Annotated in this window: 116 protein-coding genes, 3 tRNA genes and 1 riboswitch (2 of these 120 only partly in view); of the genes, 55 read left to right on the top strand and 64 right to left on the bottom strand. The window is 64.1% G+C overall.

From position 1 onward, the window contains the following. The 3 genes from QM588_RS00315 to QM588_RS25765 form a co-directional block, all read right to left on the bottom strand. Positions 1-43, bottom strand: partial view of a hypothetical protein gene (locus QM588_RS00315; protein WP_283310826.1) — the 5' portion only. The gene continues 314 nt to the left of window position 1, outside the view; 43 of the gene's 357 nt are visible here — the first part of the coding sequence; its start codon is at positions 41-43; its stop codon lies off the left edge, out of view. Between the two features lie 117 nt (positions 44-160). Further along, positions 161-1204 carry an HNH endonuclease signature motif containing protein gene (locus QM588_RS25760; RefSeq protein ID WP_283310827.1) on the bottom strand — a complete coding sequence of 348 codons (1044 nt, stop codon included), beginning with the start codon at positions 1202-1204 and terminating at the stop codon, positions 161-163. After that, positions 1201-1983: a DUF222 domain-containing protein gene (locus QM588_RS25765; RefSeq protein ID WP_283310828.1), complete on the bottom strand. Its 783-nt coding sequence runs from the start codon at positions 1981-1983 to the stop codon at positions 1201-1203. The genes QM588_RS25760 and QM588_RS25765 overlap by 4 nt, the downstream gene beginning before the upstream one ends. Positions 1984-2166: 183 nt before the next feature. Between QM588_RS25765 and QM588_RS00330 the strand changes: the two genes are divergently transcribed. Beyond that, complete coding sequence (locus QM588_RS00330) at positions 2167-2751, top strand: hypothetical protein (protein WP_283310829.1); 585 nt, start codon at positions 2167-2169, stop codon at positions 2749-2751. Next, entirely contained in the window at positions 2748-3338 is a 591-nt protein-coding gene (locus tag QM588_RS00335) for a hypothetical protein (protein WP_283310830.1), read from the top strand. Before QM588_RS00330 ends, QM588_RS00335 begins: the two co-directional genes overlap by 4 nt. A gap of 34 nt (positions 3339-3372) precedes the next feature. Here QM588_RS00335 and fmdA read toward each other — a convergent pair whose 3' ends face one another. Continuing rightward, a complete protein-coding gene (gene fmdA / locus QM588_RS00340; RefSeq protein ID WP_283310831.1) occupies positions 3373-4626 on the bottom strand; it encodes a formamidase in 1254 nt (417 codons plus the stop codon). Positions 4627-4712: 86 nt separating this feature from the next. On the opposite strand from fmdA, the gene QM588_RS00345 reads away from it, so the two are divergent. Together QM588_RS00345 and QM588_RS00350 are read left to right on the top strand one after the other, a co-directional pair. Further along, positions 4713-5054, top strand: a complete 342-nt coding sequence (locus tag QM588_RS00345) for an FmdB family zinc ribbon protein (RefSeq protein WP_283310832.1) — start codon at positions 4713-4715, stop codon at positions 5052-5054. A 42-nt stretch (positions 5055-5096) separates the two neighbouring features. Then, positions 5097-6317, top strand: a complete 1221-nt coding sequence (locus QM588_RS00350) for an FAD-binding domain-containing protein (RefSeq protein ID WP_283310833.1) — start codon at positions 5097-5099, stop codon at positions 6315-6317. Between the two features lie 6 nt (positions 6318-6323). Here the strand turns inward: QM588_RS00350 and QM588_RS00355 are convergent, their stop codons facing one another. The 4 genes from QM588_RS00355 to QM588_RS00375 form a co-directional block, all read right to left on the bottom strand. After that, positions 6324-7100 carry a DUF4097 family beta strand repeat-containing protein gene (locus QM588_RS00355; protein ID WP_283310834.1) on the bottom strand — a complete coding sequence of 259 codons (777 nt, stop codon included), beginning with the start codon at positions 7098-7100 and terminating at the stop codon, positions 6324-6326. Then, complete coding sequence (locus QM588_RS00360; protein ID WP_283310835.1) at positions 7097-7753, bottom strand: response regulator transcription factor; 657 nt, start codon at positions 7751-7753, stop codon at positions 7097-7099. Before QM588_RS00360 ends, QM588_RS00355 begins: the two co-directional genes overlap by 4 nt. Then, a complete protein-coding gene (locus tag QM588_RS00365) occupies positions 7744-9018 on the bottom strand; it encodes a sensor histidine kinase (RefSeq protein WP_283310836.1) in 1275 nt (424 codons plus the stop codon). The genes QM588_RS00360 and QM588_RS00365 overlap by 10 nt, the downstream gene beginning before the upstream one ends. 364 nt (positions 9019-9382) lie before the next feature. Next, entirely contained in the window at positions 9383-10216 is an 834-nt protein-coding gene (locus QM588_RS00375; RefSeq protein ID WP_283310838.1) for a MerR family transcriptional regulator, read from the bottom strand. Between the two features lie 379 nt (positions 10217-10595). Between QM588_RS00375 and QM588_RS00380 the strand changes: the two genes are divergently transcribed. Next, positions 10596-11246 (top strand): cutinase family protein, encoded by a 651-nt coding sequence (locus QM588_RS00380; protein WP_283310839.1) that lies wholly within the window; start codon positions 10596-10598, stop codon positions 11244-11246. Between the two features lie 6 nt (positions 11247-11252). Here QM588_RS00380 and galK read toward each other — a convergent pair whose 3' ends face one another. The 5 genes from galK to QM588_RS00405 form a co-directional block, all read right to left on the bottom strand. Beyond that, positions 11253-12419: a galactokinase gene (gene galK / locus QM588_RS00385; RefSeq protein ID WP_283310840.1), complete on the bottom strand. Its 1167-nt coding sequence runs from the start codon at positions 12417-12419 to the stop codon at positions 11253-11255. Next, positions 12416-13531 carry a galactose-1-phosphate uridylyltransferase gene (gene galT, locus QM588_RS00390; RefSeq protein WP_283311758.1) on the bottom strand — a complete coding sequence of 372 codons (1116 nt, stop codon included), beginning with the start codon at positions 13529-13531 and terminating at the stop codon, positions 12416-12418. The genes galK and galT overlap by 4 nt, the downstream gene beginning before the upstream one ends. A 23-nt stretch (positions 13532-13554) precedes the next feature. Continuing rightward, positions 13555-14400 carry a DeoR/GlpR family DNA-binding transcription regulator gene (locus QM588_RS00395; protein WP_283310841.1) on the bottom strand — a complete coding sequence of 282 codons (846 nt, stop codon included), beginning with the start codon at positions 14398-14400 and terminating at the stop codon, positions 13555-13557. A 60-nt stretch (positions 14401-14460) separates the two neighbouring features. Next, positions 14461-14736 (bottom strand): YrhK family protein, encoded by a 276-nt coding sequence (locus tag QM588_RS00400; RefSeq protein ID WP_283310842.1) that lies wholly within the window; start codon positions 14734-14736, stop codon positions 14461-14463. Positions 14737-14806: 70 nt separating this feature from the next. Next, the gene (locus QM588_RS00405) at positions 14807-16066 is read right to left on the bottom strand and encodes a reverse transcriptase family protein (RefSeq protein ID WP_283310843.1); all 1260 of its coding nucleotides are present in this window, start codon (positions 16064-16066) and stop codon (positions 14807-14809) included. 389 nt (positions 16067-16455) lie between these two features. On the opposite strand from QM588_RS00405, the gene QM588_RS00410 reads away from it, so the two are divergent. From QM588_RS00410 to QM588_RS00435, 6 genes are all read left to right on the top strand, one after another. Continuing rightward, a complete protein-coding gene (locus QM588_RS00410; protein ID WP_283310844.1) occupies positions 16456-17010 on the top strand; it encodes a DUF3558 family protein in 555 nt (184 codons plus the stop codon). A 25-nt stretch (positions 17011-17035) separates the two neighbouring features. Next, positions 17036-17422: a hypothetical protein gene (locus QM588_RS00415; protein ID WP_283310845.1), complete on the top strand. Its 387-nt coding sequence runs from the start codon at positions 17036-17038 to the stop codon at positions 17420-17422. A 327-nt stretch (positions 17423-17749) separates the two neighbouring features. After that, positions 17750-18697: an ABC transporter ATP-binding protein gene (locus tag QM588_RS00420; protein ID WP_283310846.1), complete on the top strand. Its 948-nt coding sequence runs from the start codon at positions 17750-17752 to the stop codon at positions 18695-18697. 9 nt (positions 18698-18706) lie between these two features. Next, positions 18707-19489 (top strand): ABC transporter permease, encoded by a 783-nt coding sequence (locus QM588_RS00425; RefSeq protein ID WP_283310847.1) that lies wholly within the window; start codon positions 18707-18709, stop codon positions 19487-19489. Between the two features lie 74 nt (positions 19490-19563). Further along, the gene (locus QM588_RS00430) at positions 19564-20709 is read left to right on the top strand and encodes a sensor histidine kinase (RefSeq protein ID WP_283310848.1); all 1146 of its coding nucleotides are present in this window, start codon (positions 19564-19566) and stop codon (positions 20707-20709) included. Further along, entirely contained in the window at positions 20706-21314 is a 609-nt protein-coding gene (locus QM588_RS00435; RefSeq protein WP_283310849.1) for a response regulator transcription factor, read from the top strand. The genes QM588_RS00430 and QM588_RS00435 overlap by 4 nt, the downstream gene beginning before the upstream one ends. A 1-nt stretch (position 21315) precedes the next feature. Here the strand turns inward: QM588_RS00435 and QM588_RS00440 are convergent, their stop codons facing one another. Continuing rightward, the gene (locus tag QM588_RS00440; protein ID WP_032407786.1) at positions 21316-22143 is read right to left on the bottom strand and encodes an SDR family oxidoreductase; all 828 of its coding nucleotides are present in this window, start codon (positions 22141-22143) and stop codon (positions 21316-21318) included. 182 nt (positions 22144-22325) lie between these two features. Continuing rightward, positions 22326-22883: a helix-turn-helix domain-containing protein gene (locus QM588_RS00445; RefSeq protein WP_032367567.1), complete on the bottom strand. Its 558-nt coding sequence runs from the start codon at positions 22881-22883 to the stop codon at positions 22326-22328. Positions 22884-22949: 66 nt separating this feature from the next. Between QM588_RS00445 and QM588_RS00450 the strand changes: the two genes are divergently transcribed. From QM588_RS00450 to QM588_RS00460, 3 genes are all read left to right on the top strand, one after another. Next, positions 22950-23648, top strand: a complete 699-nt coding sequence (locus tag QM588_RS00450; protein ID WP_222097618.1) for an AzlC family ABC transporter permease — start codon at positions 22950-22952, stop codon at positions 23646-23648. Beyond that, a complete protein-coding gene (locus QM588_RS00455) occupies positions 23645-23956 on the top strand; it encodes an AzlD domain-containing protein (protein WP_283310850.1) in 312 nt (103 codons plus the stop codon). Before QM588_RS00450 ends, QM588_RS00455 begins: the two co-directional genes overlap by 4 nt. Before the next feature lie 432 nt (positions 23957-24388). Next, positions 24389-25408, top strand: coding sequence for a DUF5914 domain-containing protein (locus QM588_RS00460; protein WP_283310851.1), 1020 nt, complete (start codon positions 24389-24391; stop codon positions 25406-25408). A 1-nt stretch (position 25409) separates the two neighbouring features. Here the strand turns inward: QM588_RS00460 and QM588_RS00465 are convergent, their stop codons facing one another. The 3 genes from QM588_RS00465 to QM588_RS00475 all read right to left on the bottom strand — a co-directional run bounded on the left by QM588_RS00465 (position 25410) and on the right by QM588_RS00475 (position 26786). After that, positions 25410-25877 (bottom strand): SRPBCC family protein, encoded by a 468-nt coding sequence (locus tag QM588_RS00465; protein ID WP_283310852.1) that lies wholly within the window; start codon positions 25875-25877, stop codon positions 25410-25412. Next, a complete protein-coding gene (locus tag QM588_RS00470) occupies positions 25874-26218 on the bottom strand; it encodes an ArsR/SmtB family transcription factor (RefSeq protein ID WP_283310853.1) in 345 nt (114 codons plus the stop codon). The genes QM588_RS00465 and QM588_RS00470 overlap by 4 nt, the downstream gene beginning before the upstream one ends. A 76-nt stretch (positions 26219-26294) precedes the next feature. Then, positions 26295-26786 (bottom strand): GNAT family N-acetyltransferase, encoded by a 492-nt coding sequence (locus QM588_RS00475; protein WP_283310854.1) that lies wholly within the window; start codon positions 26784-26786, stop codon positions 26295-26297. 229 nt (positions 26787-27015) lie between these two features. On the opposite strand from QM588_RS00475, the gene QM588_RS00480 reads away from it, so the two are divergent. Continuing rightward, positions 27016-27465, top strand: a complete 450-nt coding sequence (locus QM588_RS00480; RefSeq protein ID WP_222084533.1) for an Hsp20/alpha crystallin family protein — start codon at positions 27016-27018, stop codon at positions 27463-27465. A gap of 58 nt (positions 27466-27523) precedes the next feature. Further along, positions 27524-27706: a hypothetical protein gene (locus tag QM588_RS00485; RefSeq protein ID WP_283310855.1), complete on the top strand. Its 183-nt coding sequence runs from the start codon at positions 27524-27526 to the stop codon at positions 27704-27706. Positions 27707-27775: 69 nt separating this feature from the next. On the opposite strand, the gene QM588_RS00490 is transcribed toward QM588_RS00485, so the two are convergent. The 7 genes from QM588_RS00490 to QM588_RS00520 are packed head-to-tail and all read right to left on the bottom strand — an operon-like array spanning position 27776 to position 33779. Then, complete coding sequence (locus QM588_RS00490; protein WP_283310856.1) at positions 27776-28231, bottom strand: GNAT family N-acetyltransferase; 456 nt, start codon at positions 28229-28231, stop codon at positions 27776-27778. A gap of 49 nt (positions 28232-28280) precedes the next feature. Then, positions 28281-29798 carry an NAD(P)/FAD-dependent oxidoreductase gene (locus tag QM588_RS00495; RefSeq protein WP_167326989.1) on the bottom strand — a complete coding sequence of 506 codons (1518 nt, stop codon included), beginning with the start codon at positions 29796-29798 and terminating at the stop codon, positions 28281-28283. Beyond that, positions 29795-30532, bottom strand: a complete 738-nt coding sequence (locus QM588_RS00500) for a class I SAM-dependent methyltransferase (RefSeq protein WP_032367575.1) — start codon at positions 30530-30532, stop codon at positions 29795-29797. The genes QM588_RS00495 and QM588_RS00500 overlap by 4 nt, the downstream gene beginning before the upstream one ends. Then, positions 30529-30762 (bottom strand): RNA-binding S4 domain-containing protein, encoded by a 234-nt coding sequence (locus QM588_RS00505; RefSeq protein WP_027494925.1) that lies wholly within the window; start codon positions 30760-30762, stop codon positions 30529-30531. The genes QM588_RS00500 and QM588_RS00505 overlap by 4 nt, the downstream gene beginning before the upstream one ends. Before the next feature lie 43 nt (positions 30763-30805). Continuing rightward, entirely contained in the window at positions 30806-32995 is a 2190-nt protein-coding gene (locus QM588_RS00510) for a heavy metal translocating P-type ATPase (protein ID WP_283310857.1), read from the bottom strand. After that, on the bottom strand, positions 32992-33240 hold the full coding sequence (locus tag QM588_RS00515; RefSeq protein WP_283310858.1) for a hypothetical protein: 249 nt from the start codon (positions 33238-33240) through the stop codon (positions 32992-32994). The genes QM588_RS00510 and QM588_RS00515 overlap by 4 nt, the downstream gene beginning before the upstream one ends. Before the next feature lie 26 nt (positions 33241-33266). Beyond that, positions 33267-33779 (bottom strand): GNAT family N-acetyltransferase, encoded by a 513-nt coding sequence (locus tag QM588_RS00520; RefSeq protein ID WP_283310859.1) that lies wholly within the window; start codon positions 33777-33779, stop codon positions 33267-33269. Positions 33780-33883: 104 nt separating this feature from the next. Between QM588_RS00520 and QM588_RS00525 the strand changes: the two genes are divergently transcribed. Continuing rightward, a complete protein-coding gene (locus QM588_RS00525; RefSeq protein WP_442972842.1) occupies positions 33884-35593 on the top strand; it encodes a cutinase family protein in 1710 nt (569 codons plus the stop codon). 22 nt (positions 35594-35615) lie between these two features. On the opposite strand, the gene QM588_RS00530 is transcribed toward QM588_RS00525, so the two are convergent. After that, positions 35616-36848: a hypothetical protein gene (locus QM588_RS00530; protein WP_283310861.1), complete on the bottom strand. Its 1233-nt coding sequence runs from the start codon at positions 36846-36848 to the stop codon at positions 35616-35618. Positions 36849-36864: 16 nt separating this feature from the next. Then, complete coding sequence (amaB, locus tag QM588_RS00535; protein ID WP_283310862.1) at positions 36865-38400, bottom strand: L-piperidine-6-carboxylate dehydrogenase; 1536 nt, start codon at positions 38398-38400, stop codon at positions 36865-36867. A gap of 124 nt (positions 38401-38524) precedes the next feature. Between amaB and lat the strand changes: the two genes are divergently transcribed. Further along, positions 38525-39853 (top strand): L-lysine 6-transaminase, encoded by a 1329-nt coding sequence (gene lat / locus QM588_RS00540; RefSeq protein WP_283310863.1) that lies wholly within the window; start codon positions 38525-38527, stop codon positions 39851-39853. Here lat and QM588_RS00545 read toward each other — a convergent pair. Then, complete coding sequence (locus QM588_RS00545) at positions 39850-40176, bottom strand: hypothetical protein (protein ID WP_283310864.1); 327 nt, start codon at positions 40174-40176, stop codon at positions 39850-39852. The two genes, lat and QM588_RS00545, sit on opposite strands and share 4 nt — an antisense overlap. A 158-nt stretch (positions 40177-40334) precedes the next feature. After that, positions 40335-41189, bottom strand: coding sequence for a LysR family transcriptional regulator ArgP (locus tag QM588_RS00550; protein WP_283310865.1), 855 nt, complete (start codon positions 41187-41189; stop codon positions 40335-40337). Between the two features lie 75 nt (positions 41190-41264). Between QM588_RS00550 and QM588_RS00555 the strand changes: the two genes are divergently transcribed. The 3 genes from QM588_RS00555 (at position 41265) to QM588_RS00565 (ending at position 42913) form a co-directional block, all read left to right on the top strand. Continuing rightward, the gene (locus QM588_RS00555; RefSeq protein WP_283310866.1) at positions 41265-41882 is read left to right on the top strand and encodes a LysE/ArgO family amino acid transporter; all 618 of its coding nucleotides are present in this window, start codon (positions 41265-41267) and stop codon (positions 41880-41882) included. Positions 41883-42002: 120 nt separating this feature from the next. After that, on the top strand, positions 42003-42524 hold the full coding sequence (locus tag QM588_RS00560) for a mycothiol transferase (protein ID WP_283310867.1): 522 nt from the start codon (positions 42003-42005) through the stop codon (positions 42522-42524). After that, complete coding sequence (locus QM588_RS00565) at positions 42521-42913, top strand: VOC family protein (RefSeq protein ID WP_283310868.1); 393 nt, start codon at positions 42521-42523, stop codon at positions 42911-42913. The genes QM588_RS00560 and QM588_RS00565 overlap by 4 nt, the downstream gene beginning before the upstream one ends. Positions 42914-42917: 4 nt before the next feature. Here the strand turns inward: QM588_RS00565 and QM588_RS00570 are convergent, their stop codons facing one another. Together QM588_RS00570 and QM588_RS00575 are read right to left on the bottom strand one after the other, a co-directional pair. After that, the gene (locus tag QM588_RS00570) at positions 42918-43343 is read right to left on the bottom strand and encodes a VOC family protein (protein ID WP_283310869.1); all 426 of its coding nucleotides are present in this window, start codon (positions 43341-43343) and stop codon (positions 42918-42920) included. Beyond that, complete coding sequence (locus QM588_RS00575; RefSeq protein ID WP_283310870.1) at positions 43324-43701, bottom strand: VOC family protein; 378 nt, start codon at positions 43699-43701, stop codon at positions 43324-43326. Before QM588_RS00575 ends, QM588_RS00570 begins: the two co-directional genes overlap by 20 nt. Before the next feature lie 67 nt (positions 43702-43768). Between QM588_RS00575 and QM588_RS00580 the strand changes: the two genes are divergently transcribed. The 3 genes from QM588_RS00580 (at position 43769) to QM588_RS00590 (ending at position 46008) form a co-directional block, all read left to right on the top strand. Continuing rightward, on the top strand, positions 43769-44593 hold the full coding sequence (locus QM588_RS00580) for a helix-turn-helix transcriptional regulator (protein WP_283310871.1): 825 nt from the start codon (positions 43769-43771) through the stop codon (positions 44591-44593). Positions 44594-44708: 115 nt separating this feature from the next. Then, positions 44709-45779, top strand: a complete 1071-nt coding sequence (mraY, locus tag QM588_RS00585) for a phospho-N-acetylmuramoyl-pentapeptide-transferase (protein ID WP_027494939.1) — start codon at positions 44709-44711, stop codon at positions 45777-45779. Between the two features lie 16 nt (positions 45780-45795). Further along, complete coding sequence (locus QM588_RS00590; protein WP_283310872.1) at positions 45796-46008, top strand: oxidoreductase; 213 nt, start codon at positions 45796-45798, stop codon at positions 46006-46008. A gap of 6 nt (positions 46009-46014) precedes the next feature. Here the strand turns inward: QM588_RS00590 and QM588_RS00595 are convergent, their stop codons facing one another. Beyond that, positions 46015-46689 carry a hypothetical protein gene (locus QM588_RS00595; RefSeq protein WP_283310873.1) on the bottom strand — a complete coding sequence of 225 codons (675 nt, stop codon included), beginning with the start codon at positions 46687-46689 and terminating at the stop codon, positions 46015-46017. A 66-nt stretch (positions 46690-46755) separates the two neighbouring features. Here QM588_RS00595 and QM588_RS00600 point away from each other — a divergent pair, with 66 nt between their 5' ends. Further along, positions 46756-46887 (top strand): hypothetical protein, encoded by a 132-nt coding sequence (locus tag QM588_RS00600; RefSeq protein ID WP_283310874.1) that lies wholly within the window; start codon positions 46756-46758, stop codon positions 46885-46887. After that, positions 46888-47205, top strand: a complete 318-nt coding sequence (locus tag QM588_RS00605) for a hypothetical protein (protein WP_283310875.1) — start codon at positions 46888-46890, stop codon at positions 47203-47205. 268 nt (positions 47206-47473) lie between these two features. Here QM588_RS00605 and QM588_RS00610 read toward each other — a convergent pair whose 3' ends face one another. After that, positions 47474-48199 (bottom strand): haloacid dehalogenase type II, encoded by a 726-nt coding sequence (locus QM588_RS00610; protein ID WP_283310876.1) that lies wholly within the window; start codon positions 48197-48199, stop codon positions 47474-47476. 112 nt (positions 48200-48311) lie between these two features. On the opposite strand from QM588_RS00610, the gene QM588_RS00615 reads away from it, so the two are divergent. Further along, entirely contained in the window at positions 48312-48773 is a 462-nt protein-coding gene (locus QM588_RS00615; RefSeq protein WP_283310877.1) for a GNAT family N-acetyltransferase, read from the top strand. Between the two features lie 9 nt (positions 48774-48782). On the opposite strand, the gene QM588_RS00620 is transcribed toward QM588_RS00615, so the two are convergent. Further along, positions 48783-49160 carry an aldo/keto reductase gene (locus QM588_RS00620; RefSeq protein ID WP_283310878.1) on the bottom strand — a complete coding sequence of 126 codons (378 nt, stop codon included), beginning with the start codon at positions 49158-49160 and terminating at the stop codon, positions 48783-48785. Positions 49161-49186: 26 nt separating this feature from the next. On the opposite strand from QM588_RS00620, the gene QM588_RS00625 reads away from it, so the two are divergent. Both QM588_RS00625 and QM588_RS00630 read left to right on the top strand, forming a co-directional pair. Beyond that, positions 49187-50056, top strand: a complete 870-nt coding sequence (locus QM588_RS00625) for an AraC family transcriptional regulator (RefSeq protein ID WP_283310879.1) — start codon at positions 49187-49189, stop codon at positions 50054-50056. Between the two features lie 117 nt (positions 50057-50173). Beyond that, a complete protein-coding gene (locus QM588_RS00630) occupies positions 50174-50668 on the top strand; it encodes a hypothetical protein (protein WP_283310880.1) in 495 nt (164 codons plus the stop codon). 115 nt (positions 50669-50783) lie between these two features. Here QM588_RS00630 and QM588_RS00635 read toward each other — a convergent pair whose 3' ends face one another. Continuing rightward, positions 50784-51227, bottom strand: coding sequence for a MarR family winged helix-turn-helix transcriptional regulator (locus QM588_RS00635; RefSeq protein WP_283310881.1), 444 nt, complete (start codon positions 51225-51227; stop codon positions 50784-50786). Positions 51228-51287: 60 nt separating this feature from the next. On the opposite strand from QM588_RS00635, the gene QM588_RS00640 reads away from it, so the two are divergent. Both QM588_RS00640 and QM588_RS00645 read left to right on the top strand, forming a co-directional pair. Next, on the top strand, positions 51288-51806 hold the full coding sequence (locus tag QM588_RS00640; protein ID WP_283310882.1) for a phenolic acid decarboxylase: 519 nt from the start codon (positions 51288-51290) through the stop codon (positions 51804-51806). A gap of 1 nt (position 51807) precedes the next feature. Further along, complete coding sequence (locus tag QM588_RS00645; RefSeq protein ID WP_283310883.1) at positions 51808-52263, top strand: DUF3237 domain-containing protein; 456 nt, start codon at positions 51808-51810, stop codon at positions 52261-52263. 94 nt (positions 52264-52357) lie between these two features. On the opposite strand, the gene QM588_RS00650 is transcribed toward QM588_RS00645, so the two are convergent. Both QM588_RS00650 and QM588_RS00655 read right to left on the bottom strand, forming a co-directional pair. Then, on the bottom strand, positions 52358-52789 hold the full coding sequence (locus QM588_RS00650) for a PPOX class F420-dependent oxidoreductase (protein ID WP_283310884.1): 432 nt from the start codon (positions 52787-52789) through the stop codon (positions 52358-52360). Then, the gene (locus QM588_RS00655) at positions 52786-53277 is read right to left on the bottom strand and encodes a tetratricopeptide repeat protein (protein ID WP_283310885.1); all 492 of its coding nucleotides are present in this window, start codon (positions 53275-53277) and stop codon (positions 52786-52788) included. The genes QM588_RS00650 and QM588_RS00655 overlap by 4 nt, the downstream gene beginning before the upstream one ends. A 346-nt stretch (positions 53278-53623) precedes the next feature. Between QM588_RS00655 and QM588_RS00660 the strand changes: the two genes are divergently transcribed. After that, a complete protein-coding gene (locus QM588_RS00660; protein ID WP_283310886.1) occupies positions 53624-54094 on the top strand; it encodes a nuclear transport factor 2 family protein in 471 nt (156 codons plus the stop codon). A gap of 54 nt (positions 54095-54148) precedes the next feature. On the opposite strand, the gene QM588_RS00665 is transcribed toward QM588_RS00660, so the two are convergent. The 4 genes from QM588_RS00665 to QM588_RS00680 form a co-directional block, all read right to left on the bottom strand. Beyond that, positions 54149-54961, bottom strand: a complete 813-nt coding sequence (locus QM588_RS00665) for an ABC transporter ATP-binding protein (protein WP_283310887.1) — start codon at positions 54959-54961, stop codon at positions 54149-54151. Continuing rightward, positions 54958-55983, bottom strand: coding sequence for a FecCD family ABC transporter permease (locus tag QM588_RS00670; RefSeq protein ID WP_283310888.1), 1026 nt, complete (start codon positions 55981-55983; stop codon positions 54958-54960). The genes QM588_RS00665 and QM588_RS00670 overlap by 4 nt, the downstream gene beginning before the upstream one ends. Next, positions 55980-57008, bottom strand: a complete 1029-nt coding sequence (locus tag QM588_RS00675) for an ABC transporter substrate-binding protein (RefSeq protein WP_283310889.1) — start codon at positions 57006-57008, stop codon at positions 55980-55982. Before QM588_RS00675 ends, QM588_RS00670 begins: the two co-directional genes overlap by 4 nt. Before the next feature lie 6 nt (positions 57009-57014). Beyond that, positions 57015-57138: riboswitch (cobalamin riboswitch) on the bottom strand. Positions 57139-57183: 45 nt separating this feature from the next. Further along, the gene (locus QM588_RS00680) at positions 57184-58383 is read right to left on the bottom strand and encodes an MFS transporter (RefSeq protein WP_283310890.1); all 1200 of its coding nucleotides are present in this window, start codon (positions 58381-58383) and stop codon (positions 57184-57186) included. A gap of 46 nt (positions 58384-58429) precedes the next feature. On the opposite strand from QM588_RS00680, the gene QM588_RS00685 reads away from it, so the two are divergent. The 4 genes from QM588_RS00685 to QM588_RS00700 all read left to right on the top strand — a co-directional run bounded on the left by QM588_RS00685 (position 58430) and on the right by QM588_RS00700 (position 62082). Continuing rightward, on the top strand, positions 58430-59476 hold the full coding sequence (locus QM588_RS00685) for a LacI family DNA-binding transcriptional regulator (protein ID WP_283310891.1): 1047 nt from the start codon (positions 58430-58432) through the stop codon (positions 59474-59476). A gap of 83 nt (positions 59477-59559) precedes the next feature. Continuing rightward, positions 59560-60915 carry a putative bifunctional diguanylate cyclase/phosphodiesterase gene (locus QM588_RS00690; protein ID WP_283310892.1) on the top strand — a complete coding sequence of 452 codons (1356 nt, stop codon included), beginning with the start codon at positions 59560-59562 and terminating at the stop codon, positions 60913-60915. A gap of 10 nt (positions 60916-60925) precedes the next feature. Further along, the gene (locus tag QM588_RS00695) at positions 60926-61345 is read left to right on the top strand and encodes a TIGR03668 family PPOX class F420-dependent oxidoreductase (protein ID WP_283310893.1); all 420 of its coding nucleotides are present in this window, start codon (positions 60926-60928) and stop codon (positions 61343-61345) included. Positions 61346-61527: 182 nt separating this feature from the next. Continuing rightward, positions 61528-62082: a GNAT family N-acetyltransferase gene (locus QM588_RS00700; protein ID WP_283310894.1), complete on the top strand. Its 555-nt coding sequence runs from the start codon at positions 61528-61530 to the stop codon at positions 62080-62082. Here QM588_RS00700 and QM588_RS00705 read toward each other — a convergent pair. Then, complete coding sequence (locus QM588_RS00705; protein WP_283310895.1) at positions 62064-63035, bottom strand: hypothetical protein; 972 nt, start codon at positions 63033-63035, stop codon at positions 62064-62066. The genes QM588_RS00700 and QM588_RS00705 overlap by 19 nt on opposite strands. Positions 63036-63339: 304 nt before the next feature. Here QM588_RS00705 and lysX point away from each other — a divergent pair, with 304 nt between their 5' ends. From lysX to QM588_RS00730, 5 genes are all read left to right on the top strand, one after another. Next, entirely contained in the window at positions 63340-66651 is a 3312-nt protein-coding gene (lysX, locus tag QM588_RS00710) for a bifunctional lysylphosphatidylglycerol synthetase/lysine--tRNA ligase LysX (protein WP_283310896.1), read from the top strand. 109 nt (positions 66652-66760) lie between these two features. After that, positions 66761-67657 carry an alpha/beta fold hydrolase gene (locus QM588_RS00715; protein WP_283310897.1) on the top strand — a complete coding sequence of 299 codons (897 nt, stop codon included), beginning with the start codon at positions 66761-66763 and terminating at the stop codon, positions 67655-67657. A 100-nt stretch (positions 67658-67757) separates the two neighbouring features. Next, positions 67758-68762, top strand: coding sequence for a beta-ketoacyl-ACP synthase III (locus tag QM588_RS00720; RefSeq protein WP_283310898.1), 1005 nt, complete (start codon positions 67758-67760; stop codon positions 68760-68762). A gap of 157 nt (positions 68763-68919) precedes the next feature. Then, positions 68920-69321, top strand: coding sequence for a PPOX class F420-dependent oxidoreductase (locus tag QM588_RS00725; protein ID WP_032367602.1), 402 nt, complete (start codon positions 68920-68922; stop codon positions 69319-69321). A 50-nt stretch (positions 69322-69371) separates the two neighbouring features. Then, positions 69372-69857 carry a DUF4190 domain-containing protein gene (locus QM588_RS00730; protein WP_283310899.1) on the top strand — a complete coding sequence of 162 codons (486 nt, stop codon included), beginning with the start codon at positions 69372-69374 and terminating at the stop codon, positions 69855-69857. Here QM588_RS00730 and QM588_RS00735 read toward each other — a convergent pair. Further along, positions 69843-71075 carry an MFS transporter gene (locus QM588_RS00735; RefSeq protein WP_283310900.1) on the bottom strand — a complete coding sequence of 411 codons (1233 nt, stop codon included), beginning with the start codon at positions 71073-71075 and terminating at the stop codon, positions 69843-69845. The genes QM588_RS00730 and QM588_RS00735 overlap by 15 nt on opposite strands. Before the next feature lie 82 nt (positions 71076-71157). Here QM588_RS00735 and QM588_RS00740 point away from each other — a divergent pair, with 82 nt between their 5' ends. The 3 genes from QM588_RS00740 (at position 71158) to QM588_RS00750 (ending at position 74281) form a co-directional block, all read left to right on the top strand. Then, positions 71158-72069, top strand: a complete 912-nt coding sequence (locus QM588_RS00740) for a LysR family transcriptional regulator (protein ID WP_094665903.1) — start codon at positions 71158-71160, stop codon at positions 72067-72069. 4 nt (positions 72070-72073) lie between these two features. Continuing rightward, positions 72074-72688: a histidine phosphatase family protein gene (locus QM588_RS00745; protein ID WP_283310901.1), complete on the top strand. Its 615-nt coding sequence runs from the start codon at positions 72074-72076 to the stop codon at positions 72686-72688. Positions 72689-72784: 96 nt separating this feature from the next. Beyond that, positions 72785-74281 (top strand): phage infection protein, encoded by a 1497-nt coding sequence (locus QM588_RS00750; RefSeq protein ID WP_283310902.1) that lies wholly within the window; start codon positions 72785-72787, stop codon positions 74279-74281. Here the strand turns inward: QM588_RS00750 and QM588_RS00755 are convergent. Beyond that, a complete protein-coding gene (locus QM588_RS00755) occupies positions 74216-74509 on the bottom strand; it encodes a putative quinol monooxygenase (RefSeq protein ID WP_283311759.1) in 294 nt (97 codons plus the stop codon). The two genes, QM588_RS00750 and QM588_RS00755, sit on opposite strands and share 66 nt — an antisense overlap. A 101-nt stretch (positions 74510-74610) precedes the next feature. Between QM588_RS00755 and QM588_RS00760 the strand changes: the two genes are divergently transcribed. Continuing rightward, on the top strand, positions 74611-76137 hold the full coding sequence (locus QM588_RS00760) for an MFS transporter (protein ID WP_283310903.1): 1527 nt from the start codon (positions 74611-74613) through the stop codon (positions 76135-76137). Here the strand turns inward: QM588_RS00760 and QM588_RS00765 are convergent, their stop codons facing one another. From QM588_RS00765 to QM588_RS00780, 4 genes are all read right to left on the bottom strand, one after another. Further along, positions 76138-77040 carry a cutinase family protein gene (locus tag QM588_RS00765; RefSeq protein ID WP_283310904.1) on the bottom strand — a complete coding sequence of 301 codons (903 nt, stop codon included), beginning with the start codon at positions 77038-77040 and terminating at the stop codon, positions 76138-76140. Positions 77041-77267: 227 nt separating this feature from the next. Next, on the bottom strand, positions 77268-78719 hold the full coding sequence (locus QM588_RS00770; protein ID WP_283310905.1) for a glutamate synthase subunit beta: 1452 nt from the start codon (positions 78717-78719) through the stop codon (positions 77268-77270). Next, complete coding sequence (gene gltB, locus QM588_RS00775; RefSeq protein WP_283310906.1) at positions 78712-83301, bottom strand: glutamate synthase large subunit; 4590 nt, start codon at positions 83299-83301, stop codon at positions 78712-78714. Before gltB ends, QM588_RS00770 begins: the two co-directional genes overlap by 8 nt. 424 nt (positions 83302-83725) lie before the next feature. Continuing rightward, a tRNA-Leu gene (locus tag QM588_RS00780) sits at positions 83726-83811 on the bottom strand. A 207-nt stretch (positions 83812-84018) separates the two neighbouring features. Here QM588_RS00780 and QM588_RS00785 point away from each other — a divergent pair. From QM588_RS00785 to pknB, 7 genes are all read left to right on the top strand, one after another. Next, a complete protein-coding gene (locus QM588_RS00785; protein ID WP_283310907.1) occupies positions 84019-85488 on the top strand; it encodes a DUF3662 and FHA domain-containing protein in 1470 nt (489 codons plus the stop codon). Positions 85489-85668: 180 nt separating this feature from the next. After that, positions 85669-86133, top strand: coding sequence for an FHA domain-containing protein FhaB/FipA (locus QM588_RS00790; protein ID WP_027494977.1), 465 nt, complete (start codon positions 85669-85671; stop codon positions 86131-86133). Further along, complete coding sequence (locus QM588_RS00795; RefSeq protein WP_283310908.1) at positions 86130-87572, top strand: PP2C family protein-serine/threonine phosphatase; 1443 nt, start codon at positions 86130-86132, stop codon at positions 87570-87572. The genes QM588_RS00790 and QM588_RS00795 overlap by 4 nt, the downstream gene beginning before the upstream one ends. Beyond that, a complete protein-coding gene (locus QM588_RS00800) occupies positions 87569-89026 on the top strand; it encodes an FtsW/RodA/SpoVE family cell cycle protein (protein WP_027494979.1) in 1458 nt (485 codons plus the stop codon). Before QM588_RS00795 ends, QM588_RS00800 begins: the two co-directional genes overlap by 4 nt. After that, positions 89023-90507, top strand: coding sequence for a peptidoglycan D,D-transpeptidase FtsI family protein (locus tag QM588_RS00805; protein WP_032373395.1), 1485 nt, complete (start codon positions 89023-89025; stop codon positions 90505-90507). The genes QM588_RS00800 and QM588_RS00805 overlap by 4 nt, the downstream gene beginning before the upstream one ends. Positions 90508-90513: 6 nt before the next feature. Beyond that, entirely contained in the window at positions 90514-91896 is a 1383-nt protein-coding gene (locus QM588_RS00810; RefSeq protein WP_283310909.1) for a serine/threonine-protein kinase, read from the top strand. Beyond that, positions 91893-93827, top strand: coding sequence for a Stk1 family PASTA domain-containing Ser/Thr kinase (gene pknB, locus QM588_RS00815; protein WP_283310910.1), 1935 nt, complete (start codon positions 91893-91895; stop codon positions 93825-93827). Before QM588_RS00810 ends, pknB begins: the two co-directional genes overlap by 4 nt. A 10-nt stretch (positions 93828-93837) precedes the next feature. Here the strand turns inward: pknB and QM588_RS00820 are convergent, their stop codons facing one another. Then, a complete protein-coding gene (locus tag QM588_RS00820) occupies positions 93838-94479 on the bottom strand; it encodes an aminodeoxychorismate/anthranilate synthase component II (RefSeq protein ID WP_027494983.1) in 642 nt (213 codons plus the stop codon). Between the two features lie 13 nt (positions 94480-94492). After that, on the bottom strand, positions 94493-95239 hold the full coding sequence (locus tag QM588_RS00825) for a DUF881 domain-containing protein (RefSeq protein WP_283310911.1): 747 nt from the start codon (positions 95237-95239) through the stop codon (positions 94493-94495). Positions 95240-95442: 203 nt separating this feature from the next. On the opposite strand from QM588_RS00825, the gene crgA reads away from it, so the two are divergent. Together crgA and QM588_RS00835 are read left to right on the top strand one after the other, a co-directional pair. After that, entirely contained in the window at positions 95443-95706 is a 264-nt protein-coding gene (gene crgA / locus QM588_RS00830; RefSeq protein WP_048319273.1) for a cell division protein CrgA, read from the top strand. A 36-nt stretch (positions 95707-95742) separates the two neighbouring features. Then, positions 95743-96228: a PH domain-containing protein gene (locus QM588_RS00835; protein WP_283310912.1), complete on the top strand. Its 486-nt coding sequence runs from the start codon at positions 95743-95745 to the stop codon at positions 96226-96228. Positions 96229-96465: 237 nt separating this feature from the next. Here QM588_RS00835 and QM588_RS00840 read toward each other — a convergent pair whose 3' ends face one another. Further along, positions 96466-97383, bottom strand: a complete 918-nt coding sequence (locus tag QM588_RS00840; RefSeq protein WP_283310913.1) for a rhomboid family intramembrane serine protease — start codon at positions 97381-97383, stop codon at positions 96466-96468. Positions 97384-97407: 24 nt separating this feature from the next. Next, entirely contained in the window at positions 97408-97944 is a 537-nt protein-coding gene (locus QM588_RS00845; RefSeq protein ID WP_283310914.1) for a peptidylprolyl isomerase, read from the bottom strand. An 82-nt stretch (positions 97945-98026) separates the two neighbouring features. Here QM588_RS00845 and QM588_RS00850 point away from each other — a divergent pair, with 82 nt between their 5' ends. Beyond that, a complete protein-coding gene (locus QM588_RS00850; RefSeq protein WP_032371407.1) occupies positions 98027-98416 on the top strand; it encodes a hypothetical protein in 390 nt (129 codons plus the stop codon). Here QM588_RS00850 and QM588_RS00855 read toward each other — a convergent pair. The 12 genes from QM588_RS00855 to recF all read right to left on the bottom strand — a co-directional run. Beyond that, positions 98405-100036: an alpha/beta hydrolase gene (locus QM588_RS00855; protein ID WP_283310915.1), complete on the bottom strand. Its 1632-nt coding sequence runs from the start codon at positions 100034-100036 to the stop codon at positions 98405-98407. The genes QM588_RS00850 and QM588_RS00855 overlap by 12 nt on opposite strands. Positions 100037-100158: 122 nt before the next feature. After that, positions 100159-101154, bottom strand: a complete 996-nt coding sequence (locus QM588_RS00860; RefSeq protein WP_283310916.1) for a GGDEF domain-containing protein — start codon at positions 101152-101154, stop codon at positions 100159-100161. Between the two features lie 205 nt (positions 101155-101359). After that, the gene (locus QM588_RS00865) at positions 101360-102310 is read right to left on the bottom strand and encodes an acyl-ACP desaturase (protein WP_283310917.1); all 951 of its coding nucleotides are present in this window, start codon (positions 102308-102310) and stop codon (positions 101360-101362) included. 391 nt (positions 102311-102701) lie between these two features. Next, positions 102702-102774, bottom strand: a tRNA-Ala gene (locus tag QM588_RS00870). 191 nt (positions 102775-102965) lie between these two features. Next, positions 102966-103039, bottom strand: a tRNA-Ile gene (locus QM588_RS00875). A 109-nt stretch (positions 103040-103148) separates the two neighbouring features. Further along, positions 103149-104528, bottom strand: a complete 1380-nt coding sequence (locus QM588_RS00880) for a DUF3566 domain-containing protein (protein WP_283310918.1) — start codon at positions 104526-104528, stop codon at positions 103149-103151. Next, positions 104529-107072, bottom strand: a complete 2544-nt coding sequence (gyrA, locus tag QM588_RS00885) for a DNA gyrase subunit A (protein ID WP_283310919.1) — start codon at positions 107070-107072, stop codon at positions 104529-104531. Between the two features lie 65 nt (positions 107073-107137). Continuing rightward, positions 107138-109180 (bottom strand): DNA topoisomerase (ATP-hydrolyzing) subunit B, encoded by a 2043-nt coding sequence (gyrB, locus tag QM588_RS00890; protein WP_027494993.1) that lies wholly within the window; start codon positions 109178-109180, stop codon positions 107138-107140. Between the two features lie 255 nt (positions 109181-109435). Beyond that, positions 109436-110569, bottom strand: coding sequence for a PDR/VanB family oxidoreductase (locus QM588_RS00895; protein WP_283310920.1), 1134 nt, complete (start codon positions 110567-110569; stop codon positions 109436-109438). Then, positions 110566-111483 (bottom strand): metal-dependent hydrolase, encoded by a 918-nt coding sequence (locus tag QM588_RS00900; protein ID WP_283310921.1) that lies wholly within the window; start codon positions 111481-111483, stop codon positions 110566-110568. Before QM588_RS00900 ends, QM588_RS00895 begins: the two co-directional genes overlap by 4 nt. Before the next feature lie 167 nt (positions 111484-111650). Continuing rightward, positions 111651-112211 carry a DUF721 family protein gene (locus QM588_RS00905; RefSeq protein WP_283310922.1) on the bottom strand — a complete coding sequence of 187 codons (561 nt, stop codon included), beginning with the start codon at positions 112209-112211 and terminating at the stop codon, positions 111651-111653. Further along, a protein-coding gene (gene recF, locus QM588_RS00910) for a DNA replication/repair protein RecF (protein ID WP_283310923.1) crosses the window boundary here: on the bottom strand, positions 112208-113114 show its 3' portion. 326 nt of this gene lie beyond the right edge of the window; the window shows 907 of its 1233 coding nt (coding positions 327-1233); the start codon falls outside the window, past its right edge; its stop codon occupies positions 112208-112210. The genes QM588_RS00905 and recF overlap by 4 nt, the downstream gene beginning before the upstream one ends.

The following is a 113114-nucleotide window of genomic DNA, read 5'->3' on the forward strand; positions in this document are numbered from 1 at the left end:
CCGGCGGCGACAACTCCGCAGTCCTGCTCCCGAGAACCATCATCGACCCACCGCACGCAGGTCCCGACTCGGGAGCCTTCTATTTTTCGCGCACGACCGGTATGGCGGCTGCCATGTACCGACGACAGGCAGAGCTGTGCCCTGACGCTTGTGTAGGTCGTCACGCGGGTTGTCGAGGTTCCTCGTCGCCGTTGTCGCCTGTGTAGTCGTGTTGGTCGGGTGGGTACAGCACTTCCTCGGGGTGGTGTGCGTGGTTGATCAGCCCGCGGCGTATGGGGTCCATCCCTGTTGGTGGATGCCACAGGGTTCGGCCCGGATAGCGATGTCCTGCTGTGGTTTTGGTGGTTGCCCACTTTCCGGGGCCGGTGCCGACGAGTGCGTGGTGCATGTCGCATCCGAAGGTGAGGGAGTCGATGTCGGTGGGTCCGCCCTCGACCCAGTCGTCGAGGTGGTGGGCTTGGCACCAGGTCGCGGGGCGGGTGCAGGAGGGGAAGCTGCAGCCGCGGTCGCGGGCGATGAGGACGATGCGTTGGTCGGCGGAGGCGATGCGTTTGGATCGACCGAGGTACAGGGCTCTGCCGTTGTCGTCGAAGATGGTCAGGTAGTGGTGGGCGTGGGAGGACATGCGGATGGCGTCGCGGATCGAGACGCGGGATCCGGTGGCGGTCATGGCGTAACCGCAGCCTGATTCGAGGTCTTTGAGGGTCATGGTGACGATGGCGGTGACGGGCAGTCCGCGGTGGGTGCCGAGCGTCCCGGAAGCAAGGGTGTGCCGGAGCGCCATCTTCAGGGCATCATGACGGCGTTCGTTCTGGGTGCGCAGATCCCACGCGGCGGCAGCATCACGTATATCTGCTGCTTCGTCTGAGTCTGCAGCGCCGTCGGAAGCAGCTGCGTCCTTGGGTGCCGCTGCGTCCTTGGGTGCGGCTGCGTCCTTGGGTGCCGCTGCGCCGTCGGGCCCTGTGCCGCAACCACAGTCGACACCGTCGCAGTCGTCATCGTCGCAGTCGACACCGTCACCGCAGTCGTAGTTCGTCTCATCCCACAAGCCCGCATCACTGGACCCGGCATGGCCCGGAAAGGGCTCGGGCGGCGGCGTAGTAGCGCTGCCGCTCCCGCCGTTGCCATCACCGCCGGCCTCGTCTTTGTCGTAGTCACGTTCATCCTCGTGGACGATCGATGTCGGGTCGGCAGGATTGTTCACTCCCGGCTTCGCTGCTTGGAGAACAGGGCTTCGAGGTAGGCCCGCAACTCGGAGTCGACGCAGAACTTTCCTTCCGACATTCCGTCGGCACCCTGCTCGCCGAGGTAGAAGAACGCATCGCGCCGTTTCCGCGGCCTCGGCTTCGCGTTCTTGTCTTCGTCTTCGTCGAAGTCGCCGTCGGGGTCGAGGATCGAGTCCAGGTGCGCCACCAGTGGTGCGAAGTCGTCGGGCCGCCTCGTCGAGGCGAGACCCACCAATTGCTGTTCGGCGAGGTCCCGCGTCTGCGGATCGACACTCGACGGCAGGTGCCGGAAGAACTCACGGATCATCTGCACATGCTGGGCATCGAGCAATCCCGCCCGCACCGCTCCAGCGGTGCGCGGCAACAAGGGAGGCAGAACTTCGCCGGACAGTGCGGTGCGGTCACCCAATTCGGCCGCCAGACGTACTCGCGCCCCGGCAGCGCGTGGGGTGATTCGCAGCATCCACGCTACCGAGCACGGCACCGATCCCGGATACACATCGAGCCCGTGTTGCGAGATCAGCTCGTTGAGCCAGGTGTGCGAGTACGCAGTCACAGACCGCGACAGAGCTTCCATGCGTTGGATCACCGCCCGTCGGTCGGCATTCGTCCACGACACCGACGCTCGTTCGGCCAACTGGGCGACCGCCGACTCCGCCGCATGGACCAGTGCCGACAGTTCGGGGTCGGACACCTCAGGGGCAGGCGGCACCGTTTCGATGCCGTCCACCCCTGATCCGCCGTCCCCCGAAAGCATGGACAGAATCTACCGCGACCCACCGACAACTATTCGAACACACGTTCCTATCCGACTTTGTCGCCTCAGACCGCGGTGACGACTGGCACCACTTCATAGGCCAGCTCCGGTAGTCCGGTCCACCTCATGGATCGGTAACGTCGCACTAGCGCAAGCCCGGTATCGACTCAGGAAGGGCACACCATGACCGTGCGACCATCCAGCGATCCCACTGCCGCCGACTGGCTCGTCCACGCTGATCGAGATTGGTGGGACCTCGCCACCAGAGGCCCACTGGGGTACGAGAGCTACGCGCGTCTCCGGTTCATCCCGGATCCGACGAACGCGGATCTGCGTGAGGGCGATGCCGACGTTCCATACGACGAGCGTTCGGAGACAGACCAATTGGCGTTCGTCGTTGCGACGCTGGCCAAACACACGACGACACCAGCGGACTGCCACTTTTGCGTGTGGGAGGGGTGGGGTGGTCTCGAGGCTCACGGGGCCGCGCGAATCAACCTTCCCGAGCGGGAAGCGTTCCTGTTCCGAGGACCTGCGCTGGACCTGCTGAACTGGGAGCAGGCGCTCAATCCCCCGGGTCCCGATGGTCTGCCGATTCCCTCGTTCGTCTGGCCCGCCGACCGCGCCTGGTGCATCGCCAACGACGTCGACCCACACTTCGCCACCATCGGTGCCAGCTCGTCCGCGATAAAGGACGTTCTCGCCGACCGTCGAGTCGACACGGTCATCGACGACCCTGCCAGCCCACAACCCTGGTACAGCCATTGAACACCGACGGCGCAGAATGGTCGAATACTGATCTGCAGCAGGATGTCTCGGAAGCAGACTGGGTAAACGACAGTCTGCAGGTCGTCGCCAACACCACGGTGGGCTCGCTGGTCCCCACTGTGTTCGACGCCTATGCCCGCATTCCGTATCCCGCGCGCAACGGCACGCCACACCGTACGACGCCGGCGAAACCCGTTGCAGCCTTGCACGTTCAGCTGACATCGATCATCGAGGTACTCGCTCGTAGCACGAACACACCGGACGATTGCTTCTTCGCTATCTGGGAAGGCAACACGGCACTCGACGACATGCGCGTGATGGCACCGACCGCAGTAATCGCCGGCTACAACTATTTCCTGTTGAGGGGTCCGATCGAACGCGCAACGGACACCCTCGGAGGATTGTCTCCGAATCTGTGGTGGCCCGCCGACCACGCGTGGTGCATGGTTCAGCACTTCGATTTCCCCGCTGCGTATTTCGGAGGCACTACGGATGCCGTCGCGGACCTTGTGACGCTCACCGACATCGAGTCGAGGCAAGTCCGCGTCGACCAGATCATCACTGCAGCCTACGACGAGACCGATTAGCCCCCGCCAACAAATCTCGGTAACCGACGCTACGTCAGAACTGCGCCCGAGGTGCTCCCATTCCCGGGTCGATTTGGAACGGTCCGCTGGGGGACGGCGCTATCGGGAAGTCGAAGATTGCGGTGGGGATGTACACGGTGGCACAGGAGTTGGGGATGTCGACCACCCCGGACAGGCGTCCTTCGATCGGTGCCGATCCCAGCAGCAGGTACGCCTGCTCGGGGCTGTAGCCGAACTTGGTGAGGTAGTCGATCGCGTGCATGCAGGCGTTTTGGTAGGACAGGTCGGAGTCCAGATACTTCTGCTCACCGTCGACGGTCACCGAAATACCTGAGAAGGCAATCCATTCCGAGTACTGCGGTGCGGTGTTGCCTGGCATGAAGATCGCGTTTTCGCTCACCCCGTACGTTTCCATGCCGCCCTTGATCAGGTCGACGTGCAGGTCCATGAAACCGCCCATTTCGATGGCACCACAGAAGGTGATCTCGCCGTCACCCTGCGAGAAGTGCAAGTCTCCGAACGACAACTTCGCCCCCGGTACGAACACCGGATAGAAGACGCGAGTGCCCTTGGTGAGATTCTTGATGTCCTGATTGCCACCGTTCTCTCGTGGCGGTGCCGTACGTGCGGCTTCGCCTGCGACACGCGAGAACTCGTCGCCGCTCAACGATCCCAAAATTGCCCCGTCGAGTTCGGGTGCCAAAGCCAGTGGCGGAACACGATGGGGATCGGTGGCGATCAGAGCACCTTCACGGGCGTTCCACTTCGCCAGCAGAGCAGCCGACGGCGCGGTTCCCATCAGGCCGGGATGGGTGATTCCGGTGTACTTCACGTGCGGAACGTGGCGAGATGTGGTGGTCTGGCCGGAAAAGTCCCAGATCGCCTTGTACGCATCGGGGAATCGATCGGTGAGGAATCCGCCGCCGTTCTGCTTGGCGAAGATCCCCGTATATCCCCAGCCCTGACCGGCGAGCGGACCCGAATCTTCCTGGGGGATCGGACCGACGTCGAGAATATCGACGATCAGCAGGTCCCCGGGCTCGGCTCCCTCGATATGGAACGGCCCGGACAACGTGTGCACGTTGTTGAGCGGCGCATTCAGAATGTCCTCGGCGGAGTCGTCGTTGTGGATGGCCCCGTCGAACCATTCGCGGCAGTGCGCCCGAAACGACGTGCCGGGTTTCACTGTGACCGCGGCCGGGATGTCGGGATGCCATCGGTTGTGACCGACGATCTCCTGTTCGGTGAAACTCTTCGTCGAGTCGAGCGGAAACAGCAGTTCGGGCACGAGGCACCTCCGGTTGCGCGGATTCTCCTCCCTCGATCATTGCACCGTCGTGGTGGATCCGGCCGCATATGACATGTAAATGTTGTATGACGTTGCGCCGGAACGCCACTGACACGACACCTCGCGCTACCCTCGTATGTGTGCCCACCTACAGCTTTCGCTGCACACAGCGTTGCGAACCCGTCGAGCAGAGATTTTCCATGGCCGATGTCCCCTCCCAGGTGACGTGCCCGGAGTGCGGCGAGAGCGCTGCACGCCAAATTTCGTCTCCTGCCCTCGGTAGAGGAAACAGCGCTGCGATGAAGGCGCACGACGCCTCGCGCGCCACCGCCGATTCACCGACCGTGGTCACCTCCATCCCACAGCAGGGGCGGGCGTCGAGCCCGACGACGTCGAACCCGCTCCACCGCCGCCTGCCACGTCCCTGATATCGGCGTTTCTCTTTCGTGCCGACGGGGAAGTCCGGGTCCATGTCCCAGCTCCCCGCTCCCCCGTCGATCGCCGACGGCTTCACCACCGACGACGTCGCTTCCTGGGTTGCCGAGCATCTGGGCGACCTGACGCTCGAGGGGCCGGACAACATAGCTCCGGGTGGCATTCGCGGCGGCCAATCGGCGGCCGATGCCGCGCTGGCGAGCTTGGACATCACCGGGTACGCCCGCGACCGCAGCACTGTCCTTCCTGCGAATCGCCGGGGAGCCAGTCGAATGTCGCCCTACATCCGACACGGTCTGCTCACCCTCCGTGAGGTGTGGGACGCCGTCGCGGACGCCCCGGCGCGCGATCGCACGCGCTACCGTGACGAGCTCATGTGGCAGGAGTACGCACGCCATCTCTACGCCCGGGTCGGTACCGATCTGGGGCAATCTCTGCGCCGTGAGCAGCCGCGTCCGCGGAACTGGACTTCCGAACCCTGGCCCGACGAGATGAACTGCATGTCCACGGTAGTGGGCGAATTGCACAGTGATGGTTGGCTTGTCAATCAGACACGCATGTGGTTGTCATCCCAATGGGCTGTGCGTGCCGGCGCGTCATGGCGCGAGGGCGAGGACGAGATGTTCACCCACTTGCTCGACGGCTCACGGGCGGCCAACCGCCTCGGCTGGCAGTGGACCGTCGGCACCGGAAGCGGCAAGGTCTACGGATTCAGCCGGTGGCAGGTGAACAAGCGCGCACCTTCCCTGTGCCGCAACTGCGCGCTGAAGGATGCGTGCCCCATCGAGAATTGGCCCGACGACGACCTCGGACCGGCAGTCGACGGCCCGGATCTGAACAAGGCACCGGTACCCGCGGGCCCCGTGCACGTGGAAGGCGATGGTGCAGAACAGGTCTGGCTGACCGCCGAATCGCTCGGCACTACAGACCCCGCCATGGCTGCGAATCCCGAGCGACCTGCCGTCTTCGTGTTCGACGAACCACTCCTGCGCAAGCTTCGGCTGTCCGGAAAGCGACTGGTGTTCCTCGCCGAGACCCTCGGCGAGATCGCGTCGACCCGGCCGTTGGAGGTACGCCGCGGCCGAGTAGCCGATGAGCTTTCCGGACGGTCTCTGGCCGCCACCTGGGCACCCGTTCCCGGCTTTTCACGAATCGCCGACGCCATCGCCCCGGTCGAATTGCATCCATGGCCCTGGCTGACGCGTCCCACCACATCCTCGGTCCGATCGTTCAGTGCATGGCGGCGCAGCCACTGACGTGCACTAACGTGCCCGCACCGTGATCTGCCCTTCCTCGCTGGTAGCGGAGACCGTCTTCGGCGACCTCGGGTCGTTCACCACGTCGACGACGACGTCGCCTTTCTCGGATGCAGCGTCGACGGCATAGAAGTCGGCGGGAGGAAGGCCGATCGTCGTGTCACCGATAACGTTGCGCGTCTTCACCGATTCCGGTGCAGTGCGCGATTCGACGGTGATCTCACCGAACGTCGTGCTCACGTCCACGATGGACGCAGTTGCATCGCTGATCTTCACGTCGCCGAACCGAGTGTCGACCCGGATGGCTCCTGCCGATCCACGAGCGAACACCGATCCCGACGCGGTGGATACGGTCGCGTCTGCATCGACATCCCACAGCACGACGTCACCGCCCGCCCCGTTCACTGCGAGGGTCAGACCTGCCGGTATCTGCAATTCGACGTCGGCGTCGCATGATCCGTATTTGTCGTACGTGCATTCCACCGCTACCGTCGAGCCGTCAGCTTCGACATCGACTGTGGGGCTGTCTCCTCGGTAGATACCGTGCGCTCGAACATGCAGCGAATCATCGGGACTGGGCACGAACTTCAGGTGCGCAAACCCGGTAGTCACGGTCAGCTGCGAGCCGTCGATCGCGTGATCTACCGAATAGTCGTAGTTCTGCGTTTTCGGAACGGAGAAGCCGAGCGCGATTGCCGCAGTTGTGCCGGCTCCGGCCGCACCGACCACGACCGCCGCGGTGGTGATCGCCAACGTGTAGCGCAACAATGGAATTCGATTCATCGAATAGCTCCCAGGTATCGTAGGACTGCCATGACCCGGCGGTGATCCGCACTGTCACCGAGCAATCCGAGTTTGGCGAAGATGTTTCCGATGTGCTTCTCGACGGCTGCTTGACCGACGACCAGAGCGGCTGCGATGCCGGCATTGGACTTGCCTTCGGCCATGGCCGTCAACACATCCCGCTCTCGCGGTGTCAGCGAGTCAAGTGGATCCGATCGTGGTGCTCGCGCCAGAATCTGTTGCACCACTTCGGGATCGATGACGGTTCCGCCATTGGCGACCGTCTTCACCGCGTCGGAGAATTCGTCCACATCGGCGACGCGATCCTTCAACAGATATCCGACGCCGTCCGTACTCTGCCGAATCAGTTCTGCCGCGTACCTTTCCTCCACGTACTGCGAGAGCACCAGTACTCCGACATCGGGCCAGCGCTCACGAATCACCAGTGCCGCTCGCAGACCCTCGTCGAGAAATGTCGGGGGCATCCGCACGTCGATGACGCAGACGTCGGGCACGGGCTCGGTAGCCGACATCAGCGTCAACAGCTGCGCCGCGTCACCTACTTTTCCGATCACCTCGGCACCCGAGTCGACCAACAAACGCGCAACACCCTCACGTAGCAATACCGAGTCGTCGGCAATGATCACTCGCACGGGATGGTCACCTCCACTCGTGTCGGGCCGCCGGACGGCGATGTCACCGTCAGGGTTCCGTCGATTCCGCTGAGCCTGTCGGCCAACCCGGCCAATCCGCCGCCGGGCTCGAGATGTGCACCGCCGCAACCGTCGTCGACCACGGTGACGGCGACAGAGGACTCGCCGCGAACGACGTCCACCTGCACGTTTCCGGCGTGGGCGTGCTTGCCGACGTTGGTCAAGGCCTCGGATACCACGAAGTACACCGTCGACTCGGCGGTGGCGTTCGGACGACGCTCGCCGGTGAGGGCCGGGTCGATGGCGATCGTCACCGGAACCGTCGACAACGCCGCGACCGACGACAGTGCCGCGTCGAGTCCACGATCGGTCAGGATCGGGGGATGCAGCCCGCGCGTCAACGTTCGGATCTCCCCGATCGCGTTCTTCGCCTCCCGATGTGCATCGTCGAGCAGCCCTTTCAACACCACGTCGTCGGTAGCCGAGGCGCGAGACTTCGCTTGCCCCAGTGACATTGCTACCGAGACCAGCCGTTGTTGGGCACCATCGTGCAGGTCTCTTTCGATGCGTCGCCGCTCGGCATCGGCAGCGTCGACGACGCGAGCGCGGCTCACTGTCAGTTCGCTCACCCGTTTGCTCGACTCGGACTGCCCGAGAAGTGCTGCAGCGCTCCACCAATCGAGCTTGGCGATCAGGGTCGTCAGGGGCGGCACGCCGGCAACCAAGACCACGAGAGCTGCCACACCGATCACCGCAACCAGCGGGAAGTCCACTCGTTCGGCTATCTCCAGCCCGGTGCCCTCGGGATCGGTGATCAACCACGCGATGGGGGCGGCAGCCAGAACGGGAAGTGCCAGGAACAGCGCAGGCAGCAAGAACAGCAGCGCGGCCGAGATCGGAATACGAATGATCCAGTAGACGAGCGACTTCCACAGTCCGACGTCACGGACGCACCACACCAACTTCTGCCAGCTGGTCGGATAGACGATGGTGTCGGGCTTGGAGATCTCGATGCCACTGGTGAGGTCTATGCCCGCTCGCGCCGCGATGTCCAGCCAACGGAGGACCACGATCGTGAGCACGAAGACGAGCACACCGCTGAGGGCGAACGGCAATGCGAACACCGCGAGCAGGAGCAGACCTACGATCAGCCAACCGCCCAGTCCGGCGAACGTCGTCGCCAACAGCGACGCCATTGCCAACCACCACTGCTGCGAAATCCACGCCCTGAGGGGATTGAAGGGAATCGGTAATGCCTGGTTCATGCGGATGAGCCTAAGTGGGCAGTTGCCGGGGCGTCCTCACTGCGAACCCACGAGGTGAGGTAGGGCCAGCCCTACCCTCGGCGCGTGAGCCCACGCGAGTTCGCGCAGCTCAGGCGTCGAACACGCCCTTTGCTTCCCGAACTTGTCGGTACCCGGTGATATCAAGGAAGTACACGACGACAGAAAGGGTTCCCATGTCCGCCAGTGTCGATACCTGCCACGGAACACTCGTGATCCACGCAGTCGGTAGTGCGGAATGCACGGAACCCGATTGCATGGATCTCGAGTACGTTCGCCACTTCCTGGTGCTCGAGTGCGAGGAGATCACCGGCGGCTGCCAGTGCACGGCGCTGGTTGAGCTCGCTCAGGCGTCCTGACGCCGGACGACCGGCTGCTGCAGTTCCGTCACCCAGTTCTCCTGCGGCGCAGGCTCGGAGACCAGGTAGTACTCGCGGCAGATGCCGGAGAGCTCGTAACCGTTGGCGTCGATCCAGGCCATGAACTGCTCCCAGGTCTCCCCGATCGTCGCCATCGAGCCGTGGTGCACGGTCGTCAGCGCGAGATCGACCGCGGGTAGCTCGGCGACGTCGTAGTCCACGCCTGCATCGACGTCGGGGGCGATCTCGAACGCGGCGTGCACCGTGATGCCGGTGCCGTCACCGTCGTCGACGGCCTCGTACAGGGCGATCGACGACGGTCCGAATTCGACTCCGTCTCGTGCCAGAGACGACGCGAGCCGGGCGTACATCGGACCGATCACCGGGCCGATGTTCTGTGGCCCGTAACCGGCAGCATTCTCGGTGACGACGGCGACTCGGGTGGCCGGCAGCGACTTGGTGTCCACGGTGACCATCGAATCTTCTCCCTCTACGGCGCGGAGGCGCGCATCGATCCGACGCAGTCGGGCGGCATCGAGATCGAGTCGATGGGCGACGTCTTCACGTTTGGCGACGAGCATCCGACGCAATCGGTCTTCGCTGACCTGCGCATGCACGATCTGCTTCACCTCGTCGAGCCGAAATCCCAGGTCCTTGAACATCAGGATGCGGCCCAACTCCTCGAACTGTTTACCGTCGTACGACCGATATCCGGTGAACGGATCCACCCGTGCCGGCGTCAACAGCCCGATCTCGTCGTAATGCCGAAGCATGCGAACCGAAACCCGGCCGATCGATGCGAACTCTCCGATACTGAACATGACCCTCCGAGACTGCCGTCTCACACTGTGTGAGGGTCAAGTATCGCGCGCCGTGCGGTGGCTCGACCCGTTCTGTGCGCACCGATCAACCGATTTCGCCGGTCGTCGCATCGATCGAGTGCGCTCCCTGATGGTCACGAAAAATTCGGACCAGGCCATTCGCCAGGTCTACGGCACCCCAGCGGTCACCGTAGCGCAACAGACGTTGAGAAACCAGGCTCGGCGTCGAATTCTCGAGACGCCGCGAGACGGCCTCCCGGACCCGCCTCGATAACCGACCGGGCGTCTGTAATCAAATGTTGAACGACCCTGTGAATGCGACGTCGCAGCGGTTATGGTTCGTTTCGATGCTCCTGCCCCGAACCCACAAGGACTCGCCATGAAGAGACGCCTGATCGCCTATTCCGTTGCTGCACTTGCTATCTCCGCCACCGCAGTGGCGCTTCCCACCGGAGTGGCGTCGGCCGCGCCGTGTTCGGATGTGGACGTCTCGTTCGCTCGCGGCACCGGGGAACTTCCCGGCCTCGGCATCACGGGTACTCCCTTTGTGAACAGCGTCAAATCGCAACTCTCGGATCGCTCGGTCAGCACGTACGCCGTGAACTACGCCGCCGACTTCACCCAGGCCAGCGCCGGACCCGGATCTCGCGACCTCGTGGCTCATCTCAATTCCGTTGCGGCATCGTGCCCGTCGACGAAATTCGTGATCGGCGGTTACTCGCAGGGGGCCACCGTGGTCACCAACGCAGTCGGTCTGCGCACTCCCAGCAGCTTCACCGGTGCCGTCATCCCGGCCGCGATCGCCGACCGTATCGAGGCCGTTGTGGTGTTCGGCAACCCATTCGGGCTCACCGGCAGGAAGATCGAAACAGCCAGCAGCACATACGGTTCACGCACCAACAGCTTCTGCAACTTCGGCGACCCGGTGTGCCAGATCGGCGGCTTCAACACCTTCGCTCACCTGACCTACGGCACCAACGGCTCGACGACGCAGGGTGCCTCGTTCGCGGCAGCTCAGGTACGCAGCTGATTCGACTCACCGAAATCGGTGCGCGGGCCCCGATGGTTCTGCGGATAGAAAAGTCGGTTCCGGTAGCCCGGATCGCTCTGCGCTCGTACAGATTTCCTCAGCGACTGCATCGACCCGAGCTATCGGAACCAACGCAATGGCAGAACCCCCGAACCCCCCACCAGTCATACGGGCCCCGTATGCCCCGGCTCGCAGCGCAGCATCGACGGCGCTGTCCAACTCGGGGGAACTCACCTCGTAGTCATCTCGAAGCGAGACGTGTGACTCCGTCATCAGGTCGCCGAGTTCGGTACCGATGGCACCGGCGTCCAGCAACGCTACTGCCCGCTCGACTCGTCGTATCTCGCTGGTGACGTGACGAACTCGGGGAACGAGAGCCTGATCGGTAAGCCCCGATACCGCCCGCTCGGGGTCCAGTCCGCGCAGCGTCGGCACACCCAGCTCCAGGTAAGCGCGGTCGAGGGCGGCTCGGCGGGCACCGTACTGGCCGTCGACCAGACGGTGCGGAGCGTTGGTGTCGATCACCATGATGCGAGCACCCGACGCCGCGACGTCCAGTGGGATCTGCCGGGTCGACCCGTCGAGGCAGTCCAGAAGCAGGGCGTGTCCTCGTTCGGCAAGCATCGCGATGGCTTGATCCATTCCCCCGGTCGACGCGCCGGCCACATCGTTCTCGGCCCGAATGCTGGCGTCGATCAGTACCTTTCGATCGACGTTCAGATCGAACAGATCGCTCAGGGCCAAGGCGAACGAGCACTCGAGGGCCGCCGAACTCGACAGGCCCGAACCCACCGGTACCGAGGAATGCACGGCAACATTGACTCCGTCTATCCCGTGCTCCTGCAGCGCCCACGCGACGCCCGCCACGTACGCGGCCCAGCCCGACGGACTTCCCGGTCCGATGTCACCGAGTTGCCCCGTCCACGTCCGGTCCGTGTGCGTCGAGACCGCCCGCATCGTGGCATCCTCGTGCCGCCTGACAGCGACTGCAGTAGCGAAGGGCAGCGCGAACGGCAACACCAGACCTCCTGCGTAGTCGATGTGTTCGCCGATCAGGTTGACTCGCCCCGGTGCGATCCAGACACCGTCCGGCTCCCCGTCGAACGCGGTGTCGAACAGCTCCGAAGCACCGTCGGCGAGGCTCTGCTCGGATACGGCGCTCAACCAGTTCACACCAACACCTCACGCAATCTGTCTGCGATTCTCTCGGGAGTCGTGTCGTTGATCCATGCGCCCATCGCCGACTCGGATCCGGCGAGAAACTTCATCCGGCCCGGTGACCGCATCATCGAGAACAGCTGCAGGTGAAGACGTCCCAGCTCTCGATCGTCCCCGACGGGGGCCTGGTGCCACGCCGAAATGTAGGGCACCTCGTCCACGCCATCGAAGAATGCGTCGACGCCCCTCAGCAATGCGCGGTAGACGCCGGCCAGCTCGTCGCGCTCCGCGTCGTTCAGTTCGGCCAGATCTGCGACGTCGCGGCGCGGAGCAAGATGCACCTCGAGCGGCCAGCGTGACGCCGCAGGAACGTACGCCACCCAATGCTCGACATCCACGACTATCCGTCGACCCGAACGCAACTCGGCAGCGAGTACATCGGCCAGCAGAACCCGACCGGTGTTCTCGAAGTGCTTACGCGACTGCCTGATCAAAGCACCGGTACGCGGAGGAAGGTAGGGGTAGGCGTAGATCTGGCCGTGTGGATGAGTCAAGGTGACACCGATCTCCTTGCCACGATTTTCGAAGCAGAACACCTGTTTCACTCCATCGATCGCCGAGAGCTCCGTCGTCCGGTCTGCCCACACGTCGATGATCGTTCGCACCCTCGACAGTTCCAGCGAGACGAAAGATGCGTCGGGATCACTGGCGAAACAGACGACCTCACACCGACCGGTACCTGCCGCCAGCGGCCACAGCGGCTCACCGTCGACCGCTGCCGGAAGAGTCTGTTGCGCAGCACTTCCCGCCAATGACGGGAAGCGGTTCTCGAACACCACGACGTCGTAGTCCGAGGCCGGGATCTCGGTCGGCGGCCGGCGGGGACGGCTGGGGGCCAACGGGGACAGGTCGGCGGGAGGCAAGAACGTGCGATCCATCCGCTGGGCAGCCATGACGATCCACTCGCCGGTAAGCACGTCGAATCTCATCTGCGAGAGCGACATCGAGGGCGGCAGCGGCCGCGAGTCCACGAGCTCCCGGGTGTCACCACCGGAAAGGTAGGGCTCGGTGTCGTCGTAATAGATCAATTCTCGACCGTCGGCCAGTGTGGTCGAGGTCTTGCGCATGGGATGGGTGGTGTCCTGCGTGGTCATCGACTGCTCGCTTCCTGGGTGGTCGGCCGGGGTTCGGCGGGACCGGCTGCGACGACCACGTCATCGACGATGTCGGTCAGCGCGTCGCGAATACGTTCGGGCACATCGACATCGGTGACAATCACATCAACCTCCGACAACGCAGCGGTGGTTGCGAGGGCGCGAACACCCCATTTGGTGTGATCAGCGAGGACCGCGACGCGTCGAGCCGAGGCGACGAAGGCTTGATTGGTCTGTGCCTCCAGCAGATTGGGGCAGGTGAGGCCCGCATCGATGTCCACTCCATGCGTGCCGAGAAACAGAATGTCGACGTGCAGCGTCTGCAACGCGCCGACCGCCAACGGACCGACGAGTGCGTACGACGGGGTGCGTTGGCCTCCGGTGAGCAACACGGTGTGGTCTGCTCTACCGCCGGCATGAAGGACGTCGGCGACGGGCAAGGAGTTGGTCACCACGGTGATGTCGGGTATCCGAAGCAGTTCCCGCGCCAGCGCGTGTGTCGTCGTACCTCCGGAGATGCCGATGGTCGTTCCTGGCCGGATCAATCGTGCGGCGGCGCGGGCAATGGCGGCCTTGGCGTCACGGCTCTGCTCGGACTTCACCGGAAAACCCGGCTCGAACGCGCTCGCGGAACTCGGCGCGGTGATGCCGCCATGCACTCGCTCGACCAGGCCCTGGGCGACCAGTTCGTTGACGTCACGTCGAATGGTCATGTCGGACACCGACAGAGCAGTGCCCAACGCGGCCACCGTGACCGCTCCGTCGGACAGCACTCGGTCCAGGATCTTCTGCTGACGTTGATGGGCGAGCATCACACCGTCACCGATCCTGAGTCCATGCACACAACATTCACCAGATAACAACAAATGTCAACAATATCGAACAAGTGACCGTCGATGTGGTCAGAAGTCGTCGTCCCCCTCGGACGCGGTCTGTGCACGACCGATCCGCGTCAGATGGACCCGTCGCGCCAGTCGGATCACGGGACGGATGAGCAGTTCGATACTCCCGAGCAGGAAGAACCACGTACCGATCACCGTCGTGCTCTCCTGAAAGAAGAGGATGCTGCCGGCGATGAACCAGACCGCAACGAGAATGTCGTTGATGATGCTGACAACTTCCCACCGCTGGCGAATCACCAGTTCCTCGTGCCCGATGGTGAAGGTCAGGTCGTTCATGTCGGCTCCTTTGCACAACGTCGGTGTACCAACTCCGACTACCCGGATCACCGCGCTCGAACACGGCGGATCAGCTCCAGTCGACCCGGGCTGCCATCTCGAGCAGTTTCCGACGACGTGTCTCGCTGGTCTCGCCGATCCGCGCGATACGTCCGTACACATGGGCACGGAAGTCGGTCAGATCGTCTCGATTCTGTTGGGCTGCAACGCTACCGATGCAGTTGTGCAGTAACGCGCGGAGGTTGTCGTACTCCTCTCGCGGAACTGCGGGCCACGCATTGACCACCAGCCCGGTGAGCTGTTGGCGTTGATGAGCGCGCCGCACTCGGGTTTTGTCGGGATGAATCGTGAAGCCCTCGTCGTGCGCGATCTGGGACACCACCCACAGCAACTTGTCGACGTCGAGCTCGGCCGGACCGGAGAACGCCAGGTCGTCGGCGTAGCGGGTGTAGCGGGCACCCGTGGTGCGAGCGAGCCCGGCAGCTCGAATATCGAGTTGACGGGCAGCCAGGTTGGCCAAGGCGGGCGACGTCGGTGCGCCCTGCGGCAAGTGAGTGGTGCGAAGCCTCGCCGCCGTCGCGCGGTCCATGCCCGTCAATTCTCCGGCCGGAGTGACCGTTGTGCACAGCGCGGCAAGATTCGCAGCGACCTTTCGGCGGTAGCCGACGGCCTCGAAGATCGCCACCACTCGATCGAACCCGATGGACGGAAAGAAGCGACGTAAGTCGACCGAGATCACCACCTCACGCTCGGCGTGGGGCGTCGCGAACGTGCGGGGGCTCCGCCCTTGACGAAAACCGTGCGCGGCGGGGTGAGGCGGAATTCGATCCAGGATGCGGCGCAATATCTTTCGTTGAATCTCGCGCAGGCGCGGTTTGGGCACCTCGAGCAGACGAACGCCGTGGCGCTTGTCGAGACGAGCAGATCGATAGTGCTGCAGGGGAAACGGTGCAGTACGCAGCCGACCTTGCAGATCTGCGAACCACTCGATCTCGGAAATGGTCAGATCCAGTGATTGCGCGAGCTGGCCCGTCGTCTCGTAGCGAGGCACCTCGAACCGCCAGGGTACGACACGGCCACGCACGGGCTTTCGCGGCGACGACTTCGACGGATCGGCGATCAACGGAAGATCGCGCAGCAGAAAGAATATCGACGCCTCGTCGAACGGCGGACTCGGGTACAGGTCGATGATTCGATCGGCCAACCGCGAGGCCTTGGCCGGCATGAATCGAGAGAACGCCTCCTCTAGCCCTGATTGCGTCCACTCTGCGTCGGCAGCCAAACGAGCCAGGGTTGCAGCGGCGCGCGGAGACAGTTCGCGGTCGTTCACGTCGGTCGCTCCAACGGGTCTCGAGCGAGAGAATGCAGCGGCGCGGGGCGACCGAAATCTTTCGTCCTCGGAGCAGGCAAGCACGCGGAGCGTGCCGAGCTGCTTCGGACGCAGTGCTCGATTCTCTTCATGTACCCAGGGGTTACCCCTGAGACCGGTCCCGCGGACCAACTCTCGCCCACGCGCCGCTGCATCCCACCACAATGCCAAACCGACGCGGATCTGTCAGCGGGATGACTCACTAGTTCGACCGACCGGTCGGGTTTTGAAGTTCTCGTGAGTTGCTCGATTGCGAGCCGGAGCTCTCGAGTCCGGAGCCGGTAAACGGAACCAGTGCCGACTCCGTTGCGTCCAACCCGTAGATGGGCTCTTGGGAAAGGACAGTGCACATGCATCGAAGCAGTCGATGGGCGGCATTCGCAGTAGGTCTGCTCCTGCTCACCGCATGTTCGACGGGCCAAGACGGTACTGCAGTCCCCGAAGTCATCGCGACGACCAGCATCGCCGTCGCCGCACCGACGCCGTGGGATCCATGCACCATCCCCGACGACGCCATCGAGCAGGCGGGATTGAACACGGCCACCAAGGAATCGGGAGTGTTCGGCAGAGATCAAAACGGATTCAAGATCTGCGGATGGGAAAGTCAGCCGCCCAGCAGCAAATACTTCTTCTCGCTCTTCGTGGGGATTGCGAGTATCGACTACATCGACGATCCGAGTTACTTCGACCGACTTCAATCCGTCCGAGTGGGCGCACGTGACGCCACCCAGTACCAGCAACTGTCTGCTGACTCGTCCCGAAACTGCGGTGTTGCCTTTGCTGCGGGAGCACAACTGGTCAGGGCGACTCTGGTTACTGCCGGACGTGTCGACGACCCGCCGTACGAACCATGTATCGAGCTCAATTCCGTAGTCACACTGCTCGAGTCCCAACTTCCTGCCTGACCCTCAGAACCGAAGGGTGCAAACTATGTCCGAGTCGCCGCCTGATTTGATCACCCATTGGCAAGGACTCAACGCTCTAGCTGAAGCTGGGACACTGACCATTCCTGCAGACGTCGCCGCCAAGTGCGACGCTGCCTGCGATGTCTATCTTGCGCACCTCGAGAAAATGCAAGCTGACGCCCGCAAACTGTCGGAGACCAAGAGTTGGGGCGACATGAAATCTGCTCAGGACCTACAACGTAGGTTCGCTCGCCTGGCGACCGGCAAAGACACGTCACTCGACGTCATTCTGCAGCAGCACATCGACGTCATCGATTCGATGCGTACGTTGTTTCGGCGCTACTTCGAGGACACTGCCGAAGTCGACAGCAGAACAGCCGCGACTATCGCCGCGCCCACTCCGGAGAACTGACAGACCGAAGCGCTTTTTGGTGGACCTCGACTTCGTACTTGTCGTTGTCCAGTCGCCGCTCGGCCACGCCCCCCGATCCACGCCCTCCGGCGTTACTCGTTCCCCATCAACGCGGTATGGATCTCCACGAGGGGCGTGAATCCCAGCATTGGGGCACTTACGTGACACCTGGTCCGTACTTGCATATGACAGTTGTCAGCAGTTCACCATGACACTGGAAACGACGTCCCGTTTGCCGTTGACCAGCACTTTCGTCGCAGTGAAGAGTGCGATGTGTCGCCGAGGAACACGGCCGAATATGCATCGACGGAGCGAAGGGAATCGCAGATGATCACGGAGAGTTCAGCTCGCAACGAGGCGGTGGGGACCGCGCCCCGCTTCGCGATCCACGCGACCGGCGTTCACAAGTCGTTCAGCGACTCCACGGGTGTGCAAGTTCGCGCCGTCCGCGATGTGAACCTCTCGATTCCGCGCGGGCAAGTTGTGGCGTTTCTCGGGCCGAACGGCGCAGGCAAGAGCACGACGATCGACATGATCCTCGGACTGACCGAGCCGGACGGCGGCACCATCGAGGTGCTCGGCACCGATCCGCTGACCGCCGCGTCGACAGGACGCAGTGCCGCGGTACTACAGTCCGGTGGACTGTTGTCTGACGTCACCGTCGGCGCACTGGTCGCGATGATGGGCTCGCTGTACATCGGTGCCGATCCCGCTGCAGCGATTACCCGCGCCGGACTCGGTGATCTGGTCAATCGTCGCGTCTCGAAGTGCTCCGGTGGCGAACAGCAGAAGGTGCGGTTCGCCCTCGCACTGCTCTCCAACCCAGAGCTACTGTTGCTCGACGAGCCGACCGCCGGCATGGATGTCACTGCGCGCAAGCACTTCTGGCAGGCGATGCGTGCGCAGGCAGCCAACGGCACCACCGTCATGTTCGCAACCCACTACCTCGAAGAGGCACAGGACTTCGCCGATCGAATCGTCGTCATCGTCGACGGAGCCCTCGTCGCCGACGGCACCGTGGCCCAGATCAAGGCCACCGTCTCCAGTCGGACCGTCGATGCCAATTTGCCCCGTTCCGAGGCCGAATTCGTTGCAGCGCAAACCGGCTCGCGGCCGCAGGAACTCGCCAACGGCCGGTTCCGCTTCGTGTGCACCGACACCGACCCCGTGGTGCGCGCACTGAGCACGTCGACGTCCGCGACCGATATCGCGATCGTGTCGGCCTCACTGGACGAAGCGTTCTCCGCGATGACCGACCGCACACACCAGAACTGAGGACACGCGATGACCACTACAACCTCACTACGCCCCCGCCGCGGACTGCACCCCACGTTCGTACTGCACGACATCCGCAGGCAGATCACCCCACAGAATCTGATCTTCACCGTCGCGCTGCCCGCCGTGCTCTACCTCGCCCTGTTCCGCATCGTGGAGCCCAGCGCCGGAGTCGACTTGCCGCACGGCAACTTTCAGGCCTGGATGATGATCGGAATTGCCGTCTACGGTGCGTCGATCGGCACGATCTCGCGGGCCGCGGGCATCTCCAACGAGAAGGCCAACGGCTGGCTGCGCACAATTCGCCTGTCTCCCTTGGGTGCCGGCGGATACGTCGCATCGCGCATCATCGCCTGCCAGGTCTACGCGGCCATCCCGGTCATCGTGGTCGGCGTCCTCGGAGCACTCACCGGTGCCCACGCCGACGCGATTGTCTGGATCACCGGCCTCGACGTGGCCTGGATCGGATCTGCGATCTTCTCCGCTCTCGGCCTGGTGCTGGGGATGCTGCTGCCACCCGAGGTGGTCACCCACGTTCCCGGCGTCGTCATGACCGGACTTGCCTTCCTGGGCAACATCTTCATCCCGCTCTCTGGCGGCATGCTCGCCGTCGCACAGGTGACACCGCTCTACGGCGTGGCGACGTTGGCCCGCTACGCGCTGACTGACGGCTACAACCTCGACGGGTCTCACGCCTCACTGGCAGGTGCCCTCATCAACTTCGCAGCCTGGTTCTTCGGATTCTCCTTCGCTGCCGTCCGACGATTCGCCGGGGCGACCGGCCGCCAGTGACATACAGGTCACGGTTGCCGAGCGCTGAGGCGTCGTTCATAGTGTGGGTTCCTCACCCGGAGAAAGTGACGGCAGTGACCACGCAGAAAACCGATGCCCGACGCGACGAGCGGTTCCCCAGCGCGTTGGTCGCGTTCATTGCGAGTTGGTTCGTCGTAGCGTTGTTCACGTTCATTTCTCTGACAACGGTGTTCGATCACCGGGAAATCATCGGATACGGGCTTGCTCTACTGGCAGCAGCGATGGTCGTCTTCATTGCAGTAATCCTGGTGCTGACACAACGCATGTCGGTATTGGGACGCGTCGATTCCCGACTGACGGTGGCGGCGTGGATAGCCATTCCGCTCGGCATCGTCCTCGTCCCGCTTTCCGAGGTCTGGGAGATGAGCGCGATGTCGGTCGCGATCGCGGCGACCTTGGTGCGTGGACGTTGGGCACCAGCCGTCGTCGGCGGTGTGTTCGTCATTGCGACCGTTGTCACTGTCGGCGTGGACCGCGCTGAACCCCTACAGGCGTTCGGAATCACGTTGTTCAACACGTGTACGACTGTGGTCCTGATCGTACTCACCGAACTTGCGCTGGCACTCGATGCTTTGCGGGCGTCTCGTGAACAGGTTGCCCGGCTGCTCGTCGATGCTGAGCGACATAGGATTTCGCGAGATTTACACGATGTCATCGGCCGAACTCTGGTGACCGCGCAGCTACGCAATCAGGCTGCACTGCAGATGTTCGAGAACCAACCGGAGAAGGCCCGCGAACAGCTGGGGCATGTGCACGACGTTCTCAACAGTGGTCAGGCAGATCTCAGGAGGATTACCAGCGGACCCATCCTCGACGACTTCGTGTCGGAGCTGGCAGCCGTCGAAGCGATGTGTGCCAGGCTGGGCATCGACTGCCTGACGTCGGTGGAAGCCCCGCCGGTCAGCGACGTGGACCGCATCTTCGCCGCCGTCGTACGCGAATCGTCCACCAACATGCTCAAGCATGCTCACCCACGCAGGTGCACCGTTCGAGTCGCCGCTGAGAAGGACTGCGACGTCTTCGAGTTCACCAACGACGGCGTCACACGTGAGGAGACCGACGCGGGTACGGGAACCGGGATCGCTGCCTTGACCCGTCAGGTGGAAGCCGTCGGAGGCAGATTCACAGCCGGCAAGACGGCATCGGGTACCGAGTTTCGAGTCGTGGCCACCATCCCGAGGGTAAAGGCAGACGTATGACGATCACCGTGTTGCTTGCCGAGGACGTCGCATTGCTCGCCGATGCTTTCGAAGTGTTGCTGTCCACCGACCCTGACGTAGAAGTGGTCGGTCGAGTGTCGCGTGGAGACGAAGTATGCGATGCCGTATCTCGCCTGCGACCGGACCTGATCCTGATGGACATCGACATGCCCGGGATGACGGGCATCGCAGCCACGGCCGCCCTTCGAGCAATGAATGATCGCACCCCAGTGCTGCTGCTGACTGCCCTACCCGGCAGCGGGCATGTGCACGACGCATTGGCCGCGGGAGCGAACGGGTATCTCCTCAAGAGCACGGACGCGGTGCACCTCTTCGCCGGTATCAAAGCCGTGTATTCCAAGCACACTGTCATCGATCCCGCACTTGCCGCCGAAGCATTGCGCGCCGGACCGAATCCACTGCGGGACCGCGAACTCGACGTCCTAAGGCTCGTCGATCAAGGGTTGTCCACCAAGCAGATCGGCGAACGCTTGTTTCTCAGCCCCGGAACCGTGCGCAATTATCTCTCGAGCATCATCACCAAGTTGGACGCAAGCAGTCGTCTCGAAGCGATAAAGTCCGCACGTGAAAACGGGTGGTTGTAGATCAGCCTCCGTGCGCCTCGACGGCCACGGGCTGCCATTCGCGCCAGTTCGCCAGGCGTGATTCGTAGTCCGTCGTCGCGATCTGGAGCGGTGCTTCTCCGAAAAAGACTCGCAGCGGCGGCTTTTCGGCGTCGACGACCTTGAGCAGCGCCGAACGCGTAGCTACCGGATCGCCAGGAGTCGCCTGCCTTGCACTCCGCAGTTCGGCGGCCTTCTTCCGAATCGGGTCGTACGCGGCGATGTCGGTGGACTTCTTGGCGGACGGACCGGCCCAGTCTGTGGAGAACCCACCCGGCTCGATCAGCGTCACGTGGATACCGAAGTCCTCGACCTCCTGCGCCAGGGCCTGACTGAATCCTTCGAGGGCCCACTTGGACGCGTGGTACGCACCGACATTGGGGAATGCGGAGATTCCGCCGATGGACGACACCTGCAGGATGTGGCCGCTGCCCTGTTCACGCATGAACGGCAACGCGGCCTGAGTGACCCACAGCGCTCCGAAGACATTGGTCTCGATCTGCGCGCGGGCGTCCTCCTCGGAGATCTCTTCGATCATCCCGAACTGGCCGTAGCCGGCGTTGTTGACGACGATGTCGAGCGATCCGAAGGTCTTGTGCGCCAGGGCGACTGCTGCGAAGTCGGCAGCGCGGTCATTCACATCCAGCTCGATCGGCAGAATCGCGTCGCCGTATTTCTCCACGAGATCGTGCAGTGTCGCCGTGTTGCGAGCAGTGGCTGCGACTCGATCGCCGCGGTCGAGGGCTGCAATAGCCCACTCGCGTCCGAATCCCTTGGAGGTGCCGGTGATGAACCACGTCTTGGCTGCCATGAATCTCGTCCCTTCGCTGCGCGGACAAAAGTAGGGACGACGTCCGCTGCAAACGCCTCTCGGCGAGTGGTCGCTCGTAGCGACAAATGGGGTGAGGCCCGGGGCTTGCCAAGCGAACGCCGTCGAAAGAGTCCAACGGGGTACGTCCGCCGACTATTCCCCGCACGTCAACTGCGTTCCGTTCAGCTGTGCTCGGTGATCATCACCGCCATGGTGTTCGGCTCCAGCGCCTCGAAGATATGCAGCGCGTCGCCGGGGTAGGCGACATAGTCGCCGGGCAACAGTTCGACTGCCTCGCCCACCGGCCCCACCAGCGCTCGTCCGGCGCTGAGCACCACGTGCTCGACCACGCCGGGGGAATGAGGGTCCGAGCGCCTGGGCTCGCCCACGTCCGCACTGACCAGATAGATGTCTCGTCGCGCGTTCGGCGGAGACGACGCCAGCAGCGTCGCCGAGTAGTCCGCCCGGTCCGACGCGAATCTCGGTCCCTCCCCCGCACGGATCAGCCGGACCGACTGCTTCGCGGGCTCGACCAGTCTGGAGAACGGCACATCCAGGGTGACGCTGAGCGCCCACAGAGTTTCCAGACTTGGATTCCCGGTACCCGATTCCAGTTGCGAGAGAGTCGATTTTGCGATACCCGCACGACGCGCCACCTCGGCCAGCGAGAGGCCGACGCGTCGTCGTTCCTGCTGCAGAGCAGCCGCGATGGCCGCGATAGGTGGTCCGGCGTCCGCCATTCGTTCACTCCATCGGTACGTTCGTTTGATTTGACGAACAGCTTAACATCGTCCACTATAACGACCATGCGTTCGACATGGCGAACCCTGCAGGGGGTCAACATCCGCGACATCGCGTTGGTCTGTCTGGCCGACGCCTTGGTCGGGGCCTCGTTCGGTGCCATCGCCGTGGCCGCCGACCTGCCACTGTGGTTACCGGTAGTGATGTCCCTGGTGGTCTTCGCGGGCTCCTCCCAATTCATCTTCGTCGGCATCCTGGCCGTCGGCGGCAACCCCGTCGCCGCCGTGGCGAGCGCGTTGCTCGCCAATACTCGGCTGGTGCCGCTCGGATTCTCCATAGGATCCGTCTTCGAGAACGTCTCGCCATGGAAGCGACTGCTCGGCACCCACCTGATCACCGACGAAGCGGTCGCATTCAGCGTCGCCGAAGAAGACGAAGGACGGCGTCGAACAGCGTTCTGGCTGTGCGGAATCGGACTGTTCGTCACCTGGAACATCGGGGTGGTGATCGGCACTCTCGGTGGTGGCGCAATCACTGATACCGCCGCACTCGGACTCGACGCCGCATTTCCGGCGATCCTGCTCGGACTGATCATGCCTGCGCTCCGAGATCGGGGCACGCGCAATGCCGCACTCGTCGGCGCAGGGATCGCCCTGGCAGCGTCGATGTTCCTGCCGAGTGGGCTCCCCGTGCTCCTCTCGCTGATCGCCGTGGTGCCCGCACTGCTGTCCACCACGCCCGCCGCACAGAAGGACTCCGCATGAACCTCATGATCCCGCTGATCGCCTTGGTCGTCGGCACCTTCGCTCTCCGCCTCACCGGCCCGGCCCTACGCTCACGCATGACCATCTCGCCCCGCATCGACCGCATCATGTCCACCTCGGTCGCCGTCGTATTCGTGGCCCTCATCGCCACCTCCACCCTGCTCGTGGGCAAGGACTTCGCGGGCTTCGCGGCCCCCATCGGCGTCACCGTCGCCGGAATCCTCGCTTGGCGCAAGACACCCTTCGTCGTCATCGTGATCGCCGCTGCCGCGACCACCGCTGCCCTCCGCTGGTTCGGTATCGACTGACCGAACCGCGGCACCCCGAGTCCACTAGATGTGACATTGACCCCCGAAAAGTCCACTCGATGTCACATTGAGTGCATCGGATGGGGAACACGGGTGACAGCCATCGCCCCTTCGCGGACTACCGGCACGGCAACAAGCCCATTGCCACCCCGGCGACCTCGCTTACTGACCTGAGCGCCCACTATTTCTCTGCATCCACGGGATTCCGCCTTTCGAGCCGAATTGTGGGCGCTGACATCAGTTGACCGGCGCAGCGCGAACCGCCGACACCCACTGGACCCACCTGACCTCGCGCACCGCTCCCCGTTCACCGGCACCCCGGGTCCACTAGATGTGACATTGACCCCCGAAAAGTCCACTCGACGTCACATTGAGTACCCCCGGGCGGGGACAATGGAGAATGAACACAATTTTTCGATGTGGGGAGCAGCAATGACCGCGCTGGATGCAGTACGACGACGCTGGCCGAAGACGATGCCTCTTCAGCCGCTTCCGTCGGAGTCGTGGGCCAAGCAGGAGCCGACGTGGAAGGGTGCGAATCCCCAGGTCATCGAGTCTGCGTTGAAGCGTGCGAAGACTCGGACGTCGGGCAATTGGTTCGTTTTCGCTGCCAGTCGTGACGTGAAGGCCGACAAGCCGTTCGGACGCTATGTCGGCACCACCGAGTTGGTTGCGTGGCGTGATTCGGTTGGCAAGGTGCACATCGGTCCGGGTGCGTGTCCGCATCTCGGGGCGGCGCTCGATACCGCGAAGATCGAGTGCGACGCGTTGGTGTGCCGGTGGCATGGGCTGGCGTTGGGTCCGAAGGGTAAGGCGGGCTGGCGGCCGGTTCCTGCGTTCGACGACGGTGTACTGGTGTGGGTACGGCTCGACGAGCTGGGTGGCGAGGAGCCGACGCCAGTGCCGGTGGTTCCGATCAGGCCCCCTGCGTCGACGTCCATTCCCGGTGTCGTCACGTTGATCGGGAAGTGCGAACCGGACGACATCATCGCCAATCGGCTCGATCCGTGGCACGGTGCATGGTTCCATCCGTACTCGTTCGCGAGGTTGAAGGTGGTCAGTGCGCCCACCGACATCGATGTGCCCGAGGAGGACGATCGATTCCTGGTCGACGTCACGTTCCGCGTCAGTCGCGGCATCGGTGTTCCGGTTCGAGCCGAGTTCGTCTGCCCCGGCCCACGCACCATCGTGATGCGCATCCTCGACGGGGAGGGGGCGGGAAGCGTCGTCGAAACGCACGCGACTCCCCTGGCTCCTGCTCCCGACGGCACCCCGCGGACCGCGGTCATCGAGGCGACGATCGCCAGCTCGGATCGACCCGGCTTTCAGATGGCGCGCAAGGTCTCGGGATTGCTGCGGCCGGCGATGAACTTCACCGCCGCTCGTCTGTGGAAAGACGACCTCGACTACGCCGAACGCCGTTACGAACTGCGCTCGACGGGTCGCGCGTGATCTAGCCTTCGACGAACGCGGCGAGTTGACCGATGACGGTTCCCCATCCGTCCTGAAAGCCCAACTCCTCGTGCGTCTTTCGGTCTTCTACGTTGCGGTGCATCACGTGCGCCCGGTACTCCGTCCCGTCGGGGTGGTCGGCGAACGTGATGACCGCGGTCATGAACAGTTGCGGGGCAGGTCGCCAACCTTCGACGAGGGAGTTCGTGAACACGATGCGTTCCTGGTGGTCGACGGCGAGAAAGCAGCCGTCGATGTGCGGCTCGAAGTCGCCTCCGGGTTCGCTCATCAGCGTTCGGAATGCCCCTCCGGGCTGCAGATCCCACGCATCCACTCGGCACAGAGTCGGTGCGGGAATCCACCATTTCTCGAATTTCGACGGGTCGGCCCACGCATCCCACACCGTCTCGCGCGAAGCCGCGATGATGCGGGAGATACTCAGGTCGAGTTCGGGATCGAAGGAAGTCATTGCTGTTCACTCTCTTTCGAGGATCGGGTGACGAACTGTTCGAGGCGGTCGGTTCTCGATTCCCACACGGACCGTTGCTGTTCCAGCCACGCGGAGGCTACGTCCAGGTTGGCCGGCTCGATCGTGCATGCGCGTACCCGTCCGGTCTTGTGGGTGCGAATCCATCCGCTGCGCTCGAGTAGATGAATGTGTTTCATGAACGACGGCAGAGTCATGTCGAATGGTTCGGCCAATTCACCAACGGTCGCAGGCCCGGACCCCAGCCGGCCCAGTACTGCGCGTCGCGTGGGATCGGCGAGCGCCTGGAACACGTCGTCGAGAACCTCGGAATACTGAGCCATATGGCACAGTATCTCCGCAACAACACTTAGCGCAAGGGCACAGTATCGGCGATTCGGTGCGGACTCGCCGGAACCATCAGTCGTCGCCGAGGTCCTTGAAATAGCGGGCGACAGGCCACCTCTCGAAACCGCTCTTCTCGTAGACCGATCGCGCCGGCGCGTGACCGGGATCGCCACCGGTCTCGACCATCACCATTCGCTTTCCGGCGGACCTCACTCGTGCGAAAGACCGATCGAGGAGCGCCCTTCCGACGCCGGCTCCTTGTTGCGCCGGGTCGACCACCAGGACGTACACCTCTCCCATGTTGTCGTTCGGGTGCATGCGGGTACAGACCCAGCCGACCGGCGTGTCACCGTCCACGGCCACGTCGACGCTCTCGGGTTCGTCGTCGACGACGGATGCGAGATCGTCGTACTGACGTGCTTGCCATCCCTGGGGATAGAAGCAGTCGTACACGAACGACGGGACCGCCTCCTGCACAAGGGGAAACACCGGCTCCCACGCGCGAAGCGACAGCGCGAGCAACTCGGCCCGATACCGGGGGGCGTACGGCACGATGGTCACCATCGGACCGAGTGTAGGTTGCAGCATTCGAGCAAGGCGGCGGTTCGACCGTCACACCGACTGCTGCGAGCCACCCCCATTGCGCCGCAGCACTATTGGGTCGAAAAAATTCCCGAAAAAGTGCCGAAAAGGTCTTGGCACTCGCCGCATCCGAGTGCTAATTTCTGTGTTGCACAGTTGAGGAGCGACTCGCCACAGGGGCGAGCGCATCTGGGTACAGGAGGTGGTTGCTGTGCTTCGTTTCGATCCGTTCCGTGACGTCGATTCGCTCACCTCGGCATTGTTGGGTGCGTCTACCGGTTCGGACCGCGCACCGCGTTTCATGCCCATGGATCTGTACAAGGTCGACGATCACTACGTACTCAGTGCCGACCTTCCCGGCGTCGACCCGGGATCCATCGACGTCGATGTCGATCGCGGTACCTTGACGCTCACCGCGCAACGAACCGTGCCGGAAAGCTCCGGCGTGCAGTGGATCTCCTCGGAACGCTTCGCCGGAACGTTCCGTCGACAGATCTCGCTGGGTGACGGCGTCGACTCCGAGCGAATCTCGGCGTCCTACGACAACGGCGTCCTGTCGATCACCATTCCGCTCGCCGAGAGAGCGAAGCCGCGCAAGATCGACATCGCTCGGGCCGACCTCACCGGCGAGCAGAGATCCATCGAACATCAGTCGACCTGATCCGTCACGCGCACAAGCACATCGAGCACTGCCGAACTACTCAGGGAGGGTGATGCATATGGAAACGGATACTGTGGTCTGGCCGGAATCTCCCGATCGCGACCGGTGGTGGCGCACGGTTCTCGGGGTCGGGACCGGGATCCGTGAATGCGCGACGGCTGATCTACTGGATCAGCAGCGAGCAGAACCGGTCGACGACGACCTCTACCCGCACGTACGGCGAGAGCCCGTCGCTGCGTGATGCGAACGACCGCAAGGCCGGCACCGACATTCGGTGCCGGCCTGCGTCATTGCGGCACCCCGCCACAGGTCACAGGACCAACGAGTAGAACGTGCTCGACGGGTCCACCACGTAGTCGCCGAACGGGGGCACTTCGTTGAACCCGTGACGCACGTAGAGGCGTCGAGCTGCGGCGAAGTAGTCCTGGCTGCCCGTCTCGAGGCTGACGCGCTCGAACCCCAACCGCCGCGCCTCCGTCAGAACGTGCTCGAGCAGTCCGGACGCCACCCCGCGACCTCGCGCGAAACTCGAGGTGCGCATCGATTTCAGTTCTCCGTGTTCGGGAGTGAGTGTCTTCAGCGCGGCAATGCCGAGCAGTGCCCCGGCCTCCCACGCCGTCCACACCCGCATGTCCTGCCCACGCAGACCCGACAGATCCAGTGCGTGAACACTCTCTGCCGGGGACGTCGCGTGCATGTCCGCAAGGTGCTCGACGAGCAACGCACCGACCTCCGGCCGCGACAGATCGTCGACCTCGAGACGCATGCAACCTCCTGTCGTGAGTGGAAGTTCGACCCCTGCTACGAAGTACCACTCACCTGCGGCGAAGCCGCTCCAAAGCGTCGAACATCTTGAACCGTCCACTGGTGGGCACGGTTTCGATATCGTGCCCGGTGACGCCCCAGCCCGCCAGCAGAGTGTTCGCTGCCTGCAGTCCGGTGGTGGCGGCACGTTCCATGAGGGCAACGGGCAGATCGATTCGAATGCCGTCACCCGCCAGTACCAGCGAGGGCTCGGGGGTGCGCACGGTGGGCCGCTCGGCGAATGCTCCGAGGCCGAACATCGGGCAGTCGTCTCGCCATTCGGACCGTTCCGCGATGACCTCTGCCGCAGCGGTTTCCGGGTAGATCTCGTGCATGCGCGCCATCAGCTGCGCGCGGGTGACCTCCTCGGATTCCTCGGCGGCGTAGGCATGCAGTTCGACGACCGAACCTCCGGTCCGCGCTGCCCACTCCGCGGCCTCGTCCTCGAACCGCTCGAGCACACTGATGTTGTCGATCGGAGGCATACCGCCGGTGCCGATGAACGCGGGACGATCGGCATTCACCGCCTTGCTCAGCCACACGCGGTGGACCATGAATGGCGGGGTGTTCTGCAGCGCGCCGATCTGCTTGCGCCATGCCGGCGTCCCGAGCTCGGGGGATTGCTCGAGCACCCGCTGCAATCCGGCGATGTCGGTAGCGAGGACCACCGCGTCGGCGTCGATGATTCCGCCGGCGTCGACGCGGAACTTGCGCAGGCCACCGCGGGTGATCTCGCCACACGGAGTGGACGTTCTGATGTCGACACCGAGACCGCTGAGGTACTCCCCCAACGGGTTCCACAGTGCCTGTGGATATGGATCGCGGGGGACGTCGAAGATCAGACCCTCGGAGGAGCCGAGGAAGTAGATGTGGAACATCATCGCCAGTTCGGCAGCCGACATCTCCTCCGGGTCGGCGAAGAAGCTGCGTGAGAACACCCCGAACGCCAGATGGCGTGCCGCTTCGGGAAAGTTGATGTTACGCAGGAACTCCGCAGCGGGAGTGGTGTCGAGTTCGTCGAAGGTCTTCGGCACGCTCACCGTCATCAGTGGCAGGGCGGCGATTCCGTTGAGATCGGTGAGGTCTTTCCACCGGAACGTCGGACTGCGCTTGACGAACGCGAACGCATTGAGCGGTGGCGTCTCGGGCAGACCCTTGAATCCGTCGATACGACCGTCGCCGTCGATCAGCGGGTAGTCGTCGACCGGGCGTAGACGCGCCAAGTCGGGGTCGGTGCGGCGCAGCAGGTTTCGCAGGTTGTAGTACTGCCGGAAGAACGCATGGAAGCCGCGGCTCATCGTCGCGGGCGAGCCGTCCTCCAGCGTCGTGTCCCAGCCACCGACGCGGCCACCGAGGTAGCTTTCACGTTCGACCAGATGGACCTTGACGCCGCGTTCGGCCAGCGCGGTCGCGGCGCTCAGACCCGCGATACCGCCGCCCACCACCACCACATGCGGGACGTCGGCCAGCTGGCCTGCATCCGAATATCCTTGCACCGCAGCATGGGTGACCTTCTTGGAATCGGTCAACGCTCTTCCTTCGCGGGTCGAGAGCCCAGGAACGTGTGCACCACACCGTTCTGCCATCCGGTCATCGTTTCTCGGGCGACACCGCTGTAGCCCGCACGCTGCATCCGTCGCATGAACGCCGATGCGCCGTCGAACGTGACGACGCTGCGCCACAGGTGCCGATACAACGTGGCGTCTCGCGTCGCGAGCCAGCCGAGCGGGATGATGATGCCCCAGCTCACGACGTTCCAGGAGATGCGAGCACGCAGTGAATCGTGCACCGAGTATTCGTGGAACGCGATCGTCGAACCCGGACGCAGCAGCGCCAGTAGCGATTTGAGTTCGGTGTCGGGGTCGTCGACGTTCCTGATCAGATATGCGGCCAGGATGGCGTCGAACGGTCCGTCGACCCCGTTCACGGCCAGATCCTCCACCCGCGAGTGTACGAACGTGACGTTCGACGGCCAGTCCTTGCTCCGGGCGACCTCGAGCATCTCGGCGGACGCATCGGCGGCGACGATCTCGGCATGCGGCGCGGCTTCGAGCAGCGCGGCGGTGGACGCACCCGTACCGCAACCGATATCGAGCAGGCGCAATCCGCTCCCGAGATCTGGGATGCGGAGGCGCTGCGCAGACTTGACGAGGTGCTCGTGGTAGCCGGGGTTCGCACCGACGAGTCGGTCGTACGCTTTGGCACCGACGTCGAATGCGCCGGGAACTTCGTTTCGCGGAAGACCGCGCTTACCGACCTTCACAGTGCCTCTTCCTTGCTCACGCGGGCAGCTGGCCCACCCTGGACCGACACGACATCTCCGTGCTGCAACTGCCGACCGCGGCGGATGTCCACGTCCCCGTTGACGCTGACCAGGCCGTCGGCGATGATGCCCTTGGCTTCGGCACCGGATTCGATCAGGTTGGCGAGCTTGAGGAATTGGCCCAGCCGGATCGATTCGTCGCGGATGGGGACATCGTGTGCGTCGGACATGTCTCCATCCTGTACTAGCGGGCCGCTCGCTGCTACCAACGAGTCACATCGCGGCGCGGAAGCGGCGCAACCGCAGGCTGTTGCTCACCACGAACACCGAGGACAGCGCCATCGCAGCTCCGGCGAGCATCGGGTTGAGCAGGCCCGCGGCTGCGAGCGGAATCGCTGCGACGTTGTAGGCGAACGCCCAGAACAGGTTGCCCTTGATTGTGCTCAGCGTGCGACGAGAGAGCCGGATCGCATCGCCGACGGCCCGTAGGTCGCCGCGGACCAACGTCAGATCGCTCGCCTCGATCGCTACATCTGTACCGGTCCCCATCGCGAGGCCCAGGTCGGCGGTAGCCAGTGCAGCCGCGTCGTTGATGCCGTCGCCGACCATCGCCACGACCTTGCCTGCGGCCTGCAGTTCACGAACGGCATCGACCTTGCCCGACGGCAGCACTCCGGCAACAACCTGCTCGATGCCTACCTCCGCGGCGATCGTTCGGGCGGCGGCCTCGTTGTCGCCGGTGAGCATGACCGGCGTCAGGCCCAGCTCGCGCAGTTCTGCGACGGCCTGCTTCGAGGTCGGCTTGACCGAGTCGGAGACCACCAGAACCCCGCGGGCCTTCCCGTCCCACCCGATCGCGACGGCGGTGCGTCCCTGGCGCTCGGCGTCGTCGAAGGCGTCGGCCAGTTTCGGTGGCAGAGGCATCGACCAGTCGGCCAGCAGGCTGCGACGGCCGATGACCGCGGCGCGACCCTCGACGACGCCCTGGACACCGAGACCCTCGAGGCTGGTGAACTCCTCGACCGACCGGGACGATGCCCCGCCTGCGATGGCTCGCGCGATCGGGTGCTCCGAGCTCGATTCGAGGGCAGCCGCAACCTCGCGCACCGTGTTCTCGTTCTCGCCGTCCGCCACGTGCACCGAGTGCAGTGTCATCTCACCGGTGGTCACGGTGCCGGTCTTGTCCAGCACCACGGTATCGATGCGGCGGGTCGATTCGAGCATTTCGGGGCCCTTGATCAGAATCCCCAACTGCGCTGCTCGTCCGGTGCCGACCATCAGAGCTGTGGGGGTGGCAAGCCCGAGTGCGCAAGGGCAGGCGATGATCAGGACGGCTACCGCCGCCGTGAAGGCGGCCGCCACCGAATTGCCGGTGCCGAGCCAGAATCCGAGCGTTGCCACCGAGATGGCGATGACGATCGGCACGAAGATTCCCGAGATGCGATCGGCCAGACGCTGGGCCTGAGCCTTGCCGGTCTGCGCGTCTTCCACCGCCTTCGCCATCTGCGCGAGCTGGGTGTCTGCACCGACTCTGCTGGCGCGCACGGTGGTTCGACCACCGACGTTCACCGTCGCTCCGGTCACCGCGTCGCCGGCCCGGACCTCGACCGGCACCGACTCGCCCGTCAGCATCGACCGATCGACGGCAGAGGATCCACTCTCGACGGTTCCGTCCGTGGCGATCTTCTCACCCGGACGGACGACGAACAGATCGCCGACGGCGAGCTGATCGATCGGAATCTGCTCTTCCTCACCGTCTTTCACCACAGCGACGGTCTTGGCACCGAGGTCCATCAGTGCGCGCAACGCCGCACCGGCCTGTCTCTTGGACCTGCTCTCGAACCACCTGCCGGCCAGGATGAAGGTGGTGACACCCGCAGCTGCCTCGAGATAGATATTGCTCGCCCCGTCCATCCGCGCGATCGTGAACTCGAACGGATGCGTCATGCCGGGCTCGCCGGCCGTACCGAAGAACAGCGCATACAGCGACCAGCCGAGTGCAGCAAGGGTTCCCATGCTCACGAGGGTGTCCATCGTCGACGTCCCGTGCTTCAGGTTGGTCCACGCGGCCCGGTGGAACGGCAGCGCTCCCCAGACGACGACCGGCGCGGCGAGAGTCAACGACAGCCACTGCCAGTTGGTGAACTGGAGTGCCGGAATCATGGCCATCGCGATGACGGGCACGCTGAGCACCGCCGAAACGATCAGACGCTGCTTCAACGGATCGACCGGTGTCTCGGCGTCGACCGGCTCGGTCACCGGAAGGCTCGCGGTGTAACCGGCGGCTTCGACAGCGGCGATCAGGGCCTCGGTGGCGACGCCGTCACTGGTGACGCGCGCCTTTTCGGTGGCGTAGTTGACCGTCGCCGATACCCCGTCGAGCTTGTTGAGCTTGCGTTCGATGCGGTTGGCGCACGACGCACAGGTCATGCCGCCCAGAATCAGTTCGGTTTCCGTACTCATCCCTGATTCCCCTCTGCCTCGATGACGAATGTGGCCGTGCGGACGACACCCCGATGCTGGAAGTCCGGATGGAGCGCAGATGTTCCGTCGTGCGACTCGTGGTCGGAATGCGTCGGTTCGCTGGGCGACGCGTCGGGTCCGATCGTATGGCCGACGAACAGGGCAAGAAAGAAGACGAGGGCTATGCCGACGACGAATCCGACGAGCTTGGTCGGGGTGCCGAGTTCCTGTCGCGTGAAGTTCACATGCCTACCCTACCCCCCCAGGGTATCTAGTGGGTAGTGCCGATCGCCTTCTTGAAGCCGACGTGCGAGGCAGTGAAGCCCAGACGGGTGTAGAACCGGTGGGCATCCACTCGACGCGAGTCGGACGTGAGCTGCACCAGAGCGCACCCTCGCCGCGTGGCCTCCTCGATCGCCCACTCGATCAACGCGCCACCGAGTCCGCGGCTGCGCCAGGTAGCGGCCACCCGTACGGCTCCGATCTGAGCGCGCAACGCACCACCTCGCGCCAGCCCCGGAATGACCGTCGACTGCAGAGTTCCCACCACCTCGTCACCGTGCACGACGACAACCAGCACGTTCCGTGGATCAGAGGAAATGTCCTCGAAAGCGGTTCGATGTCCGTCCATGTCGTAGACGGATTCGCGCGTCGCGCCCATCTGGTCGTCCGCCAGCAGCGCCACGATCGACTCGAGGTCCGACGCCACCGCCTCACGCACGACGCACGTCGACCCGTCGGTCAGGGTTAATTCCATCGGTGTCATTCGAGCGTGAAAAGTCATGTCCACGACGGTAAACGAAGCGTTTTGTAACGCGAACCATCCGAGCGACGAAATGCCGGGTAACCCACTGGCAACTGCAGTCGGGATCGGTTCGGGCGTGGATGATGGGGATCGAAAACATGAATGGTGGCAAGTCGAAGCGTGTGCGCATCGCGCTCAGCGCGTTTGCGATCGGCGCACTCGGTGCCGGAGTGCTGGTAGCAGCACCCTGGTCCGCATCGGAAACGAGTGTCGAGGCCTCGGTCGAGCTGGTGTCGACATCGACCTGCTACGACATGGTCAGCATTGCCATCGGCGGCCGCAGCGACACACCCCGCGAAGGCGTCAAATGGCTGACCAAGCCCGACGGCACGCGGCTGCCTGCAGCGATGTCCGGCGACTACACCAGTGACTGGATCGATCAGGCGGTGCGGGCACCGATCGGCAAGGTAGACGCCGATTCCTACGCGGCGGTCTACGTGGAGTACCCGGCGGACCTCGCGAGCTACGAGAACGCTGTGCAGACGGGCGTCACCAATTCGCAGACCATCATGAAAGAAATCACCGCGTCCTGCCCCAACACTCGCTTCGCCATCGTCGGCTACAGCGAAGGTGCAGACGTGGCTCGCCGCACCGCCATGGAGATCGGCAACCAGGCAGTTCCCGAGGATGGCAAGTACGGCATCATCGACCCCTCCCAGGTCGTCGGGGTCGTCATTCTCGCCGACGCCGGCCGCGTCGCCGGCGAGGGTCCGTTCCCCGGTGCCGAGAACCCGTTCAGCAACCCGGACGGTTTCGGCACCAAGTACCAGAACGGCAACACCGCCATCCCCGGTCAGGGCGCGTTGCCCGGAACCTCGGGCAGCTTCGGCGCACTCGACGGACGCGTCGCGTCCTTCTGCTCCGACGGTGACCTCACCTGCGCTCTGCCGAAGAACACGTCGCTGATCCACTTGGCCGCCAACGTCGGTCGACAGGTCAATGCCGACGCGCTGCAGAACGAGCAGCTCACTCCGGCCACCGGAGCCGATCTGGCTTTGGCCATGGGCCGCATCGCAATCAATGCGTTCAACGACATTGCGTCGCAACCCAACTGGATGCAGAGCGACGAGACGTTCCTCGACGTGCTGATCAAGGTGTCCGAGCCCAATTACAAGCCCGGCACCGCAACGACCCCCGTCTCGGCCAAGGTCGACGGTGAAGAACCGATCGAGACCGGCCAGATGGTCGACCTGGTGTACCTGCCGCAGAAGATCTTCCGCGAAATCACCGGATTCATCTCGTCCAACCAGAACACGATCCCGGTCGTCATGAACGATCCCTACGGCCTCACCCTCGGACCCGGCACGGGACACCACTTCGACTACTGGCGCGACGCCGACGCAGCCAACGGCAAGCCACTGACGTCGGTCCAGTACGCCGCAGCCTGGCTGACCCAGCTGGCCGAGCAGGCCAACCGAGGCGAGCCGGTGAAGACCCAGGAAGTACAGGAGAAGGCAGGCCGCGCAGCAATTCAGGCCATCGCCGCCACACCCGAGACCACCACCTCGGCAACGGCAACTCCGACCGCAACCACGACGGCACCGGTCACCACCAGCCCCGCTGCCCCGGCCGCCCCCGTTGCGCCTGCTCCCGGCCCCGCGGCCGAGGTGCCGGCACCCGCACCGGCACCGGCTCCCGCTGCCGAGCCTGCAGAACCGGCTTGCACGACTGCAGCCGAGGGTGAGGCACCCGTCGAGGGCGCACCGCGGGTATGCGTCACCGCGCCCGCCACGGACACCCCGGTCACCCCCGAGGCCGCAGCTCCGACGACGACTGTCGCGCCGACCCCGTAGGTGAGTGGAAACGCGTAGCCCACTACGAGTTTCCACGCACGACGGGTGAGCGTCGCGCCAGCAGAACAGCGGCACCCGTCACCACAGCAAGAACCACGAGCCCGGCCACCGACAGCACCAGGTGGTCGGGCTCGCTTGTGCGTGAGATGATCGATTCATCCATGGACAACGACGGTGTGTAGCCGGCGGACACCACTGTCACGGGCAGCGCCATGACGAACAGCGCCGGCAGTGAGATCGCCAGAGATCCGGGGGACGTCGCCAGTGCGGAGACCAGAACATAGGCCGCCACGAGCGGCAGAGCGAACTGCGAGACCATCGGCATCTCGACGTAGTTCTCCGTCAGGCTCGTAGCAGCGACGACGAACAGGCCGCCCAGCCCGATGTACAGCTGCGGCCACCGGTAACCGATTCCGGCTCCCACGATCAACAGTGCGGCGCTCGCACACAACCGAACGGCATCTCCCGCGGCGAAGCCGGAGGTGCCCAGGGCCGTCGCCGATACTGCGAACAGCACCAGCAGCAGACGTCCGTTCCGGCCAGGAAGTAGGAACGACGCCAGCAGCGCAGCAGCCGTCATACCCACGAGAGCCCCCAGCCACTCGACGCTCCGCGTATCGGCATCTGCCGCAATCCAGCTCAGGACGCTTGCCACGACGGGCAGCGACAGGCCGACGAGCAGAATCCGCGGGGTCTCGGGTGGCTGCACCACCTCGTGGCGGCGTGCCAGGAACAACGTGACTGCCGCGCCCACTGCAGCGATCACCATGACGATCGCGCGCTCGGGAGCCACATCGTCCTCGGCACCGACCACATCCCAGACGAAGACGGGACCGTCGTTCGCCTGCAACAGCGCATCGAGCCAATAGCCCAGCAGCCCGGCGCCCACAACCGAGACACCCAGGGCGGCCTGTGCACCACGGTGGTGTCCCGACAAAACCGCGGCCGCACCCAGCAGCACACCGGTGCCCACGGCAGCGGCCCAGTGCCCGAGCATCCCGGGCACCATTCCGACGGTCTGGAACACCACGACGAGCAGCGCTGCCATCGCCACAATGGTCGCAGTTGGTGCACTGGACCGGGCCGCGGCGACCGCCGTCCCACAGGCAGCGACGGCAACAACTGTGAGCCCGTTGACGATTGCCCAGAACGACCCGAAGACGGCAGTGCTGTACACCAGCGAGTCCACGGGGCCGATGTCACTGGTGGCATAGCCGAGAACGAAACCGGCCAGGAGCATCGACAGTACTTTCATACTGCCGATCATGCCGTCAGCCGAATTTCACTCCCTGCGCCAGGGGCAGTTCGTTGGAATAGTTGACCGTGTTCGTCGCCCGGCGCATGTAGGCCTTCCATGCGTCCGAACCTGATTCGCGTCCGCCACCGGTTTCCTTCTCACCACCGAAAGCACCGCCGATCTCGGCGCCCGAGGGACCGATGTTGACGTTCGCGATACCGCAGTCCGATCCAGCAGCCGACAGAAAACGTTCTGCTTCACGCAGGTCGGTGGTGAATATCGACGACGAAAGCCCCTGTGGCACATCGTTGTGCAGGGCGATGGCCTCGTCGAGGGTGTCGTAGGTGAGCACGTACAGGATGGGCGCGAACGTCTCGTGCCTGACGATGTCGGTCTGGGCGGGCATCGTCACGATCGCGGGCTGCACGTAGTACGAATACTCGTCGACGACATTCACGCGCTCACCGCCGACCATCACCCTTCCACCGTCGGACTCCGCAGCCTCGAGCGCTTTCTGATAGCCGACGAACGCGCCCGCGTCGATGAGCGGACCCACCAAAGTGTCACTCTCCAAGGGGGATCCGATGGACAGCGTCTCGTACGCCGCGACCAACTTGGCCACCAGTTCGTCCGCAACCGAGGAATGCGCGATGACGCGTCGGAGCGAGGTGCATCGCTGGCCGGCCGTACCCGCAGCCGAGAACACCAGCCCGCGCGTCGTGAGATCGAGGTCTGCCGACGGCGTCACGATCGCCGCGTTGTTGCCGCCGAGTTCGAGCAGCACGCGCCCGAATCGCTGCGCAACCCGCGGCGCAACAGCCCGGCCCATTCTGGTCGAACCGGTTGCCGACACCAGAGCAACACGCGAATCATCCACCAGCGCTTCGCCGGACGCTCGGTCTCCGATCACCAGTTGAGCGATCTTGGGATCCACGCCTGCAGCGGCAGCAGCGCGCTCGAACAGAGCCTGCACGCCGACGGCAGTCAGCGGGGTCTTCTCCGACGGCTTCCAGATGACGGTGTCGCCCGCCACCAACGCCAACGCCGTGTTCCAACTCCACACCGCGACAGGGAAATTGAACGCCGTGATGACGCCGACGACACCTAGTGGATGCCACTGCTCCATCATGCGATGCCCGGGCCGCTCGGTGGCGATGGTGTTGCCGTACAGCTGGCGTGAGAGGCCGACGGCGAAGTCACAGATGTCGATCATCTCCTGCACTTCACCGAGCCCCTCGGACACGATCTTTCCGGCCTCGATGGAGACCAACGCGCCGAGGTCCTCCTTGTACGTACGCAGCAGTTCCCCGAGCTCCCGGATCACCTGACCGCGTGCCGGTGCCGGCACCTGCGACCACGAGACGAACGCTGCAGCTGCGTCCGCGATGACACCGTCGACGTCTGCGGCCGAGGCCGATGCCAGCGACGCCAGATTTCCGCCGGTGATCGGCGATCTCGCGGTGATCGCGTCGGGACCGGCAGGCACGTCGAGCGCGATCGTCGCACCCAGCCGGTCGAGAATGGCGCGCGTACGCACACTCAGCTCGTCGTGGGTGATGGATGCAGACATGCGCGTACACCTTCCGTGGAGAGAACCGAACCGTTGAATATGACCCTACCGATGGGGGTCACAACCGCATAATTTCCTGTCTTATGGTCTTGCTTACGGAATTTTAACGCGTATGTTCGTGGTCATGACGCAAGTATTACAGCGAACCGGAGTGCCCATCGACGCCTCGACCGCCCGCGAGGTGATCGGTGAACACTTACTGGCCGACGGTTTCGAGCTGGTCCTGGATCTCGATGCCTCCACCGGGTCCACCTTGGTCGACGCCCGAGACGGCACCCGCTACCTGGATCTGTTCACCTTCTTCGCGTCCAATGCCCTGGGTATGAACCACCTCGCCCTGACCGACGATCCGGATTTCCGGGCCGATCTGATGCAGGCGGCGATGAACAAGCCCAGCAACTCCGACATCTACACCGTGCCGATGGCACGCTTCGTCGACACGTTCGCCCGGGTGTTGGGTGATCCGCGGCTACCGCACCTGTTCTTCGTCGAGGGCGGTGCATTGGCGGTGGAGAACGCATTGAAGGTGGCATTCGACTGGAAGTCCCGGTGGAACGAGCGCAAGGGCATCGATCCATCCCTGGGCTCGCAGGTGATGCACTTCGAGCACGCGTTCCACGGGCGCACCGGCTACACGATGTCCCTCACCAACACCGACCCGAACAAGGTCGCGCGCTTCCCGAAATTCGACTGGCCCCGAATCCCTTCCCCATACATCAGATCCGACGCGAACATGGACGAGCTCGAAGACGCATCGTTGGCGGCCGCGCGGCTGGCCTTCGAATCCAATCCGCACGACATCGCCTGCGCCATCATCGAACCCATCCAAGGCGAGGGTGGGGATCACCATTTCCGGCCCCGCTTCCTGCAGAAACTGCGCGCACTCTGCCACGAGTTCGACGCGTTGTTCGTCATGGACGAGGTGCAGACCGGGGCCGGAATGACCGGCACCGCATGGGCTTTCCAGCAGCTCGACGTCGTCCCGGACGTGGTCGCCTTCGGCAAGAAGGTCCAGGTCTGCGGAGTGATGGCGGGCGGTCGCGTCGACGACATCGACGACCACGTATTCGCGGTCAGCTCCAGAATCAACTCGACGTGGGGTGGCAGCCTCACCGACATGGTGCGATCGCGTCGAATACTGGAGGTCGTCGAAGCCGAAGACCTCATCGAACGAGCCGGCCAACTCGGAGCAGTACTGTTGAAGCAGTTGCAGGAGTTGGCAACTCGACATGCGATGATCTCCGAGGTTCGTGGACGCGGACTGATGTGCGCCTTCTCCCTGCCCGACGCCACGACCCGCGACCGAGTGATCAACCTGTTGCGTACCGAGGAACATGTACTGGCGCTCGGCTGCGGCGACGCGGCAGTGCGATTCCGCCCGGCACTGACGGTCACCGAAGCCGAACTGACACAGGCAATCGAGTCGATCGATCGGGTGTTGACTCGGCTCTAGCGCTCGGGCTCGATGTCTTTCTGCAACAACCGAATCTGTGACGTCGGAATGACACCGGGACGGAAGTAGAAGTTCTCCGGCGACTGCACGAGATCACCGTCTTCGACGCCACTGACTTCCCAGACATCGACCGGTCCACCGGTGTTGTTCATGCCCACGAACCAATCACGTTCCCACGCATCGGCTGCCAGAAAGCAACCTTCCTGCTCGGGCTGATAGCTACCGGCGATACCGCGAGCGGCACCCATTCGACGCCAGTCGAGTCCGTGCCGTCGAATCGACTCACGGTTGAGTACCGAGGTCACGTGGTAGCGAATGGTCATCGGCAAAAGCTAGCAACGGAACGCGGTGAGGTACAGCGAATATCGTTCCGCCCAACGCTCATCGATTCGCCCGCGGTGGGGTGCCCGCGCGGCAGCAATTCTCGATCCCGTCGGCGATGGGCGGCCCGATATCGTCCCGAACGACAGTCCGGCCTGACTTACCGCAGCAGGGTCGCTGCGGCAGCTGCCACGGCGTCGGCTGCTCGTTGCAGTGCAGGCGAGGACAGCGACCACTGCTGCCAGTACAGCTGGACGTCTTCGATGCCGTCGGTGTCGAAGCACGTCAGCGATTCACAGTTCTGTAGGTCCGGGATCATTCCCCAGCCGAAACCGAGTTCCACCGCCCGCGCGTAGTCCGATGACGCCGGAACAAGATGGCGAGGTGGAGCGTGCGAATCGACGACTCGGTGCCGTAAGTAGTTGTCCTGCAATCGGTCGTCGGCATCGAACACCACGACCGGTGCGGTGCCCAGTGCCTCTGTCGTCGCACCGGCACCGAACCATCGCTCGATGAAGTTCTCGGTGGCCGACGGCCGGTAGCGCATGGCGCCGAGGGATCGGACGGTACATCCGCGGACCGGTTCGGATACCGATGTGATTGCGGCAGAGACGATTCCGTCGTGCAACAGCTGGGCCGTGCGATCCTGGTCCTGGCGGTGCAGATCGAAGGTCGTCGTACCGGCGAGTGGTGCGAGCGCAGGCAGCACCCACGTCGCCATCGAATCGGCGTTGACGGCAATCGAAATGGGGGCCGAGACGCCGTCGTCGTTGAGCTCGGCTCTCGTCTGATCCGTCAGCGTATCGATCTGACGAGCCAGACGCAGTACCGCCGCCCCCGATTGGGTAGCCACCACCGGTTTCGTTCGCTGTACGAGAGTGCGCCCGAGCGACGCTTCCAGAGACTTGATTCTCTGGCTCACCGCAGAGGGGGTCACGTGCAATGCACGTGCGGCAGCCTCGAAAGTTCCACCGTCGACCACTGCCTTCAGCGCTCTGAGCTGCTCGATCTCCATAATATGAAGCTACACTTACCGATGCTGATAAACATTCGCTGGCTCTAATGCCAGCAGACTCCTAGCGTGAACAGCATGACCTCGCTTGCCGCAGCACAGTCGACTCTGACCGGATTGGGAGTCGGCCTGTCCCTCATCGTCGCCATCGGTGCGCAGAACGCCTTCGTCCTGCGCAAGGGCGTGCAACGCACGCATGTGCTCCCGGTGGTTGCGGTGTGCGCGCTGTCCGACGCCGTGCTGATCGTCGCCGGGGTGGCGGGCATCGGTGTCCTCGTGGACCGGTTTCCGCTCGCGCTGCGCGTCGTCACCGTGCTCGGGGCGCTGTTTCTCTTCGTCTACGGCGTGATGGCGTTGAACCGCGCCCGCACCCCTGCGGCAATGATCACCGACGCCGGTGGCGGGGGCTCGCTGATCGCCGCTGTCGCAACGTGTCTCGCGTTGACGTGGCTCAACCCCCACGTCTACCTCGACACCGTTGTGTTTCTCGGGTCCATCGGTAACCGGCAGCCGGGCGAGCTTCGGTGGTGGTTCGCCCTCGGTGCCGTGCTCGGCAGCGTGCTCTGGTTCACCGCTCTCGGATACGGATCGCGCGTGCTCAGCCCGCTGTTCGCGCGGCCGATGGCGTGGCGGGTCCTCGATCTCGGTATCGGAATCATGATGCTCACCCTGGCCGCACTGCTGCTGTTCGGCTGATCCAACCGCCGACGGAACGCGAGCAGTGAGCTGAGTGTCCACAATTTTCGATCGCGGCCCTCATCCCGATTTCGGATGCACAGAATGGACACGCAGCCCACCACCCGATACCAAGGACCCATGGCACAGCTGACGACGTTCCCGGAGCCCGATTCCTCCTTGTCCGATCCCGCCGACCTGTTCGTCGAGTACCTGCGCTTCTACCGCGGTGAGCTCGCCCGGCGGATCACCGCGTCGAGCGGCGACTCGCTGGCCACGTCGGCTGTGCCGTCGCAGTGGACTCCCCTCGAGATGCTCATCCATCTTGTGTACATGGAGCAGCGCTGGTTCGTCTGGGGGTTTCTCGGGCGCACCGTCGACGATCCGTGGGGGGACAAAAAGGACGGATCCTGGCATGTGCCGACCGACGTGCCGGCGGCGGCATTGCTCGCGCGCCTCGACGACGGCGCTCGACTGACCGAGCAGGTGCTGCGATCTCATCGCATGGACGACGTGGCAGCCCTCGGCGGACGATTCACCGAAGAACAGCCCACGCTGATCTGGATCTGCTTTCATGTACTGCAGGAATATGCCCGCCATCTCGGCCACCTCGACGTCGCCGTCGAACTGGCCGGCGGGCCCACAGGCGAGGGGCCGCAATGAGAATCAACATCACCAGTGTGTTCGTCGGCGATCAAGACAAGGCACTGACGTTCTACACCGACGTGCTGGGGTTCGTGGTCAAGCACGACATTCCCATGGGCGGAACCGATCGCTGGCTCACCGTCGTATCTCCTCAGGAGCCGGAGGGCACCGAGTTGCTGCTCGAGCCCAGTGGCCATCCGGCAACCGGACCGTTCAAGACGGCACTGTTCACCGACGGCATCCCGTTCACCCAATTCGCCGTCGAAGACGTTGCAGCCGAACATGATCGGCTCGTCGGACTGGGTGTCAGGTTCACTCAGGAGCCGACCGAGATGGGCCCGGTGGTCACCGCCGTGTTCGACGACACCTGCGGCAACCTGATTCAGATCATCGCTCCGGTGAGCTGAAGCCTCAGAGGTTCGCGTACAGATCGACGGTGGTGCCGTCGGGATCGTGCACGACGGCATAACGCTGCCCCCAGAACGCATCCCACGGCTGCAGGTGCCCCGTGTACCCCGCGTCGGTCACCGCCGCCCACGCGGCATCGACGCCGGCAGCCGTGCCGCAGTCGAATGCCAGCGCGACGCGGTGGCCTCCGCTGGGCTCGGTCCACGTCGGATCGAACGAGGTGATCGTCGAGGGTAGGTCGAACAACAACCGAACCCCACCGAGGTCGACCTCCACGTGTTGCTCGGCATCTGCGTCCGCCGGAATGTCCAGTCCCAGAACGCGGTAGAACGCCAACGCAACTGCCATATCGTCGACGACGATTTCGATTCCTGCCAGACGTGGTTTCACGCCGACAAGGCTAGCCGCGTCAGCCCCAGTTCGCGGCATTTGTCAGGCAGAAGGGATGCCCGGCCGGGTCGAGCAGCACACGCCAGGTCTCACCCGGTTGCTCGTCGGGCACAATTGCACCCAACTGCACTGCTGCTTCCGTGGCCGCGTCCAGATCGTCGACCGCAAGATCGAAGTGAAACTGCTTGCTGTCCTGAGTGTTCGGCCACTCCGGCCGCTGATAATTCTCCACGCGGCCGAATCCGAGCGCGCTGGAGGGCCCCTGCAGCATCGCGTAATCCTTCTCCGCGTGGACGACGGTCCAGCCGAGCAGCGCAGACCAGAACGTCGCGCTGGCCTCGGGATCTCCGCAGTCCAGCGTGACCATCTTCAGGGTTGCCACGGGTGCGTCGTTCATGGTGTTTCTCCTCGGCAGCGTCGATTGTTTCTCGAAGGTGTCGGATCAGACTCCTACACTGACGCCCGTGCCGGATAGGAGAAATGCGACAGCCACCCACGCCGGCGTCCTGCGACCGGATCAGCTGGCGCAGTACGTCGACCTGGTCCGGCTGCCGTGTGCGGCGTCGTTGGAACCGTGGGTCGAGAACTACTGGCAACTTCGGTGGGATCTGCCGTCGGGCACCTCGTATCGCAGCTCGACCCTGCCCCACCCGGCATGCACGCTCAGCGTCGAGCACGGCTGGACCCGCGCCAGCGTCACCGAGCCGGTGGTCGTGACCGGAGTGCTGACCCACCGGTTCGACGTCGAACTCGCCGAGTCCGGGTGGGTGTTCGGCGTCAAGTTCCGACCCGGCGGTTACGCGAGCTTCACCGGCACCGTGGCCCGAACTCTGCGCGACGTTCCAGTAGCTCCGCCCACCCCCTTCCGATCAGAGACCGTCGCCGCGTTGACGCAACTGGACGCACAACACGACGCCGACCACTGCCGAACCGTCGTCGACGCGGTTCTCGAGCCCTACGCCCACGATGTCGAGCCGGAGTACGAGAGCGTCTTGAAAGTCATCGGCACGATGCTCGGTGATCGGACGCTGATACGCGTCGGCCAGGTGGAGGACAGATGTGGCATCGGGACTCGTCGGCTACAGCGGTTGTTCGAGCGTTATGTCGGTGCGACTCCCAAGTGGGTTCTGGGCCGATATCGGATTCACGACGCCCTCAGTGAACTCGACAACGGATACAGCGGGTCGCTGGCGGAACTGGCCGCGCGGTACGGCTGGTTCGACCAGGCGCATTTCACCCGCGAGTTCACCGAACTGGTCGGTGTGTCTCCCGGTACGTATCAACTGTGAGTAACACCTTCGTCACGCAATGCGACTTTTGCCGATTCGTTTGGCACAGTATCCCGCGGTGCTCGGTAGCACCCGGTGGGCAACCGCAGCACAGAGGAAGAGTGGGCTTCAACGCATGATCAACATTCTCGTCGCCGGTGGAATCGCATTGGCGGTCTCGATTCTGTTGACGCCATTTCTCATCGCGCTGTTCACCCGGCAGGGCTTCGGCCAGGAGATTCGCGTCGAAGGCCCGGCGAGCCACCAAGCCAAGCGAGGAACGCCGACGATGGGCGGCGTCGCCATCATCGTGGGTCTGTGGGCCGGTTACCTCGGTTCCCACCTCGTGGCGATGGGAGGCGACGGGCCGTCGGCATCGGCGCTGTTGATCCTCGGTCTCGCGACCGCCCTCGGCATCGTCGGCTTCCTCGACGACTACATCAAGCTCCGCATGAAACGAAGCCTCGGCCTCAAAGCCACCGGAAAATACGTCGGGCAGATCAGTGCCGCGGTGATCTTCGCGGTCCTGGCACTGCAGTTTCGCAACGGCAACGGGCTGACGCCGGGCAACGTCGAACTGTCACTGGTGCGGCAATCGACCTTCTTCACGATGGCCCCGATCGTCTTCGTGCTGTTCTGTGTGTTTCTCGTCGTTGCCTGGTCCAATGCCGTCAACCTCACCGACGGGCTCGACGGTTTGGCGGCGGGCTCGATGACCCTCGTCCTCGGTGCCTACACGGTGATGACGTTCTGGCAGTACCGGCAATCGTGCGCAACCAATTCGGTGGCCGGGTGCTACCAGGTGCGTGATCCCCTCGACCTCGCTGTCGTGTGCGCGGCGGCCGCGGGAGCATGCATCGGATTCCTGTGGTGGAACGCAGCACCGGCCAAGATCTTCATGGGCGACACCGGCTCCCTGGCACTCGGTGGTCTGCTCGCCGGCCTGTCGGTCGTCAGCAAGACCGAGCTGATCGCGGTTGTCTTCGGAGCCCTCTTCGTCGCCGAGAGCGCGTCGGTGGTCATCCAGGTCGCGTCCTTCAAGTCCACCGGCAAGCGGCCGTTCCGGATGGCACCGATCCACCATCACTTCGAGCTGGGCGGCTGGGCGGAAACAACGGTCATCATCCGACTGTGGCTGTTCGCGGCCATCGCGTCGGCGCTGGGGCTCGGATTGTTCTACAGCGAATTCCTCGCAGCCGTCGGCTGACCTCTACGATTCCGATATGACCGACGAACTGTCTCCGCTGGCCAAGGTCGACGCTCTCGCCGCCGAACTCGAGGCCCTCGATGCTCGACGCGTCGCCATCGGGGTCGAACTCGTCAACCTCCAGTTCGGCCTCGACGGAAACGCCAAGATCCGCGCCACGGAGGTCTTTCACAGCGACTACCTGGAGCGCTTGTTCACGTTGGTCGACGAACTGCGCACGGACGAGTAGGGCTCGCTAGAGCGCATCCAGGTCCGATCGCGACACCGCAGTCAACCGAAAATCCCTCAGCGACAACGTCCATGCCGCCACCGCGGCCAGCACAGCACCACCGATGGGAAACACGGTCCACGGACTGCCGATGATCGGGGTGAAGGTCGACGATGACGCTTCGTCGACAGGAGCGTCAGAACTGTAGAGATTCCCGACGTAACCCTCGTCGTCCTGAATACTCATGCCGGACAGACCTCCGGTTGCGATCCCGAACGGCGACTGCGGTATTTCGTTGGTGCCACCGTAGATGACGATGGATCGGGACCACACCGATGCAGGAACGACAGTCTGTTCCGACCGCTGCGGCGGCCAGTGGGTCCAGGCGAAGGCGCTGCCCGCTCCCAGCGCCGCGCCGACCACGATCAGCAACGTGAACAGGTGCGCCGAACTGTACTGACGGTCTCTGACGATGCGCATTCCGGAATCGACGAGAAACCACGCCACCACCAGAGCCAGAGCCACCCCGGCGGCAACCAGATACAGCGACACGGGGAACCAGCTCGGTCGCAGATGTGCCGTCCCAGGAGTGTCCGGCGGTTCGGTGATCGCAACGTGCCACACCACTGCGGCCCCAGCGCCTATGGCCGCGCCGACGCCCGCGAACACTGCGACGAGTGCTCTGCCGGATGGGCTGTCCACGCGCGAGACTCTACCGGTCAGTCGGTCTCTTGACCTCGAGCATTGTTGAGGTTCTACGTTCGATGCATGACGACACAGCGCGCTATGCAACGACCCGAGAACCAACCCATCGGCTTCTGGACCGTCCGCGCCGGAGAAGCGGTCCGCACTCGAACGCGCGGAGCGCTCCGCGGCGTCGGCATCACCCACGCCGAATAGTTGCTCCTGCATCAGATCTCACTGCATCCCGCTGGTGCCGATCGAGCGAGAACTATCGACACGATCGGACACAACGACACGCCCGAAGCGATCGTCGACGCAATCGACTCCGCTACCGAGAAGGGGTTGATCACCGAATCCCATTCGCGCCTGAAGTTCACACCGGAGGGCCGGCAGCTATTCGCCCGCGCCGAGGACATTCAACGGATGCTGCAGGACGAACGCATGCAGGGAATCAGTCAGGACGACTTCGCGACCACCATCCGCGTCCTGCAACGAACCATCGAGAACGTCGGCGGTGCCGCCTGGCACTGGTAGGGCAGTCGCTCGTAGCCGACAGCGTCAGGGTCGCCTTCTCGTGAGCAGAACCCCGACAGTCAGACCGAGCACAGCGCCGAGGATGGGTAAGCCGAGGATGGGTAAGCCGAGGATGATGAATGCCGTTGTGTACGTAAGCCACAACGATTCAATGTAGCTTGGATTGTCGGCAACGAATACATAGTTGATGCGTCGCGGCCTGTTCTCCCACAACAAGTATCCGAGCGAGCCGATCGATCCGATGCACAGCCCGACCAGGGCGCACAAATTACACCTCGTCATGCGCCCCACGAGCTGCGTCGGCGAACTCCGCCATGCTCGGGAACCGCATCGCAAATCCGTAGTCGCCGTTCGGCTCCGGTGTTGCGCCCCACCCGGGCCGATCGTGTCTGCGATCGATCCACACCGAGGCAAGGCCGTGCCGCTGCGCCGGGACGTGATCGTGGAACAGGCTCTGTGCCACGTGCAGCAGACGTGACTTGGGCACCTCGAAGTCGTCGAGGATCGCGTCGAGCGCATCGAAATGGTTGTCCGCCGGCTTGTATGTGTGGACATCCTCGGCTGTGACGATGGCGTCGAATTCGACGCCGAGCCGACGGTTGCTGCCGGCAAAACCCTCACGGTGCACGTTGGACAGAATCACCAGCTTGTAGTGCTCGGCAAGGGATGCCAGTGCCTCCGCCGAGTCCGGAAAGGCCGGCCAGTCCGGAACGGAGCCGGCGAGTCTGCCCGCCCATTCCGCGGTGACCGGGATACCCAGCGCGTCGCCTGTTCGTCCGAATGCGTCGGCCAGGATGTCGGGATAGAGCATTGCCGGTGAATCCTGCTGCGCCTGAGCCTCGTTGGGGGCATAGCCGGCGAGTAATTGGTCCTTGGACATCGGCGATCCTGCATCCGCAGCCCATGCGCCGAGCACGTCGCCGATCCCCGACTCCCAATCGATCAGCGTTCCGTAGCAATCGAAGCTCAGGACGTCGTAATCGGCCAGGTTCATCGGGCTCCCTTGGGTATTCGGTGGCGGTCGGATCCGGATGCCTCTATCGTTTGAAGGTCATGTGCATCGTACTGCGGTTCGCCGACCCTCGACCGATCGATGGTCGGCGGTTGTGACGCCGACCCGACTACGGCCGGCAGCCGCCACGGACGCCGAATTCCTGTACTCGATGGCGTCGGACGCCGCCGTCATGCGGTGGGTGGGCGACGGAAAGCCCTGGACAAGAACTTATTTCGACCGTCGATTCAGCCGTGCACTGGCGACGACGGACCTCGATACACCCGACCTGCCGATGTGGTCGATCGGAATCGAGGATGCGGTACCGGTCGGACTGTTGAGCCTCATCCGTCGAGCCGATCATGTCGAGGTGGGCTACTGGGTACATCCAGAGCACTGGGGACGCGGCTGCGCAGGACGAATGCTGGGCCAGGTCCGCGAGACCGTGGGCAACCTCGCAATGGTTGCGACAGTCGCACGCGGCAATGCCGCGTCGCAAAGAGTGCTGGAGAAGGCACGTTTCACGGTCGTGCACAACGGTGATCCGTTGACCTACCGTCGATCACCGTCGTCCTGATTCGACTGCTCACCAGGACCGCGGCGGACGTGGGCGCACCGACGTCCGCCCGCTCGTAACCCCACGCACCATCGGACGCGCCAGGAATTCGTGCGGAAACCCCATGTCGATGGCGCTGACCGACTGCAGTCGTGCCAACTGCGTCTCGTCGAAGACGACATCGAGCGCACCGATGTTGTGCTGCAACTGTTCTGCGGTCCGCACACCGATCAGTGAACTGACAACGGCGGGGTGATGAAGCGTCCATGCCATCGCCACCTGGGCCGGAGTCGCACCCAGCTCTGCTGCCACCTCGACGACGACGTTGGCTTGCGCACCATCTGAACCCGACGCAGCCGGGCTCGAAAAGTCGAGCCAGCCGTGCCTGCGCCTCCCTATCGTTGTCACCAGAACGAAGAAAAGGCCACCGGCACATGCTCGAACGATGGAATGCAGCACTGGACTACATCGAGGACAACCTCGACCACGAGATCGACCCGGCACAGCTTGCTCGCATCACCCTCACGTCCGACTATCACTTTCGACGCGTGTTCTCCGCACTGGCCGGAATCCCACTGTCGGCGTACATCCGGCAGCGGCGAATGTCGTTGGCAGCAGCAGACATTCTCGCCGGCATCGGGGTGCTCGACGTCGCAACCAAGTACGGCTACAGCGGTGACGCATTCACTCGCGCATTCCGAGACATGCACGGCGTCACACCATCCCACGCCCGCAAACCAGGGACCACCCTCCGCTCCAGACCGCCCCTGGCGTTTCACCTGACCATCGAAGGAAAGAGCACCATGGACTACCGCATCACCGAATTGCCCGCATTCCACATCATCGGCAAATCGACGCGAATCCCCCTCACATTCCACGGCGAGAACACCGCCATGACCCAGTTTCACCAGACCTTGCCCACCGGATTCGGCGAACAACTCCGCCGACACGCCGACCTGCCCGAACTCCCCCACATCCTCTTCGTCATCGACGGATTCGAACCCGACCGAACCGACGGCAGTCTCTTCGACTACTACTTCGCCGTCGCCACCACAGCCCCCGCACCGGCCGACCTGGACTCCCTCAGTGTCCCCGCATCGACATGGGCGGTCTTCGAAACACGCAGCGACACCGCACTCGCCCCAGCACTACAACAACTCTGGGCCGACGCATTCAGCGAATGGTTTCCCTCCCACCCCTTCCACATCACCCCCGGCCCGGAAATACTGACCGTCACCGAAAACACCCCCGACTGGTCATCGGGAGCAGGAGAACTCTGGATCCCGGTTGCCCGCAACCAATGACTCCCCGCCCGCACTGGCTACTCAATGTGACATTTGGTGGCCTTTTCGGGGGTCAATGGCACATCCAGTGGACTGTGGGGGCGGGTGTCGGTGCCAACTCATGACTAATCTGGCGTGATGTCCAGTGGTCGCCGGAACGAGCTGCGGCGACGGTATCTGTCGCTCGGCCTGGGTGAGCTGTTCGCCGCAGCGGTGTTTGCCGCGATTGCACTCACCATGGCAGAACCGTGGCTCGACGGTCGCGAGGACTCTCTCGCCATGTGGTCTGCTCTCAACCCGTTGCTCGCCGTCCTCGTGCAGGCAGGAATCTACTGGTTGATAGCGCGATCCTGGGTCGAACTCAGCCCGATGCCACCGGCCATTCGCGCGATCTATCGCGTATGTCGAGTCGCAAACGTCCCACTGTTGGCGGCTGGGCTCATCGGTGTCGTCGTATGGTTCCCGTCGAGCGCCGGAATTGGCGTCGCACTGCTCGTCGTGTGGCTGTTCGCCGTTGTCGAATTCGTCAACTACTTCGTGGTTCGACTGTCGTATCCCGCACACCGCTGGCGGTCGACAGTCGGTCAGATGCGCACTCCTCGGCTTGTCCTCGACATCAACACGCGTCGCTGATCGAAACTGGGAGCACTAGCACGACGTCCCGGCACTCAATGTGACATTCGGTGGCCTTTTCGGGGGTCAATGGCACATCTAGTGGACTGCGTGGGTGCGGGCTCACTGCCGAGGATCAGGACGTGCGGCGGGCGAGAATGCTCGTTATTTCCGCCAAGGCCGGCAGAGCTGCGGCGATGGCTTCGCGGTTGTGTTGACTCAGTTCGTCCAGTGCGTCCGCGAGTACTCGGGAGCTCGCCTCGTCGTATTCGGCGAGGAGTTTCACAGCTTTCGGCGATGCGGTGAGTGTCGCCCCTCGAAGGTCACCGGCGGTGATCGATCTTTCCACCAGGCCGGCGTCGACCATCGCTCTGATCAGGTTGCTCACGGTGGATCGGGCCAGGTTGAGGCGGGTGGCAAGGCGTCCCGGACTCATGGACGGTTCTGTTGCGAGGGCTCGCATCACCTCGATGTGCGAGTCGGCGATGTCGGGCAGCTGCGCGATGTCCCGCGTCGCTCGGAGCAGTGATCGCCGCAGGGGCCCCAGCTGTCGGGCCAGTTCCGTTGCGGTGGAGTCCATGCGTCGATGATCGCACAGATAGTTTTGCCGCAAACATAGTTTTGTGACAAAATGAAGACCATGACCACAGTCGAGAACCCCATTCCCAGCCAAGATCTGAGCGGTATCGTCGGGCATCGCTTCATCTACACCTACGCCAACAGCTGGCAGTACGAGATGTATGTCAAGAACGCGACCACGATCGACTACCGAATTCACACCGGCATGGTCGGCGGGCGCTGGGTCAAGGACCAGGAAGTCGATCTCGTCCAGCTCGACGACGACGTCTACAAGATCTCGTGGAACGAGCCCACCGGGACCTCGGTCGTCGTCAACGTCATCCCATGCAAGCGTCGTCTGCACGGAACCATCTTCTTCCCGCAATGGATCGAATTGGACGGCACCAAGACGGTCCTCTACCAGAACGATCACCTCGACGAAATGCGTGCGTACCGCGACGCCGGACCGACCTACCCCATCTATGTCGTCCCCGAGTTCGCCACGATCACGCTCTTCGAGAACGTCGGAGCCGACGACGAGACCATCGTGTCCGTCGCACCTGGCGATCTTCCCGACGGCTTCGCGGACCGAACGAACTGACGTGCGCCCCGATCTGACGTTCGTCGCGCACTTGTCCGTCACGGTCGGGCAGCCCATCGATCTAGGCCAGGTCAGCGACGGGCATCGGCGCCTCGTACCCATCCTCGGTGGGACCGTCGACGGGCCGGTGATGCGAGGGCGCGTCCTGGCCGGCGGTGCCGACCACCAGGTGCTCAGATCGGCCACTGTCACCGAACTCGACGCCCGATATGCACTCGAGACCGACAAAGGCGAACGGATCTCGGTCCACAACGTCGGACTGCGCACCGGCAGCGAACAGGACATCGACGCACTGACTCGCGGCGAGCAGGTTCCCGCCGACCGAATCTACTTCCGCACCTTTCCTCGACTGTCCACGTCCGCCGACTCCCTCAGCTGGATGAACGGAACACTCTTCGTGGCCACCGGTGAACGTTTACCGAATTCCGTCGAACTGGACGTCTACCAACTCACGTGACGGAGGCAGATGTGCACCGACCTCAGTGCACTCAATGGCACATTCAGTGGCCTTTTCGAAGGTCAATGGCACATCGAGTGGACTGCCGGGGCGATCAGGTGAGGCTTTCGCCATAGACGTGGTCGACGGCGATGGTCACCAGCACTCGGCGATCCGCGGCCATTGCGGCGCGGTATTCGTTCCAGTTGGGGTGCTCTCCGGCGGCGGCCCGGTAGTAGTCGACCAGCGCATCGATTTCGGGGCTGTTGGGGTTCGCTCCCGGTCCGGTGAGGGTGACGGTTCCTTCGGCTGTTGCCCAGGCCTTGCCGTCGGCGCTGGTCACTTCGAGTGCAGCGCGCGGGTCTCGGCGTAGGTTGGCCGTTTTCGCTCGTCCTTCGGTGACCGAAATCTTGATTGTTCGCTCGGTGCGATCGTAGAACGGCGTCACCGGAGACAGTTGCGGCAGGCCGCTCGCTTTTATCGTGGCGAGTACGCCGAGTCGGCTGTGCTCGAGTAGGTCGTGTGGATCGAATGCTCCGCTGGTCATGGCTTCACCTCGGGGTCGTCGAGCGAACTGGCACGATCAAGGTCGGCAACGCCGTCGTCAGTGTCGTTGTTCCTCGGTCTGTCGGCACGGAGGTCGTCGGCATACGTTCCGATTGCGCGACAGTATGTGCCGAGCGCAGGCTTCGCTGCCTGCAGTGCCGCCTTCAGCGCGCCAGCACCATCGCCCAGATCCCACAGGATCAGAGCCATGAATGCATCTCGCGCAGAGGAGAATTCGTTGGAGAACTCGAAGTCTTCCAACACACGCGACGCGTCCTCGCGTCGGCCGACATTGCGCAGCGAACTGGCGAGCTGAATTCTGGCCTTGCTCTCGTGCACGGAATCGAGCCCACTCGACAGCGACGCCTCGTACAACGGAATCGCAGCCGATTCTTCGCCCAGAAAATCCTCGAGCGACGCACGTTCGAACAGTGTCCGCGCTCGGGAAAGCCCTGTCGCCGAGAGCAATTGGTTCATCTTCGACCGCATCAGAGCAGGCTCGCCGTCATCTGAGTGGCACCAGAACGCAGCTATGGAGTCCATCTGGGCCCCCCGAAATTCGGCCGAACAGCTACCGACAAGCGACATGCGCTCACGTTCGTCCCCTTACCAGTCCATCGTTGCAGAGCATGCCTACGCTTGGAATTTTCACTCTGTGATGCTCTCTGAGCCGAAGCGAAGTACACGATATCGATGTGAGTCGTCATAGACGGTATCGGCCGATCTACGAACTCGAAAAGATGGTGAACAGCACCACCACCGACCTGAGTGAGACTCGTTCTGGAAACGTCCCACTCGATTGACACGTCGGTGAACGGTAAGCAAACGTATAGCCATGCAACTGAGATTTCTGGCCGGCATCTCGACGGCCTTCGCATGCAAGCTTCTGCTGATGCGAGTGCTGACCTTGAAGTTGCAGCGAGACATCGAGGCGCTCAACAACGGAAACTATCGCCCTCTGCTCTCGTCGTTCCACCGAGATGCGGTCCTCAAATTCGCCGACGGTGACAGCCGCTGGTCGGGCACCCACCGCGGACGACCGGCAATCGAAAAGTTCTTCCAGGATTTCGTCGCCGCCCGGATCCGCGGGCAGGTCACGGAAATCTACAGCGGCGGAGCCCCCTGGCGCATGACCCTGCTCGTCCGCTTCGACGACCAAGCACACACAACCGACGGCACCGAGTTGTACAGCAACCGAACGGTGCTCCTGGTCCGCACAAGTTGGGGCAAAATCATCTCGCAAGAGGACTTCTTCGAGGACACCACGCGCATCGACGCATTCGAGCGAAAATTGCGCCAACTCTAGATTCGGTCTCCCCTCCCCCCAGTTCGCCCCTTCCCCCGGTACTCAATGTGACATCTAGTGGCCTTTTCGGGGGTCAATGTCACATCGAGTGGACTCCGGGGGCGGTCTGTCGGGGCGGCGATAGGTCACCTGGGGGTAGTCGTCGGTATGCGAGACGCTGGCGTGCACGTTGTACACCTCGCGCACCAGGTGTTCGGTGATCACTTCGTGTGGGGTTCCCGATGCCACGATGGTGCCGTTGTTCAGGACGATGATGCGGTTGCAGAACATGGCGGCGAGGTTGAGGTCGTGGAGGGCGATGTAGCTGCTCAGGGGTAATCCTGCGACGAGGGTGAGGATATCGAGTTGGTGTTGGATGTCGAGGTGGTTGGTCGGCTCGTCGAGCAGTAGTTCGGTGGGTTGTTGAGCGAGGGCTCGTGCGATCTGGGCGCGTTGGCGCTCTCCGCCGGAGAGGGTGTGCCAGCGTCGGGTGGCTTTCGACGCCATGGCGGTATCGGTGAGTGCCTGTTCGATCGCGGCGTCGTCGGCGGCTGTGTCTCCGCCGAGGATGCCGTGGTGGGGGATGCGGCCCAGGCGTACGACGTCGCGGACGGTGATGTCGACGTCGGTGTCGGAGTGTTGGTCGACCATGGCTACGCGTCGGGCGATGCTGCGGCGACGCTGGGTGCGCAAGTCCTTTCCGTCGAGCAGGACGTCGCCGCTGTCGGGTGCCACGATGCCGGCGAGGATTCGTAGTAGCGACGATTTGCCGGATCCGTTCGGGCCGATGAGCCCGATGGTTTCGCCCGGTTCCGGCGCGAAGCTGATGCCGTCGAGAATCGGGCTCCCGCCGCGTGTCCAACGAATGTTGTTCACGTGCAACGTCATCGGGATCTCCTGAGTCGAAACAGAATGAGCGCGAATGCCGGCACGCCGATGAGTGCGGTCACCACTCCGACGGGTATTTCCTGCGGCGCGAACAGCGTTCGGGCGATGGTGTCGACCCACACCATGAAGATCGCGCCGATCACCACCGTCGTCGGCAGCAGTCGTCGATGCCGTGCGCCGACGAGAAAACGTGCGGCGTGCGGCAGAACGAGACCCACGAACCCGATGGCTCCGGCGGCGCTGACAAGCGAGGCCGTGATCAGTGCGGTGATGATCAGCAACAGGATTCGCACCCACTTGACCGGTACGCCGAGGGACGCGGCCGCGTCGTGACCGAAGGTGAAGGCGTCGAGCGCGGAGGTGTTGAACAGGCACACCACCATCCCCACCAGCGCGACGGAACCGCACAGCACCACGTCCGTCCAGTCGGCACCGCTCAGTGATCCGAGAAGCCAGAACAGCACGCCGCGTGTCTGTTCGGCGTCGGCCGAGGAAATGACGATGAACGACGTCAGTGCCGAGAACAGCTGCGTTCCGGCGACCCCGGCCAGCACCACGCGGTCGTTTCCGCCGCCTGCTCCTGCGGCCAGCAGCATCACCAGGACGAACGAGAGCAGCGCACCGGCGAATGCCCCTGTGGACAAGGACAATGCGCCACCGCCGACGCCGAGAACCGCCACGAGTACAGCTCCGGTGGATGCACCGGACGAAATGCCCAGGACGAAGGGATCGGCGAGAGGGTTGCGCAGCAGTGATTGCATGATCGCCCCGCACAGCGCGAGACCCGCGCCGCACACGGCGGCCAGCAAGGTCCGGGGCAGGCGCAGCTCCCAGACGATTCCGTCCTGGATGCGACTGACTCCTGAACTGCCGATACCCATGTGCGTCGATATCACTCGATACACGTCGGGCACCGACACGTTCGCGGGTCCGATGGTGACGGCGACGCCGATCGAGAGCACCAACAGGGCCGATCCTGCGAGCAGTAGTGGGACGAGCACCCCGCGATCGGTGCGGCTCATCGCGACGCCATTCCCCAATCCTGCAGGGCGGCCGCAACTTTCTCGACACCGTCGATCGTCCGAATGGACGGGTTCAGATCGGCACCGTTGACGACGATGTACCGCTTGTTCTCGACGGCGGGCATTCGGTTCGTGACCGAGTTCGACTCCAGGAAGCCGATTTTGCTGTCCAGGGCGTCCCCGGCGATACTGCGTCGGCTCAGATCTGCGAGCACCAGTGCAGTCGGGTTGCGATCGAGCACACTCTCCCAATTGACCTGTGGCCATTCGTCGGTGGTATCGGCGTAGATGTTCTCGGCACCGACGGAGTCGGTGATGATGCCCGACGATCCGCAGCAACCGGCCATGTACGGCGTATCGGTGTCGGCAAACCAGTAGGCCAACGACACACCTGACGCGTCGACCGAGCCGGAGGCCTTCTCGAACCGATCCTGCAGTTCGGCGACCAGGCGCTCGCCACGCTCTCGTACGTCGAAGACCGCCGCGAGATCACGAATCTCCCGATAGACGGTGTCGATCACCAACGGCTCCGTGCGGGCACCGTCGGCATTGACGCTCTCGTCGGTCTTGCCCTGACAGTCGGTGGGCGAGAGGTAATTCGGCACGCCGAGTTGCTCGAACCTGCTCCGATCTGCGACTCCCCCGGGTCCGAGTGTGCCGCCGAAGGACGCGGACACGAAATCGGGCTCGGTATCCAACACGACCTCGAGCGATGGCTTGTTGTCCGCGAGCCTCGGCACCCTGGCGTTCTCGGATTCGAGGTTCGAGCGGACCGGGTCGGTCCAGGTGGCGGTGCCCACCATCCGGTCTGCGAGGCCGAGCGAGAGCAGTATTTCCGTCGAGCTCTGGTTCAACGACACCGCACGCTGCGGTGGTGCGTCGACGACGACGTCGCGTCCGCAGTTCTCGATGGTCAGGGGATAGTTCCCGGAGGTGTCGGTGGACGCGTCGGGGGTCGACGCGGTCGAACAACCGGAGACCAGAAGGATGGAGACAGCGCCTAGTGCGGCGAGAGAGGTACGCATCGAAGAGCTTCCTGCTTGGGGCTCGTGTCGCGGAGCCGCGGGTGGGGTTCGATCACGACGTCCGAGCATTCGGACTTCGAGCTCTCACCCGTCACCGTTGCGCGCCAGCTCCGGAATTGCACCGGATTCCCTCGTTCGTCGCGTGCTGACCCTATCGCGCGGGAGGGCCGAGAGGTCAGTGCGCCGGTGTCGAGACCGGTACCGACGGATACGAGCTCGGAAAGGCTCTGCGCGCGACCACTACGACGGTGAGTGCCACAGCCACCAGGATCGTCGCCGCAGCGGTCACCGCCCCGATGCCCCTGGCGTCGACGACGACACCTCCCACCAGGGCCCCGGTGGCAATGGCCAGTTGGAACGCGACGACGTAGATCGCCGATGCCTTGTCGGCGTCGGCAGGGGCGGCCCTGACCACGGCGGACTGGATGCAGACCGGCAGTGTGGTGAAGGCCAGACCCCACAACGCGATCGCACCGACGGCGAGGACGGCCAGGCTTCCCGGTGCTGCGCTGAGGGTGCACCACAGAATCGCCGCCGCGGCCGCTACGGCACCCAGAGCAGCGATGGTGGACGGCCGCGGCCAACGGTCGTACGTTCTGCCGATCACCCAGATACCGACGACCCCGAACAAGCCGTAGAGCATCAACATCAGCGTCAGAGTGGTTCCGGCCGAGCCGATTGCGCGATCGACGATGAGCGAGAAGTACGTGTACGCGGCGAAATGGCCGAGGACGGCCAGGAACGTGACTCCACACAGAATGGCCAGGGTGCCGTCGAGCACCCGCGGTGATTTCTTGTTGCCCACAGCTGCTCGGGTGACCGGTAGTGCGGGGAGCACGAAGTAGAGCGCCACCGCGATAGCGGCGGCGACGACACCGAGAATGGTTGCAGCAGTGCGCCACCCGAACCACTGACCCATGGCCGCGGTGATCGGATTTCCGGCGACCAACGCCAACGAGGTGCCGGCGTACACCGTGGCGATCGCTTTTCCTTGCTTACCGGGAAGTGCGAGCGACGCCGCGACGGGTGCGACCACGGCCCAGAAGACTCCGTGGGTGGCCGCGCACAGCATCCTCGACAGCACGAGCATCGGGTACCCGACGGACACCGCGGAGAGCAGTTGCGAAAAGGCCAGTGCCGCAACGGTGATGACGACGACCCGTCGCCGCGGCCATTCGCGTACGAACCTGATCAACGGCATGGTCATGACGGCGACGCCGTATGCGTAGAAGGTCAGCAGCAGACCGACAGCGGATTCGCCGACGCCGAGATCGCCCGAGATCTCCGGAAGCAGACCCACGGGCAACGTTTCGGCCGTGACATAGATGAAGGCGGCTGCACCGAGGACCAGCAGCTTGGGAAGGGGCGTCGACATGCTGTGTATCGTTACACAGCATGTCGACGCACGCTAAGGTGACCCCGTGAACACTCGGGTGACGATGGCCGACGTCGCGGCGTCTGCGGGAGTCTCCACCATGAGCGTCTCGTACACCTACAACCAACCCGACCGCGTCTCGCCTGCCACCCGAGACCGCGTCCACGCTGCGGCGGCGGCCCTCGGATACGCAGGTCCCAACCGTGCGGCACGCTCGCTCCGCAGCGGAAAGCACAACAGCATCGGCGTCGTACTCGGTGAAAAACTCACCTACGCCTTCGAGGATCCCCAGGCCCGACGGTTCCTCTCGGGCATCGCCGACGCGTGTCTCGACGCCGACACCGCCCTGGTGATGCTGCCGAACCTGCACCGCGACAGCGACATTGCGAGAATTCGCGACGCGCAGGTCGACGGCTACGTCGTCTGGACCACCGGCGTCGACGACCCCGTCCTCGACGTCCTCGTCAGCACCGGTCGACCCACCTGCGTCCAGGGCGGACCCGAGCATCCGGGATTGAACTCCATCGGAATCGACGATCGCGCCGCCGCCGACGCGATCGGCACCATTGCTCTGCGCAATCGCCGTCGGCCCGCGATCGTCGCGCTGCGACCCGATTCGCGACGCGAATCGACGGTCGTGCACGGTGCAGACGCGTCGGACATCTCGATGCCGGTAACCCGCGCACGACTCGAGGGCTACCGCGATGCGTGCATGCGTCGAGGCATCGAGTGGTCGACGGTACCGACGCTGTTCACCACCCACAATTCGCGTGCAGAGGGCACACGGTCAGCGCGACTGTTGTTGCGCGACAACGCCGTCGACGTGATTTTCGCGATGAGCGACGAACTCGCCTTCGGCGCACTCGACGCGGCGACGGCTGCCGGTATCGACATTCCCGGCCACGTCGCACTGACCGGATGGGACGACTCCCCGGCAGCGGCAGCGGCCCACTTGACCACCGTCGCTCAATCGTTGTTCGACCAGGGACGATCGGCGGCCCGGTGGGTGCTCGGCCTCAGCGACACCGTCGACGCAGCGGTGTGGAACATCGAGAAGCGAGGGTCGACGGGCGGGCTGCGTAACGCCCTCTAAAAAGGGCACGTTCCCCGTTTATAGGCGATAAGCAAACTCTTCGGCTAGTATCGCCGGTGGCCGTCCGGCTACGAGGGGGCACTGTGAGTCGAGAACACGACACGCCGCTCCGCCATGCCGACCCCAACCCGACGCTCGACGCCCTCACCGGGCTTCCGAACCGGGACAAGATTCTGGCCACCATCACCGCCGCGCTGGTCGACCTCGGCCCCGAACAGCACTTCAGCGTCCTCCTCGTCGACATCGACGGCTTCCGTGAATACAACGACGCGCTCGGACCGGCCCAGGGCGACGAGCTGCTGTGCATGGTCGCCGACCGGCTCACCGCATCGACCCGACCCGGCGACACCATCGGTCGACTCACCGGAGACGAATTCGTCATCGTCGCCTACGGCAGCCATGCCCTGGCAGCCCGAGCCATGGCCGCGGGATTCGCCAGCATCTTCGAGCCCCCCTTCGAGCTCGGCGGCCGTCAACTCACTCTCACCGCCAGCGTCGGTGTCGCGTCCACCACCGGCAGCACCGATCGCGCCACCCAGCTTGTGCACAACGCCACCGCCGCGATGCACGCCGCCAAGGCCACCGGACGCAACCGCCATCACATCTTCACCGACGAGCTGCACCACACCAACCGCATGCGACTCGAACTCCTCGAACGATTGCGCGGTGTCGCCATGACCGAGCGCGAGCTCACCATGGTCTACCAACCCATCGTCGAACTCGCGACCGGAGCAGTCGTCGGAGCCGAAGCCCTCGTCCGCTGGAACCACCCCGAACTCGGACTCCTCATGCCCGACGCCTTCATCCCCCTCGCCGAAGACAACGACCTGATCGTCCCACTGAGCATGTGGATTCTCACCGACGTCGCGGCAACCATCGCCGACTGGCAATCCCGCGCGATCATGCTCCAAGTCGGAGTCAACGTCAGCCCCGCACACTTCGCCGCAGGAACCCTGGCCACCGACGTCATCGACATCGTCGACACCCACGGCATCGAACGCGGTCGACTCGCACTCGAACTCGCCGAATCGCAGACGCTGCACGACCTCGACGCCGTGCACTACCAACTCCGCGACGTCCAACGCCACGGCGTCCTCATCGCGATCGACGACTTCGGCTCCGGCTTCTCCTCCCTCGAACGACTCGCCACCCTCCCCGTCGACATCCTGAAGATCGACAGATCCCTCACCCAGCACCTCGACAGCACCAACCTCCACCGACGCCGCGCCATGACCACCCTCTGCACCGCCCTCGTCGACGTCACCACCACCCTCGGCAAAGACACCGTCATCGAAGGCATCGAGACCACCGAACAACTCCGAATCTGCACCGACATGGGCGTAACCTTCGGCCAAGGACACCTACTCGGACGACCCATGCCCGTCGCCGACCTCGAGCAATACATCACCCGACACAGCAGCCACAGCGAATCCGCATGAGGAACCGAACGTGAAGATAGACAACGAAATTCAACGCTTCACCGACGCGCCCCGCGCCCAACTCTCCACCATCAACCCGAACGGCACCCCACACCTGGTCCCCATCGTCTACGCCGTCGCACCCACCGGCGACCGCATCTACACAGCCATCGACTGGAAACCCAAAACCACCCAGAAATTGCAGCGACTCGACAACATCCGCGCCGACCCCGCCGTCAGCCTCATCGTCGACCACTACTCCGACGACTGGTCCCAACTCTGGTGGATCCGCGCCGACGGCAACGCCCGCATCGTCGAATCCTCCAGCGCCGAAGGCACAGTCGGAACCGACACACTCGTCGCGAAATACAGCCAATACAAGAACAACCGACCCGAGGGGCCGGTCATCGTCATCGACAAACTGTCCTGGAGATCGTGGTCCGCTTCCTGATCGTTTTCCTTCTCCCCCAGCACCCCCCGGACACCACTACCGTCTGACCACTCCCGGCTGACCACTCAATGTGACATCCGGTGGCCTTTTCGACCGTCAATGGCACATCGAGTGGACTGCATACGGTCGGAGGGCACCGAAAATCAGTGGAATCGGCAGTGACAGGGAGTCAGACTGTCGCAATGGTCAGCGCACCTCCCGTTCGGATTGTCACCGACCGTCTCGTGGTTCGACGCGAGACGGCAGCCGATGCTGCTGTCATTGCCGAGGCGATCGACCGTAATCGCGCACGCCTGCTTCCGTGGCTCGGTTGGGCCACGGAGGACGCTGCCGACAGGTCGGCTCAGATCGTTCGCATCGCGGAAAGCCGGAAGCTATGGGAAGCCGGCGAAATGTACGACTACGGGATTTTCGGTCGATCCACCGCCGCATTCCTGGGGAAGATTGCACTGCACCGCCGCGTCGGACCGGGTGGGATCGAAATAGGGTACTGGCTCGACGGTGCAGCAGAGGGTGACGGCGTCATCTCCGAAGCCACCGCGGCCCTCACGCAGCAGGCATTGAACCTCACCGACGTCGACCGCGTCGAAATTCATTGCGATGCAGCCAATTCGAGGAGTCGATCCGTTCCGCAGCGGCTGGGTTTCGTCCTCGACAGGATCGAGCCGCGAGCCGTGGCCGCGGCGGCCGAAACCGGAGACCACATGATCTGGGTATATCAGCCCGATCGACGGTAGGAAGGGTCGACGGTGACGTCGGGGCGCGGACGCGCGAGCGCCTGTCGGTAGCGTGACCGCAGGTCGGACAGGACGCGTTCCGGATCGTCGCGGATATCGCTGGGCAGATGGGTCACGACAATGATGCCGGCGTTCTGAGCGCGCTCCCGTCGTTCCACGGTGGCGCGGTGCGCCGCGGGCGACAGGTGATATTCGAGCGAGTCGATCTCCCAGTCGAGGGCGACGTCGTCGAGCCAATTGTCGGCCACCATCAGCAACCTGCCCGACCTGTCGCGTACCGCGACATTGTGGGTCATCGGGGGAAGGCCGCTGCGCGCGTACAACTTCTGCGCGTGGGCTTCGGCAACAGAGTGCGCGCCGGCGGCCAGTTCCCGAAGCACTCGACGGGGCATCGCGGTACCACGCGTGCTGCCGGCGTCCAGTTCTTTCATGATCGCCTCGATCGTTGCCGCACCCCGCTGAACAACACTGGCAACGAGCGCAATGCACTGTTCGGCGTTTTTCATGCGACGAATCGCGTCGCACAAACACCGAACAACCGGCGCGACGCGAAGACCCGACTTGGTTTCCGCCGTCGGCATCCGCCACGTACGTTCCACTGCGGCGAACCCCACCGACCTGCGATGCTGCGCCTCGGGAATGAGCACGAACGTCTCCTCGTACGAGCCGGATGTACCGAGACCATGCAACGCCAGCCCGGCCCGACCACTGATGACGCCATCACGACCGCAGTAGATGGACGCGGCAACCGCCCGCTCCAAGGGCGTCAGCGAACGGTTCTTCAAGAACACCAGGCCAGGTAGCGCCCGTGACCAGATACCGTCCGGCAGCGTGCGCCGAACAATCGTCTTGGACGCGACGCCGAGTTCCAGGAGATGAGCAGTCCGGACCAGCCCGCGATCCGACGCGGCCGCAATTACTCTCGCATCGACCCGTGCGCCGCCCCTCTTCATACAAACGATCGTGCACGCTCGGCCGGACACCGGATCGCACCCGACGTCGCACTATCGACAGCCCTGTGGATAACCGAATGCCTGTGTACAAACGCACCAGGAAGGGTGACCCGCACTCTGCCTCGATCGCCGCCGCGCGCGTTCTCGGACCGGGCCGCAAGTCCACTCGATGTGCCATTGACTGCCAGAAAGGCTACCGAAGGTCACATTGAGTGGACGGCGGGGCAGCAACAGGCGACCCACCCACCTCAGCGGGGATACCGTCTATCTTGCAACTCGTGCGTTCTTATTTCGGGAGTGAGACATGACGGCGACAGCAGTTCCCTCGGATCGGTCGGGTATCACGTCACCACGGTCGTTTTCGCCGCCGCAGCGCGGTCGGTTGAGTGAGGTTCCGCATATCGCGGGCCTGGTGCTCGGTGTGTTCGCGGCGGCGTTGTTTCTGTGGAGTCTGTCGCCGACTTTGCGGTATCTGGTTCATGCGCCGCGGGAGTATGTCGATACGTATTACTTCGATGCTCCGGATACGAGTTTGTCGTGGGCGTTGGTGGTCGGGTTGTTGGCGGCGGCGTTGGCGAGTCGGAAGCGTATTGCGTGGTGGTTGCTGACGATTTATCTGGTGTTGTTGGCGATCACGAATGTCGCGGAGGGCATCGAGGACAAGAACGTCAGTTCGTGGATTGCGTTGGCGGTTCATGTCGTCGTGACGGGTCTGTTGATCGCGTCGCGCAAGGAGTTCTACACGCGGGTTCGGCGCGGTGCGGTGTGGAAGGCGCTCGGAGTGCTCGTGCTGGGTGCCGCCATCGGGACGGTGATCGGTTGGGCGTTGGTTGCGTTGTTCCCGGGTTCGTTGCCGGAGGGTCAGACGTTCCTGTGGGCGTTCAACAGGGTGACGGCGTTGGCGACGGTGGACAACGAGCAGTTCGACGGTAGGCCGAACGGTTTCGTGAACACGGCGTTGGGACTGTTCGGTGCGCTGGCGTTGCTCGGTGCCGTGCTCACGTTGTTTCGGTCGCAGCGGTCGAGCAATGCATTGACCGGGCGCGACGAGTCGGCTCTGCGCGGTCTGCTCGACAAGTGGGGTGCCGACGATTCCCTCGGTTACTTCGCGACCCGCCGCGACAAGGGCGTCATCTTCGCCACCAGCGGCAAGGCGGCGGTGACGTATCGCGTCGAGGTCGGGGTGTGTCTGGCCAGTGGGGATCCGATCGGGAATCCGGAGGCCTGGCCGCACGCGATTTCGGAATGGCTCGATCTCGCCGAGAAATACGGCTGGACCCCCGCGGTCATGGGGGCCAGCGAGATCGGGGCCACGGCCTACAAGCGGGCCGGCCTGAGTGTTCTCGAACTCGGCGACGAAGCGATCCTGAAGACCAAAGACTTCAACCTCAATGGACGCGAGATGCGTCCCGTGCGTCAGGCCGTCAACCGGGCTCGTAAAGCGGGTGTCGTGGTCACCGTGCGTCGTCATCGCGATATTTCGGCCGCGGAGATGGACGAGATCATTGCGTGCGCGGATGCGTGGCGCGATACCGAGACCGAGCGTGGTTTCTCGATGGCGCTGGGCCGGTTGGGCGATCCGCTCGACGGCGATTGTCTTCTGGTGCAGGCGGTTCAGGGCGAAAAGGTGGTCGGTGTCCTGTCGCTGGTGCCGTGGGGTCGTACCGGCGCGTCGTTGGATCTGATGCGCCGCGATCCGGCGTCGCCGAACGGAGTCATCGAGCTGATGGTGACCGAACTTGCTACCGGCGCAGATCATTTCGGTGTCAGCAAGATTTCGTTGAACTTCGCGGTGTTCCGCGCTGCGTTCGAGGAGGGCAGTCGGATCGGGGCCGGTCCGGTTCTGCGAATCTGGCGCAGCGTACTGGTGTTCTTCTCGCGTTGGTGGCAGCTCGAGGCGCTGTACCGCTCGAATGTGAAGTACTTGCCCGAGTGGGAGCCGCGCTATCTCTGCTTCGCAGACAATCGAGTGCTGCCGAAAGTCGGTGTCGCGTCGGCCATTGCCGAAGGGTTCTTGACTCTCCCGACCTTTCGGCGGGCCTCGAAGCACACCGGGTCCCACGTCGCGGTGCCCGCAGCGTTGGTCGATGCCGAGGACATTCATTCCGACGGCAGCGGACCCGAGACTCCCGCGGACGACACCGTGCCCGGCCGCAAGCGTCCCGACCAGGTACGCGTGCGCATGTCGAAGCTCGACCGCCTCGAAGGCGAGGGCATCGAGGGCTATCCCGTCGCCTATCCCCCGACGCATACCGTCGGCGAGGCAGTGGCGTCTCCACAGGGGACGACTGTGCGGATCGCGGGCCGAATTCTGCGTATCCGCGACTACGGCAGTGTGTCCTTCGCCGTCATCCGGGACTGGTCGTCCGATATCCAGGTGCTGTTCGACCGCGAACGCGTCGGCGACAGAATCGAGGAATTCGATTCCGACTTCGACCTGGGTGATCTCATCGAAGTCAGCGGCACCATCGGATACAGCAGGCGTGGTGAGCTGTCGCTGTTGGCCACCGAGTGGCGAATGAACGCCAAATGCCTGCACCCCCTGCCCGACAAGTACCGCGGTCTGACCGATCCGGAAGCGCGGGTGCGGCAGCGATACGTGGACCTGGCGATCAATCGCGATGCGCGCTCGCTGATGATCGCGCGCTCGAACGTGGTGAAGTCGCTTCGTGATTCACTGAGCGATCGCGGCTACATGGAGGTCGAGACACCGATCCTGCAGCAGGTTCACGGCGGTGCGAACGCTGCCCCGTTCGTCACCCACATCAATGCCTACAACCTGGATCTGTACCTGCGCATCGCGCCGGAGCTCTATCTCAAGCGGCTGTGCGTCGGCGGCATGGAGAAGGTGTTCGAGATCGGGCGAGTGTTCCGCAACGAGGGAGCGGACTTCAAGCACAATCCCGAGTTCACGATCCTCGAAGCGTACGAGGCACACAGTGACTACGAGCGCGCAATGGTGTTGTGCCGCGAACTGATTCAGCGCGCGGCCGTCGCAGCGCACGGCCGCGAGATCATTTTGCGTCCCGACGGTCCGGACGGCGAGATGATCGAGATCGACATCTCAGGGGAATGGCCCGTCAAGACACTGCACGGTGCCGTCGCCGAAAAATTGGGTGTTCCCGTCGAGCCGTCGACGTCCCTGGACGAATTGCAGCGGCTGTGCGACGAGAACGCCATCCCGTACGAGAAGTCGTGGGACGCGGGTGCCGTCGCGCAGGGAATGTACGAGCACCTGGTGGAGGACTACACCGAATTCCCCACCTTCTACAAGGACTTTCCGACGTCGATGTCGCCGTTGACGAGACCACATCGGAGCATCCCCGGCGTCGCGGAAAAATGGGACCTGGTGGCATGGGGGGTCGAACTGGGGACGGCCTACAGCGAGTTGACCGATCCCGTCGATCAACGTCGACGCCTCACCGAGCAGTCGTTGCTGGCTGCGGGTGGCGACGAAGAGGCAATGAGCTTGGACGAGGACTTCCTGCAGGCCCTCGAGCACGGCATGCCCCCGACCGGAGGGCTCGGCATGGGCGTCGACCGCGTCGTCATGCTCATCACCGGTGGCAGCATTCGCGAGACACTCGCATTTCCGCTGGCCAAACCGCGACAATGACGGTCTTTCCGAGGCGATCCTGCACGGGAAAGTTGCAAAACGGGGCGAATGGTGGAAACTGGAGGCTTAAACAAACTTCGAGTAGGCAATGCATGGTGGGGACGAAAACATGGATCACGGGAATCGAACCGAGCACGGGGCGTTGTTTCCCGTGAAACATCCTCCCGGGCAGTACGTCGAAGTGGACGGCCAACGACTGCATCTGTTCGTCCGGGGAACCGGCCCTACGATCGTGCTCTGCGGAGGCCTGGGTAGTAACTGGTTCGATTGGAACGACACCGTCGATATCCTGAGCGCCCACCATCACGTCGTGGTTCTGGACCGCCCCGGCTTCGGACTCAGCGACCCCTTGCCCGACGGCGCAACCCCCACCGTCCGCGGCGAGGCCGACAGGATCGTCGGCGTCCTCGACGCACTCGGTGTCACCGAACCCGCCGTCGTCGCGGGTCACTCGATTGCCGGCTTCTACGCAGAAGCGGTGGCCCGGCTGTTCCCGTCGCGCATACGCGGCGTTCTTCTCCTGGACTCGAGCGCCGAGTCCGACCCCCGCCGCATCCTTCCAGCGGCTCTGCGAGTGCGCGCAGCGCATTTCGTGTCGACGCTACTGAGCCGCACGGGCCTGCAGCGGCTCGTCGGCCCGCGCGTCCGGCCGATACTCAACCAGGCGACGCCACCCGACGGGACACCGAAGGACGTCGTCGACTGGGTCGACGACATCTACCGCAGGCCCACCTATCTCACAGCTGCACTTGTCGAAGACGTCGTCTACCCGGACCTCGCAGCCGAGTTGAACCGACTTCGGAAGCGATTGCCGCTGTTCGTTCCCGTCATCGTCGCGGCCGCCCACACCGGACGCCCGTCCCCGTGGGGACGCAGATGGATCAAGACCCAACGCAAGCTGGCGACATATCTGCGAGCCGATTTCACCGTCGTCATTCCTGCCCATCACCACGCCATGATCGACAAACCCGCCGAGGTCGCGGCCCTCATCACCGAACTGGTGTGAACCTCTCCCGTCGACGCACGTAACGTGTGTCGACGAGCCCGTAGCCCAAGACCCGAGCCGAAGCTCGGCGATGGCGCGGTAGCACGAGAGGAAATTGAAGATGGGTGCGATCAGCACAACGCAAGGTCGACAGTCGAAGATGCTCGGTCTGGGCGTTCACCGCCCCGAACGAATAGTCACCAACGATGAGATCTGCGAGTTCATCGACTCCAGTGACGAGTGGATTCAGACGCGATCGGGCATCAAGAACCGCCGATTCGCCGACCCCGAAGAAAACGTCGTCCAGATGTCGATCTCGGCAGGCCGAAAAGCACTCGAAGCCAGCGGCATCTCCGCCGAGCAGGTCGACACCGTCATCGTCGCGACCTCCACACACCTCGAACTGACACCCCAAGCAGCCGCCAAGGTTGCCCACGGACTCGGCACCAAAGGACCGGCCGCGTTCGACATCTGCGCCGGATGCGCAGGCTTCTGCTACGCACTCGCCGTCGCATCGGACCTGGTCAAAGCCGGAACCTCGCAGTACGTCCTCGTCATCGGAGCCGAACAGCTCAGCGTCACCACCGACCCGTACGACCGCACCACCCGCTTCATCTTTGCCGACGGTGCCGGAGCCGTCGTCGTCGGACAGAGCGACGAAACCGAAATCGGGCCCGCCGTGTGGGGATCCGACGGCTCCCAGTCCGACGCCATCGTGCAGACCATCGACTGGTACGACTACATCACCAAAGCCGACGTCGAACGCCCCTGGATCCGCATGAACGGCATCTCCGTCTTCCGCTGGGCCGCATTCGAAATGGGCAAAGCCGCGCAGAAGGTCCTCGACGTCGCCGGCATCAAAGCCGACGAACTGCACGCCTTCATCCCCCACCAGGCCAACAGCCGCATCACCGAACTGCTGGCCAAAAGCCTCAACCTGTCCGACGGCACCCCGGTCGCCAACGACATCGCCGAAACCGGCAACACCTCGGCTGCGTCCATCCCCCTGGCAATGGAAGAACTGCTGCGCACCGGAAAGGCCAAAGCAGGCGACACTGCGCTGCTCCTCGCCTTCGGTGCAGGACTGTCCTACGCCGGACAGGTCGTCAAACTCCCGAAGCTGTAATCGCTCCACCCGCCCGCAGCCCTCACCCACCCGCAGTCCACTCGATGTGACATTCAGTGGCCTTTTCGGCAGTCAATGGCACATCTAGTGGACTCGGGTTGGGTGGGCCGTGGGCGAGGGTCTGGCCGAGTCAGCTCTCGGGTCGTAGGGTTGGTTCATGCCCAAGCCTCCGTTGCCCGTTGATGCTGTCGAGTTGCTGAAGAAGGCCAATCCCGCTGTCATGGCGGTAGTTCGTGCCGATGGAACTCCGATCACCGCGCCCACGTGGTATTTGTGGGAGGACGGGAAGATCGTGCTCAATTTCGATGCCTCGCGTAAGCGGCTCGAGCACATTCGGGCGAATCCCAAGGTCTCGATTTCGGTGATGGACGAGGCCAGTTGGTATACGCATGTGACGGTGCACGGTTCGATCGAGTTGCAGGACGACCCGGATCTGGTGGATATCGATCGCATCGCGACGCATTACACCGGCGAGCGGTATCCGGTTCGCGATCAGCCGCGGGTGACCGGTTACGTGACCGTCGACGCGTATGTCGGCTGGGGCAAGGTCGGTTCGTAGACCTCGCGTTGCCGCTTGCGACGGCTCAATCGAGGTGCAAGACTCCCGCAATGGTCAATCCGCAGGGTGAAGGTAGCGACGCGTTCGAGAAGGACGAGCCGTACGGGGGTCAGCAGTACCCGCCGTATCAGGACCCGAACACGAGCTACCAGAACCCGCAGCACGGACAACCTCAGTACCAAGATCCTCAATACCCGAACCCTCAATACGGACAACCCCAATACGGTCAGCCGCACTACGGTCAAGCCCCATATGTCGGCGCGGGTTTTCGGCCGGCACCCGCGACGAACACGTTGGCGATCGTGTCGCTCGTGTTGGCGGTGTTGGGTCTGACGTTCATCCCGCTGATCGCGTCGGTGTGTGCGGTGGTATGTGGCCACGTTGCGAAGGGGCAGATCAAACGGACCGGCGAGGGTGGGTCGGGATTCGCGACGGCAGGTCTGATCGTCGGCTACGTGTCGATTGCCCTGTTCGTCCTCGTCCTGGCTGCGATTTTCATCTTCGCGCTAGCCGCCTCCAATTCATCCACGTACTGAAATCGGTTGCTGCGCCAGTCGGCCGTTCATCGCTGCGGCCCACAGGCCAGCGATGACTGCCAACGCAATGACGAACAGCGCCAAGGCATTCCATCCGAGTGACTGAAAGACCACTCCGCCGAGCCAGCCCACGACGGATGATCCTCCGTAGTAGAACAGGTTGTACAGCGATGTCGCCTGGGCCCGTCCGTGGACGGCTCGCTGGCCGGTCCATCCCGACGCGATGGCGTGGGCGGCGAAGAATCCCATCGTGAAGATCACCAGCCCGGTGAGGATGACGGCCAGGTTCGACGCCATCGTCAGTGCGACTCCGGCAATCATGGTGGCGGTCGATCCGGCGAGGACGATCGACCGGCCGTGCTTCGTCGCCAACTTCCCCGCCACTCGCGAGGACACCGTGCCACTGAGGTAGGCCACGAAGATCAGGCTGATCAGAGACTGTGGAAGTCCGAAAGGTGCTGCCTCGAGCCGGAATCCGAGGAAGTTGTAGACCGCGACGAATCCTCCCATCAGCAGGAACCCCTGGCCGTACAGCGCCAGCATCCCCGGCTCTCGGAGATTCACCCACAACCGACCGGGTAGGTCACCGATCTTGCTGTGCACGAGGGTGGTTTGCGGCCGCGGTGCCAACCACACGAACAGTCCCGCTGCCAGCGCCGCGATGACCGACACGGTCAGGGTTCCGATTCGCCAATTGGTTTGTTCTGCAACGGGTCCTGAGACTATTCGCCCCAGTAGCCCACCGAGCGTCGTACCGGACACGTAAGTTGCCGCCGCCAACGCGGTGTGATTGCGGTGCACCTCCTCGCTGAGATAGGCGATCGCGATGGCCGGAAGTCCACCCAGCGCAGCACCTTCGAAGAATCGCAGGACCAGCAGCACCTCGAGCGAAGGCGACAGAGGCACCAGCAAACCCAGTGTCGTCGCGACGAGTATCGAGGCGGTCATCGCTCGAACGCGTCCGATTCGGTCGGCCGCTACCGACCACGGAATGACCGACACCGCAACGCCGACGGTCGCCAGACCGACGGCGAGCGAGGACTGAGACGGAGTGATGTCGAGACTGGACGCGATGAGCGGCAGAATCCCCTGTACCGAGTAGAGCTGCGCGAACGTCGCCACTCCGGCGAACAGCAGCGCCAACACGAGACGTCGGTACTCGGTCGATCCCTTGGGGTGCCCCTCCCACTCCAGAACCTCGGGCCGCGTCGTAGTCATGACAAAGACGTTAGAAGCGCTCACGTTATACGTCCAATGCATGAGAGATCACCGATCGATACGTCAGCGATATGCTTCGCCCATGCGCCGCGAGACCACCGAGCTGCTACCGCTTCTGCCGACCCTGGTCGCGGTGGCGGACACCGAACACATCACCGACGCCGCCCACGTCCTGGGAGTCCCACAGCCCACCGTCAGTCGACAGGTCGCCCGCGCGTCGGCGATCCTGGGCGTCGACATCGTGGAACGACGCGGTCGCGGCATCGTGCTCACCAGTACCGGCCGCGTCCTCATCCCGTATCTGCAACGAGCCCTGAGCGACATCGATGCCGGTATCGACGCCATGACCGAGCACGACGCCAGAGCACGTGGCCGAATAGCCGTCGCGTTCCAGAACACACTCGGTGAGGACGTCGTGCCGGCACTGATCCGGCACTTTCGCGTCGACCATCCCGCGGTGACGTTCGATCTGGACCAAGGCGCACGTGCGCGCTGCCTGGACCGGCTCGCAGACCGCACGTCCGACCTGGCGTTCGTGTCTTTGAGCGCCGAACACACCGACACGAATTCTTTCCAGCTGTACGACGAGCGGCTGATGCTGGTGGTCCCCGAACATCACCGCCTCGCGTCGCGGAAGACGGTCGATCTCGCCGACACCGCCGACGAGAACTACATCGCCATGGGTCACGGCTTCGGAATGCGCTCGATCTGCGACGAGTTGTGGGCCGATGCCGGGTTCAGTCCGCGCATCGCGTTCGAGGGACAGGACACCCATACCGTGCGCGGACTCGTCGGTGCCGGCCTCGGCATCGCCATCCTGCCGCGGATCCGTGCACACGGCGCCGAGGGTGGAACGGTCGACGTGGGACTCACCCAACCGGCTGCGCGCAGGCGAATCGGCATGGTGTGGGAACCGGGAACCGACATGCCCCGCCAGGTGGCGGCCTTCCGCTCGATGGTGCAACGCAGTGGACGCACACTCGTGATTAGGTGAGTCGATGCAACTGGTTCTGGTACGGCACGCCCTTCCGCGACGATCGGAGTCCTCGGCCGATCCCGATCTCGACGAACTGGGCGTCGAGCAATCCCGCCGAGTGCCGGATGCGCTGGCACGCTTCACGGTGTCCCGAGTCGTGTCGAGTTCGCAGCAACGCGCGATCCGGACCGCGCAGCCACTCGCCGAACGGCTCGGTCTCGAGATCACGACCGACGACCGTCTGACCGAATACGACCGGGACTTCGGCGGCTACGTCCCGATCGAGGCCGCGAAGACCGAATTTCGCGACGCCTACGACCGCATCAAGGCCGGTCACCTACCCGAGCAGGTCGACGAACAGGCCTTCCGCCAACGAGTTCTCGCCGGAGTGGCCGATATCGTCTCGACCGCCGAGCACTCCGATACCGTCGTCCTCTTCGCTCACGGCGGCGTCGTCAACATGCTGTTGCAAGACATTCTCCAGACCCCGAAGGTGCTCGGATTTCCCATCGACTACTGCTCGGTGACGCGTGTGCTCTTCTCCCGCAGCGGTGCCCGATCGGTCTCGTCGGTCAACGAGACCGCCCACGTGTGGGACCTGTTGCCGCGCAACCGACAATCCACAGAGACCTCTTAAAGTCCCTGGTAGAGGGGCAGAACGGCCGCTACGGATCGCTCCTGGTGGTCGGTGCGGCCGGCGGTGGCAGTTAGCCTCGAAGTCATCATGGGTGAAATGCGTATCTTCCGACGTCCTGCCGTTGCTCTCGTCGCACTGGCGTTCCCTCTGGTGGCTGTGGGTGCGTTCGCACTCGGCACCGGCTACGACCTGGGCGGGGAATCGACCACGACGACCGCCGTTGCCGCCGACACTCAGCAGGCCCCGGCCGAGGTACAGCAGACGGCCGATCCGCTGTCCAAGGCCAGGAGCAGCCTCAACAGCGCCTCGCTGCCGATCACCTTTCTCTCCAGCGGCATCGGTCAGCTGACCGAAGGCGGAACGCAGCTCAACGACGGCGTCGGCCAGCTCGCCGACGGCATCACCCAGGCCCATGACGGAACCATCCAGCTTGCCGACGGGTTCGGCCAGTACCGCGACGGCATCGGCCAACTCGGTGACGGCGCATCGCAGATCAGCGGGGGTGTCGACCAGGTCGTCGACCAGCTCGCCGGATTCGGAGCTCTGCAGGCCGACTTCACCGCAAAGCTCGCCGCCACGGCAGACACGGTCGATCGCTTCCCACATCCGGGATCCGACGCGATTTCCGGCGAGATCCGCGGAGTGATCGACAACCTCAACACTCAGGCGTTCGGTCCCGACACGCTCGCTCAGCTGCAGACCCTCAAGGGTGGTGCTCAGCAGCTGTCGACCGAACTGAACGACCCCAACAGTCAGTTCCTCGGTGCCACCACGCAGCTCGGCGACGCAACCGTGCAGCTGCGTGACGGACTCGGCCAGCTCGACGACGGCGGGCAGCAACTCGAGGCCGGCACCGATCAGCTCGTGACGTCGGTGAAACCCGTCGAGGGAATCGTCAACGGCATCGCCACAAATGTGCGCGACGCCTCCGCCGCCCTCCCCGCAAAGGCGGCCGCCACGACCGATGACGCCACCTCCCACCAGAACGTTGCAGCGACGGCGACGAGCACCGGTACCGGTGCCACCCCGTATCTGATTGCCACACTCGTGGCACTCGGAGCTCTCGGCTGCGTCAGCCTCGTGCGGGTCCTGGGCAGGGACACCAAGCCGCGGTGGCTCGCCGTCGGAGCGGCCGTCGCCGCAGTGGGCATCAGCGCCGCAGTCGCGTTCGCGTTCGCCACCGACGCCGCCCTCGGACCGGTGATCGGAGCCGGCGCGTTCCTCATCGTGTCGGCCGCGGCCTATCTGGCCACCGCAGGCGCAATTCAACGAGTCCTCGGTGCCGTCGTCGGGCAGATCGTCAACGTCGTCGCGCTGGTCGTCCAGGTAGTCGTCTGCGGATTCGCGTACGCATCGACGGCACCGATCTGGGGAGACGTCGCAGCCTTCATGCCGATGAGCTACACCGCCGCCGGTGCCCGCATCATCGCGTCGGGAGAGATGAGCGGGACCGGGTGGCTGGCGATCGGTGCCACGGTGGCGCTGCTTGCCGTCTCGGCACTCGTGTACGTCAGCGCGCGGGCAGGCTCAGCCGACGGGCCGGAGCGGATGGATGGCGGGCGGGGCCGCGAGATGGGCACCGAATTCGCTTAGCGCCTGCTGCAGGTGCGGGGTCTGCATGTGGCCGTCCAGGTCCTTCTGCGACTTCCATACCTCGATGGTGATGAAGGTGCCCGGCTCGACCGCCGACTCGAACAACTTGTAGGAGACGTTGCCGCTTTCCTTGCGTGACTCGGCGACCAGAGCCACGAGCCCGTCGCGCACGGTGTCGATTGCGTCCGGCTTGGCGGTGATCGTCGCGACTACCTCGAGATCGTTGATCATGCGGAATCGGTTCCTCCGTTCGGCGAGACACACTCTTCTTCACCGAACCTACTCCCGACCCACCTAAGGTGAGGTGTCCACGCGGAAGGGAAGAAGCAGTGAATCAGACGGCAACCGAGGATCGCGCCACGAAGAAGGAATGGCTCGGCCTCGCGGTACTGGTGGTGCCGATCCTCGTGGTCTCCATGGACATGTCGGTGCTGTATCTCGCTCTGCCCTTCATGACGGCCGATCTCGAACCCACCAGCAACCAGACCCTGTGGATCCTCGACATCTATGGATTTCTGCTGGCCGGTCTGCTGATCACCATGGGCTCGCTCGGCGACCGCATCGGTCGGCGGACCCTGCTGATGGTCGGCGCGGTGGTCTTCGGCGCGGCATCACTCGCCGCGACGTTCTCCACCTCCCCCGAGATGCTGCTCGTCGCGCGCGCACTGCTGGGAGTGGGCGGAGCCACCATCGCGCCGAGCACACTGTCGTTGATTCGCAACATGTTTCACGACCCTGCGCAGCGAAAGGAAGCGATCGGTCTGTGGACCGCAGGATTCGCAGGTGGTGCAGCCGTGGGCCCGGTTGTCGGAGGCGTTCTGCTGGAACACTTCTGGTGGGGTTCGGTCTTCCTGATCAACATCCCCATCATGGTCGTGCTCTTCGTCGCGGCCCCGCTACTGGTACCCGAGTTCAAGGACCGCGACCCCGGTAAGTTCGACCCGATCAGCGTGATCCTCGCGATCTCGTCGATGCTCTCGATCGTGTTCGCCATCAAGCACGGGGCCCAGGACGGTATCGATGCCACGACGATCACCACCGCGATCCTCGGCCTGGCGCTCGGCTTCGTGTTCGTCATCCGGCAACGCAAGGCATCGAACCCGCTCATCGACGTGACGCTCTTCGCCGAACGTGCTTTCAGTGCTGCAGTCGTCGTGCAATTTCTGGTCATCTTCTCCATGACCGGGTTCAGCCTGTTCGCCTCCCAATACCTGCAGCTGGTTCTGGGACTCGGACCACTCCACGCCGGACTGTGGCTGTTGATTCCCGCTGCCGCGGCGGCGGCCGGTGCCGTCACCGCACCGACGATGAGCAAGGTGATCCCCACCGGCACCATCATTTCGGCAGGCCTACTGTCCATCGTCTTCGGTTGCGTCGCACTGATATTCGTGCAGTCCGACTCCGGCCTGCCGCTGCTGCTGACCGGAATGGCTCTGGTCACGTTCGGGATCGGAGCAGCCTCGACCCTGAACTCCGACATCGTGCTGACCGCTGCGGCCCCCGAAAAGGCCGGGGCTGCATCGGCATTGTCGGAAACCGGGGCCGAGCTCGGCGGTGCCGTCGGCATCGCCATTCTCGGGACGATCGGCAGCACCGTCTATCGACACCGTATGGAGGACGCCATCCCGGCGGGCACGCCGGCCGAGATCGCCGATCCGGCCCGCGAAACCATCGGCGGCGCGATAGCCGTGGCCGACTATCTGCCGGAGCCGTTCGCATCGCAGTTGACCGACGTCGCGCACTCGTCCTTCATCGACGGCTTCAACCTTGCCGCCGGCACGAGCGCCGTGCTGATGTTCGTCAGTGCCGTGGTCGTGTTCCTGCTGCTCCGTCGGGTGCCTGCTACGACGTCGTAGTCAGACCGCGTCGGCGAGGTAACGCGCCAACCACCGCGTCGCCGACACTCCGTCTCCGACGTCGTAGGTCTGATATTCCTGGTGGATGCCCGAGCGATAGAAGGCCTCGATTTCCCGCTGACGCTGAGCGTTGGCCTGATCCGACAGCTGCCCCTGCAGTACCGGAAGTCCACCGGACGCAGCGAGGTCGGCGATCAACGATTGTGCTTCCTGGGTGTACTGATCTGCGACGTCGGGCGCAGGGTTGGACGACACGGCCAGGAAGCCCGCGAGTCGCGCCACGTAATCGTCCTTGGGCGTCGAGCAATACAGATCGCCGACGGCGCAGAACGTGCGCACCACCGGGCTGACGTAGCCGAATCCGCCGACCCTGGGTCCACCGACGCCGGTACCCACCACAGGGGGACCGACCAGGGCGTCGGTGTCCGACCGCTTCGGGTCGGAGACGAGCCCGACCGCCACCACCTTGTCGGCGGGAACCACCCCGAGACCGGTTCCGATGGACGCGGCGAGATCACCCGCCGCGTCGGCTCCCTGGCTGTAGCCGATGATGCCCAGTTTCGTTGCGCCGCAACGATCCGCCATCGCCTTCAGCATCCCGCCTGCGTTGGTGACGGCAGCAGCACGCGACTGCCCGTAGATTTCGCCCTCCCACGGAAAGGCGGTGGCGGGATACGCGACGTAATCGGTGCGAATGCCGTCGCCGAGACGATCGGTGACATCGGTCAGCATCCCCGGCTTCGGGGCAGCACCGGAGCTGGTCTCCCACGTTCCCGGAATCGCGACGACGTACATCGAGGGACAGCCGGCGGGATCCGCTGAGGCAGGCGACGCCCCGACGACCAGACCGGATGCAACAGCTGCAGCGACGCCGACACCGGCGCAGATCTTCTTGACACTCATGGGGAGGGGGCCTCACTGGGTGATCGAACGCTTCTATTGTTCGATCACCACAATGACAGCGGCCTGTGACCATCCGATGCCCACATGGTTAACGGACGTAACCGTCCGTCACACGGTTCGCCGCCACCCCGTCGGGATCGGTCGCCCCCCGTCGGGATCAATGTGGGTTTCAGTCGCTCAGAGTGCAACAAAGGGACATTGATCCCGACGGGACGGACGGAAAATACCTACCGCTGCGGTGCCTGGGTGGGCACGATCGGCGACGGCAGTGCCGTTGCTCCCTGCAGGAAGGTGTCGACGGCGGCCGCGCAGGAGCGGCCCTCGGCGATGGCCCACACGATCAGCGACTGGCCGCGGCCCATGTCTCCGGCGACGAAAACGCCGGGGACGTTGGTGACCCACTCGTTGGTGCGTTCGACGTTTCCGCGCTGGTTGAAGTCGACGCCCAGGTCGTTCAACAGTCCGCCCTTGTCGGGTCCGACGAATCCCATGGCGAGCAGCACCAGATCGGCTTCGAGGGTGAACTCGCTGCCCTCGATCTTCTCGAATTTGCCGGCCTTGAACTCGACCTCGCAGGCTTCGAGTGCGGTGACCTTGCCGTCTTCGCCGACGAAACGCTCGGTGTTGACGGAGAAGACGCGCTCGCCACCCTCTTCGTGTGCCGACGCGACGCGGTACATCAGCGGGTACGTCGGCCACGGGGTGGAGGTGGCACGCTCCTCGGGCGGACGGGCCATGATCTCGAACTGGTGGACGCTTGCCGCGCCCTGACGGTGCGAGGTGCCCAGGCAGTCGGCCCCGGTGTCGCCGCCGCCGATGATGACGACCTTCTTGCCTTCGGCACTGACCGGCGGCTGCTCGAAGTCGCCCTGCTGGACGCGATTGGCGTGCGGCAGGAACTCCATGGCCTGGTAGATGCCGTCGAGTTCACGGCCTTCGATGGGCAGATCGCGCCACGCGGTGGCACCTCCGGAGAGGACGACAGCGTCGAACTGCTCACGCAGTTCGTCGGCCGAGATGTCCACGCCCACATCGACGTTGGTGCGGAAGACGGTGCCCTCGGCCTCCATCTGCGCGAGCCGTCGATCGATGTGGCGCTTCTCCATCTTGAACTCGGGGATGCCGTAGCGCAGCAGTCCGCCGATGCGATCGGCACGCTCGAACACCGTGACGGTGTGGCCGGCGCGGGTGAGCTGCTGCGCTGCAGCAAGTCCCGCGGGTCCGGAGCCGACGACGGCGACGGTCTTACCGGTCAGGTGCGTCGGGTAGACCGGCGTGACCCAGCCTTCCTCGAAGGCCTTGTCGATGATCTCGACCTCGACCTGCTTGATGGTGACCGGATCCTGGTTGATGCCCAGGACACACGCCGCCTCGCACGGAGCGGGGCACAACCGTCCGGTGAATTCCGGAAAGTTGTTGGTGGCGTGCAGGCGATCGATGCTGTCGCGCCAGCGGTCCTTGAACACCAGGTCGTTCCACTCGGGAATCAGGTTCCCGAGTGGACAACCGTTGTGGCAGAACGGAATACCACAATCCATGCACCGGCTGGCCTGGGTGCGCAGAGTGTCCTTCGAGAAGTCCTCGTAGACCTCTTTCCAGTCCATGAGGCGCAGATCGACGGGCCGCCGCTTGGGTACTTCGCGAACCGTGTTCTTCAGAAATCCCTGTGGGTCACCCACGAGCTGCCTCCATGATCGCTTCGTCCACGTCCGCGCCGTTCTTCTCGGCTTCGGAGATGGCCAGCAGTACCTTCTTGTAGTCGCGAGGCATGACCTTCACGAAATGGTTCACCTGCTGTGACCAATCCGCGAGGATCCGCTCGGCCACCTCGGAGCCGGTCTGCTCCTGGTGACGGGTGACGATGTCCTTCAACCAAGTGAATTCGTCGCCCTCGAGCTCGTCGATGTCGACCAGCTCCGTGTTGAGGTTGGCCTCGAACGTCTTGTTCGGATCGAAGATGAACGCGACGCCGCCGGACATGCCGGCACCGAAGTTTCGTCCCGTCGTACCGAGGATGACGACCTTGCCGCCGGTCATGTACTCGCAGCCGTGATCGCCGACGCCTTCGACGACGGCAACGGCACCGGAGTTACGAACCGCGAACCGCTCGCCGACGACGCCGCGGATCAGGGCTTCACCGCTGGTGGCACCGAACAGGAACACGTTGCCGCCGATGATGTTGTCCTCGGCCACGAATCCCTTCGGAGCGTTCAGCGACGGCCGCAGCACGAGATGTCCACCGGACAGGCCCTTGCCGACGAAGTCGTTGGCGTCTCCGTTGAGGCGCAACGTCATACCGGAGGGCACGAACGCACCGAAACTGTTGCCGGCCGAGCCGGTGAACGTGATCTCGATGGTGTCGTCCGGGAGGCCGACGCCGCCGTAGGCCTTGGTGACCTCGTGCCCGAGCATCGTGCCGACGGTGCGGTTGACGTTGGTGATCTTGGACTCGAACGCGACCTTCTCGCCCTTGTCCAACGCATTGCGGCTGGCCGCGATGAGCTGCTGATCGAGTGCCTTGTCGAGACCGTGATCCTGAACGCCTGTGTTGTACAGGTTCTGGTTCATGAACGCCGACTCGACCTCTTCGAGGATCGGCGACAGATCGAGCTTCGACGCCTTCCAGTGCTCCTTGGCCGCGGTCGTGTCGAGCAGACCGACCTGGCCGACGGCCTCGTCGAGTGTGCGGAAGCCGAGCTCGGCCATGAGCTCGCGAACTTCTTCGGCGATGAACATGAAGAAGTTCTCGACGAACTCGGGCTTGCCCGCGAAACGCTTGCGCAGCAACGGGTTCTGTGTCGCAACGCCGACGGGGCAGGTATCGAGGTGGCAGACGCGCATCATGATGCAGCCCGAGACCACGAGTGGAGCGGTGGCGAAACCGAACTCCTCGCCGCCGAGCAACGCAGCGACCATGACGTCACGACCGGTCTTGAGCTGACCGTCCACCTGCACGACGATGCGATCGCGAAGACCGTTGAGCAGCAACGTCTGCTGGGTCTCGGCCAGACCGAGCTCCCACGGTCCACCTGCGTGCTTGACCGACGTCAACGGCGTCGCGCCGGTGCCGCCGTCGTGACCCGAGATGAGCACCACGTCCGCGTGCGCCTTGGACACACCGGCAGCGACGGTGCCGACGCCGACCTCGGAGACCAGCTTGACGTGGATGCGAGCCGACGGGTTGGCGTTCTTCAGGTCGTGGATCAGCTGCGCGAGATCCTCGATCGAGTAGATGTCGTGGTGCGGCGGCGGCGAGATCAGACCGACACCCGGCGTGGAGTGCCGAACCTCGGCGACCCACGGGTACACCTTGTGTGCCGGAAGCTGGCCGCCCTCACCGGGCTTGGCTCCCTGCGCCATTTTGATCTGGATGTCGGTGCAGTTGGTCAGGTAGTGCGAGGTGACGCCGAAACGTCCCGACGCGACCTGCTTGATGGCACTGCGTCGCCAGTCACCGTTCTCGTCCGGCTCGAAGCGCGAGACGTCCTCGCCGCCCTCACCGGAGTTCGAGCGTCCACCGAGACGGTTCATCGCGATGGCGAGGGTCTCGTGTGCCTCGGCCGAGATGGAGCCGTAGCTCATCGCGCCCGTGGAGAAACGCTTGACGATCTCGCTGGCCGGCTCGACTTCGTCGATCGAAATAGCTTGCCGCTCTTCGGTCTTGAACCGGAACAGACCGCGCAACGACGCGAGCCGCTCGGACTGGTCGTCGACCATCTTCGTGTATTCCTTGAAGATGTCGTACTGACCGGTGCGGGTGGAGTGCTGCAGCTTGAAGACGGTGTCGGGGTTGAAGAGGTGGTACTCCCCTTCCCGACGCCACTGGTACTCGCCGCCCGTCTCGAGCTCACGGTGCGCGCGTTCCTGACGGTTGTCGAGGTACGCGACGCCATGTCGGGCTGCGACGTCGTCGGCGACCTGATCGAGGTCGATACCACCGAGGTGGCTGTTGAGCCCGGTGAAGTACTCGTCGACCAGTTCCTGCGACAGGCCGATGACCTGGAACAGCTGGGCTCCGGTGTACGACGCGAGGGTCGAGATGCCCATCTTGGACATCACCTTCAGCACGCCCTTGCCTGCGGCCTTGATGTAGTTGCCGACGGCCTTGTCGAACTCGATGCCGGTGAGGGCGCCGCGCTCGATCATGTCCTCGATCGACTCGAAGGCCATGTACGGATTGACCGCTGCCGCACCGAATCCGATGAGCAGAGCCATGTGGTGCACCTCGCGGGCATCACCGGCTTCGATGATCAGACCGACCTTGGTGCGGGTCTTCTCACGGACGAGATGGTGGTGCACTGCCGAGGTGAGGAGCAACGACGGGATCGGAGCGAGCTTCTCACTGGACTCCCGGTCGGAGAGCACGATGATTCGCGCTCCGCCCGAGATGGCAGCGGAAACCTGAGCGCGAATGGCCTCCAACGCCTTTCGGAGACCCTCACCGCCCTCGGCAACCGGGTACAGGCCACGAACGACCACCGAGCGCAGCTCTTCCTGCGTGCCCTCGTCGTTGATGTGGACGAGTTTGGCGAGATCGTCGTTGTGCAGGATCGGCTGGGGCAGCACGATCTGCTTGCAGCCGTCGGCACCCGGGTTGAGCAGATCGCCCTCGGGACCGATGGTGCCGCCCAGGCTGGTGACGATCTCTTCACGGATCGCGTCGAGCGGTGGGTTGGTGACCTGGGCGAACAACTGCGAGAAGTAGTCGAACAGCATCCGCGGACGTGCCGACAGCACGGCGATCGGGGTATCGGTACCCATGGAACCGATGGCCTCCGCGCCGGACTTCGCCATCGGCGAGACCAGCACGTTCAGTTCTTCGGTGGTGTATCCGAAAATCTGCTGCCGGATCAGGACGCGATCGTGCGGCATGTGCACGTGCGGCCGCTCGGGTAGGTCGTCGATCGACGTCAGACCCTCGTCGAGCCACTGCTGGTACGGGTGCTCGGCGGCGAGCTCGTCCTTGATCTCGTCGTCGGAGACGATGCGGCCCTGCGCGGTGTCCACCAGGAACATCCGGCCGGGCTGCAAGCGAACCTTGCGGACGACCTTGGACGGGTCGATGTCCAGAACGCCGACCTCGGACGCCATGACGACCAAGCCGTCGTCGGTGACCCACAGGCGGCTGGGGCGAAGACCGTTGCGGTCCAGAACGGCGCCGATGACGGTCCCGTCGGTGAAGCACACCGAGGCCGGTCCGTCCCAGGGCTCCATCAGCGAGGAGTGGTACTTGTAGAACGCCCGACGTGCGGGGTCCATCGACTCGTGCCGCTCCCAGGCCTCGGGAATCATCATCAGCACGGCATGCGGCAGGCTGCGTCCGCCGAGGTGCAGCAATTCGAGAACCTCGTCGAAACGTGCTGTGTCACTGGCTCCGTGGGTGACGACGGGGAAGATCTTCTCGAGCGCTTCCGAGCCACCGAACACGTCGGAGGTGATGAGGGCCTCGCGGGCGCGCATCCAGTTCTCGTTGCCGGTCGCGGTGTTGATCTCACCGTTGTGTGCGACCCGGCGGAACGGGTGGGCCAACGGCCAGGACGGGAACGTGTTGGTCGAGAAACGCGAATGCACAAGTCCCAGTGCACTTTCGACGCGCTCGTCCTGCAGGTCGAGGTAGAAGCCCTTGAGCTGGGGTGTGGTCAGCATGCCCTTGTAGACGAACGTCTGCGAGGACAGCGACGGGAAGTACACGGTCTCGCGACCGGGGCCGTCCTTGCCTGCACCTTCTTCACCCAACTCGTGTTCGACCCGCTTGCGGATGACGAAGGCACGACGCTCGAGTTCGAGGTCGGTGATCGCCGCGTCGGGAGCGGAGAAGAACAACTGACGGAACGTCGGCATGGCGTCGCGGGCCAATGCGCCCAAGGAAGAGTCGTCGGTGGGGACCTCACGCCATCCGAGGACGGTCATGCCTTCGCTCTCGACGATGCGCTCGACACCCTCGCACGCGCGTGCTGCGTCGCTGCGGCCCTGCGGCAGGAATGCGACACCGGTTGCGTAAGCACCGGGTGCGGGGAGCTCGAAATCTACGACGGCGCGAAAGAACGCGTCCGGTACCTGGATCAGAATGCCCGCACCGTCACCGGTGTTCGGTTCCGAGCCCGCGGCACCGCGGTGCTCGAGGTTGACCAGTGCGGTGATCGCCTTCTCGACGATGTCGCGACTGCGGCGACCGTGCATGTCCACCACGAATGCGACACCACAGGAGTCGTGTTCGTTGACGGGATCGTAGAGGCCTTGCGGGCCCGGAGTGTGCTTCATACCTAGCCTTCGGATAAGTCCAGCCTTGAAACTCGTCGGCGACGGTGTGGTGTAACCGGCTGCTCGAACGGCCTGCGGTGCGTCCTCGCCGTTGAAGCAGCACCTGTCGATCTTCCACGCTTTCCTCTGCACGGGCGGGTGGGCTCGTGGTAGAAAAGTGAAGGTCTCGACGGATCAGGCCGTGGTGAGGCCGATCCAATTACGAACGATAAGTCAGTACCAGGGTGCTCTCGCAAATAAGGTAAGCCTACTTCGGGCTCTCACCTGCGAATTTCCACCGAGTCGACGGGGCCCGGAATCCGGCTCGGCGTCGGCGCGTCGACATCGTTGTCGAACTACACGAATGTAAGGCATCACCCGCGCTCACACGCCGGGGTTCGAAGAAACTACTGGCCGCAGCGATCGAGATCAGCTGCGGCCAGTGTGGTGGGCGGAGGGGGACTTGAACCCCCACGTCCCGAAGGACACTGGCACCTGAAGCCAGCGCGTCTGCCATTCCGCCACCCGCCCGGGTGACGGCGAGAACACTAACACGCACCCCGCCGTGCTCGAAAATCGCCGTCTCGAGCTGCCCCGAGCAACCGGCGGCACACCGTTGCTGTCGGCCGCACCGTATATCATGCTTGCAGCGCGACTTCGTGATGACACGCGGCCGTGGCACCGTTGTAGGCAACAGGCACCACAGGGTGGAAGAACACAGTGAGAGGAGGGGTCACGATGGGCATCGTTCAGCGTTTCGAACGCAAGCTGCAGAGCGCTGTCGGCGACGTCTTCGCCCGCGTGTTCGGCGGCGGCGTCGTACCGGCCGAAGTCGAGGCGGCGCTGCAACAGGAGGCGTCCGATCTCGTTCGCCCCTTGGACGGCGGTCACTACCTCGCACCCAACAACTACGTGATCACGATCAACAGCTCGGATCACGAGGAACTTGCAGGTGATCGCGAGCTCACGGTCAAGGCTTTCTCGCGTCACCTGGACGATTACATCCGTGATCAGGGGTGGCAGACCTACGGTGACGTGGTGGTTCGCTTCGAACCGTCGCCCACCCTTCACACCGGACAGTTCCGGGCCAGTGGCTCGGTCGATCCCGATGTGGGACGATCGGCGATTGCTGCGCAGAACAGCTCTGTTCAGCAGAACGCGTCGGCACAGCCAGCCCGTCCCGTCCCTTCAGCCACGCAGCGACCGACTGTTCCACCGATGTCGATACCAGGAGCCGGCCACATGACGCAGAACCCAGGCTACGACCCGCAGCGTGACCCCGCGGACGGACATCGTCCGGATCCGCGCGCGCGCAACGGATACGCCGGTGGCCAGGATCCTCGCTACGCGGCGCGTGAGCAGAACGGATACGACGCGCAGGGTTACGCACCCGCCGACCAGGATCAGCGCTACGACCAGCAGCCGTACAACGCCCAGGGCTACGAGAACCAGGGCTACGACGAGCAGCCGTACGCCCAGCACGGCCAGGCGTACAGCGCAGCCGGCGGCCAGGATCAGGGGTACGACCAGGCCTACGGAGCACCCAACGGCCAGGAGCAGAGCTACGACGCCCAGGGTTACGACCGAGCGGGATACAACGCGCAGGGTTACAACGCCCAGGGCTACAACGCGCAGGGTTACGACGCCCAGGGCTACAACGGTGCGGGCTACGACTACAACGGTGGCGAGCAGGGCGGTGCCTACAGCGAGGCTCCTTACCAGGAGCAGGCCTACGGCGAGCCCGCCGGCCGCTATGCCGAGCCGCAGGGTGCCGGTTACCCACAGCAGGGCTACCAGCAGCCTGCCTACGACTACCCGCCCGCCCAAGCGCCCTACGGCCGCGGCTACCCCCAGGGTGCCGGTGATCGCGGTGACGGTTACGGCTACGACCAGCCGGCGTCCTACGCAGGTCAGTCCCAGGCGCTCGCCGCGACCCTTCAGCTCGAAGACGGCAGCGGCCGCTACTTCCAGCTCCGGGACGGACAGAACATCATCGGGCGCGGCCAGGACGCCCAGTTCCGCCTCCCCGACACCGGCGTGTCACGCCGACACATCGAGATTCGCTGGGACGGCCGAGTGGCCATGCTGTCCGATCTGGGATCCACCAACGGAACCACCGTCAACGGTGCTCCCGTCCAGGATTGGCAGCTGGCCGACGGCGACGTGATCCGCGCCGGTCATTCCGAGATTCTGGTCCGGATCGTCTGATCACCGGAGTGGCCCGGCCGACCGAGATGTTCGTCTCCTCGACTCGCAGGTTCGCCCACCCGTATGTCGTCCACACGAGCGACTGCACCCTATGATGCTGCGAGACAACCATGTCTGTCGCGCCGCCGCGTCGGATTGTGGGGGATGCAGGTCCGATCGCGAAGGAGGAGGTGAATCGTCGTGCAGGGATTGATTCTGCAACTGACCAGGGCAGGTTTTCTGCTCCTGTTGTGGTTCTTCGTCTGGGCCGTTCTTCGGACGCTGCGCAGTGACATCTATGCCGCAGCCGGTATGCGTGTGCCCGCCCGCTACTCCGGTGGCTCGAAGGTGCTCCCGTCGTTCAACAAGCAGAAGGTGGCGAAGTACCTCGTGGTGACCCAGGGCGGCCTCGCCGGCACGCGCATCTCGCTCGGCACTCAGCCGGTTCTGATCGGACGCGCAGACGATTCGACTCTCGTTCTGACAGACGACTATTCGTCCACCAGGCACGCTCGCCTCTCGCCTCGCGGCGGAGATTGGTACGTCGAAGACCTGGGCTCGACCAACGGCACCTACCTCGACCGAGCGAAGGTCACCACCGCCGTACGCGTTCCACTGGGAACCCCGGTTCGCGTCGGCAAGACCGTGATCGAGTTGCGCCCGTGACCCTTGTTCTCCGCTACGCCGCCCGCAGCGATCGCGGTCTCGTTCGCTCCAACAACGAGGATTCCGTCTACGCGGGTGCGCGACTGTTGGCTCTGGCCGACGGCATGGGCGGTCACGCCGCAGGCGAAGTGGCCTCGCAGTTGATGATCGCCGCGCTGGCGCACCTCGACGACGACGAACCGGGCGAGGATCTGCTCGGCAAACTCGAAGCAGCCACTCGCGAGGGCAACGCCTCCATCGCAGACCAGGTGGAAGACGAGCCGGAACTCGACGGCATGGGAACCACGCTGACCGCAATCCTGTTCGCGGGCAAGCGAATGGGTCTGGTGCATATCGGTGACTCGCGTGCCTACATGCTGCGCGACGGTTCGCTCACTCAGATCACCCGCGACGATACGTTCGTCCAGTCACTGGTCGACGAAGGCCGCATCACCGCCGAACAGGCGCACACGCACCCGCAACGCTCACTGATCATGAGGGCGCTGACCGGCAACGAGATCGAGCCGACGCTCACCGTCCGCGAGGTTCGTGCCGGCGATCGCTACCTGTTGTGCTCCGACGGTTTGTCGGATGTCGTGAGCGACGAAACCATCGAGAACACTCTCGCCGAGGGCGAGACCGGGCCGTGTGCCGACCGCCTCATCGAACTTGCTCTGCGCAGCGGCGGTCCTGACAACGTCACCGTCGTCGTCGCCGACGTCATCGACCTCGACTACGGCCAGAGCCACCCGATTCTCGGCGGCGCGGCCAGCACCGAGGACGAAGAAGACGCTCCGCCGCCGAACACTGCAGCGGGCCGCGCCGCCGCCATGCGTCCCCCGCGCACGACGCCCAAGCGCGTCACCGCTCCTGTGGTGACACCGGAGAAGAAGTCGCACAAGCTGCGGTGGTCGCTGATCGCGCTGACCCTGATCGTGTTGGCCGGAATCGGTGTGGTGGTTGCCAATTCGGTGATCAAGGGCAATTACTACGTCGGTGCGGACGACGGCAAGGTCACCGTGCTGCGCGGTCTCCCCGGTTCGGTTCTCGGGTACTCGTTGCAGAGCGTGGAATTGATCGGCTGCCTCGACGACAACGGTGGCGTCACACTGACCGCACCCGACGCCGCGCCGGCCGATTGCGTCCCGTTCGAGATCGACGACCTTTTGCCGGCCGCGCGCGAGCAGGTGACCGCAGGACTCCCGTCGGGCTCTCTCGACGACGCCCGCGGTCAGGTGCAACGGTTGGCCTCGGGAGACCTACTGGAGGTCTGCGAGACCGAGCCGGCAGTGACCACCACGGCTGCACCGATCCCGTCGACGATCATCCCGCCCCCCGGAGTTCCGTTGCCGCCGCCCGCGCCGGAGCCCGTTCCGGAAGCTGCCCCGACCACTACCGCCGTGCCGACACCGACCGTCGCGCAGATCCCGGGCCAGAACTGCAGGACCGGTACTCGATGAGTTCCAATCCGTCCGCAGGAGGCTCCTTTCCGAGTCCTCCCGGTGGGTTCGCTCCCGCACCGATCCAGTCGAATCGTCGCAATGTCGAATTGCTGCTGCTCGGTGCCGCGGTCCTGATCACCACCATCTCGTTGATCCTCGTCGAAGCCAGCCAGGAACAGACGATCACCTGGGACCTGGCGAAGTACGCGCTCGCGTACCTCGCACTGGTGACGGTGGCGCACTTGGCCGTTCGACGGTTCGCCCCCTATGCGGATCCGCTGCTGCTGCCTATCGTCGCGCTGCTCAACGGTCTCGGTCTGGTGCTGATCCATCGACTCGACCTGGCCGATCAGCAACAGGCGCAGTACCTCGGCAATCCCATTCCGTCGCCCGACGCCAACCAGCAGGTGCTGTGGACGACGCTGGCCATCGCCGGCTTCGTGGCACTGCTGGTGTTGCTGCGCGACTACCGCACCCTGGCTCGCTACGGGTACACCCTCGGGCTGGCCGGGCTGATCCTTCTCGCCATTCCTGCGCTGCTGCCGTCGGCATTCTCCGAGGTCAACGGCTCCAAGATCTGGATTCGGTTGCCCGGCTTCAGCTTGCAGCCCGGTGAGTTCGCCAAGATTCTGCTGCTGATCTTCTTCGCGTCACTGCTGGTGTCCAAGCGCGAACTGTTCACCACTGCAGGCAAACACTGGCTCGGCATGGACTTCCCGCGCGCTCGCGATCTCGGACCCATCATCGTCGTATGGATCGTCTCGGTCGCGGTGCTCGTGTTCGAGAAGGACCTGGGCACGTCGCTGCTGATCTTCAGCACCGTTCTGGTGATGATCTACATCGCCACCGAACGTGTCGGCTGGATCATCATCGGCAGCGGTCTGCTGATGGTCGGATTCTTTTTCGCCTACCAGGCGTTCAGCCACGTGCGCGTGCGAACACTGACCTGGCTGGACCCGTTCGCGGACTACAACGACACCGGCTACCAGATTTCCCAGTCGCTGTTCGGTCTGGCCACCGGTGGGCTCGCCGGCACCGGCCTGGGCAGCGGCCGCCCGTCGCAGGTTCCGTTCCCCAAGACCGACTTCATCATCGCCACCGTCGGCGAGGAACTCGGCCTCATCGGTCTGGCCGCGGTCCTGATCCTGTATCTGCTGTTCGTCATTCGCGGAATGCGCACCGCGCTCGCCGTCCGAGACAGCTTCGGCAAGTTGCTCGCGGCCGGGCTCTCGTTCACCGTTGCCGTGCAGCTGTTCGTCGTCGTCGGCGGCGTCACCAAACTCATTCCGCTGACCGGTCTGACCACCCCGTACATGTCGTACGGAGGCTCCTCGTTACTGGCGAACTATCTGTTGGTGGCTCTGCTGATCAAGATCTCCGATGCAGCGCGTGAGCCTGCGACACCCAAGAAGAAGCCCGCTGTGGCCGCCCCGATCGCCGAGGCGCCGACCGAAATGGTGAAGCGCGCATGAACACTCCCCTACGCCGCGTCTCCATCGCCATCATGGTGATGGTGGTCGCCCTGCTCGCCAACGCGACCTACGTTCAGGTCATCAAGGCCGACGACCTGCGCACCGACCCGCGGAACTCCCGCGTTCTGCTCGACGAGTACTCACGTCAACGCGGCCAGATCTCGGCCGGTGGACAGGTTCTCGCATCGTCCGTCGCCACCGACGATCGCTACAAGTACCTGCGCACGTACCCGCAGAACTCGATCTCCCCCGCGAGCCCGCAGGCCAACGCTCCGATCACCGGCTTCTATTCGATGCTGTACTCGAGCACCGGTCTCGAACGCGCCGAGGACCCGGTACTCAACGGATCCGACGACCGGTTGTTCGGCGGACGCCTGTTCGACCTCATCTCCGGCCGTGATCCCCGCGGCGGCAACGTCGTCACCACCATCGATCCCGTCGTCCAACAGGTCGCGTACGACCAGCTGACCGCTAAGGGATACACCGGCTCCGTCGTGGCCCTCGACCCCGCCACCGGCAACATTCTCGCCATGGCCAGCACACCGAGCTACGACCCCAACCTGCTGGCCAGCCACGACGGCAGCACCACGTCGACCGCCTGGGAGAACCTGAGCGACGATCCGGGCAAGCCGCTGGTGAACCGCGCGATCTCGCAGACCTACCCACCGGGATCGACGTTCAAGGTGATCACGACCGCCGCTGCGCTCCAGGCGGGTGCCACTCCGGACGATCAACTCACGGCCGCGTCGAACATCACTCTTCCTGGAACGTCGACGACGCTCGAGAACTACAACGGTTCGACGTGCGGAGGCGGTCAGACCGCCTCGCTGCGTGAGGCGTTCGCACGGTCGTGCAACACCGCCTTCGTCGAACTCGGTATCGACACCGGTGCCGACAAGATGCGCGAGACGGCCGCCAAGTTCGGCATCGGAGAGGACACCAGCATCCCGCTCACCGTCGCCGACAGCACCATCGGATCCATCGACGACGACGCCGCCCTCGGCCAATCCAGCATCGGCCAGCGCGACGTGGCGCTCACCCCGCTGCAGGACGCCGTCATCGCCGCGACCGTCGCCAACGGCGGTGTGCGGATGGCGCCGAACCTGGTGCAGCAGTTGCAGTCTCCCGACCTGTCGGACCTGTCCAGTTACCAACCCCAATCGATGGGTGAGGCGATCAGCCCCGATACGGCCTCGACCCTGACCGACCTGATGATCGGTTCCGAGAACAACACCAGCGGGGAAGGCAAGATCCCCGGTGTACAGATCGCGTCGAAAACCGGTACCGCAGAACACGGTTCGGATCCTCGCAACACCCCGCCCCACGCGTGGTACATCGGATTCGCACCGGCGAAGGACCCCAAGGTCGCCATCGCCGTCATCGTCGAGGACGGCGGAGATCGAGCCCTCGCCGCCACCGGCGGTTCGGTCGCAGCACCCATCGGCCGCGCCGTCATCGCCGCCGCATTGCAGGGGAGGTGAGCATCGGTGCCACTGAGTAACGGAGCCGTCATCGCGCAGCGCTACAGACTGCTGCGCCTCATCGCCACCGGCGGCATGGGACAGGTCTGGGAGGCGATGGACAATCGCCTCGACCGCCGTGTCGCCGTGAAGGTACTCAAAGCCGAGTTCTCCGAGGACCCGGAGTTCTTGCAGCGCTTCAGGTTCGAGGCCCGTACCACCGCTCAGCTGAACTACCCCGGAATCGCCGGGGTGTACGACTACGGCGAGACCCGCGACGGTGCAGGCGAATCGCTCGCCTACCTGGTGATGGAACTGGTCAACGGTGAGCCACTCAACGCCGTGCTGGGCCGCATGACCCGGCTGCCGCTCGGCCACGCCCTGGACATGCTCGAACAAACCGGGCGCTCACTGCAGATCGCGCACACCGCAGGGGTCGTGCACCGCGACGTCAAGCCCGGCAATATCCTGATCACCCCCACCGGGCAGGTCAAGATCACCGACTTCGGCATCGCCAAGGCCGTCGACGCCTCCCCGGTCACCAAGACCGGAATGGTCATGGGCACCGCGCAGTACATCGCGCCCGAACAAGCCCTCGGCGAAGAGGCGACCTCGGCATCCGACGTCTACTCGCTCGGTGTCGTCGGATACGAAGTACTCGCGGGCACACGGCCTTTCGTGGGCGACGGCGCCCTGACCGTCGCCATGAAGCACGTGCGCGAAGCACCGGCACCCATGCCGGTCGACCTACCACCTGCCGTCCGTGAACTCATCGAGATCACGATGGTCAAGGATCCGGCCGCCCGTTACGCCAACGGCGGCGAATTCGCCGACGCCGTCGCCGCAGTTCGGGCCGGCCGCCGGCCACCGGCACCCGGCAACTCGCGCGGTACCGGAACCGGGAGAGTCATGATGCCCGGCGTCGTGCCCAGCCCGCAGCCGCCTCCGCCGTCGAGCACCCAGATGATGCCGACCTCGCAACGCGATTACCGGGGCCCGGCTACCGGCACGGCAGCTGCGGCGGTTCCCGAGCAGACCGGCATGTCGTCGGCACAGAAGGCGCTGGCCTGGGGCGGCGGCGCGCTCCTGCTGTTGGCCATCCTGATCGGCGGTTACGTACTGCTGACCGGTGGCAGGGACGACTCGCCGACGCCGTTCGTGCAGCCCACGACCACCACTCAGCCGACGACCACGACCACAACGACCACCGAGCCGACAACCACCACCGAAGAAACCACGACCACCGAAGAAACGACCACCACCACCACCACCACGACGACCACCGCCACCTCGGAGGAGCCGACGACCACCGAAGAGAGCACGACGACCTCGGCGCAGCCCACCCAGACGACGACTCGCAGGCCGCTGATCGAGATTCCGTTCCCGCAAGCACCACAAGGACAACGATGACGACTCCCCGTACGCTCTCCTCTCGCTACGAGCTGGGCGAGATACTCGGTTTCGGCGGTATGTCCGAGGTTCACCTCGCTCGGGACACACGACTCGATCGTGACGTCGCCATCAAGGTTCTGCGCGCCGACCTCGCTCGCGACCCCACGTTCTACCTCAGGTTCCGACGTGAGGCACAGAACGCTGCTGCGCTCAATCACCCCGCCATCGTCGCCGTCTACGACACCGGTGAAGCGGAGACCGAAGCCGGTCCGCTCCCGTTCATCGTCATGGAATACGTCGACGGCGACACCCTGCGCGACATCGTGCGCGCCGAAGGACCCATGGAGCCGCGTCGGGCCATGGAGGTCATCGCCGACGTCTGTGCTGCGCTCGATTTCAGCCACCGCAACGGCATCGTGCACCGCGACGTCAAACCCGCCAACATCATGATCAACAACGCCGGCGCCGTGAAGGTGATGGACTTCGGCATCGCCCGTGCCATCGCCGACTCGTCCTCGCCGATGACTCAGACCGCCGCCGTGATCGGAACCGCGCAATACCTCTCGCCCGAGCAGGCCCGCGGGGAACAGGTCGATGCGCGTTCGGACGTCTACTCGCTCGGGTGCGTGCTCTTCGAGATCCTGACCGGCGAGCCGCCGTTCAAGGGTGATTCGCCGGTCGCCGTCGCCTACCAGCACGTCCGAGAAGACCCCCAGCTGCCGTCGCTGGTCAACGACACCGTCCCGCGCGAACTCGACTCGATCATCCTCAAGGCAATGGCCAAGAACCCGGCCAATCGCTACCAGAGCGCCGCCGAGATGCGCACCGACCTGGTCCGCGTTCTGGGTGGACAGCGGCCGAGTGCGCCCATGGTGATGAACGACGAGGATCGAACCACCATTCTCGGTTCGGTCGATTCCCGTCAGGCCGATTTCTCCGGCAAGGACAAGCCGGCCGCTGCCGCGGCCTCTCGGTCGTCGCGCCACACGGAGGACTACGACGAGCCGAAGAACCGCCGCGGCCTCAAGATCGCGTTGATCTCGGCCGCCGCGATCATCGTCGTCGCTATCGTCGGGGCCTTCCTGTGGTCGCTCGGTCCCGGTGCCGACCCCAAGACCGTCGCCGTCCCCACCGTCGTCGGACTGTCCGCAGACGAGGCGCAGCGGCAACTCGAAGAAGCCGGCCTGCGAGTGAGCATCCAGGAGAAGCCCGACGCGGCGATTCCGGAAGGATCGGCCATCGGCACCAATCCGGCGGCCGGATCACAGACCGAATCGCCGGGAAACATCCAGCTCGACGTGTCCTCGGGACCACAGCAGGTACAGGTTCCGCGACTGACCGGACTCACGCAGCAACAAGCGTCCGATGCACTCAACGAGGTGGGCCTCCAGCTCGATGCCACCATCGCCCGTGCTCCGTCGACACCCGAGAACCTCGACAAGGTCGTCGAGCAGAATCCGTCCTCGGGCGTGAGCATGAACGCGAACTCGCAGGTTCGCATCACCCTGGGCACCGGGCCCGCGCAGGTGCGGATGCCCGATGTGGTGGGGCAACTCGTGAACGTGGCGCAGCCGAACGTCGAGGGAGCCGGACTGCGCGTCCAGGTGCAGAACATCGACTCGGGACAGCCGACGGGGCAGGTTGTCTCCACAGACCCCGCGGGCGGCACCAATGTCACCGAGAACACCGTCGTCACGCTGCGCGTGTCGAACGGCGACAAGATCCCCATGCCCGACCTCGCCGGTCTGACCGAGGCGCAGGCGTTGGCCGCGCTGCAGTCGGCCGGCTGGACGGGAACGGCAGCGGAACTGACGGCGACGCGAGAAGCGACGTTGGATCCGTTGATGGTCGGGCGAGTGGTGAATCAGACGCAGCCGGCAGGGTCCGAGATCAGTAAGTCCGACACCGTCACGATCAGCATCGGAGCCCTGGGTATCCCCGGGCGTTAGTTGTCGACGATCAGGCGAAGGCCTCGGCGACCTGCGCCTCCAGGGTTCCCACCAGGACGGAATCGGTGGGCATACCGCACACCGCGAGCCAGTTGGCCAGCATCCGGTGCCCGCCCTCGGTGAGGATGGACTCCGGATGGAACTGCACGCCGTGAATGGGTAGCTCGGTGTGCCTCATGGCCATCACCAGACCTGATTCGGTACGGCCGATGATCTCGAGCTCCGCGGGGATGGTGTCCTCGCGGACGGTCAGCGAGTGATAGCGGGTGGCCGTGAACGGCTCGGCCATCCCTTCCAGGACGCCGACACCGGTGTGATGGACGAGGCTGGTCTTGCCGTGCAGCAATTCCGGAGCCTTCTCGACCGTGGCACCGAACGCGGCTCCGATGGCCTGATGGCCCAGACACACACCCAGCAGCGGGGTTCCGGCCCGCGCGCTCGCCGAAACCAGGTCCATCGTGGCCCCGGCGCGCTGCGGAGTTCCCGGGCCCGGGCTGAGCAGAATGCCGTCGAACTCCGCGGCAACAGCGTCGCGGTCGGCAAGTCGCTCGTCGTCGTTGCGCCACACCTCGACCTCGGCGTTCAACTGCCCCAGGTACTGGACGAGGTTGAAGACGAAGCTGTCGTAGTTGTCGACGACGAGAATGCGCATGTCGACAGCGTACTCAGCGCGGCTCCGCGAAACGCATGCGCACCGATTCGGTGTACGCCGGAACCGAGACGTTCTGATACGCCGCGACCTCGTAGCGCAGACCGTAACGCAGCGCATACTGCTCGTACAGCCGTACCCCGGGCTCGTTGTCCAGCGCCGCCCGCAATCGATCCGGGTCGCCGAGAGCCGTCATCACATACGGCGGACTGTACGTCCGGCCGCCCAGTAACAGCGTGTTCCCGATACACCGCGGTGCCGACGACGCCACCAGACGCTGATCCTGCATCGCCATCGCCGACGCGCCGCCGGCCCACAGCGCGTTGAGGACACTCTGCACGTCGACCTGATGAACCACCAGGTCGTCCGGGGACGCGTCGGACGCATACGACCCGTCGGGACCGCGCGGGGCGTCGGCCATCGTCACCGTCAACCCCGTGCCGGACGCCTCCTCCCGACCCGCCGCGTCCGAGAGTTCATCGACCCGAGCCAACGCGTCGGCCACCTCGGAGTCGCCCGCCGCTGTGCGTTGCTGCAGGAGGTCGACCTGCTGCTCCAACGCGTCTCTACTGCGCAACGCGTCGTCGCTGCTCCGCTGGGCCGAATCGACCAGATCGGCGAGCCGTGTCGTGTCACCGCCCCGCAACTCGTTGCCGTCCGAGGCATGCCTCGTGGTTCCGAGCAGCAGGCCGACCACAGCGCACACCGCCACAGCGAGCACCCACCATCGGGTCTCGGAGGAATCGGTCTGTCGTCGTCTCACAGAGTGCTCGCCACTGTTCGGTAGGTCGGTGCTGCGCTGATCTGAGTTAGCGTGTACTACAAACCGGGTGGATGACCGCCACGGCTCTCCGGGAGACAATAACCTGGGGAAGCACGCAACTCGATCGATCCACAGGTTGTCACCGTCAGTTGTCCACAGGTACGGCGCACGCCGATGACCGTCAAGAACACGAAGAGGACGCAATGCCGAAGTCGAAGGTACGGAAGAAGAACGACTACTCGATCAACCCGGCCAACCGCACGCCGGTGAAGGTCAACGCCGGACCGTCGCCGGTCTGGTACGTGGTCCTGATGCTCGGATTCATGCTGGTAGGGCTGCTGTGGCTGATCGTGTACTACCTGGCCCAGGAAGACATCTCGTTCATCGGCAACCTCGGTGCGTACAACTTCCTCATCGGGTTCGGATTCATGGTCGTCGGCCTCGTCATGACCATGCGATGGCGCTGAGAGCCGGCCGAGTTACACCCATGTCATTCATCCCCAATGTGGATAAACCCTGTGGATAACTTTCCCAACCATCCACAGGGTGTGTACGAGCACCGATGGGCGACGCCCGCCATAGCCGTCGGAGCGCTGGTGGCAGGCGGTATCGCACTCGCCATCGGTGCCGTCCTCGCCTCCTCGGACGCCGCCGGAACCTTCCTCGTCGGACTCGCCGCCGTCGGAACCTGGGTAATGGCAGCCCTCGCGGCCGCACAACGCCCCCGACTCGCCATCACACCCGACGGGTCACTGGTGATGAAACGACTCACCGGCACGCGCACGTACTCGCGCGCCGACATCGTCCAAATCAAAGTCGTGCGCTACCCCAGACTGGGACGACGAGTACCGATGCTCGAACTGGACGTCCGTGCACCCGACGAGGACGACGATCGACTCATCATCTTCGGTCGATGGGACCTGGGAACTGACCCACGCGACGTATTCGAAATACTCGACACCTACGGACTGGTGCCGCCGAACAACTGACCGCCCACCTTCCGGGGGTACTCAATGTGACGTTCAGTGGACTTTTCGGGGGTCAATGGCACATTCGGTGAACCGGTGAGTCGTCGCACAGCCATCGGGCACCAGCCGGCAGCCCGCGGGGATTCCTGGGCCATCGATTGGCATCGCCGGGAGTCAATGTGACGTGCAGTGGCCTTTTCGGGGTTCAATGTGACGTTCAGTGACCTTTTCGGGGGTCAATGGCACATCTAGTGGACTTCAGAGGCCCATCTGCGCGCGGAGGTCGAGGACTCGGACCGCGATGGTGCCCAGAGATATCAGGGCCACGGCTGCCACGGAGAGCCAGGCGAGGGATACGCCGGCACGAGGCTGCGCGTCGTTGCGGTTGGGTAGGAACACCAATCCGGCGGTGGCTGCCGCTCCGGCGACCAGTCCGCCCATGTGGCCCCACAGCGAGATGCTGGGGATCGAGATGCTGATGAAGATGTTCAGCGCGATCACGATCAGGACCGGGGTTGGGGAGCGCTTGAGTCGAAGCAGAATGACGGCCTGTGCGCCGAGCAATCCGAACACGGCACCCGACGCACCGGCGGTGGCGGCCAGGGGGTTCTCGAACAGCATGACCGATGCGCTGCCACCGAGCAGCGACAGGAAGTAGACGGCGAGATACCGGCTGCGGCCCAGCACCAATTCGACGTCTCGGCCGATGATGTACAGGGCGAACATGTTCACCAGCAGGTGAATGGGTCCTATGTGGATGAACCCGCTGCTGACGAGGCGCCACACATCGCCGTCCGCGACCAGCAGGCTGTTCAGTGCCCAGGCGTCGGCCAGCGACGATCCGCGAAAATTGCTCATGAAGTCGCCGGATTGAGCGGCGGTGATGCCGAATATCACGACGTTGATCGCGATCAGTGCGAAAGTCAGCGGGGTCTTGGCGGAACGTGTCATCGGCACGCCGGCGACCGTACGTGCGGTCCGGACGTTCTTGTTGCCTTCGCGAACACAGTCGACACAGTGTTGCCCGACGGCCGCGGGTTGCAGGCACTGTGGGCACGCGGGCCGGCCGCATCGAGAGCAGGCCAGACCCGTCGGGCGATCGGGATGTCTGACGCACACCGACTGGGGTGGGTTGGGCTGGTCGCCGTACGCGCCACCCCAGCCGGGGTTCGTCATCGTGTAATTCCTTCTACAACCGAATCAGGCGATGGTGATGCTGTTGATGACGACCTCGTCCACCGGGCGGTCGCCGCGGCCGACCTGCGTGCTCGAGATGGCGTCGACGACCTTCTTGGACGCCTCGTCCGTGACCTCACCGAAGATGCTGTGCTTGCGGTTGAGGTGCGGGGTCTTGCCGGTGGTGATGAAGAACTGCGATCCGTTGGTGCCGGGGCCTGCGTTGGCCATGGCCAGCAGGTACGGGCGGTCGAAGGAGAGCTCCGGGTGGAACTCGTCCTCGAACTTGTAGCCCGGTCCGCCGGTGCCGGTTCCGGTCGGGTCGCCGCCCTGGATCATGAAACCGTCGATGACGCGGTGGAAGACTGCGCCGTCGTAGAACGGTCCGGTCTTGGCACCCGACGCGTTCTGCGTCGTGTATTCCTTCGACCCGTCCGCAAGGCCGACGAAGTTCGCGACGGTCTTGGGGGCGTGATTGCCGAACAGTTCGATGACGATGTCGCCGCGGTTGGTGTGCAGCGTTGCCGTTTGGGTCTTGTTTGGTGAAGTCACGCTCACCATCGTGCCATCTCGAGCGACCGGGTAGTTCACAGGTGGTGTATCGGGAGGGTCGATCGAGGCGCTGTTGTGGAACAGTGAGGGCATGACGAGCACAACGAAAACCGAGCGGGTTCACTCCTCCACCGGCACGGCGGCTTCGACGCTGCTCGGTGCCGCTTCTGTCGTGAGCAAGGGCCCTGCCGGAGTGGGCCTGCTGCTCGCCAAGCGCGGTTACGGCCTGGCGCGTAAGCAGGCTGCTCAGCGTCGTGCGGCTACTGCCGAGCGGATTGCCCGGGCCGATCTGACCAAGGCAGCTCTGACGGCTGATCGGACTCCGGGAAACAAGCGCCGTGTCCTGGCGCTCGGAGCTGCCGCTGTCGTCGTCGGGGGTGTCGTGTTCTACCTCAGCCGGCGCCGCCACGAGGTGCCGCCGCCCGCGGACGCGCCGCCCAGCCTGGTCGATTACGAAGACGAGTCGACGTCACAGGTATAGAAGCTTCTGTAGTAGATCGAACAGACCCGGCCGGGGCCTGGTTTCTGCGTCCTCGCCCCGACCGGCGACGACCAGCGCGACGTTGTGTTCGGTGCTCGAACCTTCGGTGAGGTAGTCGCTGTGACCCGTCGCCCCCGGACGGCCGTCGGCCTCGTCGGTGGCCAGTTGGGTCACCCCATCGAGCGTGCCGGGATCTCGACCGAAGGCACCGATATCGGCAACGATGTCCCCGCGCGCCTCCGCCGCGAAAACGTGACCGTCGGGAACCTGTAGGTCGGTCACACTGTCGGTGCCGAGGCCAGGTGATCCGAGGGACACGAACTCGTCGACGCCGGTGCTTTGGTGCAGAGCGGCGGCTGCGGTCAGTGATCCGTAGGAATGTGCGAGCACCGACAGATGTGGATCGTTCGACCGGGCCACATCGAGGCCTTCGAGAAAGGGCACCAATCGCGTCGCCCCTGCGTGCGCTGCTGCATCGGATCCGACGGTCCGATCGGGATCGAGCAGACCCCATCCCAGCTGTGGAGCCTGGTAGTTCATCCACGTCACCGCTGCGACGGTGGGCGGCGGATCCTCCGAAAGTATCTGTTCCACAGTAGTTTTGAGATTTTCAAGGTCGCCGTCGTACCGTACCGCGTCTCCGTGGACGGTCGAGCCGAGGCCGGGTACGAACACCGCCACGTGTGTTGCCGTGTCCACGTCACCCACCGCGATCGCGGCAGTGGTCTCCGTATACGTCGAATTGTCCAGCGCCAACAGTTGCCTGTCACCCTGTGCCAGAGTCGCTTCGATCGCGTCGAGCGAGCTCAGGCGTGTTCGCGTCTGTTCCAAGCCGGCGTCCGCATCACTGAATAGGCCTCCGAAGGTGTGGTCCTGCAACTGCTTTCCGAGTTCCTCCGCCACAGCCTGCAGTCGGAGGCGCTCACTGGCCAGTACCCGACGGTTCGCGGAATCCCGAACTCGACCCGGCAATCCGTCGAGATTGCCGATGAGAGCCGGGTGCTCGACGAGCAGTCGAGTGCGCTCGGCGGGCGAGAGTGCGCTCCAGAACGCCGCATTCGTGGCCGGGCTCCCATCGACCGGCACATCCGATATCCCTGCCGTGGCCACCTTTACCGGTGAGATGTCGCCGGCGAGGCGTCGAGCGAGATCGTCGTCGAACTCGGTGGCGGCCCGCATCAGTTGGGCGATGCGTTCGGCCAACTCGGTGCAATGACGACGTCGGTCGCGAATGGTCGACGACAGGTCCTGTTGCGCAACCGAATACGACGTCAGCACGTCGGTCACCGAACCGTCGCGTCGGATATCGAAGTGCTCGCGCGCGGCGTCCGATTCCACAGCGGTCAGCGCCGAGACGAGTCCGGCCATGTCGATGGCCGCCGGAGCGGTGCACAGCGCTACCCGCAGTAGCTCCGTCGCACAGTCCCCCACCTGCGCACGGACAGCTCCGATGGCATCTCGGTATGCCGTTGCCGCGGGGCCTTGCCATCCGTCGTCGACGACGGTCTCCAGCAGTGAGCTGTGCACGGCGGTCAAGTCGCGCCAACTATGCATGAACTGATTCGAGACGGCCGTCAGCTCCTGACTCTCCCACGATCTGACGTCATCGAGCGTGACCATCGCAATCCCCCCGCAGAGTTGTCGTCGTACTCGACGAGTCAACGTCAGCGACACGGTGCAGCGAGAAATCTATCCCCAGCCTGTGGATGAAATCTGGGGATGACGGGAATGTCGGTGTATTGCTACACGATTCTGCGTACCGGACCGCGATGCCGGTCGCCGGACTCGGCGTTACGAGTCACCTTCGGGGGACGACTCCGCTTGGCGCGGTACAGGTCTGCGTCCGCCGCGCGATAGATTTCACCCCATCGGCGGCCGGCAGGCATACACGCCAGACCGACGCTCCACTCGGCGCGGTGGGATCGGCGCAAGCCGTCGATGACCTGCCAGGCTTCGGCCTCGAGAACCCCCGGCATGAACAGGACGAATTCGTCTCCGCCGAGCCGGCCCAGAACATCCCGTTTCGTCAGTTGTCCCTTCCACGCCTTCGAAACGCGAGTGAGCAACACGTCACCGGCAATGTGGCCGTACTCGTCGTTGATCTCCTTGAAGTTGTCGAGATCGAGCACCGCCAGGCTGACGGTCAAACCACGAGCGGCGCACGCGGGCAACATCTTCTCGATTTTCGACTCGAAACCGAATCGATTGAGGAGGCCCGTCAACGCGTCATGAGTGGCGGAATACCGCATTCGACGCGCGAACACCCCGAACACTTCCGTTGCGCCGACGATGCCGAGGGCGACCAGAATGTAGCTGATGAAGGGCGTGCCGTAGGGGGCCACAGCGGCGCCCACGACCGCTGACATGGCCAGTACCGCAACCCATATTCCAGCGTCGCGCTCGGACCAGAAGGCACCGATATGCATGCCGAGGAACATCGCGGCTTGCACACAGATCAGGAACGCAGGCATCGTGTTGCTGCTACCCAATGCGCATGCAAGCGCGGCCACCGACAGCGCGGTGGCGGTGCCCACCGCATGCTTGGGACTGGGCGCTCCTGCTCGTGCGAGAACGGCGATCGCCGCCGGCCCCAGAACCACTGCGAGCGCGGCGAAGAGTTGTTGTGGACCGGACAGGTCCGACCACGATGCGATGCCATTTGCGATGTAGAGAACCGTGGTCACCGCGGCGAATACCGCCAGCATCCGACCGGACTCGTCGAACCTGAATCTGCTCACCAGCAGACACCGTCCATACCGACTGCTACGTGTGACGCCTCACCGAGGCACGCAACGAACCGGACACCACCGCTCTCGCGATTCCCCCCAGGCACCATCGGCCCTCCCCACGCACTACGCCCATCGCCTCATCGGGCCCACCCGTGACCGGACTCTAACACCTCCGAGCGTCGATCACGACCCGCAGCAGCGATTCCGTAGCAGGTCAGGACGCTTTCTCGGCCCGCGCTGCCTCCCGCGCCAACAGGCGATCGCGTGATTCCTCGAACTTCGTCGCTTTCGCCTCGAGGTCCTGGACGAACGCGGCCAGACGATCGCGGTCCCGTTCGCCCTCAGCACTGAAGTCGTTGCGCTCGAATATCTTCCATTTGCGCAACACCGGCATCAACACCTCGTCCAGATGCTGGCGAAGATCGTAGATCCCGTGCTTCGCCAGAATCATGGCGTTCTTGCGAAAATTCGGCATGTTCAGTCCCGGCATCTGAAAATCCGTCGCGACATCGGTGATGGCACGCACCATCTGGTCCGGGACCAGGTCCAGCGACGCCTCGCCGAGGTTCCGGTAGAAGATCATGTGCAGATTCTCGTCCGCGGCCACCCGGGCCAGCATTCGATCGGCAATCGGGTCACCACAGGCCAGGCCCGTGTTGCGGTGCGACACGCGCGTCGCGAGCTCCTGGAACGTCACGTACGCCACAGAATGCAAGAAGTTGGAACCGTCCATCGGGGCATCGACACCGACCGTCATGTGGTGCATCCGAGCCCGCTCCAGCTCGACCGGGTCGACGGCCCGGGTCACCACCAGATAGTCGCGCATCACGATCCCGTGCCGGTTCTCCTCCGCGGTCCAGCGGCCTACCCAGGTGCCCCATGCCCCGTCCAACGAGAAGTTGTCGGCCAGACCGCGGTGATACGACGGCAAATTGTCTTCGGTCAACAGATTGGTGATCATCGCTGTGCGAGCCAACTCCGACAACGACGACTGCTCCAGCGACCAGTCCTCTCCGCCCATCGCTGCAAAATTGCGACCCAGATCCCACGGCACGTAATCATGCGGATGCCACTCCTTCGCCATCGACAGATGGCGATTCAGGTTGGCTTCCAACGTGCCGTCGAGTTCGGTCAACAGCTCTTCATGATCGAGAACACGCGTCATCTGTGGGGCTCCTCCGAGAAATATGAGACGCCCGAACCGAAGACCGATCTCAGGCGTCGAGATCGAACGACGGCACACCCCCCTGCGGTGCGCCGTCGCGACCTGTCCCGTCGATCCGAGAACCGACGCTGCTGTACCCGAAGAACGCTAGGGACCGAGGACGTGATGCGAAACGAATCGAACAATGATCTGGATATCTGGGCACCGATCTCGACTGCGATTGGTCCGAGTCACAACAGAAGTCGATGCATCCCCGCCACCCGTCCGGGACTCCATGTCACGTTCGGTGGACTTTTCGGGGGTCAATGTCACATCTAGTGGACTGGGGCGAGCGGCAGTCGGGTGCAGACACGAAAAAGGACGCCCATCGAGATGGACGTCCTTTTGATTGTGGAGCCTAGGAGATTCGAACTCCTGACATCTGCCTTGCAAAGGCAGCGCTCTACCAACTGAGCTAAGGCCCCGGGTGTTGCTGTCGAACGCAAACGAACTTTACACGTTCTACTCCGAGCGATTGTCACCCGGTGGAGATGCTGTGCCAGACGCCTTCCGAGCTGCGCGTGGAGCGCACCTTCGATACTGTCAGCACTGCGATCGCCACCGATGCAACAAGAAGAAGGATTTTCACGTCCCGCCTCTTTTCGTTCGTTCGGTGTGGGCCTAGGAGGACTTGAACCTCCGACCTCTTCCTTATCAGGGAAGCGCTCTAACCGCCTGAGCTATAGGCCCTCGATACTGCTTCGGGCCGAAGAATTGCTCTCCTCGAACCGAGGGATGAGATTACCGTATCGGGCCGCTGTCTTCCAAAACGGCCCGATACGGCAGTCGTTCGTGCTGGTCAGTCGCGATCTGCCAGCGTCACTTCGACGCCGCCGACCAGGTCCGACGACAGGTTGTAGATGAAGGCCCCGATCGTGGTGAGTGCCGTGAACAGTACGACATTGATCACACCGATCACTGCTGCGTAGCCGAACACCTGACCGGCGCTGACGAGTCCACCGTCACCGGATTCGTTGACGATCTCGGTGAAGGCACTGTTGAGTCGGTCCCACACACCCATGCCGTCGAGTACGGCATACAGCAGGCCGACAGCCACCATCCACACGAAGAACAGCGACACGGCGATCACCAGAGCGATCTTCAGCGTCGACCAGGGATCGATCTTGCGAATCTGGATCGTGGCCCGCAGAGGATCGCCGTCCGCGCTGGGTCCCGCCGTGATGGCGGTCGGGGCTGCGCGATCGGCTGCCGTCGGCTCGGGATGCCGGGTGGCAGACAGATCCGGCATGTCCTTCGCCAGATCCTTGCGCTCGATGTGTCGAGTCGGCCCATCGATCACGGCCGCTTTCGACCGCGCTGCCTCGCGTCGTTCGGTCTTGTCCTCACCCGATTCACGCTCGCCCGATTCACGCTGGCCCGGCGCTGCCGAGGCGGCTGCAGCTGCCACCGTCGAACGATCGAACTCGCCTGTTGCCGGCAGGGCGGTACCGCCGCGCCCGGACAGGTTCGTCTGAGGTTGGTTCTGGGGCTGCTGACGGTCGTCTGGACTCTGCTGAGCAGGACGCTGGCCAGGGCCGCGCTGCCAGGGCGGAGTGCCGGAACCACCCTGCGGGCCGTCTCCGCGCTGAGTCGGTATCGCCTGGGTCGGTGCCGGAGCCTTCGACTCGGCCGACCCCTCGGCGGCCGGCGCAGCGTCGTTGGAGGGACGTGGCGGCGCGGGCCGAGATGCGGGACCGGACGGTGCCTGGCCCTGCGACGGCTGACCGTTGGCGGGGCGACCGCCGTCGGCATTCGCTGCACCTGGCTCGCCGCCGGGCCGACCGTTGGCAGCCTGAGGCGGGCGAGACTGGGCCGGTCCCTGCGGAGCAGGTCCCTGCTGCGGTGCTCGTGGCGGCGGGCCTTGAGGTGCCGGCTGACCCTGCGAACCCGGCTGACCCTGCTGCGGTGCCGGTGGGCGCTGCGGCGGAGGTCCCTGCGTCGGACGAGGCGGGCCGGCGGGACCCCCTTGTGTCGGGCGTGCCGGTGGCCGAGCACCCTGCTGCGGTGCCGGGCCTCGCCCGGCCGTGGGTGCCGGACGCGTCGCCGGCTGGGGGCGACTTCCCGGTCGGGCGCCGTCGGGAGGTGCCGGACGCGATGGCTGCTCGGTCTGCGCAGCGTCCCTACTGTCCGGTCCACCCGTGGGGCCGGGCCTGCTGCCAGGCCGGTTGGGAGTGCTCACTTACGACTCCTTCGGTGCATCGTCTTCGGGACCTGCTGCGTCCGGTTCGATCTCGTCGGCGTTGCGCGCTATCGCGAGCAGTGTGTCGCCTTCACCGAGATTCATCAACCGAACGCCCTTGGTCTGTCGGCCGGCTTTCCGGACCTGCTTGGCAGCGGTCCGGATGACGCCACCACTGGACGTGATGGCGTACAGCTCGTCCTCGTCGTCGACGATGAGAGCTCCCACCAGCGTGCCACGCTTGGGGTCGTACTGGATTGTCAGCACTCCCTTTCCGCCGCGGCCCTGCTGCGGGTAGTCCTCCATCGCAGTGCGCTTGGAATAGCCGCCCGACGTCGCCACCAGCAGGAACTTGTTCTCGCTGACCACGTTGAGCGAGAGCAGCTCGTCTTCGCCGTTGAAGCGCATGCCCTGCACACCGGAGGTGGCGCGGCCCATGGGTCGCAGGACCTCGTCGGTGGCAGAGAACCGGATCGATTGGCCCTGAGCCGAGACGAGCAGCAGGTCGTCGTCGGACGACGCCAGCACTGCCCCGACCAACTCGTCCTCACCGCGGAGGTTGACGGCCACGATGCCGCCGCTGCGGTTGGAGTCGAAGTCGGTCAGACGCGACTTCTTGACGAGACCGCCCTTGGTGGCGAGCACCAGGTACGGAGCGTCCTCGTAGGTCTTGATCTGAATGACCTGCGCGATGCGCTCGTCGGGCTGGAACGCGAGCAGGTTGGCGACGTGCTGTCCGCGCGCCGTGCGGTTCGCCTCGGGCAGTTCGTACGCCTTGGCCCGGTAGACGCGGCCCTTGGTGGTGAAGAACAGGATCCAGTCGTGCGTCGAGCAGACGAAGAACTTGCTGACGATGTCGTCCTGCTTGAGGCCCGCGCCCTGCACACCCTTGCCGCCGCGCTTTTGCGAGCGGTACAGATCGGTTCTGGTGCGCTTGGCGTATCCGGTCTCGGTGATCGTGACGACCACGTTCTCTCGGGCGATCAGATCTTCGTCGTTCACGTCGCCGTCGGCAGCGATGATGCGCGTACGGCGGTCGTCGCCGAACTTCTCGACGATCTCGGCGAGCTCGTCTCGCACGATCTGACGCTGACGCTCCGGCTTGGCCAGGATGTCCTGCAGGTCGGCGATGGTGCGTTCGAGTTCGGCCAACTCGTCGATGATCTTCTGGCGCTCGAGCGCTGCGAGGCGCCGCAGCTGCATGTCGAGGATCGCCTGCGCCTGGATCTCGTCGATGTCGAGCAGATCGATCAAGCCCTGCTTGGCGAGATCGACCGTCTGCGACGCACGGATGAGGGCGATGACCTCGTCCAACGCGTCGAGCGCCTTGACGAGACCACGCAGAATGTGGGCGCGCTCCTCGGCTCTGCGCAAGCGGTACCGAGTACGACGAACGATCACGTCGAGTTGGTGAGTGACGTAGTACCGGATCATCTGATCGAGTCGCAAAGTGCGCGGCACGCCGTCGACGATCGAGAGCATGTTGGCACCGAAGCTGGTCTGCAGCTGCGAGTGCTTGTAGAGGTTGTTCAGGACGACCTTGGCGACGGCGTCGCGCTTGATCGTCACGACGATGCGCATACCGACGCGGTCCGAGGACTCGTCGTCGATCTTCGAGATACCGGACATCTTGCCGTCGCGGACCTGCTCGGCAATCGAGGTGATGAGATTGTCGGGGTTGACCTGGAAGGGCAGTTCGGTGATGACGATCGTCGTGCGACCGTTGGAGTCTTCCTCGATCTCGACGACGCCGCGCATGCGGATCGAACCGCGGCCGGTCGAGTACGCATCCTGAATTCCCTGGCCGCCGACGATGAGTCCGTGGGTGGGGAAGTCCGGACCCTTGACGCGTTCCATGCAGGCCGCGAGAGTCGCTTCTTCGTCGGCCTCGAAGTTGTCGAGAGCCCAGAACACTGCGTCGCCGAGTTCGCGCAGGTTGTGCGGCGGAATGTTGGTGGCCATACCGACGGCGATACCGTTGGAGCCGTTCATCAACAGGTTCGGTACGCGCGACGGAAGTACCGTCGGCTCTTGGGTTTTGCCGTCGTAGTTGGGGATGAAGTCGACGGTTTCCTCGTCGATGTCGCGCAGCATCTCCATCGCGAGCGGGGTCAGGCGCGCTTCGGTGTATCGCATGGCGGCGGCACCGTCGTTGCCGCGGGAGCCGAAGTTGCCCTGGCCGTCGACCAGTGGGTACCGCATCGACCACGGCTGAGCCAGGCGCACGAGTGCGTCGTAGATCGAGGTGTCGCCGTGGGGATGGTAGTTACCCATCGTTTCGGCAACGGGCCGTGCGGATTTCACATAACTACGGTCGGGACGGAAGCCCGAGTCGTACATCGCGTACAGCACACGTCGGTGCACCGGCTTGAGACCGTCGCGGACCTCGGGAAGCGCGCGGCCCACGATAACGCTCATCGCGTAATCGATGTAGCTGCGCTGCATTTCCTGCTGGATGTCGACCGGATCGATCCGGTCGCCGCCCTCGGCGTTGGTGGTCGAGCCCGGCGGGGGCCCGACCGGCGGTTCGGTGATGTCAGACATAGAAGATCTCCTCGAAAACGGTCGTCGGACGCACCGACACTGAGTGTGGTGCGTCCGAGAAACGACTAAACGTCAAGAAAGCGAACATCTTTCGCGTTACGCGCGATGAAGCTTCGGCGGGCGGACACGTCTTCACCCATCAGGACGCTGAACAGTTCGTCCGCGGCCGCGGCATCGTCGAGAGTGACCAGACGAAGAACTCGCACTGCCGGGTCCATCGTGGTTTCCCACAGCTCCTTGGCGTTCATCTCGCCGAGGCCTTTGTAGCGCTGGACGCCGTCCTCGACGTTGATCTTGCGCTTGTTGGCGATACCGGCCTCGAGCAGACCGTCGCGCTCGCGGTCGGAGTACGCGAAATCCGGTTCGCCGCGGCTCCACTTGAGCTTGTACAGCGGCGGCATGGCCAGGTAGACGTGACCGTTCTCGATCAGCGGCCGCATGAACCGGAACAACAGGGTCATCAGCAGGGTGGAGATGTGCTGGCCGTCGACGTCGGCGTCGGCCATCAGCACGATCTTGTGATAGCGCAGTTTGGCGATGTCGAACTCGTCGTGAATACCGGTGCCGAACGCGGTGATGATCGACTGGACCTCGTTGTTCTTGAGGACGCGGTCGATGCGGGCCTTCTCGACGTTGATGATCTTTCCGCGCAGCGGCAGGATCGCCTGGAACATCGAGTCACGGCCGGATTTGGCCGAGCCGCCGGCGGAGTCGCCCTCCACGATGTAGATCTCGGACTTGCTCGGATCGTTCGAGCGGCAGTCGGCGAGCTTGCCGGGCAGGCCACCGATATCGGTTGCGCTCTTGCGCCGCACCAACTCTCGCGCCTTACGCGCGGCCATACGGGCCTGCGCGGACGAGACGGCCTTGTTGATGATGGTCTTGGCATCGGCCGGGTTCGACTCGAACCAGTGCGAGAGGTGCTCGTTGCACGCTTTCTGCACGAACGAGCGAATCTCGGTATTGCCGAGCTTGGTCTTGGTCTGTCCCTCGAACTGGGGCTCCCCGACTCGCACCGAGATGACGGCGGCGAGGCCTTCACGGATGTCGTCGCCGGTGAGTTTGACGTCCTTTTCCTTGACCAGCTTCTTCTCGATGGCGTACTTGTTCACCGTCGACGTCAGAGCAGTACGGAAACCCTCTTCGTGGGTACCGCCCTCGTGCGTGTTGATCGTGTTGGCGAAAGTGTGTACCGATTCGGAGTAACCGGCGTTCCACTGCATGGCGATCTCGACCTCGTGGCCTTCGCCCTTGCCGGTGAAGCCGACGACCGAGTTGTGAATCGCGGTCTTGGTGCGGTTGATGTGCTTGACGAAGTCGACCAGACCATCGGGGTAGTGGTACGTCCGCTTGCGCACCTTGGCCGGCTTCGCGTTGGCCGCGTCGGCCTGCTCTTCCTCGGCGGTCTTGGGTGCCTCGGCGGTCTCACCCAGTTCTTCCTCGGTCGCGTCGGTGGCCGCCACTCGCTCGTCGGTGAAGTTGATGGTCAGTCCCTTGTTCAGGAACGCCATCTCTTGCAGGCGACGGTGCACGGTCTCGAAGCTGTAATCGAGGGTCTCGAAGATCTTGCCATCGGCCCAGAACCGCACCGTGGTGCCGGTCTCCGTGGTGTCGCCGACGGTCTCGAGTGGGCCGGGCTTGGCGTAATCGTACGTCTGCTTGTAGCGGTGACCGTCACGCGCGATCTGCAGTTCGACCTTGGTCGACAGTGCGTTCACGACGGAGATACCGACGCCGTGCAGACCGCCGGAGACGGCGTAGGAGTCGGAGTCGAACTTGCCACCGGCGTGCAGCTGGGTCATGACGACCTCGACGGTGGGAACACCGGAGGAGTGCATGGCGACGGGGATACCGCGGCCGTCGTCCTTGACCTCGACGCTGCCGTCTTCGTGGATGGTGACGTCGACGGTGGAGGCGTAGCCGGCCATGGCCTCGTCGACGGAGTTGTCGACGACCTCCCAGATCAGGTGGTGCAGGCCTCGTTCACCGGTGGAACCGATGTACATACCGGGCCTCTTACGGACTGCTTCCAGGCCCTCGAGGACCGTGATGGACGAAGCGCCGTAATCCTTGCTGTTCTCACTGTTACCTGACTTCTGGGCAGCCACGGTTAGCTGGTTCTCCTTCTACGCGTCCACTACCCCGCTCACACCTGACGTAGGTGCTACCGCAGGGTCGGCACGGTCGTTTTCACCGCGCACGTTCCATGCGTTTGTTCCGGGCTTGATGTCGTACCCGTCCATAGTACTGGGTGGCTGCGACAGCATGGGCACGATGACACCCCTAAAAGGCCCCTGATTGCTTCACAGGCGCATTTTCTCGACATCGGACGACAAAGATGAAGGGTAAAACCGGCGATTCGGCTACAGATCGAGAACGATCCGTTCTCCGTCCGACCGCGAGACACAGATCAACATCTCGTGCCGCTGTTCCTCGGTCGTCAGCCGATTCTCTCGATGCTGCGGTGTTCCGCTGAGTACGCGCACCCGGCACGTGCCACAGAAACCCTGCTGGCACGAGTACGCGACATCCGGCCTGATACGTCGAATGGCTTGTAGCGCAGTCTCTTCCGCACCGACCGACAGAATCTTGCCCGAATCGACGAGCTGCACCTCGAATTCCGTCCCGTTCTTCACGGGCGGCGGCGAGAAGCGCTCGAAGTGCAGATGCGTTGCCGGGAGGGCATCGAACGAGGCGCGAACGAGGTCGATCATCGGCGGCGGACCACACACGTAGACCGAACCGCCGGGGACCGTCGAGCCCAACAGATCCATGCTCGACGGCATCCCCTCCACATCGTCGGTCCGGACGGTCACTCGAGCGGGATCCCAGCCCGCGATCTCGTCGAGAAACGGCATGGACTCACGCGAGCGGCCGCAGTAGACGAGGTGCCAGTCCATGCCGAGATCGCGGGCTCGCCGCACCATCGAGATGATCGCGGTGATACCGATTCCACCGGCCACGAATACCACGTGTTCGGACGGAACGAACGGAAACCCGTTGCGCGGGCCGCGAATCGACACCGCCGAACCCACCGGCAGAGCATGCATTTCTGGTGATCCACCGCCGCCGTCCGGCACGAGTCGTACTGCAATCGAGTACGTGTCGTCACTGGGCAATCCGCACAGGGAGTACTGCCGTCGCCGACCGGACGGGAGGTAGAAATCCAAGTGCATTCCCGGTGCCCACGCCGGCAGAGCCGACCCGTCGGCGGCGGCGAAGGTCAGCTGGACGACCTGTTCGTCGATGCACAGAACGTCATGGGAGACCAGTGTCAGTTCTCGGGTACGCGCGACGGGAGGCGCCGCGAACGATGCGTCGTACTCACCGTTGTCGAGGAGGGCGAACCACTTGTCCAGTGCATCGGTGACCAGGGACACCGTCTGATCCGGCTCGTCACGCCCGTACAGATTCTGTGGAATCGTGCGACCTACTCGGAACGAGTCGACCTTTCGAGCCATCGCGTCGAGCCTGCTCCGCAACGTGCGTTTGGTCATCGATCAGCGGACCGCGCCGCCGGCGAGGTGGCGAGATACTGCACGGCCTGGGCCGTCGAGCCTTCCTGAGACGGATGATACGTGCTCTTGAAGTACCGCAGGGACGCCTTGACCATGGACATCGGCGTCGGAAACAGCCCGGACTTCGCCACTCGTCGGAATTCACGGAACGACGGCGTGCGCTCCTTCGGTGACAGATGCGCCAACGTCGGATCCTGGCTCATGAGGTAGCGCACGCCGCGCGTCCAGAACCAGACGAGAGTGGGTGCAATGACCACGTAGGTACGGATACGCCGGGCCGGCCGCACATCGAAGTAGCGCATCACCTCGTATGCCACCGAACGATGCTCCACTTCTTCGGCGCCGTGCCACCGCAACAGATCCAGCATGACCGGATCGACGTCGGCTTCGTCCAGCTCGCGCGCGTTGAGAACCCAGTCGCCGAGGAACGCGGTCAGATGCTCGGCGGCTGCGATCAAGGCCAGCCGCTCCACCAAGCTGTTCTGACCGTGGCCCGAGCGATTGCCGAGTGCGCGACCGAACAGGAACTTCATCTGGTCGACGTACGGATCGACATCGATGCCGTGGGCCCGGAGCTGATCGTGGACCTCGGTATGGGCCTGCGCGTGCATGGCTTCCTGGCCGATGAACCCGATCACGTCGTCACGCAGCTGATCGTCGTGGATGAGCGGCAGCGCCTCTTTGAACGTGCGCACGAACCACTCCTCACCCTCGGGCAGAAGCAGGTGCATCACATTGATCAGGTGGGTGGCCAGGGGATTGCCGTCCATGTAGTGCAGTGGCAGCGTTCCCCAATCGAATTCGACGTTCCGAGCGTGCAGAACCACTCTGTCTTCGGGGGTCCCATCGACGTCGACCGCCGCTGTCGACGCCTTCTTCGTAGGTGCAGACACAACTTCTCCTCGTCCGATGGCCGCATGGAACAGTATTCGGTCCCCCGACCGTTGCGTGTCCCGAATCACGCTACGCATACCAACTGCCTCACAGCAACACCGCCCCCAACATCTGTTGAGGATCACGTCGACCAGCGATTACGCCGAACCGACATTGGGAACACTCACTATCCGTAGGTGTCCCGCGGACCACGACCCTTGACGTGGCGCTCGCCTTTTCGCCAGCTCTGTGTCGTCGGCCCGGTGATCCGAAGCGACGTCACCACGCCGTGGCCCACCGCCGCCGCGATCTTCGCCAGAATCTGCGACTGCATCAGTCGAAGCTGCGTCGCCCATGCAGTCGACTCGGCGGAGATACTGAGCACTCCGTCCTTGAGGCCGGTGGGGTCGGCGTGTGCAGAGATGTCCTCACCGACGACGCTGGGCCACCGCCCCAGCACGGCACCCTCGGATACCTTGGCCGACCAACCGCGTTTGGACGCGATCGAATTGGCCAGTGCACCGAACGCTTGCGGATCTCGATCGTCGGGGCCGGCTCCCGACCAACCCCGTCGTCGACGCCCCCGCAGCGCCCGGACACCCCCGGTCGGTGACGAACGACCTTGACCGACCGACTTTCCGCTCGCCTTGGCTGCCGCCCGGGCATCTTCGAGCGCCCGACGAGCAAGGTCGACGCCCTTCAACTCCGGCTGCTCATCCGGCACGGGTGAGTTCGGGTCGTCGCTCATGACACCTCACTCTCCGACGTCGACAGCTCGGTGATAGTCGAAATACGCCCTGCCGCACCGGAATCGGATTCCTGTCGAGCCTCGACACCGTACCGTCGTGCATCGAGTTCGGGTGGTACATCCTCGGGAACCGCCGCGGTGATCAGTACTTGCTCCGCGTCGGCCGCGACTGCCGCCAGGGCCGTGCGACGCTTGCGATCGAGCTCGGCGAACACGTCGTCGAGCATCAGGACAGGGTCGGTCCCGTCCTCGCGCAGCAGCGAGAAGGAGCCGAGCCGAAGAGAAAGCGCATACGACCACGATTCACCGTGACTGGCAAAGCCTTTGGTGGGTCGGTCGCCGAGCATCAATTCCAGATCGTCGCGATGGGGGCCGACCAGACACACCCCACGTTCGATCTCTCGCTGCCTCATCACCGAAAGTTGGTGCAGGAAGGCAGCTTCCAACACATCGACGTCGTCGGACTCCGGTGCTCGGCCGGCATCGGAGAATTCCGGCGGCAGTGCCTCGGCGAGGCTGCAGCGATAGGACAACGTTGCGAGCCGCGATTCCGGTGCGATCGACTCGTAGGCCTGCTGCACGAAGGGCATCAACTCGTGTACCAAAGATATTCTGGCCGAGAGCAATCGGGCACCATGGGCAGCAAGATGGCCGTCCCAGACATCGAGCGTGGCCAGAGCGCTCGAGCCGTCGGTCGACGACGAACCTCGGCGGAGCGCCCCGGTGGCGGTCTTGAGCAGTGCCGACCGCTGACGCAGCACCTTGTCGTAATCGGCACGCACCGCGGCCATTCGAGGAATTCTGGTGGTGAGCAGCTCGTCCAGATACCGACGGCGCTCACTCGGGTCGCCGCGCACCAGAGACAGGTCCTCGGGCGCGAACAACACACTCTGGAGTACACCC

This window comes from Rhodococcus sp. IEGM 1354, assembly GCF_030056855.1.
Classification (GTDB): Bacteria; Actinomycetota; Actinomycetes; order Mycobacteriales; family Mycobacteriaceae; genus Rhodococcoides.

Bases quoted from the DNA above. Each gene is read 5' to 3' on its own strand.
- amaB (WP_283310862.1), bottom strand. From the start codon at position 38,400: ATGTCTGCATCCATCACCCACGACGAGCTGAGTGTGCGTACGCGCGCC.
- QM588_RS00350 (WP_283310833.1), top strand. From the start codon at position 5,097: ATGTCCCAGCTCCCCGCTCCCCCGTCGATCGCCGACGGCTTCACCACC.
- QM588_RS00735 (WP_283310900.1), bottom strand. From the start codon at position 71,075: ATGACTACGACGCGGCCCGAGGTTCTGGAGTGGGAGGGGCACCCCAAG.
- QM588_RS00840 (WP_283310913.1), bottom strand. From the start codon at position 97,383: ATGACGAACCCCGGCTGGGGTGGCGCGTACGGCGACCAGCCCAACCCA.
- QM588_RS00855 (WP_283310915.1), bottom strand. From the start codon at position 100,036: ATGGTCACGCTCGATGACGTCAGATCGTGGGAGAGTCAGGAGCTGACG.
- QM588_RS00700 (WP_283310894.1), top strand. From the start codon at position 61,528: ATGGTCAGCGCACCTCCCGTTCGGATTGTCACCGACCGTCTCGTGGTT.
- QM588_RS00380 (WP_283310839.1), top strand. From the start codon at position 10,596: ATGAAGAGACGCCTGATCGCCTATTCCGTTGCTGCACTTGCTATCTCC.
- QM588_RS00895 (WP_283310920.1), bottom strand. From the start codon at position 110,569: ATGACCAAACGCACGTTGCGGAGCAGGCTCGACGCGATGGCTCGAAAG.
- QM588_RS00550 (WP_283310865.1), bottom strand. From the start codon at position 41,189: ATGGAGATCGAGCAGCTCAGAGCGCTGAAGGCAGTGGTCGACGGTGGA.
- QM588_RS00625 (WP_283310879.1), top strand. From the start codon at position 49,187: ATGCTCGAACGATGGAATGCAGCACTGGACTACATCGAGGACAACCTC.
- QM588_RS00655 (WP_283310885.1), bottom strand. From the start codon at position 53,277: ATGCGGTCGAAGATGAACCAATTGCTCTCGGCGACAGGGCTTTCCCGA.
- QM588_RS25765 (WP_283310828.1), bottom strand. From the start codon at position 1,983: ATGCTTTCGGGGGACGGCGGATCAGGGGTGGACGGCATCGAAACGGTG.
- QM588_RS00465 (WP_283310852.1), bottom strand. From the start codon at position 25,877: ATGACTTCCTTCGATCCCGAACTCGACCTGAGTATCTCCCGCATCATC.
- QM588_RS00850 (WP_032371407.1), top strand. From the start codon at position 98,027: ATGACGAGCACAACGAAAACCGAGCGGGTTCACTCCTCCACCGGCACG.
- QM588_RS00440 (WP_032407786.1), bottom strand. From the start codon at position 22,143: ATGGCAGCCAAGACGTGGTTCATCACCGGCACCTCCAAGGGATTCGGA.
- QM588_RS00570 (WP_283310869.1), bottom strand. From the start codon at position 43,343: ATGCCGCGAACTGGGGCTGACGCGGCTAGCCTTGTCGGCGTGAAACCA.
- QM588_RS00630 (WP_283310880.1), top strand. From the start codon at position 50,174: ATGTCCAGTGGTCGCCGGAACGAGCTGCGGCGACGGTATCTGTCGCTC.
- QM588_RS00820 (WP_027494983.1), bottom strand. From the start codon at position 94,479: ATGCGCATTCTCGTCGTCGACAACTACGACAGCTTCGTCTTCAACCTC.
- QM588_RS00425 (WP_283310847.1), top strand. From the start codon at position 18,707: ATGACCACTACAACCTCACTACGCCCCCGCCGCGGACTGCACCCCACG.
- QM588_RS00510 (WP_283310857.1), bottom strand. From the start codon at position 32,995: ATGAGTACGGAAACCGAACTGATTCTGGGCGGCATGACCTGTGCGTCG.
- gyrA (WP_283310919.1), bottom strand. From the start codon at position 107,072: ATGTCTGACATCACCGAACCGCCGGTCGGGCCCCCGCCGGGCTCGACC.
- pknB (WP_283310910.1), top strand. From the start codon at position 91,893: ATGACGACTCCCCGTACGCTCTCCTCTCGCTACGAGCTGGGCGAGATA.
- QM588_RS00675 (WP_283310889.1), bottom strand. From the start codon at position 57,008: ATGCGTACCTCTCTCGCCGCACTAGGCGCTGTCTCCATCCTTCTGGTC.
- QM588_RS00670 (WP_283310888.1), bottom strand. From the start codon at position 55,983: ATGAGCCGCACCGATCGCGGGGTGCTCGTCCCACTACTGCTCGCAGGA.
- QM588_RS00650 (WP_283310884.1), bottom strand. From the start codon at position 52,789: ATGACCAGCGGAGCATTCGATCCACACGACCTACTCGAGCACAGCCGA.
- QM588_RS00460 (WP_283310851.1), top strand. From the start codon at position 24,389: ATGACCGCGCTGGATGCAGTACGACGACGCTGGCCGAAGACGATGCCT.
- QM588_RS00470 (WP_283310853.1), bottom strand. From the start codon at position 26,218: ATGGCTCAGTATTCCGAGGTTCTCGACGACGTGTTCCAGGCGCTCGCC.
- QM588_RS00800 (WP_027494979.1), top strand. From the start codon at position 87,569: ATGAGTTCCAATCCGTCCGCAGGAGGCTCCTTTCCGAGTCCTCCCGGT.
- QM588_RS00640 (WP_283310882.1), top strand. From the start codon at position 51,288: ATGACCACAGTCGAGAACCCCATTCCCAGCCAAGATCTGAGCGGTATC.
- QM588_RS00720 (WP_283310898.1), top strand. From the start codon at position 67,758: ATGGGTGCGATCAGCACAACGCAAGGTCGACAGTCGAAGATGCTCGGT.
- lat (WP_283310863.1), top strand. From the start codon at position 38,525: ATGACGCAAGTATTACAGCGAACCGGAGTGCCCATCGACGCCTCGACC.
- crgA (WP_048319273.1), top strand. From the start codon at position 95,443: ATGCCGAAGTCGAAGGTACGGAAGAAGAACGACTACTCGATCAACCCG.
- QM588_RS00330 (WP_283310829.1), top strand. From the start codon at position 2,167: ATGACCGTGCGACCATCCAGCGATCCCACTGCCGCCGACTGGCTCGTC.
- QM588_RS00490 (WP_283310856.1), bottom strand. From the start codon at position 28,231: ATGCGTCTCGAGGTCGACGATCTGTCGCGGCCGGAGGTCGGTGCGTTG.
- QM588_RS00560 (WP_283310867.1), top strand. From the start codon at position 42,003: ATGGCACAGCTGACGACGTTCCCGGAGCCCGATTCCTCCTTGTCCGAT.
- QM588_RS00600 (WP_283310874.1), top strand. From the start codon at position 46,756: ATGACGACACAGCGCGCTATGCAACGACCCGAGAACCAACCCATCGGC.
- QM588_RS00705 (WP_283310895.1), bottom strand. From the start codon at position 63,035: ATGAAGAGGGGCGGCGCACGGGTCGATGCGAGAGTAATTGCGGCCGCG.
- QM588_RS00355 (WP_283310834.1), bottom strand. From the start codon at position 7,100: ATGAATCGAATTCCATTGTTGCGCTACACGTTGGCGATCACCACCGCG.
- QM588_RS00590 (WP_283310872.1), top strand. From the start codon at position 45,796: ATGACCGACGAACTGTCTCCGCTGGCCAAGGTCGACGCTCTCGCCGCC.
- QM588_RS00785 (WP_283310907.1), top strand. From the start codon at position 84,019: ATGGGCATCGTTCAGCGTTTCGAACGCAAGCTGCAGAGCGCTGTCGGC.
- QM588_RS00750 (WP_283310902.1), top strand. From the start codon at position 72,785: ATGCGTATCTTCCGACGTCCTGCCGTTGCTCTCGTCGCACTGGCGTTC.
- QM588_RS00415 (WP_283310845.1), top strand. From the start codon at position 17,036: ATGTCCGAGTCGCCGCCTGATTTGATCACCCATTGGCAAGGACTCAAC.
- QM588_RS00845 (WP_283310914.1), bottom strand. From the start codon at position 97,944: ATGGTGAGCGTGACTTCACCAAACAAGACCCAAACGGCAACGCTGCAC.
- QM588_RS00365 (WP_283310836.1), bottom strand. From the start codon at position 9,018: ATGAACCAGGCATTACCGATTCCCTTCAATCCCCTCAGGGCGTGGATT.
- QM588_RS00505 (WP_027494925.1), bottom strand. From the start codon at position 30,762: ATGTCCGACGCACACGATGTCCCCATCCGCGACGAATCGATCCGGCTG.
- QM588_RS00635 (WP_283310881.1), bottom strand. From the start codon at position 51,227: ATGGACTCCACCGCAACGGAACTGGCCCGACAGCTGGGGCCCCTGCGG.
- QM588_RS00725 (WP_032367602.1), top strand. From the start codon at position 68,920: ATGCCCAAGCCTCCGTTGCCCGTTGATGCTGTCGAGTTGCTGAAGAAG.
- mraY (WP_027494939.1), top strand. From the start codon at position 44,709: ATGATCAACATTCTCGTCGCCGGTGGAATCGCATTGGCGGTCTCGATT.
- QM588_RS00665 (WP_283310887.1), bottom strand. From the start codon at position 54,961: ATGACGTTGCACGTGAACAACATTCGTTGGACACGCGGCGGGAGCCCG.
- QM588_RS00660 (WP_283310886.1), top strand. From the start codon at position 53,624: ATGCAACTGAGATTTCTGGCCGGCATCTCGACGGCCTTCGCATGCAAG.
- QM588_RS00765 (WP_283310904.1), bottom strand. From the start codon at position 77,040: ATGAGTGTCAAGAAGATCTGCGCCGGTGTCGGCGTCGCTGCAGCTGTT.
- QM588_RS00740 (WP_094665903.1), top strand. From the start codon at position 71,158: ATGCGCCGCGAGACCACCGAGCTGCTACCGCTTCTGCCGACCCTGGTC.
- QM588_RS00455 (WP_283310850.1), top strand. From the start codon at position 23,645: ATGAACCTCATGATCCCGCTGATCGCCTTGGTCGTCGGCACCTTCGCT.
- QM588_RS00745 (WP_283310901.1), top strand. From the start codon at position 72,074: ATGCAACTGGTTCTGGTACGGCACGCCCTTCCGCGACGATCGGAGTCC.
- QM588_RS00575 (WP_283310870.1), bottom strand. From the start codon at position 43,701: ATGAACGACGCACCCGTGGCAACCCTGAAGATGGTCACGCTGGACTGC.
- QM588_RS00520 (WP_283310859.1), bottom strand. From the start codon at position 33,779: ATGACTTTTCACGCTCGAATGACACCGATGGAATTAACCCTGACCGAC.
- QM588_RS00555 (WP_283310866.1), top strand. From the start codon at position 41,265: ATGACCTCGCTTGCCGCAGCACAGTCGACTCTGACCGGATTGGGAGTC.
- QM588_RS00805 (WP_032373395.1), top strand. From the start codon at position 89,023: ATGAACACTCCCCTACGCCGCGTCTCCATCGCCATCATGGTGATGGTG.
- QM588_RS00435 (WP_283310849.1), top strand. From the start codon at position 20,706: ATGACGATCACCGTGTTGCTTGCCGAGGACGTCGCATTGCTCGCCGAT.
- galT (WP_283311758.1), bottom strand. From the start codon at position 13,531: ATGCGCAAGACCTCGACCACACTGGCCGACGGTCGAGAATTGATCTAT.
- QM588_RS00400 (WP_283310842.1), bottom strand. From the start codon at position 14,736: ATGAACGACCTGACCTTCACCATCGGGCACGAGGAACTGGTGATTCGC.
- QM588_RS00485 (WP_283310855.1), top strand. From the start codon at position 27,524: ATGGAAACGGATACTGTGGTCTGGCCGGAATCTCCCGATCGCGACCGG.
- QM588_RS00905 (WP_283310922.1), bottom strand. From the start codon at position 112,211: ATGAGCGACGACCCGAACTCACCCGTGCCGGATGAGCAGCCGGAGTTG.
- QM588_RS00445 (WP_032367567.1), bottom strand. From the start codon at position 22,883: ATGGCGGACGCCGGACCACCTATCGCGGCCATCGCGGCTGCTCTGCAG.
- QM588_RS00345 (WP_283310832.1), top strand. From the start codon at position 4,713: ATGACGTTGCGCCGGAACGCCACTGACACGACACCTCGCGCTACCCTC.
- gltB (WP_283310906.1), bottom strand. From the start codon at position 83,301: ATGAAGCACACTCCGGGCCCGCAAGGCCTCTACGATCCCGTCAACGAA.
- QM588_RS00530 (WP_283310861.1), bottom strand. From the start codon at position 36,848: ATGAAAGTACTGTCGATGCTCCTGGCCGGTTTCGTTCTCGGCTATGCC.
- QM588_RS00565 (WP_283310868.1), top strand. From the start codon at position 42,521: ATGAGAATCAACATCACCAGTGTGTTCGTCGGCGATCAAGACAAGGCA.
- QM588_RS00525 (WP_442972842.1), top strand. From the start codon at position 33,884: ATGGGGATCGAAAACATGAATGGTGGCAAGTCGAAGCGTGTGCGCATC.
- QM588_RS00545 (WP_283310864.1), bottom strand. From the start codon at position 40,176: ATGACCATTCGCTACCACGTGACCTCGGTACTCAACCGTGAGTCGATT.
- QM588_RS00410 (WP_283310844.1), top strand. From the start codon at position 16,456: ATGCATCGAAGCAGTCGATGGGCGGCATTCGCAGTAGGTCTGCTCCTG.
- lysX (WP_283310896.1), top strand. From the start codon at position 63,340: ATGACGGCGACAGCAGTTCCCTCGGATCGGTCGGGTATCACGTCACCA.
- QM588_RS00475 (WP_283310854.1), bottom strand. From the start codon at position 26,786: ATGGTGACCATCGTGCCGTACGCCCCCCGGTATCGGGCCGAGTTGCTC.
- QM588_RS00865 (WP_283310917.1), bottom strand. From the start codon at position 102,310: ATGACGCGTGTTCTCGATCATGAAGAGCTGTTGACCGAACTCGACGGC.
- QM588_RS00835 (WP_283310912.1), top strand. From the start codon at position 95,743: ATGTGGATAAACCCTGTGGATAACTTTCCCAACCATCCACAGGGTGTG.
- QM588_RS00450 (WP_222097618.1), top strand. From the start codon at position 22,950: ATGCGTTCGACATGGCGAACCCTGCAGGGGGTCAACATCCGCGACATC.
- QM588_RS00680 (WP_283310890.1), bottom strand. From the start codon at position 58,383: ATGTCGACGCCCCTTCCCAAGCTGCTGGTCCTCGGTGCAGCCGCCTTC.
- QM588_RS00610 (WP_283310876.1), bottom strand. From the start codon at position 48,199: ATGAACCTGGCCGATTACGACGTCCTGAGCTTCGATTGCTACGGAACG.
- QM588_RS00715 (WP_283310897.1), top strand. From the start codon at position 66,761: ATGGATCACGGGAATCGAACCGAGCACGGGGCGTTGTTTCCCGTGAAA.
- QM588_RS00420 (WP_283310846.1), top strand. From the start codon at position 17,750: ATGATCACGGAGAGTTCAGCTCGCAACGAGGCGGTGGGGACCGCGCCC.
- QM588_RS00375 (WP_283310838.1), bottom strand. From the start codon at position 10,216: ATGTTCAGTATCGGAGAGTTCGCATCGATCGGCCGGGTTTCGGTTCGC.
- QM588_RS00730 (WP_283310899.1), top strand. From the start codon at position 69,372: ATGGTCAATCCGCAGGGTGAAGGTAGCGACGCGTTCGAGAAGGACGAG.